At 73.2% G+C, this 93702-nt stretch carries 83 protein-coding genes, 4 tRNA genes and 1 riboswitch (1 of these 88 cut by a window edge); of the genes, 36 read left to right on the top strand and 51 right to left on the bottom strand.

The genetic code is table 11. The features are described from left to right. Positions 1 to 49 precede the first annotated feature (49 nt). Positions 50 to 122: transfer RNA gene (locus ACIBBF_RS19610), tRNA-Lys, on the bottom strand. A 215-nt stretch (positions 123 to 337) separates the two neighbouring features. Here ACIBBF_RS19610 and ACIBBF_RS19605 point away from each other — a divergent pair. Then, complete coding sequence (locus ACIBBF_RS19605) at positions 338 to 622, top strand: iron-sulfur cluster biosynthesis family protein (RefSeq protein ID WP_397416583.1); 285 nt, start codon at positions 338 to 340, stop codon at positions 620 to 622. Positions 623 to 724: 102 nt separating this feature from the next. Here ACIBBF_RS19605 and ACIBBF_RS19600 read toward each other — a convergent pair whose 3' ends face one another. After that, positions 725 to 1492 carry a M50 family metallopeptidase gene (locus ACIBBF_RS19600; protein ID WP_397416581.1) on the bottom strand — a complete coding sequence of 256 codons (768 nt, stop codon included), beginning with the start codon at positions 1490 to 1492 and terminating at the stop codon, positions 725 to 727. A gap of 227 nt (positions 1493 to 1719) precedes the next feature. On the opposite strand from ACIBBF_RS19600, the gene ACIBBF_RS19595 reads away from it, so the two are divergent. Continuing rightward, positions 1720 to 3174 (top strand): DEAD/DEAH box helicase, encoded by a 1455-nt coding sequence (locus ACIBBF_RS19595; RefSeq protein WP_397416579.1) that lies wholly within the window; start codon positions 1720 to 1722, stop codon positions 3172 to 3174. A gap of 115 nt (positions 3175 to 3289) precedes the next feature. After that, complete coding sequence (msrB, locus tag ACIBBF_RS19590) at positions 3290 to 3688, top strand: peptide-methionine (R)-S-oxide reductase MsrB (protein WP_397416577.1); 399 nt, start codon at positions 3290 to 3292, stop codon at positions 3686 to 3688. A gap of 34 nt (positions 3689 to 3722) precedes the next feature. Here msrB and ACIBBF_RS19585 read toward each other — a convergent pair whose 3' ends face one another. After that, a complete protein-coding gene (locus ACIBBF_RS19585) occupies positions 3723 to 4259 on the bottom strand; it encodes a MarR family winged helix-turn-helix transcriptional regulator (RefSeq protein WP_397416575.1) in 537 nt (178 codons plus the stop codon). Positions 4260 to 4419: 160 nt separating this feature from the next. On the opposite strand from ACIBBF_RS19585, the gene ACIBBF_RS19580 reads away from it, so the two are divergent. Together ACIBBF_RS19580 and ACIBBF_RS19575 are read left to right on the top strand one after the other, a co-directional pair. Further along, positions 4420 to 5250 carry an HAD family hydrolase gene (locus ACIBBF_RS19580; protein WP_397416572.1) on the top strand — a complete coding sequence of 277 codons (831 nt, stop codon included), beginning with the start codon at positions 4420 to 4422 and terminating at the stop codon, positions 5248 to 5250. Between the two features lie 158 nt (positions 5251 to 5408). Further along, positions 5409 to 6830, top strand: coding sequence for an FAD-binding protein (locus ACIBBF_RS19575; protein WP_397416570.1), 1422 nt, complete (start codon positions 5409 to 5411; stop codon positions 6828 to 6830). 24 nt (positions 6831 to 6854) lie between these two features. On the opposite strand, the gene ACIBBF_RS19570 is transcribed toward ACIBBF_RS19575, so the two are convergent. Continuing rightward, positions 6855 to 7328: a hypothetical protein gene (locus ACIBBF_RS19570; RefSeq protein WP_397416568.1), complete on the bottom strand. Its 474-nt coding sequence runs from the start codon at positions 7326 to 7328 to the stop codon at positions 6855 to 6857. Positions 7329 to 7517: 189 nt separating this feature from the next. Between ACIBBF_RS19570 and ACIBBF_RS19565 the strand changes: the two genes are divergently transcribed. After that, complete coding sequence (locus ACIBBF_RS19565) at positions 7518 to 8375, top strand: glycerophosphodiester phosphodiesterase (RefSeq protein ID WP_397416565.1); 858 nt, start codon at positions 7518 to 7520, stop codon at positions 8373 to 8375. Positions 8376 to 8378: 3 nt separating this feature from the next. On the opposite strand, the gene ACIBBF_RS19560 is transcribed toward ACIBBF_RS19565, so the two are convergent. Continuing rightward, the gene (locus ACIBBF_RS19560; RefSeq protein WP_397416563.1) at positions 8379 to 8990 is read right to left on the bottom strand and encodes an antibiotic biosynthesis monooxygenase; all 612 of its coding nucleotides are present in this window, start codon (positions 8988 to 8990) and stop codon (positions 8379 to 8381) included. Between the two features lie 482 nt (positions 8991 to 9472). Here ACIBBF_RS19560 and ACIBBF_RS19555 point away from each other — a divergent pair, with 482 nt between their 5' ends. Beyond that, the gene (locus tag ACIBBF_RS19555) at positions 9473 to 10789 is read left to right on the top strand and encodes a D-alanyl-D-alanine carboxypeptidase family protein (protein WP_397416561.1); all 1317 of its coding nucleotides are present in this window, start codon (positions 9473 to 9475) and stop codon (positions 10787 to 10789) included. A gap of 73 nt (positions 10790 to 10862) precedes the next feature. Here ACIBBF_RS19555 and ACIBBF_RS19550 read toward each other — a convergent pair whose 3' ends face one another. Continuing rightward, on the bottom strand, positions 10863 to 11207 hold the full coding sequence (locus ACIBBF_RS19550) for a metallopeptidase family protein (protein ID WP_397416594.1): 345 nt from the start codon (positions 11205 to 11207) through the stop codon (positions 10863 to 10865). Positions 11208 to 11318: 111 nt separating this feature from the next. Here ACIBBF_RS19550 and ACIBBF_RS19545 point away from each other — a divergent pair. From ACIBBF_RS19545 to ACIBBF_RS19535, 3 genes are all read left to right on the top strand, one after another. Next, positions 11319 to 11391: transfer RNA gene (locus tag ACIBBF_RS19545), tRNA-Glu, on the top strand. 153 nt (positions 11392 to 11544) lie between these two features. Then, positions 11545 to 11618, top strand: a tRNA-Asp gene (locus ACIBBF_RS19540). 51 nt (positions 11619 to 11669) lie between these two features. Beyond that, positions 11670 to 11742, top strand: a tRNA-Phe gene (locus tag ACIBBF_RS19535). 159 nt (positions 11743 to 11901) lie between these two features. Here ACIBBF_RS19535 and ACIBBF_RS19530 read toward each other — a convergent pair. Further along, on the bottom strand, positions 11902 to 12258 hold the full coding sequence (locus tag ACIBBF_RS19530; protein WP_397416559.1) for a hypothetical protein: 357 nt from the start codon (positions 12256 to 12258) through the stop codon (positions 11902 to 11904). Positions 12259 to 12530: 272 nt separating this feature from the next. Between ACIBBF_RS19530 and ACIBBF_RS19525 the strand changes: the two genes are divergently transcribed. Continuing rightward, entirely contained in the window at positions 12531 to 12971 is a 441-nt protein-coding gene (locus ACIBBF_RS19525; protein ID WP_397416557.1) for a phage holin family protein, read from the top strand. Next, positions 12968 to 13294, top strand: coding sequence for a DUF3618 domain-containing protein (locus ACIBBF_RS19520; RefSeq protein WP_397416555.1), 327 nt, complete (start codon positions 12968 to 12970; stop codon positions 13292 to 13294). Before ACIBBF_RS19525 ends, ACIBBF_RS19520 begins: the two co-directional genes overlap by 4 nt. Positions 13295 to 13359: 65 nt before the next feature. Here the strand turns inward: ACIBBF_RS19520 and ACIBBF_RS19515 are convergent, their stop codons facing one another. Continuing rightward, the gene (locus ACIBBF_RS19515) at positions 13360 to 13569 is read right to left on the bottom strand and encodes a BldC family transcriptional regulator (RefSeq protein ID WP_108495333.1); all 210 of its coding nucleotides are present in this window, start codon (positions 13567 to 13569) and stop codon (positions 13360 to 13362) included. A 585-nt stretch (positions 13570 to 14154) separates the two neighbouring features. Here ACIBBF_RS19515 and ACIBBF_RS19510 point away from each other — a divergent pair. Then, positions 14155 to 14367 carry a DUF3073 domain-containing protein gene (locus ACIBBF_RS19510; protein WP_397416551.1) on the top strand — a complete coding sequence of 71 codons (213 nt, stop codon included), beginning with the start codon at positions 14155 to 14157 and terminating at the stop codon, positions 14365 to 14367. Between the two features lie 60 nt (positions 14368 to 14427). Here the strand turns inward: ACIBBF_RS19510 and purM are convergent, their stop codons facing one another. The 10 genes from purM to ACIBBF_RS19460 form a co-directional block, all read right to left on the bottom strand. Next, on the bottom strand, positions 14428 to 15537 hold the full coding sequence (purM, locus tag ACIBBF_RS19505) for a phosphoribosylformylglycinamidine cyclo-ligase (RefSeq protein WP_397416549.1): 1110 nt from the start codon (positions 15535 to 15537) through the stop codon (positions 14428 to 14430). A 34-nt stretch (positions 15538 to 15571) separates the two neighbouring features. Further along, positions 15572 to 17119 (bottom strand): amidophosphoribosyltransferase, encoded by a 1548-nt coding sequence (purF, locus tag ACIBBF_RS19500; RefSeq protein ID WP_397416547.1) that lies wholly within the window; start codon positions 17117 to 17119, stop codon positions 15572 to 15574. Positions 17120 to 17177: 58 nt separating this feature from the next. Next, entirely contained in the window at positions 17178 to 17477 is a 300-nt protein-coding gene (locus ACIBBF_RS19495) for a hypothetical protein (protein WP_397416544.1), read from the bottom strand. 268 nt (positions 17478 to 17745) lie between these two features. Continuing rightward, a complete protein-coding gene (locus tag ACIBBF_RS19490) occupies positions 17746 to 22362 on the bottom strand; it encodes an ExeM/NucH family extracellular endonuclease (protein ID WP_397416542.1) in 4617 nt (1538 codons plus the stop codon). Positions 22363 to 22656: 294 nt separating this feature from the next. Beyond that, on the bottom strand, positions 22657 to 23073 hold the full coding sequence (locus ACIBBF_RS19485; protein ID WP_397416540.1) for a sterol carrier family protein: 417 nt from the start codon (positions 23071 to 23073) through the stop codon (positions 22657 to 22659). Further along, a complete protein-coding gene (locus tag ACIBBF_RS19480) occupies positions 23073 to 23513 on the bottom strand; it encodes a hypothetical protein (protein WP_397416538.1) in 441 nt (146 codons plus the stop codon). The genes ACIBBF_RS19485 and ACIBBF_RS19480 overlap by 1 nt, the downstream gene beginning before the upstream one ends. Before the next feature lie 26 nt (positions 23514 to 23539). Continuing rightward, the gene (locus tag ACIBBF_RS19475) at positions 23540 to 26260 is read right to left on the bottom strand and encodes an RNB domain-containing ribonuclease (RefSeq protein WP_397416536.1); all 2721 of its coding nucleotides are present in this window, start codon (positions 26258 to 26260) and stop codon (positions 23540 to 23542) included. Between the two features lie 48 nt (positions 26261 to 26308). Continuing rightward, positions 26309 to 27271, bottom strand: a complete 963-nt coding sequence (locus ACIBBF_RS19470; RefSeq protein WP_397416534.1) for an endonuclease/exonuclease/phosphatase family protein — start codon at positions 27269 to 27271, stop codon at positions 26309 to 26311. Positions 27272 to 27389: 118 nt separating this feature from the next. Then, positions 27390 to 29714 (bottom strand): phosphoribosylformylglycinamidine synthase subunit PurL, encoded by a 2325-nt coding sequence (purL, locus tag ACIBBF_RS19465; RefSeq protein ID WP_397416533.1) that lies wholly within the window; start codon positions 29712 to 29714, stop codon positions 27390 to 27392. A gap of 135 nt (positions 29715 to 29849) precedes the next feature. Next, on the bottom strand, positions 29850 to 30722 hold the full coding sequence (locus tag ACIBBF_RS19460; protein WP_397416532.1) for a family 16 glycosylhydrolase: 873 nt from the start codon (positions 30720 to 30722) through the stop codon (positions 29850 to 29852). A gap of 178 nt (positions 30723 to 30900) precedes the next feature. On the opposite strand from ACIBBF_RS19460, the gene ACIBBF_RS19455 reads away from it, so the two are divergent. Next, entirely contained in the window at positions 30901 to 31821 is a 921-nt protein-coding gene (locus tag ACIBBF_RS19455; RefSeq protein WP_397416530.1) for an EamA family transporter, read from the top strand. Between the two features lie 46 nt (positions 31822 to 31867). On the opposite strand, the gene ACIBBF_RS19450 is transcribed toward ACIBBF_RS19455, so the two are convergent. Continuing rightward, positions 31868 to 32605 carry a phosphotransferase family protein gene (locus ACIBBF_RS19450; protein ID WP_397416528.1) on the bottom strand — a complete coding sequence of 246 codons (738 nt, stop codon included), beginning with the start codon at positions 32603 to 32605 and terminating at the stop codon, positions 31868 to 31870. Between the two features lie 165 nt (positions 32606 to 32770). On the opposite strand from ACIBBF_RS19450, the gene ACIBBF_RS19445 reads away from it, so the two are divergent. Beyond that, entirely contained in the window at positions 32771 to 33964 is a 1194-nt protein-coding gene (locus ACIBBF_RS19445; RefSeq protein WP_397416526.1) for a T6SS immunity protein Tdi1 domain-containing protein, read from the top strand. Here ACIBBF_RS19445 and ACIBBF_RS19440 read toward each other — a convergent pair. Beyond that, positions 33930 to 34571, bottom strand: a complete 642-nt coding sequence (locus ACIBBF_RS19440) for a DUF222 domain-containing protein (protein WP_397416524.1) — start codon at positions 34569 to 34571, stop codon at positions 33930 to 33932. The two genes, ACIBBF_RS19445 and ACIBBF_RS19440, sit on opposite strands and share 35 nt — an antisense overlap. 157 nt (positions 34572 to 34728) lie before the next feature. On the opposite strand from ACIBBF_RS19440, the gene ACIBBF_RS19435 reads away from it, so the two are divergent. Both ACIBBF_RS19435 and ACIBBF_RS19430 read left to right on the top strand, forming a co-directional pair. Continuing rightward, positions 34729 to 35607 carry a DUF2599 domain-containing protein gene (locus tag ACIBBF_RS19435; RefSeq protein WP_397416522.1) on the top strand — a complete coding sequence of 293 codons (879 nt, stop codon included), beginning with the start codon at positions 34729 to 34731 and terminating at the stop codon, positions 35605 to 35607. A 242-nt stretch (positions 35608 to 35849) separates the two neighbouring features. Then, positions 35850 to 36161, top strand: a complete 312-nt coding sequence (locus tag ACIBBF_RS19430; RefSeq protein ID WP_397416520.1) for a hypothetical protein — start codon at positions 35850 to 35852, stop codon at positions 36159 to 36161. Between the two features lie 12 nt (positions 36162 to 36173). On the opposite strand, the gene ACIBBF_RS19425 is transcribed toward ACIBBF_RS19430, so the two are convergent. Continuing rightward, a complete protein-coding gene (locus ACIBBF_RS19425) occupies positions 36174 to 38285 on the bottom strand; it encodes an acyl-CoA dehydrogenase (protein ID WP_397416518.1) in 2112 nt (703 codons plus the stop codon). Positions 38286 to 38355: 70 nt separating this feature from the next. After that, the gene (locus ACIBBF_RS19420; protein ID WP_397416516.1) at positions 38356 to 39093 is read right to left on the bottom strand and encodes a TetR/AcrR family transcriptional regulator; all 738 of its coding nucleotides are present in this window, start codon (positions 39091 to 39093) and stop codon (positions 38356 to 38358) included. A gap of 184 nt (positions 39094 to 39277) precedes the next feature. Between ACIBBF_RS19420 and ACIBBF_RS19415 the strand changes: the two genes are divergently transcribed. Genes ACIBBF_RS19415 through ACIBBF_RS19405 form a run of 3 tightly spaced genes read left to right on the top strand, consistent with a single transcriptional unit; the run spans position 39278 to position 43002 of the window. Continuing rightward, positions 39278 to 40600 (top strand): acetyl-CoA C-acetyltransferase, encoded by a 1323-nt coding sequence (locus ACIBBF_RS19415; protein ID WP_397416514.1) that lies wholly within the window; start codon positions 39278 to 39280, stop codon positions 40598 to 40600. A 48-nt stretch (positions 40601 to 40648) separates the two neighbouring features. After that, positions 40649 to 41998: a 3-oxoacyl-ACP reductase gene (locus ACIBBF_RS19410; protein ID WP_397416512.1), complete on the top strand. Its 1350-nt coding sequence runs from the start codon at positions 40649 to 40651 to the stop codon at positions 41996 to 41998. Then, positions 41995 to 43002 (top strand): MaoC family dehydratase, encoded by a 1008-nt coding sequence (locus ACIBBF_RS19405; protein ID WP_397416509.1) that lies wholly within the window; start codon positions 41995 to 41997, stop codon positions 43000 to 43002. Before ACIBBF_RS19410 ends, ACIBBF_RS19405 begins: the two co-directional genes overlap by 4 nt. A gap of 158 nt (positions 43003 to 43160) precedes the next feature. Here the strand turns inward: ACIBBF_RS19405 and ACIBBF_RS19400 are convergent, their stop codons facing one another. Further along, positions 43161 to 44012, bottom strand: a complete 852-nt coding sequence (locus tag ACIBBF_RS19400; RefSeq protein ID WP_397416508.1) for a hypothetical protein — start codon at positions 44010 to 44012, stop codon at positions 43161 to 43163. Between the two features lie 67 nt (positions 44013 to 44079). Between ACIBBF_RS19400 and ACIBBF_RS19395 the strand changes: the two genes are divergently transcribed. Continuing rightward, the gene (locus tag ACIBBF_RS19395; protein WP_397416505.1) at positions 44080 to 45081 is read left to right on the top strand and encodes a helix-turn-helix domain-containing protein; all 1002 of its coding nucleotides are present in this window, start codon (positions 44080 to 44082) and stop codon (positions 45079 to 45081) included. A gap of 28 nt (positions 45082 to 45109) precedes the next feature. Next, the gene (locus ACIBBF_RS19390) at positions 45110 to 46003 is read left to right on the top strand and encodes an LLM class flavin-dependent oxidoreductase (protein WP_397416503.1); all 894 of its coding nucleotides are present in this window, start codon (positions 45110 to 45112) and stop codon (positions 46001 to 46003) included. A gap of 126 nt (positions 46004 to 46129) precedes the next feature. Here the strand turns inward: ACIBBF_RS19390 and ACIBBF_RS19385 are convergent, their stop codons facing one another. Further along, a complete protein-coding gene (locus tag ACIBBF_RS19385; RefSeq protein WP_397416501.1) occupies positions 46130 to 46930 on the bottom strand; it encodes a hypothetical protein in 801 nt (266 codons plus the stop codon). Between the two features lie 179 nt (positions 46931 to 47109). Between ACIBBF_RS19385 and ACIBBF_RS19380 the strand changes: the two genes are divergently transcribed. Continuing rightward, on the top strand, positions 47110 to 48633 hold the full coding sequence (locus ACIBBF_RS19380; protein WP_397416499.1) for an amidase: 1524 nt from the start codon (positions 47110 to 47112) through the stop codon (positions 48631 to 48633). Positions 48634 to 48792: 159 nt separating this feature from the next. Next, positions 48793 to 49389 carry a hypothetical protein gene (locus ACIBBF_RS19375; RefSeq protein ID WP_397416497.1) on the top strand — a complete coding sequence of 199 codons (597 nt, stop codon included), beginning with the start codon at positions 48793 to 48795 and terminating at the stop codon, positions 49387 to 49389. 10 nt (positions 49390 to 49399) lie between these two features. On the opposite strand, the gene ACIBBF_RS19370 is transcribed toward ACIBBF_RS19375, so the two are convergent. Then, entirely contained in the window at positions 49400 to 50824 is a 1425-nt protein-coding gene (locus tag ACIBBF_RS19370) for an aminotransferase class V-fold PLP-dependent enzyme (protein ID WP_397416495.1), read from the bottom strand. 31 nt (positions 50825 to 50855) lie between these two features. Next, positions 50856 to 50970, bottom strand: a riboswitch (SAM riboswitch). Positions 50971 to 51215: 245 nt separating this feature from the next. On the opposite strand from ACIBBF_RS19370, the gene ACIBBF_RS19365 reads away from it, so the two are divergent. Beyond that, positions 51216 to 51680, top strand: coding sequence for a rhodanese-like domain-containing protein (locus ACIBBF_RS19365; protein WP_397416493.1), 465 nt, complete (start codon positions 51216 to 51218; stop codon positions 51678 to 51680). Further along, positions 51677 to 52942, top strand: coding sequence for an O-succinylhomoserine sulfhydrylase (locus ACIBBF_RS19360; RefSeq protein ID WP_397416491.1), 1266 nt, complete (start codon positions 51677 to 51679; stop codon positions 52940 to 52942). The genes ACIBBF_RS19365 and ACIBBF_RS19360 overlap by 4 nt, the downstream gene beginning before the upstream one ends. Positions 52943 to 53123: 181 nt before the next feature. Here ACIBBF_RS19360 and ACIBBF_RS19355 read toward each other — a convergent pair whose 3' ends face one another. Beyond that, entirely contained in the window at positions 53124 to 55625 is a 2502-nt protein-coding gene (locus tag ACIBBF_RS19355) for a glycoside hydrolase family 3 N-terminal domain-containing protein (protein ID WP_397416489.1), read from the bottom strand. 149 nt (positions 55626 to 55774) lie between these two features. Between ACIBBF_RS19355 and ACIBBF_RS19350 the strand changes: the two genes are divergently transcribed. After that, a complete protein-coding gene (locus ACIBBF_RS19350) occupies positions 55775 to 56593 on the top strand; it encodes an MBL fold metallo-hydrolase (RefSeq protein WP_397416592.1) in 819 nt (272 codons plus the stop codon). Positions 56594 to 56630: 37 nt separating this feature from the next. Here the strand turns inward: ACIBBF_RS19350 and ACIBBF_RS19345 are convergent, their stop codons facing one another. The 7 genes from ACIBBF_RS19345 to ACIBBF_RS19315 form a co-directional block, all read right to left on the bottom strand. After that, complete coding sequence (locus ACIBBF_RS19345) at positions 56631 to 57785, bottom strand: GNAT family N-acetyltransferase (protein ID WP_397416487.1); 1155 nt, start codon at positions 57783 to 57785, stop codon at positions 56631 to 56633. A 27-nt stretch (positions 57786 to 57812) separates the two neighbouring features. Continuing rightward, positions 57813 to 58559 carry a phosphoribosylformylglycinamidine synthase subunit PurQ gene (purQ, locus tag ACIBBF_RS19340; RefSeq protein WP_397416485.1) on the bottom strand — a complete coding sequence of 249 codons (747 nt, stop codon included), beginning with the start codon at positions 58557 to 58559 and terminating at the stop codon, positions 57813 to 57815. Beyond that, the gene (gene purS / locus ACIBBF_RS19335) at positions 58559 to 58837 is read right to left on the bottom strand and encodes a phosphoribosylformylglycinamidine synthase subunit PurS (RefSeq protein WP_397416483.1); all 279 of its coding nucleotides are present in this window, start codon (positions 58835 to 58837) and stop codon (positions 58559 to 58561) included. The genes purQ and purS overlap by 1 nt, the downstream gene beginning before the upstream one ends. A gap of 104 nt (positions 58838 to 58941) precedes the next feature. Beyond that, positions 58942 to 59706 (bottom strand): alpha/beta hydrolase family protein, encoded by a 765-nt coding sequence (locus ACIBBF_RS19330; RefSeq protein WP_397416481.1) that lies wholly within the window; start codon positions 59704 to 59706, stop codon positions 58942 to 58944. Positions 59707 to 59816: 110 nt separating this feature from the next. Next, positions 59817 to 61106, bottom strand: a complete 1290-nt coding sequence (gene purD, locus ACIBBF_RS19325) for a phosphoribosylamine--glycine ligase (protein ID WP_397416479.1) — start codon at positions 61104 to 61106, stop codon at positions 59817 to 59819. 40 nt (positions 61107 to 61146) lie between these two features. Further along, positions 61147 to 62439, bottom strand: a complete 1293-nt coding sequence (locus ACIBBF_RS19320; protein ID WP_397416477.1) for an adenylosuccinate synthase — start codon at positions 62437 to 62439, stop codon at positions 61147 to 61149. 75 nt (positions 62440 to 62514) lie between these two features. Next, positions 62515 to 62958, bottom strand: coding sequence for a DUF3151 domain-containing protein (locus ACIBBF_RS19315; protein ID WP_397416475.1), 444 nt, complete (start codon positions 62956 to 62958; stop codon positions 62515 to 62517). 131 nt (positions 62959 to 63089) lie between these two features. Here ACIBBF_RS19315 and ACIBBF_RS19310 point away from each other — a divergent pair, with 131 nt between their 5' ends. Then, positions 63090 to 63494 carry an STAS domain-containing protein gene (locus ACIBBF_RS19310; RefSeq protein ID WP_397416472.1) on the top strand — a complete coding sequence of 135 codons (405 nt, stop codon included), beginning with the start codon at positions 63090 to 63092 and terminating at the stop codon, positions 63492 to 63494. 67 nt (positions 63495 to 63561) lie between these two features. Here ACIBBF_RS19310 and ACIBBF_RS19305 read toward each other — a convergent pair whose 3' ends face one another. Continuing rightward, positions 63562 to 65775: a SpoIIE family protein phosphatase gene (locus ACIBBF_RS19305; protein ID WP_397416470.1), complete on the bottom strand. Its 2214-nt coding sequence runs from the start codon at positions 65773 to 65775 to the stop codon at positions 63562 to 63564. A 408-nt stretch (positions 65776 to 66183) separates the two neighbouring features. Between ACIBBF_RS19305 and ACIBBF_RS19300 the strand changes: the two genes are divergently transcribed. Beyond that, complete coding sequence (locus ACIBBF_RS19300) at positions 66184 to 66663, top strand: STAS domain-containing protein (RefSeq protein ID WP_397416468.1); 480 nt, start codon at positions 66184 to 66186, stop codon at positions 66661 to 66663. A gap of 129 nt (positions 66664 to 66792) precedes the next feature. Here the strand turns inward: ACIBBF_RS19300 and fbaA are convergent, their stop codons facing one another. The 3 genes from fbaA to ACIBBF_RS19285 all read right to left on the bottom strand — a co-directional run bounded on the left by fbaA (position 66793) and on the right by ACIBBF_RS19285 (position 69919). Beyond that, positions 66793 to 67812, bottom strand: a complete 1020-nt coding sequence (gene fbaA / locus ACIBBF_RS19295) for a class II fructose-bisphosphate aldolase (protein ID WP_397416466.1) — start codon at positions 67810 to 67812, stop codon at positions 66793 to 66795. 158 nt (positions 67813 to 67970) lie between these two features. Further along, positions 67971 to 69206: an MFS transporter gene (locus ACIBBF_RS19290; protein ID WP_397416463.1), complete on the bottom strand. Its 1236-nt coding sequence runs from the start codon at positions 69204 to 69206 to the stop codon at positions 67971 to 67973. A gap of 80 nt (positions 69207 to 69286) precedes the next feature. Next, entirely contained in the window at positions 69287 to 69919 is a 633-nt protein-coding gene (locus ACIBBF_RS19285) for a TrmH family RNA methyltransferase (protein ID WP_397416589.1), read from the bottom strand. A gap of 204 nt (positions 69920 to 70123) precedes the next feature. On the opposite strand from ACIBBF_RS19285, the gene ACIBBF_RS19280 reads away from it, so the two are divergent. Together ACIBBF_RS19280 and ACIBBF_RS19275 are read left to right on the top strand one after the other, a co-directional pair. Further along, positions 70124 to 70894: a VTT domain-containing protein gene (locus ACIBBF_RS19280; protein WP_397416461.1), complete on the top strand. Its 771-nt coding sequence runs from the start codon at positions 70124 to 70126 to the stop codon at positions 70892 to 70894. Between the two features lie 54 nt (positions 70895 to 70948). After that, positions 70949 to 71722 carry an HAD-IIA family hydrolase gene (locus ACIBBF_RS19275; protein WP_397416458.1) on the top strand — a complete coding sequence of 258 codons (774 nt, stop codon included), beginning with the start codon at positions 70949 to 70951 and terminating at the stop codon, positions 71720 to 71722. Positions 71723 to 71806: 84 nt separating this feature from the next. On the opposite strand, the gene ACIBBF_RS19270 is transcribed toward ACIBBF_RS19275, so the two are convergent. Together ACIBBF_RS19270 and pyrE are read right to left on the bottom strand one after the other, a co-directional pair. Further along, positions 71807 to 72535 carry a hypothetical protein gene (locus ACIBBF_RS19270; protein WP_397416455.1) on the bottom strand — a complete coding sequence of 243 codons (729 nt, stop codon included), beginning with the start codon at positions 72533 to 72535 and terminating at the stop codon, positions 71807 to 71809. Between the two features lie 80 nt (positions 72536 to 72615). Continuing rightward, positions 72616 to 73191 carry an orotate phosphoribosyltransferase gene (gene pyrE, locus ACIBBF_RS19265; protein ID WP_182620223.1) on the bottom strand — a complete coding sequence of 192 codons (576 nt, stop codon included), beginning with the start codon at positions 73189 to 73191 and terminating at the stop codon, positions 72616 to 72618. 86 nt (positions 73192 to 73277) lie between these two features. Here pyrE and ACIBBF_RS19260 point away from each other — a divergent pair, with 86 nt between their 5' ends. After that, entirely contained in the window at positions 73278 to 74276 is a 999-nt protein-coding gene (locus ACIBBF_RS19260; protein WP_397416453.1) for a magnesium and cobalt transport protein CorA, read from the top strand. 19 nt (positions 74277 to 74295) lie between these two features. Here the strand turns inward: ACIBBF_RS19260 and ACIBBF_RS19255 are convergent, their stop codons facing one another. The 4 genes from ACIBBF_RS19255 to ACIBBF_RS19240 are packed head-to-tail and all read right to left on the bottom strand — an operon-like array spanning position 74296 to position 78183. Then, positions 74296 to 75081 (bottom strand): SDR family NAD(P)-dependent oxidoreductase, encoded by a 786-nt coding sequence (locus ACIBBF_RS19255; RefSeq protein WP_397416451.1) that lies wholly within the window; start codon positions 75079 to 75081, stop codon positions 74296 to 74298. A gap of 24 nt (positions 75082 to 75105) precedes the next feature. Next, a complete protein-coding gene (locus ACIBBF_RS19250) occupies positions 75106 to 76608 on the bottom strand; it encodes a tripartite tricarboxylate transporter permease (protein WP_397416448.1) in 1503 nt (500 codons plus the stop codon). Next, on the bottom strand, positions 76601 to 77182 hold the full coding sequence (locus tag ACIBBF_RS19245; RefSeq protein WP_397416446.1) for a tripartite tricarboxylate transporter TctB family protein: 582 nt from the start codon (positions 77180 to 77182) through the stop codon (positions 76601 to 76603). The genes ACIBBF_RS19250 and ACIBBF_RS19245 overlap by 8 nt, the downstream gene beginning before the upstream one ends. Next, positions 77179 to 78183, bottom strand: a complete 1005-nt coding sequence (locus tag ACIBBF_RS19240; RefSeq protein ID WP_397416444.1) for a Bug family tripartite tricarboxylate transporter substrate binding protein — start codon at positions 78181 to 78183, stop codon at positions 77179 to 77181. Before ACIBBF_RS19240 ends, ACIBBF_RS19245 begins: the two co-directional genes overlap by 4 nt. A gap of 174 nt (positions 78184 to 78357) precedes the next feature. Between ACIBBF_RS19240 and ACIBBF_RS19235 the strand changes: the two genes are divergently transcribed. Together ACIBBF_RS19235 and ACIBBF_RS19230 are read left to right on the top strand one after the other, a co-directional pair. Further along, the gene (locus tag ACIBBF_RS19235; RefSeq protein ID WP_397416442.1) at positions 78358 to 79920 is read left to right on the top strand and encodes an ATP-binding protein; all 1563 of its coding nucleotides are present in this window, start codon (positions 78358 to 78360) and stop codon (positions 79918 to 79920) included. Next, positions 79913 to 80794: a response regulator gene (locus ACIBBF_RS19230; RefSeq protein ID WP_397416439.1), complete on the top strand. Its 882-nt coding sequence runs from the start codon at positions 79913 to 79915 to the stop codon at positions 80792 to 80794. The genes ACIBBF_RS19235 and ACIBBF_RS19230 overlap by 8 nt, the downstream gene beginning before the upstream one ends. Before the next feature lie 126 nt (positions 80795 to 80920). Here ACIBBF_RS19230 and ACIBBF_RS19225 read toward each other — a convergent pair whose 3' ends face one another. From ACIBBF_RS19225 to ACIBBF_RS19200, 6 genes are all read right to left on the bottom strand, one after another. Beyond that, complete coding sequence (locus tag ACIBBF_RS19225; protein WP_397416437.1) at positions 80921 to 81340, bottom strand: rhodanese-like domain-containing protein; 420 nt, start codon at positions 81338 to 81340, stop codon at positions 80921 to 80923. Between the two features lie 122 nt (positions 81341 to 81462). Then, on the bottom strand, positions 81463 to 82467 hold the full coding sequence (locus tag ACIBBF_RS19220) for an isopenicillin N synthase family dioxygenase (protein WP_397416435.1): 1005 nt from the start codon (positions 82465 to 82467) through the stop codon (positions 81463 to 81465). Positions 82468 to 82750: 283 nt separating this feature from the next. After that, positions 82751 to 83506: a hypothetical protein gene (locus ACIBBF_RS19215; RefSeq protein ID WP_397416433.1), complete on the bottom strand. Its 756-nt coding sequence runs from the start codon at positions 83504 to 83506 to the stop codon at positions 82751 to 82753. Between the two features lie 61 nt (positions 83507 to 83567). Next, positions 83568 to 86243, bottom strand: a complete 2676-nt coding sequence (locus tag ACIBBF_RS19210) for a dipeptide ABC transporter ATP-binding protein (protein WP_397416431.1) — start codon at positions 86241 to 86243, stop codon at positions 83568 to 83570. After that, complete coding sequence (locus tag ACIBBF_RS19205; protein WP_397416429.1) at positions 86240 to 87187, bottom strand: ABC transporter permease; 948 nt, start codon at positions 87185 to 87187, stop codon at positions 86240 to 86242. Before ACIBBF_RS19205 ends, ACIBBF_RS19210 begins: the two co-directional genes overlap by 4 nt. Before the next feature lie 24 nt (positions 87188 to 87211). Beyond that, positions 87212 to 88729 carry an ABC transporter substrate-binding protein gene (locus tag ACIBBF_RS19200; RefSeq protein WP_397416427.1) on the bottom strand — a complete coding sequence of 506 codons (1518 nt, stop codon included), beginning with the start codon at positions 88727 to 88729 and terminating at the stop codon, positions 87212 to 87214. A 95-nt stretch (positions 88730 to 88824) separates the two neighbouring features. Here ACIBBF_RS19200 and ACIBBF_RS19195 point away from each other — a divergent pair, with 95 nt between their 5' ends. Together ACIBBF_RS19195 and ACIBBF_RS19190 are read left to right on the top strand one after the other, a co-directional pair. Further along, positions 88825 to 89649, top strand: a complete 825-nt coding sequence (locus tag ACIBBF_RS19195; RefSeq protein WP_397416424.1) for an exodeoxyribonuclease III — start codon at positions 88825 to 88827, stop codon at positions 89647 to 89649. Between the two features lie 146 nt (positions 89650 to 89795). After that, positions 89796 to 91694 carry a septum formation family protein gene (locus tag ACIBBF_RS19190; protein ID WP_397416421.1) on the top strand — a complete coding sequence of 633 codons (1899 nt, stop codon included), beginning with the start codon at positions 89796 to 89798 and terminating at the stop codon, positions 91692 to 91694. On the opposite strand, the gene ACIBBF_RS19185 is transcribed toward ACIBBF_RS19190, so the two are convergent. Both ACIBBF_RS19185 and clpB read right to left on the bottom strand, forming a co-directional pair. After that, complete coding sequence (locus ACIBBF_RS19185; protein ID WP_397416419.1) at positions 91672 to 92718, bottom strand: ArsR/SmtB family transcription factor; 1047 nt, start codon at positions 92716 to 92718, stop codon at positions 91672 to 91674. The genes ACIBBF_RS19190 and ACIBBF_RS19185 overlap by 23 nt on opposite strands. Positions 92719 to 92921: 203 nt before the next feature. Beyond that, positions 92922 to 93702 carry the 3' end of an ATP-dependent chaperone ClpB gene (gene clpB, locus ACIBBF_RS19180; protein WP_397416417.1) on the bottom strand. 1829 nt of this gene lie beyond the right edge of the window, so 781 of the gene's 2610 nt are visible here — the last part of the coding sequence; its start codon lies off the right edge, out of view; its stop codon occupies positions 92922 to 92924.

Below are 93702 nucleotides of genomic sequence, written 5' to 3'. Positions count from 1 at the left end.
CAGTCGGATCGATGGTCAAGAAATCCTCAAATGACCAGGTCAGACACGGTGGGCCCCCCGGGGATCGAACCCGGAACCCGCGGATTAAAAGTCCGCTGCTCTGCCAGTTGAGCTAGAGGCCCGCGCACACTGCGGCGCGATCAGCAAGCCTACCGGTCAGGCCCGGCAGCCTCGTCGAGGTCCGTCGAGCGGGGCACCGTACGGCTTCTTCCGGCCGCTGTCACGCGCTGTCTCACCCAGCGGGAGATATCGGGTGAAACGCGTCTCACGCTTGCGGTGACGGAGTGGGCTTGGTTCGGTGGACGGGTCCGCGGAGAACCAATGTGAGGAGCTCATCGTGCTCACCGTGACTGACAACGCTCGTACGGCCGTCCAGGATCTCGCCCAGCAGGCGGGTGTGCCGGTCGAGGGCGGGCTGCGCATCGCGCAGGCGTCCGGACAGCCGGGCAACTTCGAGCTCGCGCTGGTTCCGGCACCGCAGCCCGACGACCAGGTCGTCGACGCTTCCGGTTCCACCAACGTGTTCGTCGAGGCCCAGGCGGCACCCGCTCTCGAGGCGCTGACCCTGGACACCGACCCCCGTGCCGAGGGCCCGGGCTTCGTGCTCACGCCCTCGGCGTGACACACCGGCGCCCGCGCGGCGCCACGCACACCGACGAGGCCCCGGGCCCGCCGTACCTGGCGGTCCCGGGGCCTCGTCGTGCGTGCCGTGCTGCCGGACGCGTCAGAGCGCCACGCCCAGGATCCAGGAACCGCCCAGCACCAGGGCACCCAGCGTGACGAGCAGGAACATCGTGACCCAGAACAGGCCGGGCACCCCGGTCAGGCGGGCGAGCATGTCGGCGTCCGACGTGCGGGCGTGCCCGCGCGAACGCTGCACCTGCAGCTCGAACACCGGGCGCACCGCGCCCAGGAGCAGGAACCAGGTCACGGCGTACGCCACGGAGCTCTGCACCGGCGGCTCCAGGAACCACGTCACGAACACGAGGGCCGTGCCGCTGACCAGGATCGACCACAGGCCGAACCAGTTGCGGATCTGCAGGAGCAGCAGCGCGAGGAGCACCACCAGCAGCCACAGGAGCCCGACGGCGTACCCCTGCCGCAGCAGCCACGCGGCCCCGAGCCCGATGATGCCCGGCCCCACGTAACCGGCGAACGCCGTGATGACCATGCCCGGCCCCCGGGGCTTGCCCCGCGAGACGGTGAGGCCCGAGGTGTCGGAATGCAGGCGGATGCCCTCGAGCTTGCGCCCGGTGAGCAGCGCGCCGAGGCCGTGGGAGGCCTCGTGGGCGATGGTGATGACGTGCCGCGTCACGTGCCACAGGGGCCGGAACAGGACGACGACCAGCGCGATCGCGCACATGGCGAGCACCGTCGCGTTCGACGGCGGCTCCACCGGGGTGACCGCGTTGGTCCAGATGGTGCCGAGCACGTCGCCGATGGCGGCGAACGGTCCGGCCGTGCTGGTCGCTGCGGGAATCATGCGGCACATAGAACCACACCGAACGTGACGTTCGCCGCAGCCGGGTGTCACAGGGGCGTGAGATAGTGGGTGGCCGTGGGCGGCTCCAGCCGCCTGCCGTCGTGGCCCCGGCCCGGGTGAGAACCCGCCGCCCGGTGTGAGCACGGCGGACCACCGGCGCGAGTCGCGCCGCCACCGAGCCCGAGAGGCCCATCTCTTTGACCACCTTTGCCGACCTCGGTCTGCCCGCTCCTGTCGTGAGCGTCCTGACGGACCGCGGCATCACCACGCCGTTCCCCATCCAGACGGCATCGCTGCCGGACTCCCTCGCCGGGCGGGACGTGCTCGGCCGCGGCCGCACCGGCTCCGGCAAGACGCTCGCCTTCGCGCTGCCGGTCGTGACGCGCCTCGCGACGTCGAGCGCCCGCGCCGCCGCGGCGGGGCAGCCCCGCCGGGTCGCCGGGCGCCCCCGCGCCCTGGTCCTCGCGCCGACGCGCGAGCTCGCCAACCAGATCGACGAGACGGTCGCGCCGCTGGCCCAGGCCCTCGGCCTGAAGACCACCACCATCTTCGGCGGAGTCGCGCAGTCACGTCAGGTGACCGCCCTGAACGCCGGCGTCGACATCGTCATCGCCTGCCCCGGCCGCCTGGAGGACCTGCTCGGCCAGCGGCACCTGACGCTCGACGACGTCGAGATCACCGTGCTGGACGAGGCCGACCACATGGCCGACCTCGGCTTCCTGCCGGGCGTGAAGCGCATCCTCGACCGGACCGGCGCCCGTACGCAGCGCCTGCTGTTCTCCGCCACGCTCGACAACGGCGTGGACGTGCTGGTCAAGCGCTACCTGCACCAGCCCGTCACGCACTCCGTGGACGAGGCCGCCGCCCCGCCGCCGCAGATGACGCACCACATCCTCGCCGTCGCCGACAAGGAGGCGAAGAAGGACGTGGTGCACCAGCTCGCGCAGGGCACGGGCCGGCGCGTGCTGTTCACGCGGACCAAGCACCAGGCCAAGAAGCTCGCCAAGCAGCTCACCGTCGCGGGCGTGCCCGCCGTGGACCTGCACGGCAACCTCGGGCAGGGCGCGCGCGAGCGCAACCTCGCCGCGTTCTCGTCGGGCGCCGTCAAGGTGCTGGTCGCGACGGACATCGCCGCACGCGGCATCCACGTGGACGACGTCGAGCTCGTGGTGCACGTGGACCCGCCCGCCGAGCACAAGGCGTACCTGCACCGCTCCGGGCGGACGGCGCGCGCCGGCTCCGGCGGCGATGTCGTCACCATCATGCTGCCCGAGGAGCGCGGTGACGTACGAGACCTGACCCGCCGCGCGAAGATCACCGCCCGCCCGCAGGACGTCGCCCCCGGCGACGCGACCGTGAGCGGCCTGGTCGGCGAGGTCGCGCCGTACGTGGAGTACGTGCCGCCGGCCCCGCAGCAGCAGGGCCGGCAGGGCGCCCCCAAGCAGGGCGGCGGCCGGTCGCGGTCGGGACGACAGGGCGGCGCGGGCACCGGTCAGGGCGGCGGCGGCCGTCAGGGCCAGACGCGTGCCCAGGGCGGCGGTCAGGCCGGCGGGCAGCGCGGCGTCGCGCGTCCGGCGTCGGGCAGCGGGGGCGACCAGGCCGCGCGGGCGGACGGCGCACCTCGCCGTCGTCGCCGCCGGGGCGGGCGCGGACGCGGTGCCGGCAACCCGAACGCCTCCGCCGCGAACTGATCCCGCTCGGCGTGTCAGACCCTCAGGTCACCCTGGTGACCTGAGGGTCTGACGCTTTCGTAAGAACTGGAACACCCGCGGCCGGCGGGCAGTTGCTCTGTGCGGAGGTGTCGAGATGACCTACAAGATTTCGAAGTCCGACCAGGAGTGGCGCGAGCAGCTCTCGCGTCAGGAGTACGCGGTGCTGCGCCAGGCGGGTACGGAGCGGGCGTGGACGGGCGAGCTGCTCGACGAGAAGCGCACCGGCATCTACCGGTGTCGTGCCTGCGACGCCGAGCTGTTCCGCTCCGACACCAAGTTCGACTCCCACTGCGGCTGGCCGTCGTTCTACAGCCCGCTCGCGGGCGACTCGGTCGAGCTGATCGAGGACCGCTCCCACGGCATGGTGCGCACCGAGGTGCGCTGCGCGACCTGCGGCTCCCACCTCGGCCACGTCTTCGACGACGCGCCGCAGACGCCGACGGGCGACCGCTACTGCATGAACTCCGTCAGCCTCACGTTCGAGGAGCACTGACCGCGGAGCGGGCACTGACGGCGCACGCGCCGGCTCAGTGCCCGTTCTGCTTCCAGGCCACGATGTCCGTCGAGTAGCGGCCGAGGAGCCTGGCCAGCTGCGCGACCTCCTCCGGCTCCCAGGTGGCCAGCGCACCCTCCAGCATGGCGACGCGGCTGGCGCGCGCCCGGTCGAACCGGGCCGCGCCGTCGGGCGTCAGCGTGATGAGCTGGCCGCGGCTGTCCTCCGGGTCCACGGTGCGTTCGACGAGACCCAGCTCGACCAGACGGCTGAGCTGCCGGGACACGGTGGCCCGCCCCACGCCGAAGAACGACGCGAGGTCCGAGCCGCGGGTGCCCGGCCGTTCGGCGATGTGCGCCAGCAGCGGGTAGGCACTGGCGTCGAGCTCGGGATGCACGCGCCGGGCGATCGACGCGCCGGACGACTGCGCCCGGCGGATCAGCAGGCGGATCTCGCGCTCCAGGCCTTCGAACGGCCCGAGGCCGGTTCCGTCGTCGGCGGGCACGCGCCCACCGTCCTCGGCCTGGTCGTCGGCGGTGTCCGTACCGGACCTGCCTGCACTGGAGAGCATGCGCCCATGATGACGCCTCCGGCGACCGGATCCCAGCCCGGGGCGCGGAAAATCCCCCGCCGGGCACGAGGCGGGGCGAGAACGGTCCGGCGAGAATCCCGTGCGGCACGGCGAGCACCCGTTCCCCGCCACCCGCTCCGTGCCACTACCCTCCTGTCCCATGACGTCAGCGACGCCGCGGCCGAGCGCACAGCACCTCGACCTCGCCGGCCCGACGCTGATCGCGTGCGACATCGACGGCACGCTGCTGCGCACAGGACACCCCGTCTCGGCGGCCGTACGCTCCGCCGTCGCCCAGGTCCTGGCAGCCGGGCAGCATCTCGTGCTGGCCACCGGACGCTCGCTGGTCGGGGCGCTGCCCGTCGCGGTGCAGCTCGGGCTGCCGGACGCCTGGATCGTCGCATCGAACGGCGCGGTCACCGCCCACCTGGTCGGCGCCGACTACGAGGTCACGGACCTGCACGCCATCGAGCCGGAGACCGTGGTGCGCCACGCCGTGGCAGCGGTGCCCGGCATCCTGATCGCCACCGAGATCGTCGGCATCGGCTACCGCGTGAACCACCCGTTCCCCGAGGGTGAGCTCAACGGTGAGCAGCACCAGGTCCCCGCGCTCCTGGACCTGTGGGCGGAGTCGACGCCGCGCCTGGCCCTGCACGCACCGGAGGCCCACACGCTGGTCCCCGCCCTGCGCGAGCTGGGCCTGACCGCCATCGCGACGCGGCCCGACTGGGTGGACGTGACCCCGCCGGCCCTGTCGAAGGCGAGCGCTCTGGAGAAGGTCCGCGCCGCTCTCGGCGTCCAGGACGACGCGACCGCGGCGCTGGGCGACGGCGAGAACGACCTGGAGATGCTGGCGTGGGCGACGACCTCGGTCGCCATGGGTCACGCCCCCGACCGGGTCCGCGCCGCCGCCGACCGGGTCACGGGCACGATCGACCAGGACGGCGCGGCCACCGCGCTGCTCTCGCTGCTCGGCCGGGCGGCCTCCTGACCCGCCAGACCGGGTGATCTCAAGGGCGTTTGTCCGGTTAAGCCGGAAAAGGGCCCAGGATATGACGGATCACCGGAACATCACATCCACGGAAAGAGCACCATCCTCAGCACCCCTACCGGTACCGTGGTCGCCCGACACGACGCTGAGGGGTACCCATGGCACAGCTTGACCGCCGAACCTTCCTGGCAGGCGCCGCCGTCGTCGCTTTCGACCCGGCCACCTCCCGCTGGCTCACCACGCTCCCCGAGAACACCGGGGCCATCCGGATCCCCCACCTCGACGGTGAGCTCGTCACGGACGAGGCGTCGCTCACCGAGGCGGCCACCGACTACGGCCACCTCGCCCACCGGCTGCCCCGCGCCGTACTGCGACCGGGCTCCGTGGACGACGTCGTGACCGTCGTCCGCTTCGCGAACGAGCACGGGCTCACGGTCGCGGTCCGCGGCCAGGGCCACTCCACGTACGGCCAGGCACAGGCCGACGGCGGCGTCGTGATCGACTCCCGCACGCTCGCCACCATCCACGAGATCACTCCCGACCACGCGGTGGTCGACGCCGGCGTGCAGTGGCTCGACCTCGTCCGCACCGCTCTGGCCGACGGCGTCGCGCCGCCCGTCAGCACCGACTACCTCGGCCTGTCCGTGGGCGGCACGCTCAGCGTCGGCGGCATCGGGGGCGCCTCGCAGCACTTCGGGCTGCTGGTCGACAACACCCTGGAGCTCGACGTCGTCACGGGCGACGGACGGCTCGTCACCTGCTCGGCCGACGCGGAACGTGACCTCTTCGAGGCCGTGCTGGGCGGCCTGGGGCAGTTCGCCGTCATCGTCCGCGCGACCGTCGGGCTCCGGCTCGCCCCCACCTCGGCACGGGTCTACACGCTGACGTACCCGCAGGTCACGGACCTGACGGCGGCGCAGCGCACCGTCCTGGCCGACGGCCGTTTCGACTACCTGGAGGGTCAGTTCGTCCCCACGGACGACGACGACTTCGCCTTCGTCCTGGAGGCCGGCGCCTGGTTCACGACCGAGCCGCCCGACGACGACACGCTGCTGGCGGGCCTCACGCCGTCGGGCATCGACGTCGTGGACGTGCCCTACTTCGAGTGGCTGAACCGCATCTACGAGACCGTGGAGCAGATCGAGGCGCTCCGGCTGCCCGGCCCGTGGCTGAACCTGCTCGTGCCCGACTCCGCCACGGACGAGATCGTCACGGAGCTCCTGACCACCCTCACCCCGGCGGACGCCGGCGGCGTCGCGCTGCTGTACCCGACCGACCGCACCCTGATCACCCGGCCCCAGGTGATGGTCCCCGAGGGTCCCGTGTTCTTCCTCCTGGCGCTCCTGCGCGCGGTCAGCCCGCCCGACGACGCCGAGGCCGAGCGGCTCATCGCGGCCAACGACGCGCTGTACGCCCGCGTCCGCGCCGCGGGCGGCACGCAGTACCCGGTGAACGCCCTGCACCTGAGCACCGCCGACTGGCGCGCCCACTACGGTGACCGCTGGCCTCTCGTACGCCAGGCCAAGGACCGCTACGACCCGCGGCGTGTGCTGACGCCCGGTCAGGGCATCTTCGGCTGACCGGCAGGCGCCTGCGCAGAGGGCTCAGCAGAGAGCCTCGTACTCCTTGAGGCCCTCGACCGTCGAGGCGACGTCGAGCTCGATCTCCGGTTCCGTGCCGAGGTCCAGCCCTTCCTGGAGCTGCAGGAACGGGACCCGGATCTTCTCGACGGGCCCCTGGAACTCGTCGGGCACACGGGTCCCGAGCCGCCCGAGCTCGACCGCGAGGGCGTGCATCTGGTCCGCCGACGTGCCGTCGAGGCCGTCGCTCGCCCCGACGAGGGCGGTACCGATGCGCGACTCCAGCGTCGGGTCGCCGTGCACGTACATGGCGGCGCACGCCTGGTTCACATCCAGGGGCGCGTCCCGGCCCGTCGGCTCGGGCGCCGTGGCGCTCGCGCCGCCCGACGGCGACGCGCTCGCTCCGGCGTCCGCCCCGTCGTCGGCGGAGCAGGCGGTGAGCAGGAGGAGCGTCGCGGTGACGGCGGCGATCCCGAGGGCACGGGCAGGTCGGACCATGCCGCACATGAAACCACCCGGCGCTGGGAATCCGCGCATCCGGTGGGTATCGCCCGGGTGACCGACACGACGGTCCCGGGACCGGCCGGTGAACGGTCCTGGAACACTCCCGGAACTCAGCCGGCGGGCCTGTGACGGCGTCCTGCGGCGGGCCTAGCGTGGAGACAGAACCGCAGACCGGAGGTCAGCATGACCGTCGCCCGCCCCGCCGTCATCGCCCACCGCGGCTACTCCGCGGTGGCGCCGCAGAACACGCTCGCCGCCATCGAGGCCGCGTGCCGCGCCGGCGTGGATGCCGTCGAGATCGACCTGCAACCCACCGCGGACGGTGTCGGCGCGGTGATCCACGACGAGACCGTCGACGCGACCACGGACGGCACCGGCAAGGTCGCTGCCCTGACCTCGGCGGAGGTGCTCGCGCTCGACGCCGGTGCCCGGTTCGCGCCGGCGTTCGCCGGGCAGCGCGTGCCCACGCTCGACGACGTGCTGGGCGTGCTGGCCCGGCACCCGGAGACGGACCTGCTGCTGGAGCTCAAGGGCTCGTGGGCCGCCGGGCAGGTCGAGCAGGTCGCAGCCACCGTGGCCGCCAGGGGGTTCGACGAGCGGGTGCTCGTGCAGAGCTTCTGGCCGGGCACGGTCGCGACGGTGCGCGACGTGGCCCCGCACCTGCCCGGCGGCCTGCTCGTCTCGTTCGACCCGCCCGGCCTGCTGCGCCTGTGCGAACGACTGCGGGTGGTGACCTGCAACCCGTCGGTCGCGACGGTCGCGGGCAGCCCGCGACTCGTGTCCCGCCTGCACGCGGCCGGCCTGCGCGTGATGGCCTGGACGGCGAACGACCCGGCAGCCTGGACGACGCTCGTCGCCGCCGACGGCGGCGCGGGCGTCGACGCCGTGATCACGGACCGCCCCGAGCGTCTCGCCGGCTGGCTCGCAGGCCGCGGGGAGCAGGCGCCGGCCGCCCCGGTGGCGGGGCGCGGCGGCATCCCGCTGCGCCGCCGCCGGGTCGCGGCCGCACCGGCCCGGCACCCGGCGCTGGGGCGCGCCTGACCGCTACGTGGCGTGCAACCAGCCGTGCAGACGGCGGGTGACCCACGGCAGCACCCAGTACGCCATGATCGGCGTCAGGACCAGGGTCGAGATCAGCACCCTGAGCACCAGCGGCACGCCGTCCCAGCCGGGTACCAGGTAGGTGAACAGTGCGGTGAACAAGAGGTTCACCGGGAAGAACCCGAGCCAGATGCTCGTCGCCTGCTTCCACCGGGGCGGTACCACGACGGCGGCCACGTCGGCCGGCTCGTCGGTCCGGCTGGGGTCGTCGAACCAGCCCTCGATGCCCGTGCGCTGCTGGTAGCGCAGCTCCTCGACGAGCCCTGTGCCCTGCGCCAGCCAGTCCCGGCGTTCGGCGGACCGCTCCCAGGCGGCGAGCCGGTCGGCGTCGGCGAAGCGGTAGAGCATGTGCCAGTCGCGAGAGCCCTCGGCGGCGCGGATCCAGCCCGAGCCGAGGAAACCGTCCCAGCGGTTGGCGAGGTTGACGCCCGACTGCACCCAGCTGGTGACCTCGGGAACGTGATCGGGATGGACGACGCGGTGGATGGACACGGTCACGGGTTGTCCGGCAGGGGTGGGCACGGATCCGTTCGCGGCCTGTTCGTGATGGGCCATGCCCTGAAGTGTCACGCATGGCTCGGAACCCATCAATGTGAGCGCGCACACCCCGGGTTGTCGGCCCTTCACGTCTGCACCACCATCTGCCCGCAGTTTTTGTGAGGCATGCCTCTGGTTCGGGGGTTACATAACTCTTGGACGGTCGTTCAATATTGAATCGTTGCCGCACGGAACCACCCCCCTGGGCCTCATGCGCCTGGTTTCGTGCGGCAACCGCCATGACCGCGCCGGACGCGCGACGTGGCCTGACAGCAGCCGGTGCGCGCGACGCCGTCCGTCCGAGGGACCCCCCTGACCCTCACGGTGCCGCCCGCGCCCGGCCGCGAGAACGGAATCCGCGTGCCCCAGACGCAGAACCCCGTCGCGCCCCAGGCGCGTCCTGTCCCTGTCCCCGAGCGTCAGGTGCGCCCTTGACGCGCGATCACCGGCTCGTCCCCCGTCGCACACGACGCCCGGGCGCGCACAGGGCGCACACGACGGTGGCTGCGCACCCCGCGCACCCCGTCGTCCGCCGCTCCTCCTTCGCGATCGCCGCCGCGCTCACCTCGGTGGCTCTGACCACCACCGCGGCGGTCAGCTTCACCGGGAACGGCGGCGGCGCCCCCGCCGCCGCACCCGCCGCGGAGCCGACCGTGCAGCCCAGCGCGGCAGCCGCCGACCCCGAGGTCCGCTCCGCCGCCAGCAAGGCGGACGCCGTCCTGACGGACGCCGCCTACGTGACCCGCGAGGGTGACCTCTCGGCGAAGGAGCGCAAGCAGGTCCGGTCCGCCGCCCAGGACCTGCGGGCCATGGTGGACCAGGCCCGCGAGACTCCCGCCGCCTCCACGGCACGCCCGGTCGCGGCCTCACGCAGCACCGAGCGCACGTCGCTCGCCGAGCGGGCGGCGGACGCCTCCGCGGAGCGTCCTGACGACGCGGTGGACGAGGCCAGGTCCGGCACGGCGCAAGCCGACGCCGGGGCGGACGCCACCGAGCCCACCAACCTGGCCGGCACGACCACCGGTGCCGCGCCCCTGGCCGACCAGGACGTCACGGGCCTCCCGATCCTCGACACCCCGCTCGCCGACGCCGTCGGCGAGCCGGTCGGCACCTCGCTCGGCGAGACGACCGCTCCCGCCGAGACGGATGCCGTGGAGGCCGAGGCTCCCGCGGCCCAGGCCGCGGCGGCCCCGTCGGCCGCGCGGATCGAGAAGGTGACCACGTCGCTGCAGCGGCTCATCGCCCGTACCGACGCCGACGCCGTCGTGTCGGTCAAGGCGGGCCCCACGCCCGAGGAGATCGCCGCCGCGAAGAAGGCGGCCGAGGAGCGCCGTGCCGCCAAGGCGGCCCGGGCCGCGGAACGTGCGGCGGCCGAGGCCGCCGCGAAGGCGAAGGCGATGGCCGAGGCCGCGAAGAGCTACGGCAACGGTCAGATCCCGGCGGACGTCCTCTGCGGGCTGAGCTGGGCCCCGGGCGAACAGCTCCGGTGCGACGCCGCCGCGGCTCTCGAGGACCTGAACGGCGCGTTCCGCGCGGCGTTCGGCCGCAACCTGGCCATCACCGACGGCTACCGCTCCTACGCGGAGCAGGTGGCGGTCGCGGCGAGCCGGGGCGCCCTGGCCGCCGTGCCGGGTACGTCCAACCACGGCTTCGGCCAGGCCGTCGACCTGTCGGGCGGCATCGAGTCGTTCGGCAGCGCCGAGCACGCCTGGATGGTCGCCAACGCCGGCAGGTACGGCTGGGAGCACCCGGCCTGGGCCCAGGCCGGCGGCAGCAAGCCGGAGGCCTGGCACTGGGAGTACGGCACCACGTACTGACCCGGCGCGGGCACCACAGGAGCGCCTGCCCGGCCGTCCGGCCGGGCAGGCGCTCCTGTGCACGTCCGAGCGGTCAGCCCCAGCCCAGCTCGTGCAGGCGCGCGTCGTCGATCCCGAAGTGGTGCGCGATCTCGTGGACCACCGTCACGGCCACCTCCTCGACGACGTCCTCGCGCGTGTCACAGATCGCGAGGGTCGGGTTCCGGAAGATGGTGATGCGGTCGGGCAGCGCGCCCGCCGCCCACATGTGGTCACGCTCCGTGAGCGGTACGCCCTCGTAGAGGCCCAGCAGCTCGGGATCGTCCGCGGGGGCGTCGTCCTCGACCAGCACCACCACGTTGTCCATCTGCGCCGCGAGGTCGGCCGGGACCAGGTCCAGACCGTCGCTGACAGCGGCCTCGAAGTCCTCGCGCGTCATCTCCACCACGCCCCCATCATCCCCGACGGCGCCACCCGGCGGACACGACGGGACGCACCCTGCACGAGGTGCGGCGAGACCGCCGAGCGCCTGTAGACTTGCCGCGTTCCAGCCCCCATCGTCTAGCGGCCTAGGACCCCGCCCTTTCACGGCGGTAGCACGGGTTCGAATCCCGTTGGGGGTACGAAGGGGCTCGCCAGAGCCACGTCTCGACCGCTGTGAGGCAGGTCATCACGGCGGAGTCGGGTTCTGATTTCAGATTCGGCCCCGCGGTGGGTTAGGATCCTCACGGTTCGAAACGAGCCCCCCGGACGCGGGAAGCGTTCAGCAGTACCAAGGCCCTGTAGCGCAGTTGGTTAGCGCGCCGCCCTGTCACGGCGGAGGTCGCGGGTTCAAGTCCCGTCAGGGTCGCGCGAGAGGCGCCCGGATCGTCGGTCTCGACTATCCGGGCGTTCGCGCTAGGGCTCTGTAGCTCAGTTGGTAGAGCGTTCGACTGAAAATCGAAAGGTCACCGGATCGACGCCGGTCGGAGCCACAGCAAAGAACCCCCGGAACCACGTGGATCCGGGGGTTCTTCATTTTCTTCGTGTCGCGGGTCGCGCTGACCGGTCAGCGATTCGACGAGCGAACGGCTCCGTCCGGCCCGTCGCCGTCCACACCCGACGCAGGCCCCGGCAGCGGCCGTCCCCGTGGCTCACGCCGAGCCCGAGAAGCGCCGGAGAGTTTGTCGGGCGTCCGCGCGTGAGACCCCGATCCGCAGCTGGAAGTCGGCGTCGGGTACAGCGTTCGGGCCGTCGAGGATCTCGCGGAGCGCGTTGACGACCGCTTCGACATCGTCCGGACCAAGTACGTACTGGTCGGCGGCCAGCCACTCCCCTACCGGACCATCCCAACCGTCCGGAGGGACTCGGTAGTCACCCGTCCGGAGGCAGGTGGAGCACGCCCACGCATGTTCGGTCGACAGACCGAGCCAGCGTGACCGCGCCCGGGACTCCGCCGACAACGGCCCCATGCACCAGTCGCAATAGTCCTGGACCTGATCGATCGACATGGCCGCAACCTACTCCGGAGCCGTATCGGCGCACGGGTCCGGGGCACCGCTCCTGAAACGCGACCCTCCGCGAGGAGTTGCCGTGCGGACCCCGCGTCAACACTGTTCTCAGGCAGTTCTGAGATAATTCCTTCCAGCACTTGGGGGATTGGCGCGCGTTTACCTTCATGCTTTTCCGGGAAGGCGCGCCGCGCCAGGAATTGCCCCGTCCGCACTTGACCTGTTGAGTTGTCTTCAACGGCGCACACCGATGCCGGGGCACGGGAGGGCAGATGATCGAGGACGCGAAGGTCGACAGCCACACGGGAGCCGCAGGCAGCACGCCAGGACCTGAGCGGCCGGCCTCCCTGGGAAAGCTCGTGGAGCAGATCTCCGAGCAGGCGACCCGCCTTGTCCGCGCGGAGATCGCGCTCGCCAAGGCAGAGCTGACCGAGAAGGCGATGAAGTCCGGCATCGGTATCGGGCTGCTCGTCGTCGGGCTCCTGATCCTGGCCTACGCCGTCGGAGTGCTGCTCCTGGCGGCCGTGTACGGCTTGGGGACGGTCTGGCCGCTCTGGCTGTCCGCCCTCGCCATCGGCGGCTTCATGGTGCTCGTGACGATCGTGCTCGCCCTCGTGGGCGTCCAGCTCCTGAAGAAGGGCACCACCAAGCCCGAGAGCATCCAGCGCGTGCAGGACGACATCACGGCGATCAAGGAGGGGATGGGCCGATGAGCGCTTCGAACAGCACACCGCCCAGCAGCAGCGAGCTCAAGGACGAGGTGCTCCGCACCCGCGCGGACCTCGCCGCAGCCGTGGACGAGCTGACCACCCGGCTGAGCCCTGGTTACCAGGCGTCACGCATCGCGCACGACGCCAAGCAGGCCGCGAACGACGCCGGAGCCATGCTGTCCGGCTCCTTCGGCGACAAGAACGGCCCGGCGCACGATCCGCGCCGGGCCCGCAACGCCAAGATCCTGATCGGGGCCACCATCGGTCTGGTGGCCCTCGGTACAGCGGTCGCTGTGACAGTCGTGCTCAGGCGCGCGCGGGGCTGAGCTGGGGGGCAGCACCCGGCGCGCCTTCGTCCTACCTGCCGACCAATCCGTCAACGACGTCCGACTTAGTTGTCGGAGTCGCCCGAGCTGTCCGCTGCCGCACCGAGCAGCGCCCGAACCTCGGACTCCTTGTAGCGGCGGTGACCGCCAAGTGTCCGGATCGACGAGAGCTTTCCCGCTTTTGCCCAACGCGTTACTGTCTTGGGGTCAACACGGAACAAGCTCGCTACCTCGGCAGGCGTGAGCAGGACCTCGGATTCTCCGTGGATGGACATCCCCGCACCTCCTCCGGAACGGTGCCGGCCTGGCCGTACCAGGCGGTTGACGACACCCGCTCTTGCACCATTGTTAGCAGCAAACGGGATTTAGGCGACTTGGGGACGGGGTTTATTTCCTCACTTTCCCCACTGCGCGCCACGCGCGCCCGTTTCGGGCGAGTCTGGGACACGTGCGACACGCCGACCGCGCGATCCGCCGTCACCGAGCCCTCGCGTCACGGGCATCTTCTGCACACATCCGGCCACTCTCCCGCAGTCGGCAAAGCGCGAACGGCAGCATGTCCCACGGCGCACAAGAGATGCCCGAGCAGAGACATGACCGGCCCGGAACTAGCCGGTGCGTTCAGTCATCGAACAGCATGTCAACGACAAAGACATGACCAACACCACCGAGTGCGGCGCGGACGCCGGGGCACCCCGGACGATCCGAATGTCACACCGGGGGATGGGACGAATCACGTCCACGGACTGGAAGAAACGCCGTACCAGCATGTAACGTTGGAACCTGGACAGACGAAACGCTACGGGGCCGCACGTCCATGCACGGTGCCGCCCCGCTCCTACGTTGAGGGGGTCGGAGCCATGGGCCGCGGCCGTCAGAAGGCAAAGCAGACCAAGGTTGCTCGCGCGCTGAAGTACTACAGCCCGGAGACCAATTATCACGCCCTCGAGCAGGAGCTCAGCGGGGACTCCCACACGGACGTGGCGACAGAGTCGCGGTGGGACTCCCCGGAGGACGAGGAGTACGACAACAGGTATTCCGACTGGGCAGAGCAAGACGGCAACACGCGCTGAGGGTGCCGGCGCCTTCGCGCCGGCCCCGCGCCCGGTCATCGACCGAGCAGCGCCACCGCCTCAGCCGCGGTAGTCGTTCACCAGCCTGACCGCACCCCCGGACACGCCCTTGGTCCCTGCGACCAGGTCCTCGTGCTCGGTGGCGGTGTCGAGCGTCTCCACGCTTCCGAGCGTCCACGCGGGAACACCTAGCGCGGCGAGCCGGGCGAGTGCCGCGTCGACGCCGTCTGCGCCCACGACCGCGACCATGCCCACGCCCAGGTTGAGCGTGTTCTCCAGGTCGCGGTTCGGCACTCCGCCGAGTTCGCGGACCATGCGGAACACGGCCGGCACGTCCCAGGACGCGCGGTCCACCGTCGCCACGAGTCCCGCGGGGAGCACGCGCGCGAGGTTGGCCGCGAGGCCGCCGCCCGTGATGTGCGTGTAGGCGTGCACCTGCGCCGCGTCGTCCGCGGCCAGGGCCAGGCAGTCGGAGGCGTAGACCCGCGTGGGCTCCAGCAGCTCCTCGCCGAGGGTGCGCCCGAGCTCGTCCACGTGCCGGTCCAGGGACCAGCCCGCGTGCTTGATCACGGCACGCACCAGCGAGTACCCGTTGGAGTGCAGGCCGCTCGACCCCATCGCGATCAGCACGTCGCCGGGACGCACGCGGTCCGGGCCGAGCACGCTGTCGGCCTCGACGATGCCCGTGGCGGCTCCGGCGACGTCGTACTCGTCCGGCGCCAGGAGGCCGGGGTGCTCGGCCGTCTCGCCGCCCACGAGCGCGGTACCGGCCACCTCGCACGCCTGAGCGATACCGCGCACGATGTCGGCGATCCGCTCGGGCACCACCTTGCCGGTGGCGATGTAGTCCGTCATGAACAGCGGCTTGGCGCCCATCACGACGATGTCGTCGACCACCATGCCCACCAGGTCGAACCCGATCGTGTCGTGCTTGTCGAGCGCCTGCGCGATCGCCACCTTGGTGCCCACGCCGTCCGTGGACGTCGCCAGCAGCGGTGCGCGGTAGTCCTTGAAGGCCGTAAGGTCGTAGAGGCCGGCGAAGCCACCCACGCCGCCGAGCACGGCCGGACCCTGCGTGCGGCGCACGGCGTCCTTCATGAGCTCGACGGCCTTGTCGCCCGCCTCGGTGTCCACGCCGGCGGCGGCGTACGTCAGGCCTTCGGAAGTCACTGGTGCTCCTGCGTCGTTCGGGTGGTGGTCGTGGTCACGGGTGGTCGAGCGCGGTCGCGCCACCGGTGCTCACGGCGAGCTGCCGGAGCCCGTCCTCGGGCGGGCCGAGCGGCAGCTCGGCCTGCTCCAGCAGGTGCTTGCCGAGCTGGTCGTCCGGGGGCAGCTCGATCGGGTACTTGCCGGTGAAGCACGCGGCGCAGAGCTGCGAGCTGGGCTGCTCGGTCGCCGCGATCATGCCCTCGGTGCTGATGTAGCCGAGGCTGTCGGCGCCGAGCGACTGCCCGATCTCCTCGACGGCGAGCCCGTTGGCGATCAGTTCGGCCCGGGAGGCGAAGTCGATGCCGTAGAAGCAGGGCCACTTGACCGGCGGGGACGAGATGCGCACGTGGACCTCGGCGGCGCCCGCCTCCCGCAGCATGCGGATCAGCGCGCGCTGGGTGTTGCCGCGCACGATCGAGTCGTCCACGACCACCAGGCGCTTGCCCTTGATGACCTCGCGCAGCGGGTTGAGCTTCAGGCGGATGCCGAGCTGGCGCAGCGTGTCGGACGGCTGGATGAACGTGCGGCCCACGTACGCGTTCTTCGTGAGGCCCTGACCGAACGGGATACCCGACTCCGCCGCGTAACCGACGGCTGCCGGCGTGCCCGACTCCGGCGTCGGGATCACGAGGTCGGCCTCGACGGGGTGCTCGCGTGCCAGCTGACGCCCCATCTCGACGCGCGCCGCGTGGACCGACCGCCCGTTGAGGGTGTTGTCCGGCCGCGCCAGGTAGACGTACTCGAAGACGCACGCGGCCCGCTCGGCCTCGGCGAAGCGCGCCGAGCGCATGCCGTCGGCGTCGATGCAGATGAGCTCGCCGGGCTCGACGTCGCGCACGTAGGAGGCGCCCACGATGTCCAGGGCCGGCGTCTCGCTCGCGACCACCCAGCCACGGTCGAGGCGACCGAGCACCAGCGGGCGGACGCCCTGCGGGTCACGGGCGGCGTAGAGGGTGTTCTCGTCCATGAACACGAGGGAGAACGCACCGCGCAGGCGGGGCAGCACCTCGAGTGCCGTCGCCTCCAGCGTGCGGTCGGCGTCACCGGCCAGCAGAGCGGTGATCAGGGCCGTGTCCGTGGTGTTGCCCCGGGCGAGCTCGCCACGGCGCTGCGCGCCGTACCGCTCCGCCACCAGGTTCACCAGCTCGGCGGAGTTGGTGAGGTTGCCGTTGTGGCCCAGGGCCACGGTGCCGGACGCCGTCGGCCCCAGCGTGGGCTGGGCGTTCTCCCAGGTGACGCCACCGGTGGTGGAGTACCGGCAGTGCCCGACGGCGATGTGACCGGTCAGTGCGTTGAGAGCGGTCTCGTCGAAGACCTGGGACACGAGCCCCATGTCCTTGTAGACCAGGATCTGCTCACCGTTGCTGGTGGCGATGCCCGCGGACTCCTGTCCGCGGTGCTGGAGGGCGTACAGACCGAAGTACGCGAGCTTGGCGACCTCCTCGCCGGGTGCCCAGACCCCGAAGACGCCACATGCGTCCTGGGGGCCCTTCTCGCCGGGCATGAGGTCGTGGTTGAGTCGGCCATCTCCGCGCAGAGGCATGTTCCGAGTATCCCATGCGACCGGAACCGGGCGACCAGCCCCGGATGTGACCTCCGCGTCAGCGGCCGCGCAGGCTCCGGCGGTCCGCGATCACGGCGAACAGGCCGGCCAGGAGAGTGGTCGTCATCGTGACGAAGCTCGTCAGCACCGTGACGTACACGCCGGGCTTCATCATCGCCGCGCCCGAGGGCGAGTTCACGAGGTAGAGCGACAGCGCGAGCCCGAGGACCAGCCCCACCAGCGCGCCCGTCCAGAAGAAGGCCTTGTACCGGGGCGCCCGACGCACGGTGGCCGGGTCGATGACGGCGCGCACCTCCACGTCGTCGGCGGACTCCTGGGATGCCTGGGACTCACTCACGCCCCCAGACTACGCGCCCACGCTTGCCGAGAGAGAACCGCAGAGGCAGAACGCCGGGGGGGGGGGGGGGCCGGGGGGGGCGCGGGGGCCCCCCCCGGCGGGGGGGGGGGGGGGGGGGGGGGGGGGGGGGGGGGGGGGCCCCCACCCCCCCCCCCCCCCCCCCCCCCCCGGGGGCCCCCCCCCCCCCCGCCGCGCCCCCCCCGGGGGGGGGGGCCCCGGGGGGGGCCCGGGCCCCCCCCCCCGGGCGTTCTGCCTCGGCAAGGGTGGGTCAGCTGATCAGCTTCCAGGGGCTGCGCTTGCCCACGCCCGGGATCTGGAGGATGGTCGGGCGGGTCGCCTCGTACACCTCGCCCCGGTAGGACACGGTGTCACCCCACCAGTAGAGCTTCCACGGGACCCAGGCAGGCGCCTCCGGCTCCTCGGGAGCCCCCGCCTCGACGGTCACCGGAAGGCGCACGGTCGTACCCGACGGAGCCGCCTGCACCAGGAGCTGGTACTCCCCCGCGGCCGTGCCGGCCGGGATCGTGACCGACGCCGACGTCGCCCCCTCGGTCACCGTGCCGGTGCCCAGGGAGACGCCGTCCGCGACCGCGCCACCCTCCGGGACCAGGAAGGTCTCGGTGGTCGTGTTGCGCGGCGCGCCGAGCGACGTCAGGTCCAGGCCCGACAGGCTGACGTCGGTCGCCGCACCCGCCTCGACCGTGCCGGGCAGCGCGGGCGTCACCGCGCGGGTGCGGGCGAAGCTCGGGGTGATCGGCGAGGAGGCCTTGATGTACTCGATCCAGGCGTCACGGTCGACCAGGCCCGAGTCGCGGCCGTCCGTGCCGTCGGTGAAGGCCCGGAAGTTGTCACCGCCCGAGATCAGGAACGAGAACGTCGCGATGCGGTACTCCGCCGCCGGGTCGACCGGCACGCCGTCGATGGTGATCGACGAGACGTTGTCACCGGGGGTGGCGTTCGGGTCCGCCGTCGTGGTCGTGTAGGAGACGTTGTCCGACAGCCCGAGGGCCAGGTACGGGCGCGACGGGCGGTTCCCGTTGACGTCCGTCTGCCACTGCTGCTCCAGCAGCGTGTCGAGCTGTGCACCGGTCAGCGTGATCGTCCACAGGTTGTTGACGAACGGCAGCACGGCGTTGGCCTCGGCGTAGGTGATCACGCCGTCCTCGCCGAAGTAGAGCTCGTTGCGCAGGCCACCCGGGTTGACGACGCCGATGTCGGCGCCGCCGCGGTCGTCGCTCGCGAGCGAGTCGCGCAGCGAGTTGGCCACGAGGTTGCCGAGCGCGGACTCCGACGCGCGGTCGTCCCGGTTGCCACCGGTGTAGACGCCGTCGGTGTACGAGCCGCCCGCGAACGCCGTGGTGACGTCTGCGGTGACCTCGCCGATCGGCTGGGCGCCGATCTGCTCCGCCTCGGCCAGCGCCGCGTCCACGATCGAGTCGACCTCGGCGACCGCCGGATAGGTGGCGATCAGCTCGGCGGCGGGGGTGGTCGTGCGTGCGACGTTCTCGACGGTGTAGTCGGTGACGTCGAACGACTCCGTGTCCACCGTGAGCGAGACGTGGCCCAGGAACTCGCCGTAGTTGCCGGTCTGGATGATCGGACGGGTCTCGCCCTCGGCACCCGGGACCGGGGCGTCCCACGCGTACTGCTTGTGCGTGTGGCCGGTGAAGATGGCCGCGACGCGCGGGTCGGTCTGCTGCACCAGGTCGGCGAACGGACCGCCGGCGGCGATCTCCTCCTCCAGCGTGGCGCCGTCCGGGGTGCCCGCGCTCGCGCCGTCGTGCGCGAGGGCGACCACCACGTCCGCCTCACCGTTGGCGGTGTCGCCGTCCAGCAGCTCGTCGGTGACGCGGTTGAGCGCCTCCACCGGGTCGCCGAACTCGAGGCCCTCGATGCCCGACGGGGTGACGAGCGTGGGGGTCTCCTGCGTGACCACGCCGACGAACCCGACGTCGACCCCGTTGACCGGGACCACCTGGTACTCGGGCAGAGCGGATTCGCCCGTGGCCTCGTCGTAGACGTTGGCCCCGAGGTAGTCCCAGTCGGCGGCGTCGGTGACGCGGCCGGTGAGGTCCGCCATGCCCTGGTCGAACTCGTGGTTGCCGACCGCGGAGGTCTTCAGGCCGAGCGCGTTGAGCACGTCGAGCGTGGGCTGGTCCTGCTGCAGCGCGGAGGCGAACAGCGACGCGCCGATGTTGTCGCCCGCCGAGACGAACGCGGTGCCCTCGGGGTTCTGCGCCCGCAGCTGCTCCACGGTGCCCGCGAAGGCGACGGTGTTCGCGTCGATGCGGCCGTGGAAGTCGTTGATGGCCACGAGGTCCAGGTCGACCGACCCGGGCTCCGTGGTCGTGCCCGCGAGGTCCAGGCCCACCAGGACCGGGTCGTGGTCGGAGGACCGGAACGGCGTCTCGTCGTAGAGGATGGTCGCGTTGTAGTTGTACCGGCTGTACTCGTTCGCGACGGGCTCGTACGCGTTGATGTTCCAGACGTCGGTGCCCGTCACGACCTCAGCGGCGGCCGGGGAGGCCAGCACGTGGTCGAGCGAGCCGACCATGCCGTCGAAGTTGTACGTGTACTCGCCGGTGGTCGGGCCGAGGTCCGTGTAGCCGGCGTCGGTGAGGACCTGGATCGGGTCCTCCTGCTCGTAGGCGTTGAAGTCGCCGAGCAGCAGCACCTTGTCGGTGCCGGCCGCGGTGGCCCGCTCCTGCGCGAACGCCGCGAGCGAGGTCGCCTGGCGCGTGCGGGACTCGTTCGAGGCGCCCTGGCCGTCGCCCTGGTCCGCGTCGCCCGGCCAGGGGCCGGCCGAACCCTTCGACTTGAAGTGGTTGGCGATCACGACGACGTCGTCCTCGGCGTCGGTGGCACCACCCGCAGGCTGGAACGTCTGGGCGAGCGGCTGGCGGGCGTTGCCGAACGCCTCGTCGCCCACCAGGATCGTCGAGTCGCCCACCGGCTCCGCCGTCGCGGTGCGGTAGATGAAGGCGTTGCGGATGACGTCCTCGGCCTCGGGCACCTCGGCCGGGGAGGCCGCGTAGGCCCACGTGCCGGCGCCCTCGGCCGCGTTCAGGGCGTCCACCAGGTCGGACAGCGCCTGATCGCGGTCGCCACCGAGCGCCGCCGTGTTCTCGATCTCCAGCAGGGCCACCACGTCGGCGTCCAGCGCCGAGATCGCCGCGACGATCTTGGTCTGCTGGCGCTGCAGGTCCTCCTCCTCGGCCGCGCCGCGGGCGTCGCAGCCGCCCGAGACCGTGACGGGGTCGCCGTCCCGGTCGGTGTAGTAGGTGCAGCCCGCAAGCTCGTCGCCCGTGGTGGTGAAGTAGTTCAGCACGTTGAACGTGGCGACCTGCAGGTCACCGCCCACCTCGGCGGGCGCGTCCTCGCGCGTGTTCTCGAACGTGGCCGGCTGCACGGTCGAGGCGACGTCCGGCGTCAGGTGCGCCAGCGGCTGGAAGCCCCACGCGTCGTACCGGTAGTCGAGGATCACCGGCGTGGTGAACGTGACGCCGGCGCCCACCCGCAGCGGCTCGCCGCCGGTCAGGTAGGGCAGGGGCTTCGACTTGTTGGCGGTCGAGTTGTAGTTGAGGGACGAGCCGTCGTCGAGCAGCACGCCGCGCGCCGCGTTGTCCGCGACCTGCGCGTCGTACTCCGCCGAACCCGGCCGGCCCGCCGTGGTCGGCTGCACCAGCGGGCTGTCGCCCGACGCGAGGCCGATCGTGCCGTAGTAGTTGGTGTCGTAGTTGTCCGTCACCGTGAAGTCGCCCTCGGGCGCGAGCAGCATGCCCTCGAGCGCCTCGCGGCCGGCCTCGTCGGCGGGCCAGGCAGTGACCGTCGGCTCGACCGTCGCCGGCTCGTCCAGCACGGTCCAGCTGCCTGCGGGCGGCGTGAGCTCCGTGAGGCCGTTGAACTCCGAGACGGTGCCGGTGACCTCCACGTGGTCGCCCGCCGAGAGGTCGGCGGCGGCCGCGGCGGAGAACACGAAGACGGCGTCCGACGCGCCCGGCGTCGGGTCCTCGCCGCCACCGGTGCCCGCGGTCTGCAGGTACAGGCCGTTGAACCCGCCGGTCGCGTAGACGGCGGTGACGACGCCACGGGTGGTCACCGTCTGGCCCACGAGCGGCGAGGCGGCGCCGGTGCCCTGGATCTCGGCGATCGGGGTCACCTCGCCGGGCTCGGTCGGCTCGGACGGCTCCGGCTCGGGCTCGGTGCCCTCGCTGTTGGCGGGGGTCACCTCGGTGCCGAACACGAAGTCCGCGGAGTTGTCACCCGCGTCGCCCGTGCGCTCCAGCGAGCCCACCACACCGGTGCCCTGGCCGGCAGGCGCCTGGGCGGTCTCGAACGTGTCGGCGGTGCCGTAACCGAGCAGGTCGACGACGCCCGCGGCGCCCTCGGCGGGCACCGCGCCCTTGGCGGGCGCGACCGCGGTGGCCTGCGACGCGAGCGCGATGACGCCGGCCGTGCCGCTCGGGTTGAGGCCGCCGACGGCGTCCGGCGTGGGGAGCGCGTCGCCGTTGGCAGCGTTCGAGGCGCCCTGCACCAGGTAGTGGCCGCCGGCGGCGATGGTGCCGCTCAGCGGGGTGATGCCGGAGAACGAGGCGCCGGTCGCGGACTTGTACTGGACCGACCAGCCGTCGACGCTGACGGGCTCGCCCGTCGGGTTGTAGAGCTCCACGAACTTGTTGCGGTACGGCTGGCCGGAGCTGCCGCCGACGAGGTATGCCTCGCTGATGACGACGTGCCCGGAGTCCGGGCCGTCCTCGATGCCGGTGGGCGCGGCGAAGGCCGCCGACGCCGGCAGGGCGAGCGCCGCGGCGAGCGCCGCTGCGACCGCGGCCCTGCCGCTGGACCGGGGGTGCGGTCGCGGGGACCGGAGCGTGCTGGGTCTCACGCTGACTCCTTCTGCAATAGCCGGCCGAGGCCGGGATGGCGTGCCCTGGTACAGGACGTCTTGTGCGGCGGCGTCGCCGCAGCCGGGGGCGCGTGTCCGTCGCGCGAGCAGCCCGGCACGAGCGCCACCAACCAACCACTGCATCGTGAACCGGCGGTTACGGACCGACACCCGCAGGGAAAAATGCCGCCCCGGCGCCGGGTGAACCTGCTCGCAGCCGAACCACGAGATCGACGCCGAGGCTAGCGGGTGGCACCGACATCCGTGGCAGCGCACACGCCGGACACGCCCGGTTCACCCGGATCCGGTCGGTGGATCCAGGTCGCCGAGCGCCCCGGACACCGCCCGGCGCCCCGCTGTCAGCGGCAGCAGATGGGAGATGTCCGAGCGCTCGCCCGAGGCCCGAACGCGTCCGTCTGCGACGGCGTCCGCCCAGCTCACCGCGCCCGTGGCCAGGCCGAGCCAGGTCTCCGGGTCGGTCTCGACCACGTTCGGCGGCGTACCGCGGGTGTGCCGCGGACCGGCGACGGCCTGCACGGCTCCGGCCGGCGGGACCCGGACCTCGACGGAGTTCCCGGGGGCGACGGCGGCCACCTCCTCCAGGAGGAACCGCACGGCGGTGGTCACCGCACGGCGGTCCGCCTCGTCCCGGGACCAGGCCGCGACGGCGGCGCGCCCGGCCTCGGGGTCGGTCCGGCGACGCGGCGGCACTACTGCACCGCCAGGAAGTCGCCGAGCCGGGTCCAGCCGGACCGTTCGAGGCTCGTGAAGTCGGTTCCGGGCATGACGAACATGACCTTGTCGGTGCCGTTCGACACCTCGGTCCCCGTCGGGTTGGGCGTCATCGTGCAGCCGGCGATCGTGTCGGCCTCGGTGCTGGTCAGGACCAGGCACGTCGAGGCGCCGTCCCCGGAGCGGGCGGCGTAGAACGTGGCGTCGCCGTCCGCGCCGAGCCGGCGCGTGGTGTCGCCGTCGACGGCGAGGTCGGCGAGCTGTGCGTCCGGGAGCACGTCCTCGGCCTGCTGCTCCTCGTCGAACAGGGCCTCCAGGTCCTGTACGCCGTCCGACGGCGTACAACCGGCCAGCAGCACGGACACACCCAGGGCGGCCACGGCGCCGGCCCACCGGGGAACGGGTACGGCAAGGGTCATGGGGCCAGTATCGCGGACGGCCCGCCTCAGTAGCGGTAGCCGTCGGGCCCCGGACCCTCCACCGCGAGCAGGTCCGCCGCCACCACGACCGGCAGCTCCCGCGAGGAGAGGACCGGGTACTCCGCCACGTGCACGCCGCCGGCGTACCCGTCCCCGCGGACGACCGGGACCGGCTGCGACAGCGACGCCGTGCGCCGGGGCCCGGGGGCGTGCCGCGGCCAGGGATGGGACATCGGCACCTCGTCGCGGACCTGCGGCCGCACCGGCCGGCGCACCGGCGGGTAGCCCACACCGTGCCCCGGGTGCGGCGGGACGGAGGCAGGTGCGGAGGCCGCGGTCCCGCCGTCGGACGCGGGCCGGGCGGACTGCTCCTGCGGGTACCGCTGGTCGTCGGAGTGGCCCGGGTACTGCCGATCCGGCGTGGAGGACGGTTCGGGCGGGTACGGAAGCTCCCGCGCGGAGGAGCGCTCCTGCGGGAACGCCTGCTCCACCCGGTACGACGGCGCAGCCTGCGGCGCGGGCTCCGGGTACGACCGGGCGGCGGTGGTCTCGGGGCCCGCCCAGGAATGACCTGGATCCGGGTTCGGCCAGCTCTCCGCGCCGGGATCGACGGCGGACCACGACGCCGCACCGGACCCGGTACCCGGCCACGAGTCCGGGCCGGCGGCCGTCTCCGACCACGCCGGACCCTGCTCGGCGCTCCGCCGGGCCGCCCGGCTCATCGGCTGCGGGCGTGACGGCTGCGAGTGCGACGACTCGGGACGGGACGGCTCGGGGAGCCGCGACGCGGCAAGGGACGACCGGGCAAGCGGCGACTCCGGACGGGACGGCTCCGGACGAAACGGCTCCGGACGGGCCGACTCGGGACGCGGCAGCTCCGGACGCGGCAGCTCCGGGGCCGGCTGCACCGGCCGTGCCGCGGCCTCAGGAAACAGCGCGCCGTGTGCCGGCAGGGGCCCGTCGTCCGGCCGCGCGAACGGCACGGGCGCCGGAGGTGTCGTGGGCGGCGAGATCGCCGACCCGAGCGAGACCGACCGTCCCGTCACGGACGATCCCGAGGATCCCGATCCCGGTACCGAGGACCGAGCGGCCTCCGGAGAGGTCCCCGGCCTCGGCGTCGGCTCCGGGGAGGAGGGTGACGGCCGCGGTGACGGCGACGGTTCGGGCGGCGACACCGGGCGCGACGCCGCGGCGGCCCGGCGCCCCGCGGCGCGGCGTCCGCCACGACCGGAGGCGAGGGCGCGGCCGCTGCCGTCGTCCGGCAGCTCCTCGCCGGGCAGCGTGAACGCGACGCGGCGCTCGGCCACGTCGGCCTCGGCGAGCCGGACCCGCACCTCGTCGCCCAGCGGGAGGTGCGAACCCGTCACCCGGGCGCGCACGGCCGGCTCCCGCAGCACGACCTGACCACGCTGCGGGCCCTGGCCGTCCTTCCGGGGGTCGTCGAGGTCGACCACCACGCCGTCGAAGTCCTCGCCGAGGCGGCCGGCGAGCACCGAGGCCTCGACGATGTCGATGCACTCGCGCTCGAACGACGAGGCCCGGCGGCCGGTCTCCGCCATGACCGCGGGCAGGTCCTGCATCGCGGTGAGCACCCATGCGGGCACCGGGGCCCCCGCCGACACGGCGAGGCAGATCTCCGTCGCGTAGCGGTCCACCAGGCGCCGCAACGGCGCCGTGACGTGTGCGTAGTCCGCGGCGATCGCCGCGTGCCGGGTGTTCTCCGGCGGCGCCACCGCGGCTCCGTCCGGGCCCGGCATGCCGAAGGCGACGTAGCCGGCCCCGCGGAACAGCGTGGTCGCCTCGTTGAGGAACGCGGCGTGCTCGGGGATGCGCGAGACGAGCGTCGGGACCAGCCGGGCGTACGGGAGCGTGTCCGGCCACTCGATGCCGAGCGCGCGGGCCGTGCGGCGCAGCCGCGCCAGGTCACGGGGATCGGCCTCGGGCAGGGTGCGCAGGATGCCGACGCCGGCCTCCCGCATGAGGTGCGCCGCGGCGATACCGGTGAGCAGCGAGATCTGCGCGTTCCACTCCTCGACCGGCAGGTTGCGGCGGAACGACAGTGCGTAGGTGCCGTCCTCGCGCCGCTCGACCTCCTGCTCGGGCACCTCCAGGGACACGCCGCCGCGGGCCACCTCGAGCGACTGACGCAGGCGCCCGACGTCGGCCAGGAGCTGCAGGGACTCGCTCGCGGTCCCCGCGTCGAGGGCCGACTGGACCTCGGCGTAGGTGAGCCGTTCGCGGCTGCGCACGAGCACGCGCTCCAGCCCGGCACCGGTGATGATGCCGCGCGCGTTCAGCGTCACGGTCCACAGCACCGCCGGTCGGTCCTCCTCGGGCAGGAGGCTCGCCGCACCCTCCGAGAGGATCTTCGGGTGCAGCGGGGTGCGGGCGTCCGGCCCGTAGATCGTCATGCCCCGCTTGCGCACCTCGGTGTCGAGGGCGCCGCCCGGCACCACGAACGCGCCGAGGTCCGCGATCGCGTAGTGCACCACGTAGCCCTCGCCGGACTGCTCCACGTGCACCGCCTGGTCGAGGTCCTTGGAGCCCGGCGGGTCGATGGTCACGAACTCGATGTCGCGCCGGTCCGCCCGGCCGGCCGAGAAGTCCCGCACGGCCGCGGCACGCGCCTCCTCGAGCACCTCCTGCGGGAACATCGCGGGCAGGCCGACCTCGGCGCGGAGCGCCGCGAGGGCGCTCGTCACGTCGTCGGGGGCGGAGGGCGCGAGGCGCATCTGACGAGTCGGCACAACTGCGAACATAGGCCGGTTCCGCGCTCGCCGCGCGGTGTCGCTGTGCTATTCGACGACGACGGTGGCCAGCAGCGCCCGGTGGTCCGTCCCGGGGACGTCCATGGGCACCACGTCGGAGACCGGCATGTCCCGCTCCACCACCACGTGGTCCAGCGCGAACAGCGGCGGCACCCGGCTGCCCTCGGGCCAGGTCACGACCGGGCCCGCGCCCCACTCCCGGGTCGCGTCCGCGAACCGCGAGCCGAGCAGGTCGCGGAAGGTCGCGTGGTCGTAGGTGGCGTTGAAGTCACCGGCGAGGATCTGCGGGGTCCGGTCGGACCGGGCCTGCTCGGTGAGCTCGACCAGCTCGGTGCGCCAGGTGGCGGTCTCCTCGGGCAGCGGCGGGTAGGGGTGCACGGCGGTGAGGCGCACGTCCGTACCGCCCACGTCCACGAGGGCCGACGGCATGGCGAAGCTCGTGCCGCGGAGCTGCTCCGGCCGGCTCAGGGGCGTCGACGACCACAGGCCGCTGCCCCCGGGGCCGTCCGGCGCCGGGACGGTGAAGCTGTGCGGCAGCAGCTCGTCGAGACCCGCGTCGGTCAGGGCCTCCTCCAGGTCCGGTGTGAGCTCCAGGATCGTCAGCGCCTCGACGTGCTGCGACTCCACGAGGTCCACCACGGACTCGGCGTCGGCCTGCCCCAGGTGGGCGTTGAGGGTCATCACGCGCACGGTGCCGGCGTCGGCGGGGTCGGCGGGCGCGGACGCGGGCGGCGGGACGAAGAAGGGCGCGGTCCAGTAGACGAAGGCCGCCAGCGACACCGCCAGCAGCACCGTCAGCACCCAGCGCCGGGAGAAGAGGGCGACGACCAGCAGCGGCAGCGTCACCAGCGCCGCCCAGGGCGTGAACGCCACGATCAGCGGCAGGGGCGGCACGTTGTCGAACGGCAGAACCCGCCCCGACGCCACCAGCAGCAGAGGAATCGCGACGACCCAGAGCACGAACGAGACAAGGCCACGGACAAATCGCACCCCCGGACCCTACCGGCACCCCCGGCCTGCCGAAGGAGAACCGTGGCGGGACAAGACGGTGGCGAGACAGAACGCTCGGTCCTGTCTCGCCACCGTTCTCCTTCGGCGGGTTCGCGGGTCAGGCGAAGATGCGGGGCAGGGTGCCCTCGTGGGCCTCGCGGGCCTCGTCGAGCGGGAGGTCGAAGTGACCCTCGACCACCACGGCGTCGCCGCCCGTGGTACCGAGGCGCAGCACCGGTACGCCGGCGTCCTCGGCGAGGTGCGTGAGCTCGCCCTCGTGCTCCGGGTCCACGGCGACGACCACGCGCCCGGTCGTCTCCGAGAACAGCGCCACGAACGGGTCCACCTTGTCGCGGCCCGTGACGCCCTCGAGCGCCACCGTCGCGCCGACGCCGAAGCGCAGCGACGCCTCCAGCAGGGCCTGGATCAGGCCGCCCTCGGACAGGTCGTGCGCGGCGGCCGCGAGACCGGAGCGCCGCGCCTCGACGAGCACACCGGCCAGGGCCTTCTCGGCCGCCAGGTCCACCCGCGGCGGCACGCCGCCGAGGTGCGAGTGCACGACGTCGGCCCACGCCGAGCCGTCGAGCTCGTCCCGCGTGGTACCCAGCAGGAGGAGCGACAGCCCCTCGGACTGCCAGCCGGAGGCCAGAGCGGTGCGGACGTCGTCGATCACGCCGAGCACGCCCACGACGGGGGTCGGATGGATCGACGAGTCGATCTGTCCCGGCTCGCCGGTGCCGTTGTAGAGCGACACGTTGCCGCCCGTGACCGGCACGCCGAGCTCCTGGCAGGCGTCGGCCAGGCCCTCGATCGCCTCGACGAGCTGCCACATCGAGTCCGGGTGCTCGGGCGAGCCGAAGTTCAGGCAGTCCGTCACCGCGAGCGGGGTGGCACCGGACGTGGCGACGTTGCGGTACGCCTCCGCGAGCGCCAGCGCGGCGCCCGTGCGCGGGTCGAGCTTGCCGTAGCGGCCGTTCGCGTCGGTCGCGAGCGCGACACCGAGGCCCGTGGTCTCGTCGACGCGGACGACGCCGCCGTCGTCGGGCTGGGCGAGGGCCGTGTTGCCCTGGACGAAGCGGTCGTACTGGTCGGTGACCCACGCCTTGGAGGCGAGGTTCGGGGACGCCAGGAGCGTCAGCGCGGTCTCGCGCAGCTCCTCGCCGGACGCCGGGCGGGCCAGGCCCGCGGCGACCGTCGTGTCGGCCGCCAGCCCGTCCTGCCACGCCGGACGGGCGTAGGGCCGCTCGTAGACGGGGCCCTCGTGGGCCACGGTCTTCGGGTCGACGTCGACGATCCGCTGGCCGTGGTGGTCGATGGTGAGCCGGCCGGAGTCGTTGACCTCGCCGATGACGGCGGTCTCGACCTCCCACTTCGCGGTGATCGCGAGGAACGCGTCGAGCTGGTCGGGCCGGACGACGGCCATCATGCGCTCCTGCGACTCCGACATGAGGATCTCGCCGGCGTTCAGCGTGGGGTCGCGCAGCAGGACGTCGTCGAGGTCGACGTGCATGCCGCCGTCACCGTTGGAGGCGAGCTCCGAGGTGGCGCAGGAGATGCCCGCGGCGCCGAGGTCCTGGATGCCCTCGACGACCTTGGCCGAGAACAGCTCCAGGCAGCACTCGATGAGCACCTTCTCCATGAAGGGGTCGCCCACCTGGACGGACGGGCGCTTGGCGGGAACGCCGTCCTCGAAGGTCTCGGACGCGAGGATCGAGGCACCGCCGATGCCGTCGCCGCCCGTGCGGGCGCCGAACAGGACCACCTTGTTGCCGAGGCCGGAGGCGTTGGCAAGGTGGATGTCCTCGTGCCGCAGCACACCGAGGCAGAGCGCGTTGACGAGCGGGTTGCCCTGGTAGGAACCGTCGAAGACGAGCTCGCCGCCGATGTTCGGCAGGCCCAGGGAGTTGCCGTAGCCGCCGACGCCGGAGACCACGCCGTGCACGACGCGCGCCGTGTCGGGGTGGTTCACGTCGCCGAACCGGAGCTGGTCCATGACCGCCACGGGGCGCGCGCCCATCGAGATGATGTCGCGGACGATGCCGCCCACGCCGGTCGCGGCGCCCTGGTAGGGCTCGACGAACGACGGGTGGTTGTGCGACTCGACCTTGAAGGTGACGGCCCAGCCGTCGCCGATGTCGACGACGCCGGCGTTCTCACCGATGCCGACGAGGAGGTGCTCCTTCATCTCGTCGGTGACGCGCTCGCCGAACTTGCGCAGGTGCACCTTCGACGACTTGTACGAGCAGTGCTCGCTCCACATCACGGAGTACATCGCGAGCTCGGCCGCGGTGGGGCGGCGGCCCAGGATGTCCTTGATGCGCTGGTACTCGTCCTTCTTGAGTCCGAGCTCTCCGTACGGCTGCACCTCGTCGGGGGTGGCCGCTGCGACCTCGACGGTGTCGAGCTGCGGGCGGGAGGGTGCCTGGGACGCGGGCGCGGTCATGGAGTAAACCTCTGCGTGCGGGGTAGGTTTCCGGGCGCCGGAGCGCCCGCCCCAGTCTACGACGGGTCGCGCGGCGGAGCGGCCCTGCCGTCCGGTGACGACGGGACCGCCCCGATGACGCGCTCCGGCGAGCTGTCAGAGCTGTGAGTCGTACACGCGCACGTAGTCGACCACCATGCTCTGGGGGAACTGCGTGGTGCCGTCCGGGTAGCCCGGCCAGTTGCCGCCGACGGCGACGTTCAGGATGAAGAAGAACGGCTGGTCGTACACCCACGGGTTGCCGCCGGTGTTCGCCGTGGTGAACGTCTGGTAGGCGACGCCGTCGACGGACCAGGTGATCGAGCCGGGCTGCCAGTCGATCGCGAAGGTGTGGAAGTCGTCGGCGAAGGACCAGCCCTGCGGGTGCATGTACTGCCCGGTGATCCCGTTGCCGCCCGAGTACCCGGGGCCGTGCAGCGTGCCGTGCACCAGGTGCGGCTCGTAGCCGACGTTCTCCATGATGTCGATCTCGCCCGCGTCGGGCCATCCCGTGTTCGGGAACTGGCCGCCGAGCATCCAGAACGCCGGCCAGATGCCCTGCCCGCGCGGGATCTTGATGCGCGCCTCCAGGCGACCGAACGTGGGCTGGACCTTGCCCTTGGTGGTCAGACGTGCGGACGTGTAGCCCCCGTTGCCGTCCTGCCGGGCCGTGATCACCAGGTTGCCGTTGCCGTCCAGGGCCGAGTTGTCGCGGGAGTCGGTGTAGACCTGAAGCTCGTTGTTGCCCCAGCCGCCGCCCCCGGTCTCGAAGTTCCAGTTGGCGCCGTTCGGCGCGCTGCCCGCCGCGCCGTCGAACTCGTCCGACCAGGTCAGGGCGGCTGCCTCGGCCGGAGCAGCAGCCGCGCCGGCCCCGCCGTCCCGCGCCTGGGGTGCCGCCGCGGACGCGACCAGGGAGGCGGACAGGACGAGCGTCACGGCCGCGGTGGCCGTCACGGTCGTGCGGATGGTGCGGTGTCTCGTGCTGCGCATCGGACGCTCCTTCGCGAACGTGTCTGGCATCTGTGCGGCGACGCTACTTTTCACCCGCCGGGTGGAACAAGATCGGGAAAGTACGTAGTCAGGGCACCGCCCACCGTTCAGGCCTGCTGAAGACTCGGGCAGTGATACGCGATGGACGGGCGGGGTCGCCCGGGCCGACCATGACGGCATGCCCCTGCGCCACTCGCTCCTCGCCGTGCTCGTCATGGTGATCTGGGGCACCAACTTCCTGGCGATCGACCTCGGCGTCGACGACGTGCCGCCCGCCCTGTTCGTCGCCGTCCGCTTCGTCGTGGTGCTGGTGCCGGCGATCTTCCTGGTCCCCCGGCCCGCGGCCGCGATGAAGGACGTCCTCGTGGTCGGCCTGTTCCTCAGCCTCGGCCAGTTCGCGCTCATGTACACGGCGATCTGGCTCGACATGCCGCCCGGGCTGGCCTCGCTCGTGCTCCAGGCCCAGGTCGTCCTCACGGTCCTCTTCGCGAGCGTCGCGCTCCGCGAGCGCCCGACGACGCCGCAGCTCGTCGGGGTCGTGCTCGGCGCGGTGGGCCTCGTCGTCGTCGGCCTCGGCCGGTCGGCGGCGACACCGGCGGTCGCGTTCCTGCTCACGCTCGCGGCCGCGGCGTCCTGGGCGACCGGCAACGTGATCGTGCGCCGGCTCGGGTCGGTCGACCAGACCACGGGCACCCGGCAGGGACCGCTCGCGGGCCTGTCCATGACGGTGTGGTCGGGGCTCGTGGTCCCCGTGCCGATGTTCGCTCTGGCGGTGCTGCTCGACGGGCCGGCCGCCGTCGGCCACGCCCTGACGCACCCCACCTGGACCGCCGTACTGTCCACGCTGTACACGGCGTGGCTCGCCAGCCTCGTGGGGTACGGCGTCTGGAACACCCTGCTGGCGCGGTACCGGGCGAGCGCGGTGGCACCGTTCACGATGCTCGTCCCGGTGGTGGGCATGACGGCGGCGTGGATCGCGTTCGGCGAGGTGCCGAACGCGGCAGAAGCCGGGGGCGGGCTGCTCCTGCTGCTCGGTGTCGCGATCACGTCCGGCCTGCTGCGCCGGCCGGGTTCGCCGCGCTACGGATCGGGCACGTAGCGGAGCCGGTGCGGAGTGGCGGCCGGGCCCGGACCCACGTCCGGGCTCACATCCGGGCGCGCAGCACGTCGATCTCGCAGCCCGGCGCGCCGGGGTCGAACCCGTGCTCGACGAGCCAGCGGATCGCCACCAGGCTGCGCAGCGACCACCACCCGCGGATCACGTCGAGGTCGACGTCGGCGCCGTAGCCCGCGACGACGTCGTCCAGGCGCTCCTCCTGCCCGAGCGTCAGGACGGCGAGGTCGAACAGGGCGTCGCCCGGCCCCGCCTCGGTCCAGTCGATCACCCCGGTGCCCTCGTCGTCCTCGACGAAGACGTGGCTGAGCTGCAGGTCGCCGTGCGCGAACACCGGCGTCCACGGCCGGAGCGCCGCCTCGGCCACCTCGCGGTTGCGCGCGATCAGGTCGGCGGGGAGCGTGCCGCTGCCCACGAGCCACTCGCACTCCTCGTCGAGCCGGGCCGCGATGTCCCCGAGGCCCTTGCCGGGCCAGGGCGGCACGGGCGCGTCGTGCAGCCTGCGGACCATGGCGCCCGCCGCGGCCCACGCCGACGACGACGCGGTGGACGGGCTGCCGAGGCGACCCAGCGCCGTGCCCGGGACGGCGGCGAGCGCGAGCGCCGGCGGGGTCCGCCACAGGACCTCCGGGGTCGGCACCGGCGCCCTCGCCATCGCCTCCACCTCGATGTCGCTGCGCGCCTGGTCGCCGTCCACCTTCAGGAAGACGTCACCCACGCGCAGCGTCGCGCAGTCGCGATGGGCGACGACGACCTCCACCTGCTCCATCCGGCCATCATCACGGTGCAGCCGGTGGCACCGCACGGGATTTCCCGTGTCAGGTTCACCCTCCGGCGAGGCCCGGCAGGGGCGCCCGCCACTATTGAGAAACCGCGTAACAAAGATGTCACCGGGGGGTTCCCGGCGTTTACCCGGTAGTGGTTTCATTCGGACATGAAGCTGCTCCGAACTTTTCCGAAGGTTGCCTTCGAGTTCGGGCTCGCCTCATGGCGGTGGCTGGGGCTTCGCGAGCAGACTCCACGCTTCGCGACCTGTTTCGGCGACATCTTCCTCGAGTCGCTGGACGGATGGTGGTTCCTGGACACGGTCGAGGGCACGCTCGAGCTCCGCTGGACCTCCGCAGTCACCATGTACGCCGAGCTCGAATCGCCCGAGGGCCGCGCGACCTATCTGATGGACGACCTGGTCCGGGACGCCCGGAGCCGTGGCATCCACCTCGGCGAGGAGGACGTCTACACCTTCAACCCGCACCCCGCGCTGGGCGGCGAGCTGGGCGTGAACGGCCTCGGCACGATGCGCTTCGAGCTCGCGGTCAACTGGGTGGGCCAGATGCACGACCAGGTGCTGCACGGGTCGGGCGAGATCAACCTTCCCCCGATGCCGGACGACGGACGGCGCGGGGCGGCGCCCCAGGTGGCCGCCGCCTGGGACTCGGCGTGGTCCCGTGACGAGACGTTCGACGTGCCGTTCGAGCAGTACCTGGCCACCACGACCTTCGCCGCGGTGGCCACGCCGAGGCACGGCACGGGCGGGCACCCGGCCTCGTCGCCGGGGGCGCCGGGCCGCGGCCCGGGCACCGCAGGCGCCCGGCCCTACGCGGCACAGGAGCAGCCCCTGGACCCACCCGGAGGGCCCGCCTCGGATCCCCTCGCCTGGCCAGGACAGACCACGCCGGCAGGGCACTGGTCGGACAGCAGCCCGGTGCCCGCCGCGCCCGAGCAGTACGACTACAGCGCGCACGAGGTGCCGCCGGACCCGTACGGGGCGGACGCGGGCGGGACGCAGAGCGCCACCCACTACGCGGGACAGGGCTGGTCCGCGCCCGAACCCGCACCGGGCACGACCGGCCCCGCCTACCCCGACGACACCGCGGCCGCCTGGGGCGCCCCCGGGACCGACGCGGGCTGGGCGGACGCCGGGTGGTCCGACGACCGGCTGCCGGAGCAGCACCTGCCGGCCGGTCACCCGGCCGACGCCGGCCCGGGCGGTACCGGCTGGGCGGACCCGGGCTGGGCGAATCCCGGCTGGGGCGCCCAGGCACCGGCGGTCGCCGCGGGCGGCAGCCCGCAGCAGGCCCCGCCCGCCGACCCGTTCACCGCGTGGGACGACCTGTGGGGGAAGCGCTGACCCGCTGACGCCGCGACCGCGCCGACGCGACGACCCGCGGTTCCGGCCGCACGTCCGGCCGGAGCCGCCGTTCCCGCTCGGTGTGCGCGACCAGGCTCAGCTCTCCCGGTGTGGTGGTGCGGGCGTGCTTGAGCAGGCGCGTCTCCAGTGCCACCCGGTTGGCCCGGCGCAGCCCGTCCGTGTAGCCGAGGATCGTCTGCGCGTGGGCATGGCTGATGTGCCCGCCGCGCAGGGCGGCCAGGGTGCGCGGGTGCTCGTGCACCAACGCACGGGACTCCTCGATCAGCGCGACCGCCGAGCCCTCCGGTACCCGCAGCGCCCGGGCGAGCTCCTCGACGAGCTCGGGGGCCAGGCCGGCGACGTCGTCCGCCTCGGCCGCGGGAGCCTCGAACTGCTCGGGCCGTTCGGCCACCCACTCGCGGACCGACTCCATGAGCACGGCGCGCGAGGCGGCGAGCGAGGCCAGCAGCGCGTCGACCGCCGCCACCGCGTCGACCGCCTCCGTGAGGTTCGCGAACCCCGACTCGCGCGGCGCCACAGCACCGCGCGCAGAACGGTCCGGCACGTCGGCCGGACCCCGAGTCACCAGCACCTTGTTCGAACGCATGTTCTAACCATAGGGGGTGACGTTCGACCGCGCCACCCGGCACACCCGGCACGGGCGAAGTCCGTGCGAGCTCCCGCACCGGCCGCACACCGGACCCGCACACGGCCTCGCCCGCCGCACCGGGTGCGGCCCGGCCCCCCTGCCGCACAATGGGTCCGTGCCGATCCGACCAGCCCGCCGAACCGCAGCCCGGCCGCTCGCCGCCTGCGCCGCACTGACGCTGGTCCTCCTGCTCGGCGGCTGCGAGCTGGTCGACCGGGCGGCGCAACGCTTCGAGGACGAGCCGACGGCCGCAGCGTCCCACGAGCCACCGACACCCGGACCGGCCGAGGCCGCCGGCGACGCACCGGAGCGCCCCGTCAGCACGCTCACCACGGGCGGCGCCACGCTGGAGCTCACGGCACCGCGGGCCGCCGTCGTCGAGGGTGACGGGCCGCGGGCCGTCACCCTCGACCTCGCGCCCGGCGACACGGCGGACCTGACGCTGACCTCCGCCGGGGCGCTGGACGTCGACTCCGACGGCAGCGTCACCGTGCTCGACGGCGACGGCACACCCGTGGCGGCGCTCGGCCCGCCCGCGCCGCCGCCGGACGCCGGGTCCACCGCCCCGCGCATCGAGGTGACGGACGTCGACGCCACCCACGCCCGCCTGGAGGTCGACGACCGGCTCCGGCCCGGCCAGGGGACCGGCGCCGCCGAGAGCGGCTCCGCCGGACCCGTGCGGTACACGGTGACGGCCGGCGACCGTGCGATCGAGAGCGCGACCTGGGGCGAGAACGAGGGCGGCCGGTCGCTCGCCGTCGACCCGGCGGACTGGGCCCGGCGCGCGGGCGAGGCGGGCCTCGACCTGATCCGGACGCAGCTCGTCGCGGCGGAGCCGGAGGCGGACAGCGCCACGATGGACAACCAGCTGGTGTGCCACGCGGTCGGCGCGATCGACAAGCCCACGTGGAACCTCGAGCCGTGGCGGCCCGACGTCGGCCTGATCCTCACCGCCACCGCCCACTGCAACCCGGTCCGGCGGGACGATCCGTGACCGAGTCGTGACCCGGGGCATGGCGCCTCGAGGTGCGAGGCCGGTCTCCTTGGGGCTTACTGGAAGGGACGGCGAGGCAGGCTCGCCACACACAATCTGATGAGCCCCAGCTCAGCCGGAGCCGGTCCGTGCATCGTGCGTCGCCAGACGTCGCGACGGCGCGAGCGGGCACCCGGTGATCGACGGCATCCCCCTGGGGTCAGGCAATGCTCCTCGGAGACACCTTGGCAGGGAGGCTCCTGATGACCCGTGTACTCGTGATGGGATCGATCGTCGCCGTGGGTTGCGGCGCACTGCTCGGCCTCACCCTCGCATACCAGCTCGTACCGCTCGCCGTGCTCGCCGTCCTCCTCGGACTGGCGGGCACGTTCGTCGTGGCCCGGGCAGCTCCTGAACCGGTGCCGGTGCTGCGCGCGCAGGTCACCCTCGGCGGGCCGCTCGCGCGGCCGGCCGAGAACGACGACGAGGACGAGGAGGCTGCCGCCGAGCCCGTCGAGGCTCCCGTGCAGCAGCTCCCCGCCCCCGTCGTGGCGGCAGTACCCGACGCCGCGTGACCGCCGCAGGCCTCAGGCCTGGGCCTGGCGCTTGCGCAGCTCCTTCTCGCTGACCGGCGCCGTGCCGCTCGCGCGCAGCTCGCGGTAGTACGTGCGCGCCTCGTCCTGACGCTCCTTCTCGGAGCCGTCCGCGATCGGGGCGCGCAGGTGCTCCTGCGTGAACCCCCAGGCGTCGACGACGTCGAGCACGTGCGGGCGGAGCTGCTTGAGCAGGCGGTCGATCGTCGACGTGACCGCCTTGGCACGCCCGGTGGAGATGCGGCCGTTGGTCAGGTGCCAGTCGAGGTGCCGCTCGATCACGGTGAGCCCGTAGATGTCGCGCAGCAGCGTGAGCACTGCGCGGGTACCGGCGTCGGAGACCGTGCCGATGGCCTTCGTGAACGCGTCCCAGCGCACCAGCTCGGCCCAGGCCGAGGCCGAGCCGAGGAGGCGCACCTGGTTGTCGTCGAAGATCTCCTGCGCCGTGATCGAGTCGGCCTTGAGCGCCGGGCGCATGCCCATCGCCGTGGCCGCGACCATGCCCTCGAAGCGCCCGGCGATCAGCCCGCGCTGCACCTCCGGGTCCAGCAGCCGGCCCGCCGAGCGCGCGGCGCCGCCGTCGGCCACCGACTGGCCGAGCCGCTTGAGCGGGAGCTTGTGCAGCACCGCGTCCTTGGCCTGCCCCGCCACGATGCCCGCCATGCCCCCGGGGGTCCTGGCGGCCTTCGCCATCCGCTTGCCGTAGTCGCCCACGAGCCGCTTCGCCGCGAGCTGCAGGAGCACGTGGTTGTCGCCCTCGAAGGTGGCGTAGATGTCGAGGTCGGCACGCAGGCCCGTGAAGCGGTTCTCGGAGAGGAAGCCGGCGCCGCCGCAGGCCTCGCGGCACTCCTGGAGCGTGTCGAGGGAGTACCAGGTGGAGGTGGCCTTGAGCGCGGCCGCCGTCGTCTCCAGGTCCTCGCGCTTGGCGGGGGTGTCCTCGCGGCCCGAGAACACGTCGTCGAAGAGGTCGAGCAGCTCGTCGTGCGCGAAGTGCATCGCGTACGCCTCGGCGATCCGCGGGAAGAGGCGGCGGCGGTGCGTCGCGTAGTCGAGCAGCGTCAGCTCGTCGGCCCCGGCGGACGGCGAGAACTGCCGCCGCTGCTCGGCGTACTTCGTGGCGATCGCGAGGCCGATCTTGGCGGCGCTGATCGATGCGCCGTCGAGCGACACGCGGCCCTGCACGAGGGCGCCGAGCATGGTGAAGAAGCGGCGGCCCGGGCTGTCGATCGAGGAGGTGTAGGTGCCGTCGGCGGCCACCTGGCCGTAGCGGGCGAGCAGGTCCCGGCGCGGCACGCGCACGTTCGTGAAGTGCAGCTTGCCGTTGTCGATGCCGTTCAGGCCGCCCTTCTGCCCGTCGTCCTCACCGCCCACACCGGGCAGGAACTCCATGGTCTGCGGGTCGCGGATCGGCACGTAGAAGCAGTGCACGCCGTGGTCCACGCCGCCCGTGATCAGCTGGGCGAAGACGGTCGCGGCCACGCCGTGCTTGGCCGCGTTGCCGAGGTACTGCTTCCACGCCCCGCGGAACGGGGTGTTGAGCACGAACTCCTCGGTCTCCGGGTCGTACGTCGCCGTGGTGCCGATGGAGGCGACGTCGGACCCGTGGCCCGTCTCGGTCATCGCGAACGCGCCCGGCACGCTCAGGTCCATCGCCCCGGGGAGCAGCCGGTCCTGCTGCTCCTCGGTGCCGAGGTGCAGGATCGCGGCACCGAAGAGGCCCCACTGCACGCCCGCCTTGATCTGCAGCGACGGGTCGGCGGCGACCAGCTCCTCGAAGCCCACCAGGTTCGCCCCGGCCTGGCCCCGCCCGCCGAGCCGCTCCGGGAACGCCCGGAGCACCTGACCGAACGGCACCATCGCCTTCATCTGGGCCAGGGCGATCTCCCGGTGCTCCTCCTTGGTGATCCCCTCCTTCTTCCAGAGCTCGGGGTGCTCGGCCACGAGGCGCCGCGCCTCCGCGCGCTCCTCGGGCCAGCGGCCCAGCAGCATCCGCTGCAGGGCGGGCACGTCCACGCGCGGGCCCGACGCCGGACGGGGTGTCGCGGGCCTGGGCGCCGCGGCCTCGGTCGCCGCGGGGGTGGTCACGGGCTCGGAGGTGGTCGTCATCGGTTCTCCTCGGTGTTCGGCCTCAGGCCAGGTTCTGGTTCTCGGGAGGGTGGATCGGGTCAGGGTCAGGTCACGACCGCAGGGACGCGGAGCCGGGCCGGTCGTGGTGCAGCACGCCCACGGGGCCGGTCCAGAGCCAGAGCGTCACGCGCTCCGTGAGCTCCTCGCGGCTCAGCGGGCTGGCCTCGACGTTGCGGTGGCCGAGCCACCACTCGCCGGAGCCCCGGACGAAGCCGACGGCGCCGGCGGCCCAGGCGGCGGCGTCGGCAGGGGTGACGTCGGTGGCGCGGGCGAACGGCTCCGCGACGAGCTCGATCACCGAGTCGAGGTAGGCGCCCAGCGGGTGCAGGTCCACGGCGGTGGTCGGGACGGCGGCGTCCGCGACGTCGGCGGCGGGAGCGCGGCGGCCGCGGCGGCCGCTCTCGACCGGGGCCGGCTCGTTGCCGCCGATGGCCGTGCGCGTGACGAACCAGTAGACGTTGGGCGAGCTCTCGATCATCTCGAGGTAGACCCGTACCATCTCGCGCAGCGCCATCTCGGGGCTGTCGGCGCCCTGTGCAGCGGCACGCAGCGCGTCGTGCATCTGCATCACGACGGTCTCGGCGACGGCGAGCCGCAGGCCCGCCTTGTCGTCGAAGTACCGGTAGACGATGGACTTGGACGTGCCCGCCGCGGCTGCGATCTCGTCCATCGAGACCGCGGGACCCAGGCGGTGCACGGCCTTGCGCGCCGCCCGGACGAGCTCGGCCCTGCGGGCCGTGCGGTGGTCGTCCCAGCGGGTCGAACGACCGTCGACTCCGATGCTCATCGGTCCGCCTCCTCACCGTGACTCGCTAGAGGTCTTGTGATTCGTCTCACGAGACTGAGAGTATCAGGTACTGTGAGTCCTGGGCACCACCCCGTGCGAACCGGGTCGCGGCCCGCCCCGGCCTCGGCCAGGCTCGAACCGACGAAGCCACTCGCCCGACGACCAAGCGAAGAGGAACAGCGACGTGTCCACTACCCCCTCCCCCGTCCCGTCCACGCGTGAGGCCGTGATCATCGGCGGCAACCGCATCCCGTTCTCCCGTGCCGGCAAGAAGTACGTCCGGACCAGCAACCAGGACATGTTCACCGCGGCGCTGGAGGGCCTCGTGGCCCGGTTCGGCCTGCAGGGCGAGCGCCTGGGCGAGGTCGCCGGCGGCGCCGTGCTCAAGCACAGCAAGAACTTCAACCTGATCCGCGAGTCGGTGCTGGGCTCCTCCCTGGCGCCCACCACGCCGGCCTACGACGTGCAGCAGGCCTGCGCCACCGGTCTGGAGGCCGCCATCGCGGTCACCAACAAGATCAAGCTGGGCCAGATCGAGTCGGGCGTCGCGGGCGGCACCGACACGGTGTCGGACGCGCCGATCGTCGTGAGCGACCGTCTCCGCGCCGCGCTCCTGGACGCCAACCACGCCAAGACGACCGGCGCCAAGATCCGCGCGCTGCTCCAGATCCGCCCCAAGGACCTCGCCCCCGCGACCCCCAGCACCGGCGAGCCCCGCACGCACCTGTCGATGGGCGAGCACCAGGCCATCACCACTGCGAAGTGGGGCATCACCCGCGAGGCGCAGGACGAGATCGCCTACAACTCGCACCGGAACCTGGCGCGCGCCTGGGAGTCCGGCTTCTTCGACGACCTGGTCACGCCGTTCAAGGGCCTGACCCGCGACGACAACCTGCGCGCCGACACCTCGCCCGAGAAGCTCGCCAAGCTCAAGCCCGTGTTCGGCACCTCGCTCGACGCCGAGGCCACCATGACGGCAGGCAACTCCACGCCGCTGACCGACGGTGCCTCCGCCGTGCTCTTCGCCTCGCGCGAGTGGGCGCAGGAGCGCGAGCTGCCGATCCTGGCGAAGTTCGTGGACGCGGAGACGGCGGCCGTCGACTTCGTGCACGGTCACGAGGGTCTGCTCATGGCCCCCGCCGCCGCGGTGCCGCGCCTCCTGGCCCGGAACGGGCTGACGCTCGAGGACTTCGACTTCTTCGAGATCCACGAGGCGTTCGCCTCCACCGTGCTGACCACGCTCGCCGCGTGGGAGGACGAGGAGTACTGCCGCACCGAGCTGGGCCTTCCCGGCGCGTTCGGCAAGGTCGACCGCAGCAAGCTCAACGTCAACGGCTCCTCGCTCGCCGCGGGCCACCCGTTCGCCGCGACCGGCGGCCGCATCATCGCGACGGCCGCGAAGCTGGTCTCGGCGAAGGCCGCGGAGACCGGGAAGCCCACACGTGCGCTGATCTCGATCTGCGCGGCCGGCGGCCTGGGTGCCGTGGCCGTCATCGAGTCCGCCTAGTCCGGGCCGTCCGCCCGCCCCGCCGCCACCGCAATCGAAGAGGACACCGTGACCGACAGCTATCTCAACCTGGCCAACGGGACGCTCAAGCCCGTCTTCAAGAAGCTGGGCCTCCCCCAGCCCGCCATCCTCCGCCGCTACCGCCCCGGCGCCCCGCTGACCGTGGGCCCGGTCCTGGTCGTGTCCGACGACGCCTCGGCCGCCGACGCCGACGCCGTCGCCAAGACCCTGTCCGGCTGGGACCTCGACGTGCGCCGCAGCCCCGAGACCGCCGACGGCGAGCGGTTCGGCGCCGTGGTGCTGGTGCTGACCGGTGCCGAGACGCCCGCCGCGGTCTCGGCGCCCGTGCTGACCGTCGCCGGCACGCTGCGCCGCCTGGCGGGCAACGGCCGGGTCGTGACGATCTCCCGCGCCGTCGGGGACGGCGACGCCCCGGTCCTGGCCGCGACCCGGGGCGGGGTCGAGGGTCTGGTGCGCTCGCTCGGCAAGGAGCTGCGGGGCGGGTCGACGTCCAACGGGATCCAGCTCACCCACGACGCGGCCGTGGACTCAGCCTCCGCCGAGGCCACGCTGCGCTTCTTCCTGTCCGCGAAGTCGGCGTACGTGGACGGCCAGCTCCTGCCGGTCGGGCCGTCGGGCACGACCGACAGCACCGCCGTGGACTGGGAGCACCCGCTGGCCGGCAAGGTGGCCGTCGTGACCGGCGCCGCGCGGGGCATCGGCGCGGCCATCGCCCGGACCATGGCGCGGGACGGCGCGAAGGTCGTGGTGATCGACGTGCCGCCTGCCGGCGAGTCGCTGGCGGCCGTCGCGAACGAGATCGGCGGGGTCGCGCTCCAGCTCGACATCACCGCCGACGACGCGGCCGACAAGATCCTGGCCGCGGCCAAGCCGCTCGGTGGTCTCGACATCCTGGTGCACAACGCGGGGATCACCCGCGACAAGCTGCTCGCCAACATGACGGCCGACAAGTGGGACCCGGTCATCGCCGTGAACCTGACGGCGCAGCTCCGGATCAACGAGCGTCTGCTCGCCGCGGGCGTCGAGGGCCTGCGGATCGTCTCCCTCGCCTCGACCACCGGGCTCGCCGGCAACCGGGGACAGACCAACTACGGCTACACGAAGGCCGGCGTCATCGCGAACGCGGCCGCCGGTGCCCCGGTGCTCGCCGCGGTCGGCGGCACGACGAACGCCGTGGCACCCGGCTGGATCGAGACCGAGATGACCGCGAAGGTACCCGCCCTCACCCGCACCGTGGCACGGCGGATGCCGTCGCTCGGCCAGGGCGGCCTGCCGGTCGACATCGCCGAGGCCATCTGCTTCCTGGCGTCCGACCCGGCGGCCGGGATCAACGGGCAGACGCTCCGCGTCTGCGGTCAGCACATGGTGGGCAAGTGACGGAGCAAGGGCGGGCGGTGGCACGGCGCGGTGCGCCGGCGTCGTACGGCGAGACGGAGCTGGCAGCGCTGCCGAGGCTGGGCGGGCTGTTCGCGAAGGGGGTCGCCGGGTCGGCGACGAAGCGCCCCCGGGGCGCGGTGCGCCTGCCGGAGGTGAGCTACCGTGTCGGCGACGTCGACACGTCCGGCGAGGCCGCGCACCTGGCGGCGTACCAGCAGCTGCTGGGCGAACCGGCGTCGGACGTGCTGCCGGCCGGGTTCCTGCACGTGCTGGCCTTCCCGCTGGCCACCGCCGTCATGGTGCGACCGGACTTCCCGCTGCCGCTGCTCGGGATGGTCCACCTCCGGAACGTGGCGCGCGTGCTCAGGCCGGTACGCCTGGGCGAGCCGCTCGAGGTCCGGGCGTGGGCGCAGAACGCCCGCGGTCACCGCCGGGGTGTCCAGGTCGACCTGGTCGCGGAGGTGCTGACCGGCGGCGACCTCGTCTACCAGGGTGTCTCGACCTACCTCGCCAAGGGCTTCACGGCGCCCGACGAGGGGCCGTCCGGGGCGGGATCGTCCGGGGCGGGATCGTCCGGGGCGGGATCGTCCGGGGCGGGATCGTCCGCGACGGGGCGGCCCGAGTGGACGCCGCCGCTGCCGACCGCGCGCTGGACGCTCGGCGGCGGCACCGGCCGGGCCTACGGCGCGGTGTCGGGCGACCAGAACCCGATCCACACGTCGGCCCTGGGCGCCAAGGCGTTCGGGTTCCCGCGGGCCATCGCGCACGGGATGTACAGCGCGGCACGGGCGCTGGCGGAGGTCGGCCCGGCGCTGCGCGGCGACGCCTACGAGTGGACCGTCGAGTTCTTCCGGCCGGTGCTGCTGCCGGGCACGGTCGACGTGGCGATCCGCCCGGTGGCCGACGTCGAGCCGGCGGCCGAGGGCGCCGCGGGCTTCGTGTACGACGGCTGGCGCTCCGGCAAGGGCACCCGGCACTTCACGGGTAGGGTCACCCCGCTCTGACGCGGCACCGTCGCGGCCTCGGTCGGAGGTGCCCCGCCGGAGGTGCGTTGCTGTGCGTAGACAATGTCTACCCTGGGCAACGCACCTCCGCGGGGCACCTCCGACCGGCGGCGAGCAGGAGAGGACCGCGCCCCCTCCCGAGGGAGAGGCAACACGGCTCAGCCGACGGCGAGGCGCGGCAGGAGGAGCTCCTCCCAGAGGACGGCCCGCTTCGGGCGGAAGAAGCCTGAGTGACCGATGCGGGTCAGGCCGTGGTCGGCGGCGCGCATCTCGACGAGCTCGATCTCGGTGCCCGGGAACTCCGCGCTCCAGTACCGGATCGACTCCGGGGAGATGAGCTCGTCGTCCGCCGTCCACAGGGCCGTGACCGGCGTGCCCACCTTCGCGAACCGCTCCCGGAGCTCCGGGTGCTCGCTGAACAGGTAGTCACGGTGCAGGCACCAGCGGCCCCACTGGCGCATGACGCCGGCGGGCAGGTCGTCCAGGATCCGGAGCCGGCGGCCCGGGTAGTAGCCCGCGACGGCGGTCGCGGCCGGGGCGATCACCCGCCACAGCAGCGGCGACCAGGTCCGGATCGTCGGCGCCGCCAGCCCCCGCCAGCCGGTGCCCGACGCGACCATGACACAGCGGTCCACGGCGACGTCCGCCAGGAAGCCGAGACTCTGGCCGCCGAACGAGTGGCCCACCCACGTGAGCGGCACGCCCGCGGCGTCCGCCCGGACGCGGGCGTGCCCCGCGGCGCCCTCCGCGTCGCGGTACCAGTCCAGGGCGGTCGCGGCCGACTCCCGCAGCGGGCCGTACAGCTCCGGCTCGGACCCGCGGTAGGAGAAGGTCAGGACGGCCAGGCCCCGCTCGGCGAGCCAGGCCGCGGTGTGCCGGTAGAAGCGCATCGGCATCGCCATGGCGGGTGCGATCGCGACGACGCCCACGGGGTCGCCGTCCGGCAGGAACCAGCGGCCGGCGACGGGCTCGCCGTCGGCCGCGGGGAAGCGCACGTCCTCGATGCTCACCTGCCGGAGGTTAGCAATCCCGTATCCTCGGGCCCGACGCTGCGGATCTCGTCCGGCGGGAGGACTCATGCTCGGTGAGGTGCTCGGCCTGACCACGTCCCAGGCCCTCGCGTACCACGACCTGGTGGGCTCGCCGTCCCTCGACGCGGCCGAGCTGGCCCGCCGCCTCGGCTGCGACCCGGGCGACGCCCTGGACGTGCTGCGCGCGCTGGAGAGCCACGGGCTCGCGACGCGGCAGAGCACCGACGACTCCCGCTTCCAGGCCGCGCCGCCCGAGATCGCGCTCGGCGCGCTGCTGGCCCGGCGCAAGGACGAGATCCAGGCCGCGCAGGAGGAGCTGATCCAGCTCGAGGCGGAGTTCCGGCGCTCGTCCGCCCTCCGGCCCGCGACCGACGTCGTGGACGTGGTGCGCGGGGCCGACGCGGTGCGGCAACGGCTCACGCAGCTCCAGCTCGGTGCGCGCGAGACCGTCGAGTCGTTCACCAAGCCGCCGGTCTTCGTGATGTCCGTCGGCGAGAACACCGCCGAGGACCAGGCCGTCGCGCGCGGCGTCCGGTACCGCGTGGTCGTGGACCGGGTGTTCCTCGACACCGGCATGCTGCGCGTGGACGACGTCACCGAGGCGATCGAGAAGGGCGAGGACGTCCGGTTCTCGGAGCGGGTGCCGATCAAGCTCTTCATCATCGACCACCGGCTCGCGTGCGTGCCCATCCAGACGGTGCGGGAGGCCGGGGACGGCACCACCGACATGGCGCCCGACCTCGTGGGCGCGCTGATCATCCACCCCTCCGGGCTGCTGGACGCCCTGATCGCGCTGTTCGAGGGCGTGTGGCGCGACGCCACCCCGTTCCCCCTGCCCGGCGAGGGTGCCGAACGGTCCGGGCTCGACCGGCAGGACGCGCGCATCCTCGCTCTGATGCTCGCCGGCCTCACGGACCAGTCCGTGGCCAACCAGCTCGGCCTGTCGCTGCGCACCGTGCAGCGGCGCGTCAAGGTGCTGATGGGTATCGCCGGGGTCTCGACCCGGATCCAGCTGGGCTGGTACGCGGCCCGGAAGGACTGGATCTGACGGCTGCCGCCGTGACAGCGTGGGCCCCATGACCACACTGGCGTGCATCATCCGCCCCTCGACCCCGCCGTCCCGCATCGTTCCCCTCGCCCGCGCCGTCGAGACCGCGGGGATCGAGGAGATCTGGCTCTGGGAGGACTGCTTCCAGACGGGCGGGATCTCCGCCGCGACCGCCATCCTCGCTGCCACCGACCGGGTCCGGGTCGGGATCGGCGTGATGCCGACGCCGCTGCGGAACGTCGCGCTCACCGCCATGGAGGTCGCCACGGTCGACGGGATGTTCCCGGGGCGGCTCGTCCCCGGCATCGGTCACGGCGTGCAGTCGTGGATGGCGCAGGTGGGCGCGAAGGCGGCGTCCCCGCTCACGCTCATGCGCGAGTACTCGACGGCGCTGCGCTCGCTGCTCGCCGGGGAGCGCGTGACGACGTCGGGCCGGTACGTCTCCCTGGACGACGTCGCGCTCGACTGGCCGCCCGCCCGGCCCGTGGGGGTGCCGGTCGCCGCCACGGGACCGAAGTCGCTGCGGCTCGCGGGCGAGGTGGGCGACGGCGTGGTGCTGGAGGGGTCCGTGGGCCTGGCGGGCCTGCCGGGTGCGCTGGAACGTGTCGCCGAGGGCCGGGCCGCCGCCGGGCGGGAGGCCGAGGACTTCCCGGTGATCCAGTTCGTGTCGGGCGGCACCGGACCGGACGCCGTCACGCGCCTGCGCGCCGAGCTCACCGCCTGGGGGCGGGACGTCGCCGACGACGAGCGCCTCGCGAGCTACGCGATCTGGGGCGACGCCCAGGACTTCGCCGACGGTGTCCGCCGGTTCGGCGACGCCGGGGCCGGCACCGTGGCGATCCAGCCGACCGAGGACGACCCCGACCTGGAGCGGCTCGCCGACGTGCTGGGCGAGGCCCGCGCGCTGCTGGGCGCGGGCTAGGGGGCTCGACCCGGCGGGCCGATCGCCGCTGCCGGGCGACCGCGAGACCCGCACAGGACGACGCCGGGGTCGCACCGTCGGTTGACGGTGCGACCCCGGCGTCCTGCGACCGGTGAGCCGGGGCGATCAGATGTCGCGCGGCGGCGGGGGCGCGAACGAGCCCGACGCCGGGGCGGCGCCCGGGTCGGTGCCCGGAGCGGTCCCGGTCCCCGCGGCGGGCGTGGCTGCGGCGCCACCACCCGACGAGAGGTTGCCGAGGAAGCCCTCGACGCGCGAGCGCATGGGGCCGATCAGCGCACCACCGACACCGACGATCAGAATCCCGGCGACGGTGGCCAGGAATGCGACGAGAACAGGCATTGTCACCGTGGTGCCGATGCCGATCTGGTTGACCGCGGCGATAACACCGAGCGCGATGATGAGGAACGACACGGCCTTGGCCACGAGAGATCCGTAGGAAACACCGCTCATGGTGTTGAGCAGAAGGTCCTTCACGGCATTCGCGATAGCGCCGGCGATCACGACGATGATGATCGCGACGAGCAGGCTCGGCAGCCACGCCACGATGTCGTTCACGATCGCGCTCACCGGGTTGGTGGGCCCGAACGCGCTCAGCGCGAGCTGGAGCGTGATCAGCAGGATGAAGTAGTAGATGATCTTGGTGAGCAGCGAGATCGGCTCGATCCCGGAGCCCGCCAGGAGCCTCGTGGCCCCGGCCCGCTCCAGGACCTTGTTGAAGCCGACCCGCGTCAGGATCATCCCCACGAACCGGGCGATCGCCTTGGCGATGAAGTACCCGATGAGAAAGACGATCAGGAACACCAGAAGCTTCGGGATGAAGCTCGCGACGGCCCCGAGAGCGCTCGTGAGCGGCTCCAGCCAGTCGACCTGGCTCGGTAGAACGAGCCCTGCACTGAGGAATGTCATGGTTCTCTCCCCCTTAGAGACATTTCTGGTCACCTCTGGCGCCCCACGGTGGCGCGCCGTAAAGGTGCCGGCACCCCACGAACATATGCCGGAGAAGCGCATTCTGCGCGGTGGAATGACATTTCATTGGGCGACGCCCGGTCGTCCGATCGGTGCCGAGGTGCGCATAACCTGGCCCGATGGATGCCCTGCACGAGCGGACCGCCGTCGAGCTCCGCGACCTTCTCGCCGCCGGAGAGCTCACCCCCACCGAGGTCACCGACTACTTCCTCGACCGCGTCGAACGGCTCGACCCGCTGGTCGGCGCCTTCGCCACGGTCACCCCGGACCGTGCGCGGGCACGCGCCGCGGAGCTCGAGTCCGCGGGTCGCCCCGAGGGCGGCAGCGGCACGCAGCCGGACGGCGCGCCGTGGCCGGGCAGCCTGTGGGGTCTGCCCACCGGCGACAAGGACCTCTGGAACCGCGCGGGCGTGCCGACCGGCTTCGGGTCACGCGCCTTCGCAGGCCTGCCGCCGGCGGAGCAGAGCGACGAGATCGTCCGCGTGCTGGACGACGCGGGCATCGTCAGCCTGGGCAAGACCGCCGCCCCCGAGCTCGGCTTCCCCGCCTACACGGAGCCGGTGGGCGCCCCGCCCGCGCGCACCCCGTGGGACCTGACCCGCGGTGCGGGCGGGTCCAGCGGCGGGGCCGCCGCCGCGGTGGCCGCGGGCATGCTGCCGTTCGCGCCCGGGTCCGACGGCGGTGGCTCGATCCGCATCCCGGCCGCGGCCTGCGGCGTCGTGGGCCTCAAGCCCACGCGTGGGCTGCTGCCGGCGGGCAGCGGTGTCGACGCGCTGGGCGGGCTGGTCGTCAACGGGCCCGTCGCGCGCACGGTGGCCGACGCCGCGCTCCTGCTGGAGGCGATGCTCCCGAGGCGGGCCGGGGGCGGCGTCGCGCACCCGTTCACGCTGCGCGCGCCGTCGTACGCGGCGGGGGCCTACCTGGCCACGGCCCAGCGAGCGGAGCTGCCCGCCCCGGAGAAGACCGGCGGGGCGGGCATGAGCGTCGCCCGGATCGGCGTCACCACGTCGTCGGCGTGGGACGGGTTCTACGACATCACGGTGTCGCCCGAGGCGCGGGCGGCGCTCGACGCGGGTGTGCGCGCGCTGGCCGGGGCCGGGCACGAGATCGAGGAGACGGTCCTCGCCGAGGCCCCCGAGTACGCCCCCGCGTTCCGCACCCTGTGGATGGGCGGCGCCTCCGCGGTACCCCTCGACGACCCCGCGACGCTCGACCGGCTGGAACCGTTGACGCAGTGGCTGATCCGGTCGGGGCGCGAGCTGCCGGCGCGGCAGCTCGCCGAGGCGCTGCGCACGCTCACAGGCTACGAACGGTCCCTGGTCGCTCAGGTCAGCGCGTACGACGCCGTCGTCACCCCCGCGCTCGCGCTCACGCCCCGCCCGATCGGGTGGTACGACGCCGAGGACCCGGAGCGGAACTTCGAGCAGCAGTGCCAGTACACGCCGTTCACCTCGATGCTCAACGTCGCCGGGCTGCCCGCGATCACGGTGCCGACGCACTGGACCGAACCGACCAGCGACGCGCCCGCGGGTCTGCCGATGGGCGTGCAGATCATCGGCCGGCCGGGCGGCGAGCTCACGCTCCTGGCACTCGCGGCACAGGTCGAGGCCGCCCTCCCGGCACCGCGCGCCTTCCCCCTCTGACGGGTCGAGGACGCGCAGGCCGCTCCCGTGACCTGCGCGTCCGGCGACGCCGCTCGGGCCGAGCGGCTTCGGTCCTGACCGAAAGGGGTTTCGCCGACCTCCCACCGTCTGCCAAGGTACCCCTGGTGGGTATCCAACCGGTCGCGAGGAGACAGGACCATGACCGAGACGTTCGAGACGGCGGCCGCCGCACGGCCGAGCCGCTGGACAGGGACCTGGCCGACCAACACCGCCTGGCTGGTGCTCGGGGCGGTCACGGGCGTGGGCCTGCTCATCGGCGGCACGGCGATCGCGGGCGGCGGCTGGCAGGACGCCGTCGCCGAGGACCCGGCCACCGCCGTCGGCGTCGCGGCGCTGTGCTATCTGGCCGCCGCCGTGACGGGCGTGCGCTGGACCGCCTGGCTGGTCGCGCTCCTGGCGTCCGCGATCCCGGTCGCGTCCGAGCTGCTCGACACGCCCCGCTGGATCGCGTTCACGCTGGTGGGCGCGGTCCTCACCGGCATCGGGATCGCCCGCGGACGCCGGACCACCTGGGTGCAGGCCGCCGCGATGGTCGGCTTCTTCGGGGCCGCGACGGCGGCCCTGTTCCTGGAGCCGCGCACAGGGCTGGCCCTCGCGGGTCTCGCCCTGGCCGCGCACGCGGTCTGGGACGTGCTGCACTACCGCCGCGACGTGGTGGTCAACCGGTCCCTCGCACTCTGGTGCATCGGTCTCGACCTGACGCTGGGCGGCATCTGCGTGGCCCTGGCGCTGTAGCGGTCGGGGACTAGTCCTCCTCGGGAAGGCAGCCGAAGGCCTCGTCGAAGCCCAGGGCGGCCGTCGCCAGCAGGCCCGCGAGACCGGATCCCTCCGGGACCGGGCGCGGGTCGTCGGTGACCACCCAGAGGCCGTCGACGACGTCGTACCCGGCCTGCGGGCCCTCGGCGACGAGCCGGGCCACGGCGGCGACCAGGCGTTCCACCTCCTCGCCCGCGGTGCCGACGCCGACCGAGGCACGCACGGCCCCGGCGTCGAACCCGAGGCGGCCGAGCAGAGGGTGCGCGCAGAACCTGCCGTCCCGCACGCCGATGCCGTGCTCCGCGGAGAGGTAGGCGGCGACGAGGCCCGGGTCGTACCCGGACACGGTGAAGGTCACCACGCCCACCGGGTCCACGGCGTCCGCCCACACCCGCACCACCTCGACGCGGTCGATCGCCTCGAGACCGTCCACCAGCCGTTCCCGCAACGCCGTCTCGTGCGCGACCACCTCGGCAGGGTCGAGCGCCGCGAGCTCCTCGCACGCCGCGGCCAGGGCCACCGCGCCGATCACGTTGGGCGAGCCGGCCTCGTGGCGGGCGGGACCCTCGTGCCAGTCCGTGCCACCGACCCGGACACGCCGGACGGCACCGCCGCCCGCGAGGTACGGCGTACCGGCGTCGAGCCAGTCGCGACGGCCCACCAGGGCGCCCGCACCGAACGGCGCGTACGTCTTGTGGCCGGAGAACGCGAGGTAGTCGACACCGGTCGACTCCAGGGAGATGCGGCGGTGCGGCACGAGCTGGGCGCCGTCGAGCACCACGCGCGCGCCGTACTCGTGCGCGACGGCCACGATCTGGTCGACCGGGAGGGACTCCCCCGTCACGTTGGAGGCGCCGGTGAGGGCGAGGAGGGCGAACGGCCGGTCCGCGGCGGCGTCGGCGAGCTCCTCGCGGATCTGCGCCAGCGTCTCGGCGACGGTCGCGCCGCCGGTCAGCACGGTCGCACCCGTGGACCGCTGCCAGGGCAGCAGGTTGGCGTGGTGCTCGACGTCGAGCACCAGCACGCGGCCGGGCTCGCCGTCGGGCTGGGCGGGGACGCAGCCGGCGAGGAGGTTGAGGGAGTCGGTCGTGTTGCGGGTGATGATCGTCAGGTCGTCGTCACGGGCGCCGACGAACGCGCCGATCGTGCGACGGGCGGTCTCGTACAGCGCCGTGCTCACCTGCGACAGGTAGCCGGCGCCGCGGTGCACGCTGGCGTACAGGGGGAGCACCTGGGTGACGCGGTCGGCGACGGCCTGCAGCGCCGGGGCGGACGCGGCGACGTCGAGGTTCGCATAGGCGACCTGGGTGCCGTCCACGAGCGGCACGAGCGTGGCGCCACCGACGACGGGCCGGAGCGGCGCGACGTCCGCCACCGAGGCGGCGGGACGGCGGGTGAGGGTGGGTGCGGACATGGCATCCTCCAGCAAGGTCCTGGGGGACGTGCCCCCGCGCTTGCCGCACGCGGGGCTGCGCGCGGCCAGGTCGTCACCCGGGGCACCCCACCGCGGAGGAGGGTTGCCGGCCAGCGAGCCGGGGCTTGGCGCTGGCGCTCATGACCTGGCGTCATCCTGTGTCGCGGGTCAAGCGACTGTCAACGGATGTCTCAGATGCTGGTCCCAGCAGCTGAGCGAACGCCCAGCGCGCGAGACGCCGTTCCACCCACCGGACAGATGTCGTAGGGTTGGCCACGACCATCCCGAGCGGCCGAGTGACGTGGCACGACGACGCCGCAGCAACCCAGCGTTCCCGCCTCCTGGCGCGGACGGACGAGGGTGCTACCGCCACGACCGATGGAGGAGCACCATGAGCGATCCCACACACCCCGGAGCCCGGCCCGCCGACGGCTACGCCGGCGACCTCACGCCTCAGCAGGCCTGGGACCTGCTCGCGGACGACCCGGACGCCACGCTGGTGGACGTCCGCACCGACGGCGAGTGGCGCACCATCGGCGTGCCGGACACGTCGTCGCTCGGCAGGCGGCCCGTGTTCAGCGAGTGGGTGCGGGCCGGCGGACGGCCCAACCCCGCGTTCCTGGAGGAGCTCAAGGCCGCCGGCGTGACGCACGGCCCCGTGGTCTTCCTCTGCCGGTCCGGTCAGCGCTCGATCGGCGCGGCGCGGCTCGCGACGGCCTCGGGCATCACGCCGTCGTACAACGTGCTGGACGGGTTCGAGGGCGCGCCCGGGGCCGACGGCGTCCGCGACCAGCGCGGCTGGAAGGTCGCCGGGCTGCCCTGGTCGCAGGGCCCGGCGTCGGAGGGCGACGCGTGACCGTCACGGGCGCTTTCCCGCACGACGCGAGCCCGGGCGGGTCCGGCCGCAAGCCGCTGCCGCCCACCGTCCGGCCGCAGACGCTCGCCGTGCGCGGCGGGCACCAGCGCAGCGAGTTCCAGGAGACCAGCGAGGCGCTGTTCCTCACGCAGGGCTACGTGTACGACTCGGCGGCCGACGCCGAGGCCGCGTTCAAGGGCGACCTGGACCGGTTCGTCTACTCCCGCTACGGGAACCCGACGGTGCACACGTTCGAGGAGCGCCTGCGCCTGCTGGAGGGTGCCGAGGCCTGCTACGCGACCGCGACGGGCATGTCCGCGGTGTTCACGTCGCTGGCCGCGCTCGTGGGGTCCGGCTCGCGGATCGTGGCCGCCCGGGCACTGTTCGGGTCCACCGTGGTGATCTTCGAGGAGATCCTCAAGAAGTGGGGGGTGCACACCGACTACGTCGACGGGCACGTGCTGTCCCAGTGGGAGGAGGCCCTCTCCACACCGGCGGACGTGGTGTTCTTCGAGACGCCCTCCAACCCGATGCAGGACATCGTGGACGTGCGCGCCGTCGTGGACCTGGCCCACGCGGCCGGGGCGACCGTGGTGCTCGACAACGTCTTCGCCACCCCGCTGCTGCAGAAGCCGCTGGAGCTGGGCGCCGACGTCGTCGTGTACTCGGCCACCAAGCACATCGACGGCCAGGGCCGCGTGCTCGGCGGCGCGATCCTCGGCTCGACCGAGTACGTGACCGGCCCCGTGCAGACCTTCATCCGCAACACGGGGCCGTCGCTGTCGCCGTTCAACGCGTGGACCCTGCTCAAGGGCCTGGAGACGCTGCCGGTACGCGTCGCGGCGCAGGGCGCAGGCGCGCTCACCGTCGCGAACGCCCTGGAGGAGCTGCCCGGGGTGGGCGCGGTCCGGTACCCGTTCCTCGACTCGCACCCGCAGGCCGAGCTCGCGCGCGCCCAGATGAGCGGGGGCGGCACCGTGGTCACGTTCGACCTGGCCGTCCCCGAGGGCGCCGACGCCGAGAGCGCGAAGAAGCACACGTTCGCGTTCCTCGACGCGCTCCGGGTGATCGACATCTCGAACAACCTGGGCGACGCGAAGTCCCTGATCACCCACCCCGCGACCACCACCCACCGCAAGCTGGGCGCACCCGGCCGGGCCGCCGTCGGCATCACGGAGACGACGGTGCGCCTCTCGGTCGGCCTGGAGGACCCGCGCGACCTGGTCGAGGACGTGGAGCAGGCGCTCGCCTCGGCGGGCTGAATCGCCTCGGCGGGATGACCCCGGGAGGACATGCCCCGCGGGGGTGGGTTGCTCCGCGTAGACATTGTCGACCCAGAGCAACCCACCCCCGCGGGGCACCTTCACCTGGCGGGTCCCGCCCCGGCCGCCCTCCGCCGACCGTCCTGCGCCGGCCCCTGTCGGAGACCCAGGCGTGCGTCCGTCAGCGTCCGCCCCCGCCCTCCGCCTCGCCCAGGATGCTCAGGGCGAGGCCGGCACGCCCCTCCAGCCGGGCGACGTCGGCCCGGGCGAGCAGGCGGGACTCACGCGCCGGGACGCCGTGCACGGGGTCGAGCGCCGCGTCCTGCAGCGCCAGCCGGTGCTCGTCGAGGTGGGCGACCCGGCCGCCCGTGGACAACCCCCAGCCGAACGGGAACAGCGGGTCGTAGTCCCGGTCGCCGACGTTGACCACCGGGTCGTCGGCGGACCGCGGCCACGAGACCGGCAGCCGGCCCGTGAACCGCCGCTCACCGAACAGCACGTCCGCGACGCCCGCGCCCTCCGTCCCCGGCAACCACGACGCGACCAGGGCGTCGATCGAGCCGAGCTGGTCGGTCAGCGCCTGCGGCCGGCCCGAGACCACCAGGACCACGCAGGTACGGATCTCGGCGCACACCTTCTCCACGACCTCGGCGTCGCCCGGCTGGAGCGCCATCGACTTCTCCTCGCGCGGCACGCCGCCGTCCGCCGGGTCCCAGGCCCACTCGGGGCCACCCACGTCACCGAACCCCTCGGCGTACGGGGTCTCCCCCACGACGACGACGCCGACGTCGGCCCCGGCGGTCGGCGCGGAGGCGTCCTCGCTGAACGTGACGTCGTCGGCCGCCGCCCGGATGCCCTCCAGGATCGTGGTGCCCTCGGTGACCTCGCCCGAGAAGCCCTGCCACGTGCCGGTCCAGCCGCCGGCCTGGTTGCCCAGGTCGTCGGCGTTGCGGCCCGCCACGTAGATGCTCGCGTCGTGGTCCAGCGGCAGCACGTGCCGCGCGTTCTTGAGCAGCACCTGCGACGCCGCCACCGCCTGGCGCGCGACGGCCCGGTGCTCCACGGACCCGATCTCGTCGGCGTGCGACCGGTCGGCGAACGGCTCCTCGAACAGGCCCAGCTCGAACTTGGCCGTCAGGATCCGGGACACGGCGTCGTCGATCCGCTCCTCGGTCACGGCACCGTCCTGCACCGCGGCGACGAGCCGCGTGTGGAACCGCTCGAACTGCGAGGGCTCCATGAACATGTCCACGCCCGCGTTCACGCTCGTGACGATCTGGCCGGTGGTCGGCGGGTCGGGCGCGAGCGGCGGGATCTGGTGGATGCCCTGGTAGTCGCTGATGACGAAGCCCTCGAAGCCGTGCCCGTCCTTGAGCCAGCCGTTGATCAGCTCGTCGTGGGCGTGCATCTTGAGGGGGTTGCCCAGGCCGTCGTCGGTCCAGTCGACGCTCGAGAAGCTCGGCATGACCGAGCCGACGTCTGCCCCGAGCGCCGCCTCGTAGGGCGGCAGGTCCACGGCCTCGACGTGCCGCCGGCTCTGCTGCGTGACGCCCTGGTCGATCGTGTAGTCGCCCTCGCCGGTGCCGTACGCGGTGTCGCCGTCGGCCACGAAGTGCTTGGCCGTGGCGAGGACGGATCGGCTGCCGTCCAGGCGGCGCCCCTGGAACCCCGTGACGGCGGCGGCACCGAGCACCCCGGCCAGCGCCGGGTGCTCGCCGAAGGACTCGTAGGTGCGGCCCCAGCGGTCGTCGCGCGCCACGCACAGGCAGGGCGCGAACGTCCAGGGGACGCCGGTCGCGCGGGTCTCGGCGGCGACCATACGCTCGGCCCGGGCCACCAGCAGCGGGTCGCGCGTGGCGCCGAGCCCGATGTTGTGCGGCAGGATCGTGGCCCCCGCGAGGTTGCCGTGCCCGTGCACCGAGTCGACGCCGTAGATCAGGGGGATCTGCAGCCGGGTCGCCAGGGCGCGCGCCTGGAAGCCGTCGATCGCGTCGGCCCAGCCCGCAGGCGTGTTGTCGGCGGGCGTGGACCCGCCGCCGCTCAGGATCGACCCGAGCCCGAGGTCCGTGACGACCGCCGGGTCGGCCGCGACGTTCGCCCGTTCGGCCTGCGTCATCTGCCCCACCTTCTCGGCCGTCGTCATGCGGCCCAGCAGGTCCGCGACCCGGCGCTCCGTGGGCAGGCGGCGGTCGAGGTACGGCAGCCCGTGCGCCCGGACGACGACGACGGGGTCGGCGGACACCTCCGCGTCCCCGGACTCCAGACCCACCCGGACCGTCTCCGCCGTCTCGCCCGACGCCGACGCCCGGGTGCGGATCGCGACGGTCCGCTCGGCGCCCGACGGCGTTCCCGCCGCGAACTCGACGGTGCCGGAGCCGGCGGTGTAGTCGACGTCGGCGGTCGCGGTGCCCGAGCCCGTGCGCCAGCGGACCGTGACGGGTGCGGCGAGGGTGCCGCCGCCGTCGGCCTCGACGGTGAGCGTGACGTGCGCGGTGCCACCGTCGCCGACCAGGACGACGGGATCCGCGCTGACCAGGACTTGGCCGTCCGCGGCGCCGGCTGCGGGGACGGGCACGGGGACGGCCTGGGCGGTCGCGGCGAGCGCGACCGCGGCCAGGAGTGCGGGAACGGTGTGGGCTGTGCGGCCGCGGGAGCCTCGCGACCTGCCGGGAACGAGGGGCATTCCGGGGTCCTCTCGCCATTGGGAGGTGGTTCATCGATCACACACCGCGGGACGCCGCAGCACAAGCCCCGTCGCCCCCTGGATAAGGTGATCCGGTGATTCCGGTCGTCTCCTTCGCGTCGGTGCTCCGTGCCGACAACCCCGGCCCGATGACGCTCGACGGAACCCGGTCCTACGTGCTGCGCGCCCCCGGCGCACCCGGCTGCGTGGTGGTGGATCCCGGGCCCGGCCTGGAACCGCACCTCACCGCCCTGGCGGACGCCGGTCCGGTCGAGCTGGTGCTCGTCACCCACCGGCATGCCGACCACACCGGCGGGCTCGCCCGGTTCCGCGAGCTGACCGGGGCGCCGTCACGGGGCGTCCTGCCGGAGTTCTGCGCGGACGGCAGGAGCACCGGCCCGAGGTCCGGACCGCTGGCCGACGGCGAGGTCCTGGAGGTCGCGGGCCTGCGCATCGAGGTGCTGGCCACGCCGGGACACACCGCGGACTCCGTGTGTCTCGTGGTGTCGGCACCCACCGGCGAGTCGCCGGGAGAGGCGACCGGGACGGCGTCGGGCACGGTGGTGCTCACGGGGGACACGGTGCTGGGCCGGGGTACGACGGTGCTCGCCGAGCCGGACGGTTCGCTGCGGCACTACCTGGCGTCGCTGGACCGCCTCGCGTCGCGGGTCGCCGCGCTCGGCGGCGCGACGTCGCCCGTCCTCGGCCTGCCCGGGCACGGGCCGGTCGTGGACGACCTCGGCGCGGTGGTGCGGGCCTACCGCGAGCACCGGCAGGAGCGGCTGGACCAGGTGCGCTCCGCCCTGACCGCCCTCGACGCGCCGTTGCCCCGCGCCGGGACCCCGCTCCCGGACCGGCTGCTGGACGAGGTGACGCGCGCGGTGTACTCCGACGTCGACCCGTCGGTGCTGCCGGCGGCCCGCTCGTCGGTCCGTGCCCAGCTCGACTATCTCCGCGACGTGCGCTGAGGAACCGCACCCCGCACCGACCGTGCGCGGCCGGAGCTCAGAGGGGCTTCGCCAGGAACAGCAGCAGCGGGTCGTCGGGGGTGTCGTGCGGCGGGTACGGCAGCACGGGCCGGTAACCGAGCCCGACGTACAGGCGCAGCGCCTCCGGCTGGCGGATGCCGGTCCCGAGGAAGAGCGCGAGCCCGCCCCGGCGCCGCGCCTCGGCCTCGACCTGGCGGACCAGCGCCGTGGCGACGCCTGCGCGCCGTACGGCGGGGTCCACGAAGACCCCGCGCATCTCGAACCCGCGTGAGTCCGCGGCCGCGACCGGCCCCGCGGCCGAGGCGGCGACGAGCCCCGCGACGCCTCGCAGCGGATCGGCCGTGAGGTGCTCGGGCCCGGCCTGCGCGGCGGCGAGCGTGGCGCACCCGGCCGGCCGGCCGTCCACGGTGGCGACGAAGGTGGCCAGGGCGGACCGGCCCCGCTCGGCGTCGACGGCCTCGTGACCGCCGCGCGCCGCGACGTCGCGTGCCATCTCGGGGTACCGCTCCTGGTGGAAGTCCCACATGGCGCGGCGCAGGGCGACGGCGTCGGGATCGGCCCAGGGCACCTCACGCAGCTCCGCGACCGGGGCGCTGCCCCCGCCCTCCTGGCGGGCCGGCTCGCCGTCGGGCCCGGGCACGAGCCACTTGCCGAAGCAGCGTGACCCGGGCTCGTCCGAGAACACACCGAACGACTCGACCGGGTCGTACCCCATCCGCAGGTACAGCCCGAGCGACTCGGGCTGCATGAGGCCGCTCTCCAGGACGAGGTGCCGCACGCCCGCGGCGCGAGCCACGTCCTCCACGGCCTCCATCAGGGTGCGGGAGAGGCCGCGGCCCCGGAATCCGGGGGCGACGTACACGCGCTTGACCTCGCCCGTGCCCTCGGGGTGCCGGCCGCCGCGGTAGTCGTCGCGGCCGGACAGGTCGCGGGCCGCGGCGTGCGCGGCAGGCTCCCCGTCCACCCGGAGGAGGAGGGTGGCGAAGACGTTCGAGGGGTCGACCTGGTCGCGCCCGTCGGGCACGGGCAGGCCGTCGGCGTTCGACGGCGCGCCGGGCTCGGCGTACCGCAGGTCGATCTCGCGCTGCTGCTCGGCACGGAGGCGGACGGCGTCCGGGTGGTCCCAGCTCACCGTCTCGATGGTGAGCCCCGCCAGCACCTCAGCGGCCATGCGTGCCTGCCCGGGACGAGCCCGTGGTCACGCGTGGACCAGCGAGGACAGCACCGACGTGAAGAACGTCAGCCCGTCGGTGCCGGCGCGCGGCCCCTCGGCGGAGGCCGGCCCGAACCCGGGCTCGACGGCGTGCTCCGGGTGCGGCATGAGCCCCACCACGTTGCCGCGGTCGTTGGTGATGCCCGCGATGTCGCGGCGCGACCCGTTCGGGTTCCAGCCCTCGTAGCGGAAGACGACGCGGCCCTCGCCCTCGAGCTCGTCGAGGGTGCGCTCGTCCGCCACGAACTGGCCGTCCTGGTTCTTCAGCGGGATCGTGATCCGCTGGCCGCGCCGGAACTCGTTGGTCCAGGCGGTGTGCGCGTTCTCGACGACCATCGACTGCTCCCGGCACACGAAGTGCAGGTGGTCGTTCTTGACCATGGAGCCGGGCAGCAGGTGCGCCTCGGTCAGCACCTGGAAGCCGTTGCAGATGCCGAGCACCGGCATACCGCCCTTGGCGGCGTCCACGACGGCGGACATCGCCGGGGCGAACCGGCTGATCGCACCCGCGCGCAGGTAGTCGCCGTAGGAGAACCCGCCGGGCAGCACCACCGCGTCGACGTCCTGGAGCGACTCGTCCGCGTGCCACAGCGACACGGCCTCGGCACCCGCGAGGCGCACGGCACGCACCGCGTCCCGGTCGTCGAGCGTGCCGGGGAACGTGATGACGCCGATCCGGGCGCCCCCGATGCCGGGGACCGGGGCGGCGGACGTCGGCTCGACCACCGACATCAGGCGCTCACCGCGGTCTCGGTGACGGCGTCCGACGCGTCGGTCACCGACACGACGTCCTCGATCACCGGGTTGGACAGGAGGGTGGCGGCGGCCTCGCGCGCGGCGGCGAGGATCTCCGGCGTCACCTCGCCGTCCACCTCGAGCTCGAACCGCTTGCCCTGACGCACGCCGGAGAACTGGGTGAAACCGAGGCGCGGCAGCGCCCCGACGACAGCCTTGCCCTGGGGGTCCAGGATCTCGGGCTTGGGCATGACCTCGACGACGACGCGTCCCACGAAGGCTCCTTGCTGATGGGAATGGCGAGGAAGATTCCGGGGAGAGTCTACTTGCGCGGCGGGGTGCCCCGCTGTCCGGGACCAGTGACGTGCGCCGCGCCGGTTCAGACGGTGAGGTACTGGTCCGCCCAGGCGCTGATGATGCGGGCCGCCCGCTTGGCCTGACCGGGCGCGGTGAGCAGGTGGTCGGCGCCCTCCAGCGAGACGAACGAGCGCGGGTGCCGCGCCTCCCGGAAGATCTCCCCGGCATTCGAGATGTCGACGGTGCTGTCCGTCGGCGAGTGCATGACCAGCAGGGGCGAGCCCATCTCGCGGATCTTCGAGCGCAGCTCGGCCCGCCGGACGTCCTCGACGAAGTGCCGCTTCAGCGTGAGCGCGCGCCCGCCGACCATCCACGGGGCGTGCCCGTCGTCGAAGACGCGGCCCAGGACGGCGTCGTAGTTGTGCTCCGCGTGCCGCGGCTGGACGGGAGCGCCGATCGTCGCGACGGCCTGCACGCCCGGCACGTCCGCGGCGGCGGCGATCACGGCCGCACCGCCGAACGAGTGGCCCACGAGCAGGTGCACCGGCCGGCCCTGGCCGGTCATGAACTCGGCGGCCCGCACCGTGTCGGCGACCTTGTGCGTGAACGAGCCGTCGCCCCAGTCGCCCTCGGAGTCCCCCAGGCCGAGGTTGTCGAAGCGCAGCATCCCGATGCCCTCGGCAGCGAGCTGCTTGCAGATCCGCGCCGCCGCCGGCGAGTCCTTGCCGAGCGTGAACCCGTGGGAGAACACCCCCCAGCCGCGCACCTCGCCGTCGGGCAGATCGACGATGCCCGCGAGCCGCGGACCTGACGTGCTCTCGAACGTGACGCGCTCGCGCTCGGCCACGACCCACTCCCCCTGTCGACAGGCCGCGATGGTAACGCCGCCCAGGTTTCGCGGAGGTGACGCCGGCGGACGGCGAGACCACCCGGAGCAGGTGGCAGCCGCGCGCGGCGCTACGGGACGGTGACCTCGCCGCGCTCCGCCTTCAGCGCGATGTCGGTGCGGTGGTGCGAACCCTTGAGGTCGATCCGCGCCACACCCTCGTAGGCCCGACGCCGGGCGTCCGCCAGATCGGTACCGAGCGCCACGACGGACAGCACCCGCCCGCCCGCGCTGACCAGCTCCCCGGTCTCGGAGCGGCCGGTGCCCGCGTGGAGCACGTGCACCCCGGGCAGCGCCGCGACGTCCTCGAGACCGTTGATCGGGTCGCCCGCACGCGCCGACGCCGGGTAGCCCTCCGACGCGACGACCACCGTCACCGACGCCTCCGGGCGCCAGCGCAGCGGCTCCAGCCCGGCGAGCCCGCCCGTGGCCGCGGCGAGCAGCACCTCGGACAGCGGCGTCGCGAGGCGGGCCAGCACGGACTGCGTCTCGGGGTCGCCGAAGCGCGCGTTGAACTCCACCACACGGGTGCCCCGGCTGGTGAGCGCGAGCCCCACGTACAGGACACCGGAGAACGGCGTGCCGCGCCGCGCCATCTCGTCGACGGTGGGCTGGGCGATGCGCGAGACCACCTCGTCGACCAGGCCCGGCGGCGCCCACTCCAGCGGCGTGTAGGCGCCCATGCCGCCGGTGTTGGGGCCCTCGTCGCCGTCGCCGACCCGCTTGAAGTCCTGCGCCGGGACCAGGGGGACCACCGTGGCGCCGTCGCACACGCAGAACAGGGACACCTCGGGGCCGTCGAGGTACTCCTCGATCACCACGCGGCCGTCCTCGTGGGCCAGGCAGGCCTCGCCGTGCGCGAGCGCCTCGGCCCGGTCGGACGTCACCACGACGCCCTTGCCCGCGGCCAGACCGTCGTCCTTGACGACGTACGGCGCGCCGAACGCGTCCAGGGCGGCGGCGAGCTCGGCCGTGTCGGTGCACACGTGCGCCATCGCGGTCGGCACGCCGGCGGCGGCCATGACCTCCTTGGCGAACGACTTGGAGCCCTCCAGCCGGGCGGCCTCGCCCGACGGGCCGAACACCGGGATGCCGGCCGCGCGGACCGAGTCGGCCACGCCCGCGACGAGCGGCGCCTCCGGGCCGACGACGACGAGGTCGGCACCCACCTGCTCGGCGAGGGCAGCGACCGCCGTCCCGTCCAGCGGGTCGACCGGGTGCAGGGTGGCCAGCTCCGCGATGCCCGGGTTGCCCGGGGCCGCGTGCAGCTCGTGCGCGGCGGTGCCGGCCTCGGTCTCCCGGTGCAGGGAGTGGATGATGGCGTGCTCACGGGCACCGGTGCCGATGACGAGGATCTTCACTGTGGCGGAGGGCTCTCTCGGTGGTGTGGTCTCAGGGGGTTCAGCGGGCGTGGATGAGGTCGTGGACGGGGATGATCTCGTCACGCTTGGGACCCACGCCGATGGCGGAGATCCGGGTGCCCGACATCTCCTCGAGCGCCTTCACGTACGCCTGGGCGTTCTTGGGCAGGTCGTCGAACGAGCGGGCCTGGGAGATGTCCTCCCACCAGCCGTCGAGCTCCTCGTAGATCGGCTTCGCGTGGTGGAACGCCGTCTGGTCGGTGGGCATCTCGTCGTGGCGCACGCCGTCGACGTCGTAGGCCACGCAGACCGGGACTTTCTCCATGCCGGTGAGCACGTCGAGCTTGGTGAGCACGATGTCGGTGAGCCCGTTGATGCGCGTCGCGTAGCGCGCGATGACGGCGTCGTACCAGCCGGTGCGGCGCGCGCGTCCCGTGGTGACGCCGTACTCGCCGCCGGTCTTGCGCAGGAACTCGCCCTTGTCGTCGAACAGCTCCGTGGGGAACGGGCCCTCACCGACGCGGGTCGTGTACGCCTTGATGACGCCGATCACGGAGTCGATCCGGGTGGGCCCGACGCCGGACCCGGTGACCGCGCCGCCCGCCGTCGCGCTGGACGAGGTGACGAACGGGTAGGTGCCGTGGTCGATGTCGAGCATCGTGGCCTGGCCGGCCTCGAACAGCACGTTCTTGCCCGCGTCCAGTGCCTTGTTCAGCTCGACGGCGGTGTCGGTGACCATGGGGCGCAGCCGCTCGGCGTACTGCAGCAGCTCGTCGAGCGTCTCGTCGACCGTGATGGCCCGCCGGTTGTAGACCTTCACCAGCAGGTGGTTCTTCTGGTCCAGCGAGCCCTCGATCTTGGCGCGCAGGATCTTCTCGTCGAACAGGTCCCACATGCGGATGCCGACGCGGTTGATCTTGTCGGCGTACGCCGGCCCGATGCCGCGGCCCGTGGTACCGATGCGCCGCTTGCCGAGGAACCGCTCGGTCACCTTGTCGATGGTGCGGTGGTACGGGGCGATGACGTGCGCGCTGCCCGACACGAGCAGGCGGGACACGTCCACACCGCGCTCGATCAGGGCGTCGAGCTCCTCGAACAGGACCTCGATGTCGACCACCACGCCATTGGCGATGACCGGCACCACGCCCGGCGACAGGATGCCCGACGGCAGCAGGTGCAGGGCGTACTTCTCGTCGTCGATGACGACCGTGTGCCCCGCGTTGTTACCACCGTTGAACTTGACCACGTAGTCGACGCGGGAGCCCAGGAGGTCCGTCGCCTTTCCCTTGCCCTCATCGCCCCACTGGGCCCCGACGAGCACGACGCCTGGCATGGATCTCCACCTTCTCGGATTGCTTGGTCGCTCCGCCGCGTGCGCTCCGTTGGCGCCGGCGAGCCGCGCCCGAGTCTACTTCGTGGTGGGACGCAGGGCGCGGACCTCGTCCGCGGACGTGCCGGAGTCCGTGAGGAACGTCGCACAGCGCTCGGCCTCCGCCTCCTCGCCGATGCGGTGCGCGGCCTCCGAGAGGGCAAGCAGGGCACGCAGGAAACCCTGGTTGGGCACGTGCCCGGCCGGGATCGGGCCCTGACCCCGCCAGCCCGCCCGGCGCAGCGCGTCCAGGCCGCGGTGGTAGCCGGTGCGGGCGTAGGCGTACGCCGCGACGTCGGCCGCAGCGGTGCCCACCGTGAGCGAGCCCTCGGCCAGGACGGCCCACACGAGGGACGACGCCGGAGCCTGCGCCGCCACCTCGACCGGGTCGTCCCCGCTGGTCAGGCGCTCACGAGCGGCCGGGAGGTCGTCGGGCAGCAGCGTCGGGGCCGGGCCCTGCAGCAGGTTCTCGTGGGTGCTCATGCACGGATTCTCACACTTCCGGGACACCGAGGGGCAAAGCCGGGCGCACCGGATTGCCCGCGAGCTCTGCCGAGGCGGTGAATTTTGCCTTTCATCCGGTGCGATCGAGCAACAGTCGTTACGCTCGACACATGATCGAGATCGCGACGTCTCCCACGACGACGACGCTCGTGATCGCCGGCGACCTCGACCTCGCCGAACGAGACCAGTTCCCGGAGATCGCGGCGCGCGTGGTCGGTCTGCGCCGGCAGCTGCTCGTCATCGACATGTGCCGGGTCACCTTCATGGACTCCACCGGAGCGGCGTTCCTCATCTCCCTGGCCGACGCCGGCCGCAAGCGCGGCGGCGCCACCGTCATCCGCGGCGCCGACGAGCGCGACCTGTTCGTGCTCGAGGTGTGCGGCGCGATGGAGCTCTTCCGCGTCGACGACGAGCACGCGTGCGAGCCCTCGGCCCCCGACTCGGGGTTCGCGGTCATGACCTCGCGCGAGGACGACGGGTCACCGTTGTCCCATCGCGACGCGTCCACCGCGTAAAACGTTATCCACCCACCCGGGACAGGACCGCAGCGCAGAGGGGCTGCGGTCCTGCTTCGCCAGGGTGCTACTTCGGCGGGGTGGGCTGGCGACGCAGCTTCGCCCAGACCAGCTTTCCGCTGCCGGACGGACGCCAGCCCCACTCGGCCAGCCGGTCCACGATCTGCATGCCGAACCCGCCCAGCCGGTTCGGGTGCCCGTCGGTGGCGACCGGGGGTGCCGGGTTGTTGTCCTCGACCTCGATGCGCAGGCCGTCGCCCGTGTCGTACAGGCGCAGCGCGATGTGCCCCCAGCCGTGCAGCACACCGTTCGCCACCAGCTCCGAGACCACCAGCTCGGCCTGCGCCGACTCCTCGATGCCCCACGCCTGGCAGGTGCGCAGCACGGCGTGCCGGGCGCGACCGATCGACGACGGCTCGCTCGGCAGCATCCAGCGCCGCCAGCGCGGCGACAGCGCGGTCTCGCCGGCGTCGCCCGTCGGGTCGGGGATGCGGACGACGACGATCGCGACGTCGTCCTCGGGTGCGTCCGCGAGGCGGGAGAGCAGCTCCTCGCCCACGCCCGCGGCGTCGCGCGCCGTGATGGCCGACGCCGTCTCCAGCAACGCCTCCAGGCCCAGCCGCAGCGACCGGTCGCGCCGTTCGATGAGGCCGTCCGTGTAGAACAGGAGCGTGTCGCCGGCCTGGAGCCGGGCCTCGCCCGTGCTGCGCTCGCGCGAGCCGAAGCCGACGAGCGCGCCGCCGCCCTCGTCCATCTTGATCACCTTGCCTCCGCGCAGCAGCAGCGGCGGCAGGTGGCCGGCACGCGAGTAGCCGACCGTCCAGGTGTCCGGCGCCTCCTCCCGCTTGAGGGAGGCGTACACCATGCTCGCCGAGCGGGGGATGCCCATGCCGGCCACGAGCTGGTCCACGCGTTCGAGCACGCGGCTCGGGGTGGACAGCTCGAACGCGTACGAGCGCACCACGGACCGGAGCTGACCCATGGTGGCGGCCGCCTCGACGTCGTGCCCCACGACGTCGCCGATCACGATGCCGACCAGCTCCGGCGAGATCTGCAGCACGTCGTACCAGTCGCCGCCCACCTGCGCGTGCTCGGCGTTCGGGGCGTAGTAGGTCCACACGTCGAGGCCGGCGACGTCGGCCTGCTCGGGGAGCATGGCCCGCTGCAGGGTCTCGGCGAGGCGGTGCTCACGCGCGTACATGCGTGCGTTGTCGATCGCGCTGCCCGCCCGGCGCGCCACGACCTCCACGACGGTGCGCAGCGTGTCGGGCTCCTCGGCCTCCACGTACTCACCGGACTCGTCCTCGTCGGGGACGATCACCACGAGGCCCAGCACGTCCCGCCGCCCGGCGACGGGGTGCACCACCACGGAGTCGGGTGCCTTGCCGAGCTCGTCCGCCAGCCGCAGCGTGAGGTCGCGCTGCAGCCAGCCGGACGCCGAGTGCGGCGCGTGCGGGATGTCGAGGTGCAGCGCGACGGGGCCGTCGAGCACGCCGTCGAGCACGTCCTGCACCGAGTCCACGACCTCGAGGATCGGCATGGGGCCGGTCGTGACGGAGTCGCCGAGGGCGTCCGTCTGCGGACGACGTCGCAGCGACTTGTCCGCGATGTTGTCGCCCTCGATGTACCGCGCGTGACGGCGGCCGCGACCGCTCGGCGGTGCCGCGACGTCGATGCCGGCGGCGTGCTTGAGCCCGTCGTCGTTCACGTAGAAGCCGGCCCAGCGCACCATCGACTGGAGCAGCTCCGCGATGTCGCGCAGGGCGTACGGGTACTCCAGGTCCGTGAGGATCTCGGTGGTCTGCGCGATGAGGTCGAGGTCCTCGCGCTGCTGGCGCTCGACCTCCAGGCTCGCGAGCTGCGCCGCGTGACGTTCCATGTGGTCCGACACGTCCACGCTGAAGCCGACCCAGTGGGTGATGCGGTCGCTGTGCCCGGCACGGGCCGGGGTGAGCGTGAGCTGGGCCCAGCCGTGGGTGCCGCCACGGACGTGCGACCGCACGGTGGCGTGCACCTCCTGGCCCGCGTTGACGAGCTCCGTCATGCGCTCCAGGTCCTGCGGCTCCACCAGCATCTCGCCGAGGCGGCGCACCGTGAAGCCCGCGAAGTCGCTGAACCGGACGCCCGCGTAGCGCTCGAAGGCGCTGTTGGCCCACAGCATCGGCATGCCGTCCTCGGTGGGCCCCGTGAGGAAGACCGGGATCCCGACGTTCACGGCGGCACGCAGCACCACGTCACCGATCGACGGGGGAAGGGTGCGCGGGATGCCGGTGCCCGCCATGCCCCGGCGCGGTTCGGGCCCGGGTGCCCGGTACAGCTCGGCGGACCGGGCACGGTGCGCGCCGGCGGGCGGGTCGGCCGGCCTGTCGTCGGGTGATGCGTTCTCGGTGGTCGGTGCGGTGGCCCGACCGAAATGGAATCCGTTCCCGTCCGGCGTGTCGTTCGTGGCGTTCGTCCCGTCCTGGGCGCGGCCGAGGCCGAATACCGAGAGTCCGGGATGCCGGGGCTGCGGAGAGGACGGTGTCAGACCGGATGAATCGGTCAAAATGCCCTCCCATCCATGTCTATTGCGCGAGGTGCTGTTCCAGCAGGACATTCAACCGTAGATTGGGACGGTCCGAGATCTGAAGCACAACCTCTATCATCGGACCGACACAGCGCCACCACCATTGCTCCCGGAAGGAGAACCGTGCAGGACGGAACATACGACCCCCCGCGCGGTCCGCAGGGCGGGAGCCCCCAGGACCCCGGACAGCAGAGCCCCGAGATCGGGGACCCCGCGAGCATCCACGTCATCGTGGGCAAGTCCCGGGCCCGGATCGTGCTCTCCGGCGAGATCGACGCCGACATCGGCGGCGACCTGCACGAGGCGACGGCGGCCGCCGAGGAGTCGCGTCTGCCCGTGGAGATCGACGCGCACCACGTGACCTTCATGGACTCGTCCGGCGTCGCGTTCCTCGCCCGCCTGGCCAGCCGCAGCCCGCACCGGGTCCGCGTGCTGCGCGCACCGCCCACGGTGCGCTTCCTGCTGGAGGTCACCCGGATCGGCGACCTGCTGGACATCGTGGACGAGGACCCGGGCTTCGAGCTGGACGACGACGGCCCGGCAGGCCCGCCGTCGGGCAGCACGGCCGCCCCCGCCGGGGTGAGCGGCCCGCCCGCCTCCTGACGAGCCCCGCGGCGGACCGCCGCCGCGACCGGCCCGCACGCACGACGGCCCGCGACACGAACCGTGTCGCGGGCCGTCCCGTGCCCGGGCCGGGGTCGTCCCGCGTGCGCGGCGACCCTGGCCGAGGGGTCAGAGCTTCTGACCGGCCGAGCGGAGCTGCTGGCAGGCCTCGACGATGCGGGCGGCCATGCCGGCCTCCGCCGACTTGCCCCAGGCGCGCGGGTCGTACGCCTTCTTGTTGCCCACCTCGCCGTCGATCTTCAGCACGCCGTCGTAGTTCTTGAACATGTGCTCGACCACGGGACGCGTGAACGCGTACTGCGTGTCGGTGTCGATGTTCATCTTGATGACGCCGTTGTCGACGGCCGCGGAGATCTCCTCCGCCGTCGAGCCCGAACCGCCGTGGAAGACCAGGTCGAACGGCATGTCCTTGCCGATCTCCGAGCCCACGGCCTTCTGGATGTCCAGCAGGATCTCCGGGCGCAGCTTCACGGCACCCGGCTTGTACACGCCGTGCACGTTGCCGAAGGTGAGCGCCGTCAGGTAGCGGCCCTTCTCGCCCGCGCCGAGGGCGCGGACCGTGGCCAGGCCGTCCTCGGCCGTGGTGTACAGCTTGTCGTTGATCTCGGCGGTGTGGCCGTCCTCCTCGCCACCGACCACGCCGATCTCGATCTCGAGGATCGTGCGTGCGGCCTGCGACAGCTCGAGGAGCTCCGCGGCGATCACCAGGTTCTCGTCCAGCGGCACGGTGGAGCCGTCGAACATGTGCGACTGGAACGTCGGCAGGCCGCCGTTCTTGACCTGCTCGGCCTCGATCGCGAGCAGCGGCTTGACCCAGGAGTCGAGCTTGTCGGCGGTGCAGTGGTCCGTGTGGATGGCGATGTTGACGCCGTAGCCCTTGGCCACCTCGGTGGCGTACGCCGCGAGCGCGAGGGAGCCCGAGACCCGGTCCTTCACCGTCGAGCCGGACGCGTACTCGCCGCCGCCCACGGAAACCTGGATGATGCCGTCCGACTCCGCCTCGGCAAAGCCCTGAAGTGCGGCAGTGATGGTCTGCGACGAGGTGATGTTGACGGCGGGGTAGGCGAACTTGCCGGCCTTCGCGCGGTCGATCATCTCGGCGTAGATCTCAGGGGTTGCGATGGGCATCTGGGAAACTCCAAACGAATGGTGAGGTGGGCGGTCGCGAGAGTGTCCAGGGCCGCCCGGGGATGCACCATCGATCTTGCCATGATCCACCAGGCGTTGTGTGCGCCCGCTCGACAGTCGAACGGCCGCAACGCTGTGCTTTTCGTCTTTTCCGCTGCTCAGCCGACGGCCAGGGCCTCCGGGTTGCGGCTGCGGACGGGGGTGAAGAACGCGACGCCCACGACCCCGAGGTACACGACGGCGACGGCGAGCAGCGGTCGCGCGGCACCGAACCGGTCCGCCGCCGCGGTGAGGGCGGCCGCACCCAGCGGCGCGAGGCTGTAGTGGATGGTCCAGAACGCGGCGGTCACGCGCCCGAGGAGCGCGTCGGGCGTGACCATCTGGCGCAGCGACATCGAGGACACCGCGGCGAGCATCAGCCCGAACCAGAAGCCGAGCACGGCCGCACCGATCACGAGCACGTGCTGTCCCAGGGCCAGGACGCCCGCGGCCGCGCCGCACAGGGTCATGGCGCCCAGCCAGAGCGCGCCGAACCCCAGCCGGCGCCGCAACCAGGCGGACAGGGCCGCCGCCACGCAGGTGCCGACGGCCGCGGCGGCCATCACGTACCCCACCACGGTCTCGCCCTGGCCCAGGCCGTGCCGCACCTGGTAGATGATCACGTCGGTCATCCCGTAGGTGACGAAGGTGGTGATGGTCAGGAAGACGGTCAGCACCCGGAGCACGGGGTGCCGCCACAGGAACCGGGCGCCGGTGACGAAGCCGGTCCGCAGGTCCTGGCCCAGGCCCGCGCGGTCGACCGTGCCCGCGGGCGCGGTCCGCGACAGCCGCACGGCGAGCAGCCCGAGCGCCGAGATGCCGAAGGTCGCCGCGTCGATGGCGATGGCCGCGGTGACGCCGGCCGCGGCCGCCACGAGCCCGGCCAGGGCGGGCCCGCCGATGCTGGCGAGCGACGCCGTGGCCTGGAGCTTTCCGTTGGCCTCGGCCACCCGTTCCCGGCCCACGAGGGTGGGCACGGCCGTGATGTAGGTGATCTGGAAGAGCTGCCCGAACACCGACGCCACGCCCGCGACCACGAACAGCAGCCACACCTGGGGGTCGATCGCCCAGCACACGGGCACGGCGGCGAACAGGAGCAGGCGTGCCACGTCGCACGCGATCAGGAGCCTTCGGCGGTCGAACCGGTCGACGATCGCACCGCCCACGAGCCCCATCGAGAGCGAGCCTGCCGCCATGACGCTCGTGAGCAGCCCCATCTGCAGGAGCGACCCGGTGGCCTCCAGCATCAGCAGCGGGAAGGCGACCACGGAGAACGAGTCCCCGAGCACCGAGAACGTCTGGGTACCCCAGAAGACGAGGAAGTTCCGGTCGCGCACGAGGGGTCGCTGATTCACCCGACGATCCTGTCGAGCGGCGGGACGGAGGGCAACGGCTTACCGCCGTCGGTCACCGGCTCGGGGGCGCGGCGCTCCTGTCACGCGTGCTGCTCGACCCAGGTGTGCATGGCGATCGCGGCCGCCGCGCCCGCGTTGATCGACCGCGTCGAGCCGTACTGCGTGATGTGCAGGACGACGTCGCACGCCGCCTGGGCCTCGTCCGTCAGCCCGGTCGACTCCTGGCCGAACAGCAGCACGCAGCAGCGCGGCAGCGCGTACCCCTCGATGGGCACGGAGCCGGGCACGTTGTCGATGCCGACCACCGGCAGGCGTCCGCCGCCGGGTCCCGCCGTCGCGGCCCACCCGGCGAGAGCCTCCGCGTCCGGGTGGTGCGTCACGTGCAGGTACCGGTCGGTGACCATGGCGCCCCGGCGGTTCCAGCGGCGTCGGCCCACCACGTGCACGCCCGCGGTGTTGAAGGCGTTGGCGGTGCGGACCACGGAGCCGATGTTGAGGTCGTGCGCCCAGTTCTCGATCGCCACGTGGAACGGGTGCCGGCGGGTGTCGAGGTCCGCGACGATGGCCTCGACCGACCAGTACCGGTACTCGTCGGTCACGTTGCGGCGGTCGCCCGCGGCGAGCAGCTCGGGGTCGTAGCGGGGGTCGTCGGGCGGCGGGCCCGGCCAGGGGCCGACACCCACCTGGTGCCCGGGCTCCTCCTGACGCCCGATCTCCTGACGCCCGGTCTCCTCCTGCGGCCCGGTCGCTTCCTGCGACCCGGCGGCTTCCCTGGGCTCGGTGACCGTGCCGGGCCCCGGCTGCGGACGCTCAGGCACGGGCGGTCGTGCCCGGGGCGTGTGCGGGTGCTGTGTCGGTTCCCGGCGGGCAGGACGTGCTGGTCATGCCCGCCATTGTGCCCCCGGTAGGCTCGCGGGATGCTGACGACCGTGCTCCCGGACGTGATGTCCGGGCTGGCCGCCGCCCCGCTCGACGCGGCGCCCGTACCCCACCTGCTGGGCCTCGACTGGATGGATCCGGACTACCTCATCGGGCGGTTCGGTGACGCGGCGCTGGTGGGCATCGCGCTCGTCATCTTCGTCGAGACGGGCCTGCTGTTCCCGATCCTGCCGGGCGACTCGCTGCTGTTCACGGCGGGCGCGCTCGTGGCCCAGGGGAGCCTGCAGATCAACATCGGCGTGCTGTGCGTGATGCTGTTCGCCGCGGCCTTCCTCGGCGACCAGACCGGCTACCTGATCGGCCGCACGGTCGGCCCCAGGATCTTCGACAAGCCGGACTCGCGGTTCTTCAAGCGGTCCTACATCGACCAGACCAACGCCTACTTCGACCGGTACGGCGGGCGCACCATCGTGGTGGCGCGGTTCGTGCCGATCGTGCGCACCTACGCCCCGGTCGCGGCCGGGGTCGGCCGCATGCCGTACCGGCACTTCGTCACCTACAACGCGGTGGGCGCCCTGCTGTGGGCCGTCGGCGTGACGCTGCTGGGCTTCGCGCTGGGCAACTTCACCTTCGTCAAGGAGAACATCGAGGCGCTGCTCGTCCTCATCGTGCTGGTCTCGGTGCTCCCCATGGCGGTCGAGATCTGGCGGGCCCGCCGTACCGCCCGGGCCGAGGGCGCGGCGATGTCCGGGCACGAGGCCGCCCCCGCGCCGGACGACGTCCTGGCCGGACCACGCGACGACTCCTGAGGCCAGGCCCCCTCGTCGTCGGCCGTGCCGTCACGAGACATTAGGCTGAGCCGCATGGAGCGCACCACCGAGGCCTGGCTCACGGACATGGACGGCGTGCTGGTGCACGAGGGCACGGCCCTGCCCGGCGGTCCCGAGTTCATCAAGGCGCTGCGGGACAAGGACCTGCCGTTCCTCGTCCTGACGAACAACTCGATCTTCACGCCGCGCGACCTGCGCGCCCGGCTCGCGTACAGCGGGATCGACGTGCCGGAGGAGAACATCTGGACGTCGGCCCTGGCCACCGCGCAGTTCGTCGCGGACCAGATCCCCGGCGGCAGCGCGTACGCGATCGGCGAGGCGGGCCTGACGACGGCGCTGCACCAGGCGGGCTTCACGCTCACCGAGTCGGACCCCGACTACGTGGTGCTCGGGGAGACCCGCACGTACTCGTTCGAGGCCATCACCAAGGCGATCCGCCTGATCACGGGCGGCGCCCGGTTCATCTGCACCAACCCGGACGTGACCGGGCCGTCGCAGGAGGGGCTCCTGCCCGCCGCGGGCTCGGTGGCCGCGATGATCACGGCGGCGACCGGCCGGCAGCCCTACTACGTGGGCAAGCCCAACCCCGTGCTGTTCCGCTCGGCGCTCAACCTGATCGGCGCGCACTCGGAGTCGACGGCCATGGTGGGCGACCGCATGGACACCGACATCCTGGGCGGTATGGAGGCCGGCCTGGAGACGTTCCTGGTGCTCACGGGGTCGACGGCAGCCGACGAGGTCGACAAGTACCCGTTCCGCCCGAGCCACGTGCTGAACTCGATCGCGGACGTCGTCGACCGGGTCTGACCCGGGCCGGGCCTGATCCGGGCCTGACCCGCGTCGGCAGCCCGGCCGGAGCCGTCAGGGCCGGAGCTGTCAGGGCCGGAGCCGTCAGGTCAGGCCCGGGATGCCGAACCCGTCGATCGTGCCGCCGGACTCGAAGCGGGGCCCGCCCTTCTCCATGGGCAGCACGATGCGCGCCACGTCGGCGACCCGCTTGGCCCGCTCGGTCAGCGTGGTCACGTCCGTGCGGCCCGGACGCCACAGCAGCACGGACGGGCCCTCGATCCGCAGCCGGGAGCCGTGGAAGTCGGGCAGCATCACGATGTTCGCGAGCCGGGCGTCCAGGGCGCGGCGCGCGAAGAACTCGTCCGAGGTGCGCACGAGCCACTGGCCGTCGAAGGCGGGGTTGTCGATCTGGACGTCCTGCGCGCCGAAGAGCTTCTGCCACTTCTCGCGGAGGCCCTCGGGCGACAGGTCGACCACGGGCTCGCCCGGGAGCGCGTCGAGCGCCACGACGTGGGCGGTCCGGCGCAGCCCCGGGCGGCGCGTGTCACCGTCGGGCGAGCCGGTGCGCCACGTGTAGGTGAAGGACACCATGTCGAACCCGTCGACGTTGCCCCGGAGCACGTCGCGCGCCGTGCGGTCCAGGCCCACGCCGAACGGCCGGCCGCTCCAGCGCTGGGCGAGCGTCGGGTCCGTGCCCACGTACTCCCACCCGTTCGCCTCGGCCCACCGCTGCACGTCCTGCGAGCGCCCGCGCCCCATGAACCGCGCCGCGGTGACCGTGAAGGTCACGACGCCGACGACGAGCAGGACTAATGCGACAAATGGCCCCATGAACTTAAAGATACAGTAGGGCTAGGCAAAAGTCTCCACGGGGGAGTGATATGGAGACGGCCAGTTTTACGGTAACGGGCTCAGGCGAGGCCGAGGTCCTCGAGGCCGTACAGGTAGTGGTACGGCACCCCGAGCGCCTCGATCTTCTCGCCCGCGCCGGTGGCCCGGTCCACGATCGTCGCGACGCCCAGCACCTCGGCGCCGGCGGCCCGTGCGGCCTCGATCGCCGCGATCGGCGAGCCGCCCGTCGTCGTCGTGTCCTCCACGACGACCACCTTGCGGCCGGCGATGTCCGGGCCCTCGATCTGGCGCTGCATACCGTGCGCCTTGGCCGCCTTGCGCACCACGAACGCGTCCAGGTCCTGCCCACGCGAGGCCGCGGCGTGCAGCAGCGCGTCCGCGATCGGGTCCGCACCCAGGGTCAGGCCGCCGACGGCGTCGATCTCGGCCGTGCCCAGTCCGACCTCCTCCAGGTGGTCCAGGAGCACGTGCCCCACGAGCGGGGCAGCCCGGTGGTGCAGCGTGATGCGGCGCAGGTCGACGTAGTAGTCGGCCTCCTTGCCGGAGGACAGGGTCACCTTGCCGTGCACCACGGCGAGCTCCTTGATGAGCTCGGCGAGCTGCTCGCGCGGGGTCGGGGAGAAGTCAGCGTTCACGGTGCAAGGGTACGTCGCGGCACGCCGCCGACCGGCCGGCCGCCGTCCGCCACCCGGCCGCCCCCGGCATCTGCGAAGGTGTGGCTGTGACCATCATGGACAACGCGGTGTACGTGGACGGCCGGCGCACGGCGAACCCGGCGAGCATCGAGGAGACCTACGAGATCACGCGGGCACGTGGCGGCATCGCGTGGGTCGACCTGGCGTGGCCGACGGCCGAGGAGATCCAGCAGGTCGCCGCCGAGTTCGCCCTGCACCACCTCGCCGTCGAGGACGCCATCGCCGTGCACCAGCGCCCCAAGATCGAGCGGTTCGACGACGCCCTGTTCGTGGTGCTGCACCCCGCGCTCGACCCGGACGGTTCCGGTGACGGCCGGATCGGCCGGGTGGAGTTCGGCACGGTGCACGCCTGGGTGGGCCCGGACTTCGTGGTGACGATCCGCCGGTCCGCCGTGCCGGACCTGGCGACGATGCGCGAGCGGCTGGAGAGCCGGCCGAACCTGCTGCGCCACGGGCCCAGAGCGATCCTCGCGACGCTGCTGGAGCAGGTGGTCGACACCTACCGGCCCGTCGTCACGCGGCTGCGCACCGACATCGACCAGGTCGAGGACCGGCTGTTCTCCCGCGACCCGGAGGTCTCACGGGGGATCTACGAGGCGACCCGCGAGGTGATCGGCTTGCAGCGGGCCACCCTGCCCCTGGTGGACGTGCTGCGCGCGCTGCGCGACGACGCACCGCCCGCGGAGCGCGGACCCGGGTACGTGGAGCTCGAACGCCACCTGCGCAGCGTGCTGGACCACGCCGTCAAGTACGCGGAGACCGCCGACACCTACCGGTCGCTGCTGGCCAACGTGCTGGGCGCGCACTCGACCCTCGTCACGCAGGAGCAGAACGAGCAGATGAAGCAGATCTCCGCGTGGGCGGCGATCCTCTTCGCGCCGTCCCTGGTCGGCACCGTCTACGGCATGAACTTCAGGCACATGCCCGAGCTGCACTGGACGTTCGGGTACCCGCTCGCGCTGCTCGTCATGGTGGTGCTCGGCGCCGTCCTGTACCGCGTCTTCAAGCGGGTCGGCTGGCTCTGACGTCGGCCGGCCCGGCCGGTCAGCGGTACTTGCCGAGCGCCCGGACCGCCCAGCGGGGCGCGGCACGCAGCGCCGCGGAGGCCACCTTGTAGCGCACCGACGGCGTCGACAGGACGACGCCGCGGCGCACGTCCGCCAGGGCCTGCCGGACCACGTCCTCGACGTCGAGCCAGCCCCAGGACGGGACGGCCGACGACGCGGCGTCGGCGATACCCGCGCGCGCGTGGAACTCGGTGTGCATGAACCCGGGGGACAGCAGCGTGGCCGTCACGCCGGTGCCCTTGAGCTCCACCGCGAGGGAGTCGGTGAAGGTCCGCACGTACGCCTTGGCCGCCGCGTACGTGCCGCCGGCGGTGAGGGCCGCGACCGAGCCGACGTTGAGGATCGCGCCCCGGTCGCGTTCGAGCATCTGCCCGACGGCGGCGTGGGTCAGCTCCATCACCGCCGTCACCATGACGGCGATCCCGCGCCGTTCGGTCGTGACGCGGCCCGTCACGAAGTTCCCGCTCGTCGTGAAGCCCGCGTTGTTCACGAGCAGCCCGACGGGACGCAGGTCCCCCTCCCCCGGGCGGCCGCCGACGACGGCGAGCCGCTGCGCGACCCGCGCGACGCCGTCGGCCGTCGAGAGGTCCGCGGGGAGCACCTCGATCGCCACCCCGTAGGCGGAGCTGAGCTCCTCGGCGACCCGGTGGAGGCGTTCCTCGCTCCGCGCGACCAGCACCAGGTCGTGCTGGTCCGCCGCGAGCTGGCGGGCGAACTCGAGGCCCAGGCCGGCGGACCCGCCGGTGATCAGTGCGGTGCTCATACGGCGAGCCTAACCAGTGTTCCCCTAGGCCTCCTCGGCCCGCTCGCGGCGCTTGAGCCAGAGGCCCACGACCAGCAGCACCACGATCGCCCCGTAGGCGGTGGCGGCGAAGGGGCTGGTCACGAGGTAGGACAGGTCGCCCTGGCTGATGGCGAGGGAGCGGCGCAGCCGGTCCTCCGCCATCGGGCCGAGGATCATGCCGACCACCAGCGGCGCCACGGGGTAGCCGTAGCGCCGCATGAAGAACCCGGCCAGCCCGATGATCACCAGCAGCAGCACGTCCACGGGCGAGAAGTTCAGCGCGTACGAACCCAGCGCACCGAACAGGAGGATGCCCGCGTAGAGGTAGTGCCGCGGGATGCGCAGCACCTTGACCCACATGCCCACCAGCGGCAGGTTCAGCACCACCAGCATGAGGTTGCCGACGTACAGGCTGGCGATCAGCGCCCACACCAGCGAGGACTCGCTCTGCAGCAGCAGCGGGCCGGGCTGGATGCCGTAGGACTGGAACGCGACGATGATGATCGCCGCCGTCGCCGTGGTCGGCAGGCCCAGGGTGAGCAGCGGGACCAGCACGCCGGACGCCGCCGCGTTGTTCGCCGCCTCGGGGCCCGCCACCCCCTCGATGGCACCCTTGCCGAACTCCTTGCGCCGCGGTCCGGCGAGCCGCCGCTCCGAGGCGTAGGAGAGGAACGTGGCGACGTCGGCGCCGCCCGCCGGGATGGTGCCGACGGGGAACCCGATGGCCGCGCCGCGCAGCCACGGCTTCCAGGAACGGCGCCAGTCGTCGCGCTTCATCCAGGTGCGCCAGCCCTTCTCGACCGGGATGACCCGCACGGGCCCGTGCCGCATCCGCGAGCCCACGTAGACCGCCTCCCCGACGGCGAACAGGCCGACGGCGACCACGACGACGTCGATCCCGTCGGCCAGGTTGGGCACGCCGAACGTGAACCGCTGCTGGCCGGTGAGCGTGTCGGTGCCGACCAGGCCGAGGAACAGGCCGAGCGACAGCGACGCGAGCCCGCGCGACACCGACGTGCCCAGCAGCGCGCCCACGGTGATGAACGCGACCACCATGAGGGCGAAGTAGTCGGGTTCGCCCAGCCGTACCGCCCAGCGCGCGATGACGGGTGCCAGGAAGGTGAGTGCGACCGTGGCGAGGGTGCCCGCCACGAACGAGCCGATCGCCGCGGTGGCGAGCGCCGCGGCGCCCCGTCCCGCCCGGGCCATCTTGTTGCCCTCGATGGCCGTGACGATCGAGGCGGACTCGCCCGGCGTGTTGAGCAGGATCGACGTCGTGGACCCGCCGTACATGCCGCCGTAGTAGATGCCGGCGAAGACGATGATCGCCGCCGTCGGGTCCAGCGTGTAGGTGAGCGGGAGCAGCAGGGCGATGGTCATCGCGGGGCCGATGCCCGGCAGCACGCCGACCGCCGTGCCGACGAACACGCCGAACAGCGCGTACAGCAGGTACACCGGGTGCAGCACGGTGGCGAAGCCCTCGACGAGGGCGGTGAGGTTATCCACGGAGGAACGGCACCCCTTCCAGGAGCGGGCCGGGCGGGAGCGACAGCCCCAGCAGCCCGCCGAAGACCACCTGGATCAGCAGACCCAGGACGAGACCAGCCAGCGCGGCGCGCCACCAGGGGCGCGCCCCCAGGACCACCGCGGCTCCGGCGAACAGCAGCGCGGCGGCCACCGGCCAGCCGACCACGTTGATGGCGAACACGTGGACCACGAGGATCACCACGAGCAGCACCACCGTGAGCCAGTCGGTCCGGACGGAGGGGTCGACGTCCTCGCCGCCCTCCTCCTGCCCGGCCCGGCCGCTCAGGACCAGCACCACCAGCACCACGCCCGCCGCGAGGAGCAGCGCCCCCACGAGGTACGGGAAGGCGCGCGGACCCAGCGTGTTGGTCGAACCCGGCACCGTGATGCTGCCGGCGGTCACCAGCACGTACACCCCGAGGGCCGCCGTGGCGGCGGCGAGCACGAGCTCACCCCAGCGGCGGCGAGGCGCCTCCACGGGGCCGGGAGTGCCCGACGGCGGTGGCACCGTCGGGCTGTCCGGCGTCCCGGGCGCCGCGGCGTCGGGACTCACTGGACCAGACCGATGTCCCGCAGCACCGCCTGGGCCTCGGCGATGTTGCCCTCGAGGTACGCGTCGAACTCGTCGCCGGCGAGGAAGGCGTCGTCCCAGTCCTTCTCCTGGAGGGTCGCCTGCCACGCGTCCGACCCGGCGAGCTCGGTCACGGCGGAGGTCAGCGCCTCGCGCTCGGCGTCGTCGATCGAACCCGGGGCGACCACGCCGCGCCAGTTCGTCAGGACGACGTCGTAGCCCGCCTCGGTCAGGGTCGGCGTGTCAGGCAGGGCGTCCACCCGCTCCTCGCCCGAGACCGCGAGCGCCCGCAGCTCACCTGCCTCGACCTGCTCGGCGTACTCGCTGATGCCCGAGATGCCCGCGTCGACGTTGTTGCCGAGCAGGGCCGCCAGCGACTCGCCGCCGCCGGAGTAGGCCACGTAGTTGAGGCTGCTCGCGATGTCCTCCGCCGGCAGCCCGGCGGCCTGGAGCAGCATGCCCGCGAGCATGTGGTCGGTACCGCCCGCCGACCCACCGGTGACCGAGACGTCCTTGCCGTTCTTCTCGATGTCCGCCACCAGGTCGTCGACCGTCTCGTACGGCGACTCGGCCGGCACCACGATGACCTCCTGCTCCTCGGTGAGGCGGGCGATCGGCGTCGTGTCCTCGATGCGCGCCTGGGACTGGTTGGTCTCGACGGCCCCCACCATGACCAGGCCCATCACGAGCAGCGTGTTCGGGTCCGGCGCGTTGGCGATGTTCGCCAGCCCGACCGTGCCGCCCGCGCCGTCGACGTTGGTCACCGTCGCCGTACCGACCAGGCCCTCCTCCTGCAGGTCCGTCTGCAGGGCACGGCCCGTCTGGTCCCAGCCGCCGCCCGGCGCCGCCGGGACCACGATGCTGAGCTCGTCGATGGCGGCGTCGGCCGTGCCACCGCCGTTCGACTCCAGGCCTGAACACCCCGTGAGGGCCAGGGCCAGGACGATCCCGACGGGAGCGGCCCCGGTTCGGATGATGCGCATGTCTCCTCCTTGAGCGGATGCGTGGGCGCCGGCGACGTTGCCCGGCCCACCTCGGCGAGAGCGTAGGGAGCGCCGTCCACCCGACCCGGGTTCTGGTCGCAACGAAGGTTGTGGTCGTTTAGGTCACGGCGCCGCGCTACCACCCCGGCCGTTCCGCGGTGCACACTGGCGTCCGTGAGAAGGGCGATGACGCTCCGGGTGCAGCTGCTGGCGCTGCAGGTCGTCATCGTGCTCGTACTCGTCTGCACCACCGGCCTCGTGGCCTCCACGCTGCAGGAACGCCAGCTCCGGGAGGCCTACGCCGACCGGATGACCGGGGTGGCCCAGTCCGTGGCGCGCCTGCCCGCCATCCACGACGCGTTCGACGACGAGGACCCCTCCGCGACCATCCAGCCCATCGCCGAGGTCATCCGCGAGGCGTCCGAGGTCACCTACGTGGTCGTCACCGACGACCACGGCGTGCGCTACTCGCACCCCGACCCCGAGGAGATCGGGCGGCCCGTCTCGACCGACCCCTCCGTGCCGCTGTCCGGGCAGATCTGGACCGGCACCCAGACCGGCACGCTCGGCACGTCCTGGCGGGTCAAGGTGCCCGTCTACGGCGACGCCGCCGACGACGCCTCACCCGCCCCCGTGATCGGCACGGCAAGCGTCGGCATCCTGGAGTCCGAGCTGCGCGCCGACCTCACCGACGACCGCGGCTGGCTGCTCGGGGCGCTCGCCGCCGCCACGGTGGTGGGCGTGCTCTGCGCGGCGTGGGTGACCCGGCTGGTGCGGCGCCGGATCTACCTGCTGGAGCCCGAGGACATCGCGGGGCTCCTGGAGACCCGGGGCCTGACCGACGCCCTGCGGTCCCGGTCCCACGAGTTCGCCAACACCGTCCACGTGATCTCGGGGCTCCTGGAGCTGGGCCGCACCGAGGAGGCGGTGGCGTTCATCGAACGCTCGGGCCACGGCGGGCTGCTCAGCACGTCGGCCGTCGCGCCCGGGGTGCGCTCCCCCGAGCTGGCCGCGCTGCTCCTGGTCAAGACCATCACCGCGCGCGAGCGGGGCGTCACGCTGGACGTCACGGAGGACTCCGTGCTGGACCCGCCGACGACCACGGACAGCTCGTCCCTGCACACCGACGCCCTGGTGGTGCTCGGGAACCTGATCGACAACGCCGTGGACGCCGCGGCACCCCAGGGCCGGGTCCGTGTGCACATGACCGCGGACGGCGCGGCCCTGCACCTCCAGGTGGACGACGACGGCCCCGGCATCCCCGACCACCTGCACCACCAGGTGTTCAAGGCCGGGTTCTCCACGAAGGTCCCGGCCGACCGCGAGCACAGCCGCGGCATCGGGCTGGCGCTGGTGCGGCGCGTGGTGGACCGGCGCGAGGGCGAGGTGGTGCTGGGGTCCGGAGACCTCGGCGGGGCGCGGGTGAGCGTGTCGCTACCGGTGGCGGGCGGGGGTGGGGTGCGGGGTTCGGGTGAGGTGCAGGGTTCCGGTGAGGTGGGGGATCGCGGGGGCGGGGTGCGGGCCTTCCGTGAGGTGGGGGATCGCAAGGGCGCCGCGCGGGCCCTCCGCGAGGCGGGGGATCGTGGGGGTACCGCGCGGACCTCCCGCGACGCGAAGGTTTGCGAGGGTGCCGCGACGGATGGTGGTGGCGTTGGTGCTCGCACCGGGGCTCGCCTTGGGGCGAGCGCTGGGGCGACAGCCGGTGCGGCCTCGCCGGAGGGACGGCGGCATGTCTGATCAGAGCGCTCCCCCCGCCCGGACGCTCCTCGTGGAGGACGACCCGGCCGTCGCCGTCGTGCACCGGGGTTTCGTCGAGAGCCATCCGCGGTTCGTCGTGGTGGGCGAGGCGCGCACGGGCACCGACGCCCTGCGCCTGGCGGCGGAGCTCCGGCCCGACCTGGTGCTGCTCGACCTGCACCTGCCGGACATCGGCGGCCTGGACGTCCTGCGACGGCTCCGCCTGCTGCCGGGGCCGCCCGTCGACGTCGTCGCCACCACGGCGGCCCGCGAGCTCGACAGCGTGCGGCAGGCCATGGCCGGTGGCGTGGTCGCGTACCTGGTCAAGCCGTTCACGTCGGCCGCGCTGCGCGAACGACTCGACGAGGTGTGGCAGCGGCGCGAGGACGTACGCCGTGCGCAGGCGACGCTCGACCAGGACCAGGTGGACCAGCTCCTCGCGGGGCCTCGCCTGGGGCTGCCGCCGAAGGGACTCTCCGAACGGAGCCGGGCGCTGGTGCAGGAGGCGCTGATGCGGCTCTGCGGGGTGGGCGAGGGGGCGGTGGCGGGTGCTGCGGCGGGGGGTGCTGCCGTGGCGGGTGATGCCGGGGCGGTGTCGGGCGGGATTCTGGCGGGTGGCGCGCGGCCGGGTGGCGCGGCGTCGGGCCGGGCGGCGTCGGGTGGCGCGGCGTCAGACGGGGCGGTGTCGGGCGGGGCGGCGTCGGGCCACGTGGAGGTGCGCGATGCCTCGGCCGCCGAGGTCGCCGAGGCCGTCGGGATGTCCCGGGTGAGCGCCCGGCGCTACCTGGAGCACCTGGTCACCGAGGGCCGCGCCCAGGTCACGCCCCGCTACGGCGCGACGGGCCGCCCGGAGAACCGCTACCGCCCCCGCTGACCGGACCGCAGCGGCAGTCCGGCCGCCGGCGGTCGTCCAGCCGCCGGCGGTCGTCCAGCCGCCGGCGGTCGCCCAGCCCGGGACGCCGCACCGTCGACGCCGCCGCCGCCAGCGGGTCGAGGGTGGTCAGAGCGGGGCCGCCAGGGGGTCCGGGGTCGGGTGGACCGGACCGGTCGCGGTGTCGTACGTGAAGCCCTCGCGGACCCAGTACTCGAAGCCGCCGATCATCTCCTTGACCTCGTAGCCGAGCTTCGCGAACTCCAGCGCGGCCTTGGTCGCCGCGTTGCAGCCCGGACCCCAGCAGTACGTCACCACGGGCCGGTCACGGTCGATGGTCTTCTCGGCACGCAGCCGCACCTTGCCGCTCGGCAGGTGCACGGCGCCGGGCACGTGGCCCTGGTCCCACGACTCCTGCGAGCGGACGTCGACCAGGGTGAACGAGGCGCCCGCGGCCAGGTCCGCGTGCACGTCGGCGACGTCGGTCTCGAAGGCGAGCCGCCCGGCGAAGTGCGCGACGGCGGCGGAGGTGTCCTGAGTGGTGGTCATGCCCCGAGTGTGCGGACGCGTCGCGCGCCGGACAAGAGCGCGGACGCGCACTGCTCCTGAAGCATCCGTAAGACGCGCTACTCCGAGCACAGGGCGCCGCCTGCCGCCGTCGCCCACAGCCGTCACACGGCCTGCAGCAGGTGCGGGTGCTGTGCCTCCACCACGTTCGGGTGAGCACGCACGCGGCTCTTGAGCCAGTTGTCCCCGAACACCGCGTGCAGCGGGTTGGCCGGGTCCCGCGTCACGCCCGGGGCCGCGGCGCGGAGGGACGGCGGGAGGTCGATAGTCGGGATGGTCGCGTCGAGCGCGGGCCCGTGGAAGTACGGGATGGAGATGCGGTCCGTGCCCGGCGGCGGGGACACGACGCGGTGCAGGGTCGCCTTGAGGTAGCCGTCCGTCGCGATCTCCAGCAGCTCGCCGATGTTGACCACGAACGCACCGTCCGGCGGCACGACGTCGAGCCACTCGCCGTCCTTCTCGACCTGCAGGCCGGCCTTGCCGTCCTCGACCGAGAGGAGCGTGAGCACGCCCAGGTCCTTGTGCGCGCCGACCCCCTGGGCGGGCGCGGCCGCCGCCACACCGGGATAGCGGGCGATCTTCAGGTGCGGGGACGGTCGCTCGAACACGGCGTCGAACGTGTCGGACGGCGCCCCGAGCGACTCCGCCCAGGACCGCAGCAGCCGCGTGGCGACGGCGTCGAGCCGGGTCAGCCACTCCTCGGCGACCTGGCGCAGGGCGGGCAGGGAGGCGGGCCAGAGGTTCGGGCCCTCCAGGATCCAGTGGTCGGGGATGCCGGGGCCGGCCGGCACCGCGGGCCGCTCGGCCCCGATGTCGATCTGCTCGCGCTGGTCGACGCGACCGAGCGTGCGTTCGCCGCCCATACGCGTCCAGCCCCGGAAGTGGGGGCTGCGGACGTTCTCGATGGCGAGCTTCTGCTCCTCGGGGAGGGCGAAGAACTCGCGGGCGGTGGCGTAGGCGCGGTCGATCAGGTCACGGGGTACGCCGTGGCCGACCAGGGAGAAGAAGCCGACCTCGTGGGTCGCGCGCCGCAGCTCGTCGCGGAAACGGGCCTGGTCGTCGGGGCTGCCGTCGAGCAGCGAGAGGTCCAGGACGGGGATGCCGGGCATGAGGGAGTCCTTTCGAGGGATGCGGGTACGCCGACGGCGGCAGTCCCGGCATCCGCCGACGCCTCGGCCCGGTGCCCGCGACCGCCCGGAGGAGCGAACGCGGAAGCCCGGCACAGGTGCACGGATGTGATGTGTGAGCAGGGACTGCTGTCGGCGGCGCGAGGGATCGCGCCAGGGGGTCGCCGGTTCGGCGACCGCTCAGCGGCGACAGCAGGAACAGAAGAAGGTGCTCACGATGCGAGACACGCTAGCACCCAGGTGGCACCCCGGCACAGGCCCGCGCTCAGTCGGTGACGGCGTCACGCAGGAAGCGGACGACGCGGCGCGCCCGGAACATCAGGGCGTAGCCGATGGCGATCACGTGCCCCACCACGCGCATCGTCTCGTTGACGGCGCCCTCCAGCAGGGTGTCCTCGTCGTCGACCACGCCGTCACGGGCCGACCGGAGGCTGAGGATGCGGGCCCGGTCGTCGGGACCGAGCTCCTCCAGGAGCTTCGGCACCGTGGACAGCGACTCCGCGAAGGGGGCGTTGCGCCGGAGCACGGGCTTGATGATGTCCTCGGGCTCGAGGAACTTGCCGGCGATGATCACCACCGCGACGATCGACCGCCGTCGGGCGTACTCCGCGAGGACGGCGCCCGCGCCGGCGGACGCACCCATGAGCGCGACCCGCTCGCCTCGTCGCTCGCACTGCTCCACCAGGGCGTCCAACCGGTCCAGGCGTTCCTGGAACGTCGCGTCCGACGACCAGCGGACCCGGAACATCGTGGTGCGCACGCCGAGGGCCCGCCACGTGCGCAGCGCCTCGCGCTGGAGGTGCACCAGGGGCGGCAGGCGGTCGCCGAGACCGGGTACGAAGATCACCCGGATCGGGCTCTTGCCGGTGCGCGCCGTGCGGGTCGCCAGACCCTCCGCGCCACCGGTCAGAGGATTCACGCTCGACGCAGGGTCCTCCGCACCCGGCGCCGCCGAAACAGCCGGCGTCGAGCTGCCGAGCGCAGGGAGCTCGCTGTCGCTGCTGGTCACGTGCTCGCTCATCTCGCGCAGGAGGTTACACGGGGCTGGGCGTACCCTGCGTCAGGTTCGGGGGAGCGCGGACTCACGTCAGGTCCAGGACCGGCGTCGCCTCGCGCAGCCGCCGTGTGTACTCCTGCCGTGGTTCGTCGTAGACCTGCGCCGTCGGGCCCTGCTCCACGATCAGGCCGTCGTGCAGCACCGCGACGTGGTCGCAGACGTGCCGGACCACGCCCAGGTCGTGCGAGACCAGCAGCAGCGTCAGGGCGTGCTCGTCAGCGAGCCGGGCGAGCAGGTCCAGCACCTGCCGGCGCACGGAGACGTCGAGCGCGCTGACCGGCTCGTCCGCCACGAGGACACGGGGACGGCACACCAGGGCGCGCGCGATGGCGATGCGCTGCCGCTGCCCGCCCGAGAACTGGTGCGGGTAGCGGCCCGCCGCGTCGAGCGGCAGGCCGACGGCGTCCAGCATCTCCCGGACGGCGTCGCGCCGGGCCGACGCGGCCCGCGGGCCGCCCTCACGGATGTTCGCCGGGTTGAGCAGCGGCTCGGCCACGATGTCGCCCACGGTCATCCGGGGGTCGAGCGACGCGTACGGGTCCTGGAAGACGACCTGGAGGGCGGCACGCAGGCCCCCGAGGTCACGCGGCCGGGCCGGGCTCAGCTCGACGCCGGTGGTCACGACCCGGCCCGACGTCGCCCGGTCCAGCCCCGCGACGATCCGCAGCAGCGTGGACTTGCCCGAGCCGGACTCGCCGACCAGGCCGAACCGCTGCCCCGCGGCCACCTCCAGCGAGACCCCGCGCAGCGCCGCGACCTCCTGGCCGCGGCCCCGGTAGACCCGCGTCACGTCCTGGACCTGGACCACCGCGGCCGGGGCAGGGGCAGGGGCTACCACGGCCGAGGCAGGGGCCGTCGCGGCCCCGTCGGAGCCTCCCGCGATCGGGACCCCATCGGATCCGGTCCCCTCCGGGGTTCCGGCCGCCCGCACCTCGACACGCCCGCGCGCGGCCGGCCCCGGCAACGGCTCCAGGACCGACGCCGCCAGCAGGCGCCGCGTGTACTCGTGCCGGGGGTTCGCGAAGACCTCGGCGACCGGCCCCTCCTCGACCACCGCGCCGTCGAGCAGCACCACCACGCGCTCGCACACCTGGGACACGACGGCCAGGTCGTGCGTGATGAACAGCAGCCCGGCACCGCGCTCGCGGACCAGCCGCACCACGAGGTCCAGCACCTGGCGCTGCACGGTCACGTCCAGGGCGGTCGTCGGTTCGTCCGCCACGAGCACCGGCGGGTCGTTGGCCAGTGCCATCGCCAGCACCACCCGCTGCCGCTGGCCCCCGGACAGCTCGTGCGGGTAACGGCGGGCGGCGCCGTCGGGCAGACCCACCTCCGCGAGGAGCGCGGCGGCCCGCTGCGCGGCGGCCGCGCCGGACGTACCGTGCACCGTCATGGCCTCGGCCACCTGCCGGCCCACGCGCACGAGCGGGTCGAGGGCCGTCATCGGCTCCTGGAACACCATGGAGATCTCCCGGCCGCGCAGCCGGGCGAGGTCCCGCTCGCTCCGGTCCAGGAGGTTCCCGTCCACGCCGGCGAGGCCGACGTGCCCGGACGCGGTGACGCCGTCGGGCAGCAGACCGAGCGCCGCGAGCGCCGTCATCGTCTTGCCCGAGCCGGACTCCCCGATCAGGCCGACGCGCTCGCCCGGGGCCACACGCACCGAGAGGTCGTCCAGGAGGGTGCGGCCGCCGTGGGTGCGGACGGTGAGGTGGCGCAGGTCGAGGGCGGCGGGGGCGTCCGGCGCGCCGCCCTCGACCGAGGCGGGGTCCGGGCCGGGCCCGGACGGCGTGCCCGGGGAACGCTCGGCGGAGGCGTCGGCCTGTCCGACGGCGGCGAGGCGCGGGTCGAACACGTCACGCAGCCCGTCGCCCAGCAGGTTGAACCCGAGCACCGCGACCGCCACGGCCACGCCGGGCACGATCGCGAGATGGTCGGCCACGCCGAGGAACTGCTGGGACTCCTGCAGCATGCGGCCCCACGACGGCGTGGGCGGGGGCGTGCCCAGGCCGAGGAACGACAGCCCGGCCTCAGCGAGCACGGCGACGGCGAAGTTGACGGAGCACTGCACCAGCACGGTGCCCGCGATGTTGGGCAGCACGTGCCGCCGCGCGATCGCGAGCTCGCCGCGGTTGGCGGCCCGGGCGGCGAGCACGTAGTCGGAGCGCATCACCTGGAGGGTGCCGCTGCGGGCCACGCGCGCGAACGCGGGGATCGAGCCGATGCCGAGCGCGACCATGGCGGTCACGGTGCCCGCACCGTAGACGGCGCCCAGCACGATGGCGAGCAGCAGCCCCGGGAACGCGAGCAGGATGTCGCTGCCCCGCATGAGCAGGGCACCGAGCCGCCCGCGGCGCATGCCCGCCAGCACGCCGAGGGGTACGCCGGCCACGGCCGCGATGCCGACGGCGACCACCCCCACCAGCAGGGTGATCTGCGCGCCGGCCATCACCTGGGAGAACACGTCGCGGCCGTAGCGGTCGGTGCCCAACCAGTGCTCGGCGCCGGGCGGCAGCAGGCGTTCGCCGCCCGCGTGCTCCGGGTCGTAGGGGGTCCAGACGAGGGACACGAGCGCGGTGACCAGCACGAGCCCGACCAGCACCGCGCCGATGACGAGCTGGGGGTGCACCCGGCGACGACGGCGCGGCACGTCCGTGAGCGGCGGCGCGGTGCCGGCGGCGGCGACGGTGCGCGGATCGGTCATGACGCCCTCCGCAGCCGCGGGTCCAGCAGGGTGTAGGCGAGGTCGACCAGGAAGTTCAGCAGCACCACCAGGACCACGAGCACCGCCACGATCGACTGCACGGCGAGCAGGTCACGGTTGCCCACGGAGTCCAGCAGGAGGCTGCCGAGGCCCGGCACGGCGAACACCCGCTCGATCACGACGGCGCCGATCAGCATCGACGCGATCTGCACGCCCACCACGGTCACGATCGGCACGCCGGCGTTGCGCAGCCCGTGGCGCACCAGGGCCCCGGCGAAGGTGAGGCCCGTGGCCCGGGCGGTGCGCAGGAAGTCCTCGCGCATGATCTCCAGCACGGCGCTGCGCACGTAGCGCGTGATGATCGCGGCCTGCACGGACCCCAGGGCGACAGCCGGTAGCAGCACGTGGCGCCAGAACTCGCCGAGGTCGTCGGCGGGTGCCGTCCACCCGCCCGACGGCAGCCAGCCCAGCCGCACCGCGAACAGCGACACGAGCAGCACCCCGACGAGGAAGTTCGGCACGGCCACACCGACCTGGCTGAGGGCGGACAGCGCGACGCCGCCCGCGTTCCGGTGCCAGACGGCGGCCAGCGTGCCGAGCGGTACCGCCACCACGAGCGCGATCAGCATGCCGAGCAGCACCAGGATGCCGGTGACCTGGACGCGGTCGGCGACCAGCGGCGTGAGGTCCTGCGACGTCACGTAGCTCGTCCCGAGGTCCCCGGTGAACAGCCCGCCCATCCACTCCAGGTACTGGACGAGCAGCGACCCGTCCGTCCCGTGCTCGGCGCGCCAGGCCGCGAGCGCCTCGGGCGACGCCTCGATGCCGAGCGCGACGACGGCGGGGTCGCCGGGCAGCACCCGCAGCAGCACGAAGATCGCCGCCGTCGCCACCAGGAGCGTGGCGACGAGCTGGGCGGCGTGCGAGGCGAGGTGTCTGAGCACGGGCGGTGGCGGCGTCGGGCCCGGTCAGTCGGACCAGCGCAGGCCGGTCAGGTCCATGGACTCCGTGGTGGCGTTCGCGGCGATGCCCGTCAGGGCGGCGTCGGCCACCACCGTGTTGGGGAAGAGGAACAGCGGGTCGCTCGCGGCGTCGTCCACGATCATCCGGGCCACCTCCTGCATGCCCGCGACGTACTGGTCCGGGCTGCCCTCGTCGGCCTGCTCGGCGACCTGTGCGACCTGCGGGTTGTCGTAGCCGATGTAGTAGTCGGGGTCCCCGAAGATCGTCAGCATGTCCCGAGCCTCGGTGTGGAGGATCACCGACATCTGGTAGTCGTGCTCGGTGAACACCTTGTCCAGCCAGACGGCGGGGAACTCCGCGGGGACGATGGTCGCGTCGATGCCGACGTCCGCGAGCTGCGACACCACCACCTGGGCCACGGCCTCCGCGTAGGGGCGGGTCGGCACGTCGAAGGTGATGCTCAGGTCCTCGACGCCGGCCTCGGCCAGGAGCTCGCGGGCGCGGTCCGGGTCGTACGGGTAGGCGTCGGTCAGGTCCTGGTAGTAGGGGTCGGTCGGCGGCACCATCGAGCCGATGAGCTCGCCGTGGCCCGCCCACGCCGTGTCGAGCACGGCCTGGCGGTCGATCGCGTACATGACGGCGCGGCGCACCCGGAGGTCGTCGAAGGGCGGCTCGGCGTTGTTCAGGGCCAGCAGGACCTCGCCGGTCGAGGTGCCGTCGACGACCTGCAGGCGGTCGTCCTGCTCCAGGCCGGCCAGCAGGTCGGGCGCCTGCATGTTGTACGCCATGTCGACGTCGCCGGCGCGCACCGCGTTGGCCTGCGCGTTCGCGTCGGCGAAGTAGCGGACGGTCACCTCGCTGATCGCGGGGGCGTCGCCCCAGTAGTCGTCACGGGCGGCGAGCGTGACGTGCTCGCCGGTCGCGACCTCCGTCACGGTGTACGGGCCGGTGCCAACCGCCTCGGTGGCCAGGTCCGCGGACAGGTCGTCCGGGAACATCGCGCCGACCGACGTGCCCATGTCGAACAACCACGCGTTGCTCGGGTGCCGCAGGGTGACGACGACCTCGGTGTCGCTGGTCGCCTCGGCGCTCTCGACGACGTCCATCTTGGACTTCAGGCTCAGCGTCCAGTCGTCCTGCACGCGGGCGATCGACGAGACGACGTCGTCGGCGGTGAAGGCGGAGCCGTCGGAGAACGTGACGCCGTCGTGCAGCGTGAACGTGTAGACGGTGCGGTCCCCGCTGACCTCCCACGACTCGGCGAGCTGCGGCTGCACCTCGCCCTCCTGGTCGATGGCCACCAGGCCCTCGTACACGTTGTTCATCAGGAGCTGCGGGATGGCCGAGCCCGACGTCGTCGTGAAGTCGAGGTTGGTCGGCTCCCCGGTGAGCCCGACGACGACGTCCGTGCGGGCACCGCCGTCCGCGCCGGAGGAGCTGCCGGCGGAGCACGCCGCGACCAGGGCCGTTGACGTGAGGACGACGACGGCGCCGAGGGCGCGACGCCCGCTGAGGATCTGCACGCGACCAGCCTAGTCGGGGTGAAACATCTCGATTATCGCCGGTCCGGAAGTGGGGCCGGGATCACAGCGCGGGGCACCCCACGTACGCTGTCCGGGTGCGCCTCGTGACCTGGAACGTGAACTCCATCCGCACCCGGATCGACCGCGTGCTCGCCTTCCTGGACCGGTCGCAGGCCGACGTGCTGGCGATCCAGGAGACCAAGTGCCGTGACGACCAGTTCCCCGCCGCGGCGTTCGAGGCCGCGGGGTACGAGGTCGCGCACTTCGGGCTCTCGCAGTGGAACGGCGTGGCCATCGCGTCGCGCGTCGGGCTGGACGACGTCGCCACCCGGTTCCCCGGGCAGCCCGGCTTCGCGAAGACGATCACCGCCGACGGTCCGGACGCGCTGCTCGACGTGGATCCGCCGATCGAGGCACGCGCCATCGGTGCGACGTGCGGCGGCGTCCGCGTGTGGAGCCTCTACGTGCCGCACGGCCGGGCGCTGGACGACCCGCACTACGCGTACAAGCTGGCCTGGCTGGAGGCCCTGCGCGAGGCCGCGGTGACCTGGGCCGGAGCGCAGGACGCCGTCGCGCTCATGGGCGACTGGAACGTGATCCCGCTCGACACCGACGTGTACGACGCCGCCGCCTTCGCGGGCAAGACCCACGTGTCGCCGCCCGAACGGGCCGCGTTCGACGCCTTCGGCGACGCGGGCTACACCGAGCTGACGCGGAAGTTCCTCCCCGCCGAGCACACGTACACCTACTGGGACTACCAGCAGCTCGCCTTCCCCCGGAACAAGGGCCTGCGGATCGACTTCTGCTGGGCCTCGCCCGCGCTGGCGCCCCGTGCGGCGGGCGCTCTCGTGGACCGTGACGAGCGCAAGGGCAAGGGCGCCTCCGACCACGTGCCGGTGATCGTCGACCTGGCGGACTGACACCGCCCGCGTACGCCCGACGCCCGCTGCGGGTTCCACCCGCGATGGGGAAATCAGCGGGTGAAATTGTCCATATCTCGAGTGCGCCCGAACCGGGCACCGTTCCGGTGATCAGGTCGTTGCCGAATATCGGTAAGTTAACCTGCATGACGTCGACGCCCGACCAGTTCCCGGCCTCCACCGAAGCCGCAGGGACCCCCGAGACGGATCCTGTCGAGAAGGCGTCCGCGGGGAAGTCGGAGCAGGAGCACGTGACGGACGGCGACGCGGGCACGACGCCGGTGAGCGCCACGGACGAGCGAGCCGAGCCCGCCGCGGACGGCGACGGCGCGAACAGCGACGAGATCGGGCCGGACGAGGCGGTCCCGAGCGCGGGCGACACCGCGAACGAGCAGGCCGCCGAGGAGGCTGCGCCGGAGCCGGAGCCTACGGACGACGGGATCGAGACCGCTGACGAGACCGTCGGCGAGACGGCGGTCGAGGCCACGGAGCCGGAGGCGTCCACGGAGGCCGCGGCACAGACGGAGCGGGCGGCCACGGGCGGCGGCCCCGGCGGTCGCAGCGAGGCGCCCACCGAGGAGATCAGCGTCGTGCCGCCCGCCTCGCCCGAGGAGGCGACGCCGCCGACCGCCACCCCGCCGAGCAAGACCGCACCCGCGGAAGCCACCCCGCCGAGCGCGACCGCACCCGCGAGCGCCGCACCCGCCGACGCCGCACCCGCCGACGCTGCGCACGCCGACGCTGCGCACGCCGGGGACGCTCCGGCCGACGGTCCGGGGTCCGCAGACACTCCGGCCCCGACGGAAATGCAGGCCCCGACGGCGCAGGCCGCGGACACGCCGGCCCCCGGCACGACCGAGCCCGCGTCACCTGAGGAGCGCGAGAAGCCCGAGGAGCGCGAGAGGCCCGAGGAGCCCGCACCGGCCACGGCCTCCGACGCGGAGAACGCACGGTCCACGACGTCCGTGGCCCCGATCACCGACGCCGACCTCGACTTCAAGGCGCTGTCGTTCGCGGCGATCGCCGAGGCGCACAAGAAGGCGCTCGGGCCGCGCACCGTGGTCGGCGAGGTCAGCACGGACCGCGGCCGGGAGCCAGGGGCCGGCACCGAGGACACGTCGGCCGCGACCCCGGCGGACCCGCCTGCCGACGGCGCGGAGACCGAGCAGGCAGACGTCGAGCAGACAGACGTCGAGCAGACAGACGTCGAGCAGACAGAGTCCGAGCAGGCCGCCGTCGAGCACACGGACGCCGAGCACACTGCCCCGTCACAGGCCGTCGATGACGCCGAGGCGACCGGCACGCCGGACCTGTTCGCCGCGCCCACCACGCACACCCCGCCGACGGCCGCCCCACCGAGCCCGTTCCCGACCCCCGCGGCACCCGTGCAGCACCACCCGGGAGCGCCGGCCCAGCCCACCGCCCCGCAGCAGCCGCCGTCGCCGTTCCCGGCGGCACCCGGGAACGCGGCGCACGGGTTCCCCGCCGTGCACGACTACGCTCCCGAGGCCACGTACGCGGGCTGGCGTCCGGCCACGCCCGCCGACGAGTCCGCCAAGCGCCGCCGCTACGCCCTGGTCGGGGGCGCCGTGGTGGCGGTGATCGCGGTGGTGGCGGTGGTCGCCGTCGTCGTGAACATGGTGGCCCGGCAGCAGTGGGAGCCGATCGAGGCGATGATCGCCGAGCCCCGCGAGGTGCACCCGCTCCAGCTCGTGCTCGGGTCCTGCGTGGAGACCGTCCCCGACGACGGTGAGGTCTCCGAGGTGCTCGCGGTGCCCTGCGACGAGCCGCACACGGCACAGGTCGTCGGGCGCACCGACTTCGCGGACGCCGCCGTCTGGCCGGGACGTGACGAGGTGGACAAGCGCGTGGCCCAGGTGTGCGGCACCAAGCAGCTCGGACCGGTCGCGCGGAACAGCCCGGTCGTGAACACCGTGCGGTACGTGGTGTGGGGCCCGAGCGAGGCGTCGTGGGACGACGGCGACCGGGTCGGGCTGTGCCTCGCGGCCACCGCGGACCCGATCACGCAGGATCTGCTGCAGTGACCGCCTGGCGCGGCGGCAGCAGCAGCGCGGGCGCCGCCGGGCTCTGACCGACGCAGCCGTCGAGCAGGGTCTGCCCCAGCGGGGTCGGCGCGTGGATCACGGAGTTGCGCTCCCGCCCGGACGCGACCAGCCCTGCGTTGCGCAGCACGGTCGCGTGCTCCGACGCGGAGGCCGGCGAGATCGCGAGCCGCTGGGCGATCTCACTGGTCGTGGCCCCGGTACCGAGTGCGCGCAGCACGGACGCCCGGGTCCGGCCGAGCAGCGCGGTGAGCTGACGGCCGCCGCCGGACGCCGCCTCCAGGCCGTGCTCCGGCACCGCGTGCTCGTGCACGATCGGGTAGAGCAGCACGGGCGGCAGCTCCGGGTCGGCCAGCGTGATCGGGGCACGGAAGCAGAAGTACGACGGGATGATCAGCAGGCCGCGACCGGCCAGGTCGACGTCCCGCTCCGCCGCCGTCACCACGGACAGGACCGGGTGCTCCCACCGCACCGAGGGGTGCAGGGTCCGCAGGGCCTGCTCGGTACCGCCCTCCACCCAGGCCCGGGTCCGGGCGGCCCGGTCGAGGTCGACGGCGGCGCGGATCCCGCTCCAGTACGGCCCGATCGCCTGCTCGTAGTAGGCCCGCATCGCGACGCCGAGCCCGCGGACGGCCGGCGCGGACCCGGACGCGAGGTCGCGCATCCACAGGTGCGGCCGGGTCCCGCGCGTCAGCCGCGCCAGGTCGGTGCCGAGCCGGGACCGGGAGGTCGAGAGCACGGCGTCGAGGCCCGTCTCGAAGTCGTCCGTGCCGGTGAGCGGCGTGAGGAAGTCCGGCGAGTAGCCGCGCGGCGGTGCCAGGCGCAGCAACATCCTGGCTGCGGGCGGCAGACCCGACAGCACCCGCCCGCGCCAGGCCGCGAACATCGGCACGCTCGGGCGCTGGTTCACCACGTGGGCGCTGAGCAGCACCTCCCACATAGGGTCCGGGCCCGGTGCTATCCGGACCCGGGCAAGATCGTCCGACGTGAAGTGGAACCGCAGCATCAGGCCCTCCCTGACCGTCCGCCTCTCCCCGTGGCCCCCGTTGGCTCGCCCCCCGCGGCCCCTGACGTGCGGGACCCCGGTACGTGACGCGCCACGCACCGATTCACCCGCACTCTGAGGGACGCGCGGGTGAACCGGTACTGGTCGGCCAGGCCTACACCTTCACAACACCGTCACACGGGTCGCGGTTCCGGGCCCTCGGGTCAGACGGTCTGGGGCTGCCTGCCGAGGGTCAGCCCCTCGCCCTCCCCGCGGTCCACGACCACCGCGTCCCCGTCGGACACCTCGCCGGAGAGCAGCAGCCGGGCGAGGCGGTCGCCGATCTCGCGCTGCACCAGGCGGCGCAGCGGCCGGGCACCGTAGGCGGGGTCGAAGCCCTCCAGGGCGAGCCACTCGCGGGCGGCCGGTGTCACGTCCAACGTGATGCGCCGGTCACCGAGCCGCGTGGCGAACGCGTCCACCTGCAGGTCCACGATGCTGCCCAGCTCGTCGAGCGTCAGGGCGTCGAAGACCACGACGTCGTCCAGCCGGTTGAGGAACTCCGGCTTGAACGCCGCGCGCACGGCCGTCATGACGGACTCGCGCCGCTCCTCGTCCGACAGCATCGGTTCCACGAGGAACTGCGAACCGAGGTTGGAGGTCAGCACCAGGATGGTGTTGCGGAAGTCCACGGTGCGGCCCTGGCCGTCCGTCAGGCGCCCGTCGTCGAGCACCTGGAGCAGGATGTCGAAGACCTCGGGGTGCGCCTTCTCCACCTCGTCCAGCAGCACCACCGTGTAGGGCCGCCGCCGCACGGCCTCGGTGAGCTGACCGCCCTCCTCGTACCCGACGTACCCCGGAGGGGCACCGACGAGGCGGGCCACGGAATGCTTCTCCCCGTACTCGGACATGTCGATGCGCACCATGGCGCGCTCGTCGTCGAACAGGAAGTCGGCCAGCGCCTTGGCGAGCTCCGTCTTGCCCACGCCCGTGGGGCCGAGGAAC

This window comes from Promicromonospora sp. NPDC050880, assembly GCF_044456525.1.
GTDB lineage: Bacteria > Actinomycetota > Actinomycetes > Actinomycetales > Cellulomonadaceae > Promicromonospora.
Note: the sequence above shows the minus strand (reverse complement) of the source record. Positions and strands in the feature narration are given on the sequence as shown.

Coding starts and splice junctions, on each gene's coding strand:
- ACIBBF_RS19600 (WP_397416581.1), bottom strand. CDS start 1,492: ATGTGCCGCATGATTCCCGCAGCGACCAGCACGGCCGGACCGTTCGCC.
- msrB (WP_397416577.1), top strand. CDS start 3,290: ATGACCTACAAGATTTCGAAGTCCGACCAGGAGTGGCGCGAGCAGCTC.
- ACIBBF_RS19585 (WP_397416575.1), bottom strand. CDS start 4,259: ATGCTCTCCAGTGCAGGCAGGTCCGGTACGGACACCGCCGACGACCAG.
- ACIBBF_RS19580 (WP_397416572.1), top strand. CDS start 4,420: ATGACGTCAGCGACGCCGCGGCCGAGCGCACAGCACCTCGACCTCGCC.
- ACIBBF_RS19575 (WP_397416570.1), top strand. CDS start 5,409: ATGGCACAGCTTGACCGCCGAACCTTCCTGGCAGGCGCCGCCGTCGTC.
- ACIBBF_RS19570 (WP_397416568.1), bottom strand. CDS start 7,328: ATGGTCCGACCTGCCCGTGCCCTCGGGATCGCCGCCGTCACCGCGACG.
- ACIBBF_RS19565 (WP_397416565.1), top strand. CDS start 7,518: ATGACCGTCGCCCGCCCCGCCGTCATCGCCCACCGCGGCTACTCCGCG.
- ACIBBF_RS19560 (WP_397416563.1), bottom strand. CDS start 8,990: ATGGCCCATCACGAACAGGCCGCGAACGGATCCGTGCCCACCCCTGCC.
- ACIBBF_RS19550 (WP_397416594.1), bottom strand. CDS start 11,207: ATGACGCGCGAGGACTTCGAGGCCGCTGTCAGCGACGGTCTGGACCTG.
- ACIBBF_RS19530 (WP_397416559.1), bottom strand. CDS start 12,258: ATGTCGATCGATCAGGTCCAGGACTATTGCGACTGGTGCATGGGGCCG.
- ACIBBF_RS19525 (WP_397416557.1), top strand. CDS start 12,531: ATGATCGAGGACGCGAAGGTCGACAGCCACACGGGAGCCGCAGGCAGC.
- ACIBBF_RS19520 (WP_397416555.1), top strand. CDS start 12,968: ATGAGCGCTTCGAACAGCACACCGCCCAGCAGCAGCGAGCTCAAGGAC.
- ACIBBF_RS19515 (WP_108495333.1), bottom strand. CDS start 13,569: ATGTCCATCCACGGAGAATCCGAGGTCCTGCTCACGCCTGCCGAGGTA.
- ACIBBF_RS19510 (WP_397416551.1), top strand. CDS start 14,155: ATGGGCCGCGGCCGTCAGAAGGCAAAGCAGACCAAGGTTGCTCGCGCG.
- purF (WP_397416547.1), bottom strand. CDS start 17,119: ATGCCTCTGCGCGGAGATGGCCGACTCAACCACGACCTCATGCCCGGC.
- ACIBBF_RS19480 (WP_397416538.1), bottom strand. CDS start 23,513: ATGACCCTTGCCGTACCCGTTCCCCGGTGGGCCGGCGCCGTGGCCGCC.
- purL (WP_397416533.1), bottom strand. CDS start 29,714: ATGACCGCGCCCGCGTCCCAGGCACCCTCCCGCCCGCAGCTCGACACC.
- ACIBBF_RS19460 (WP_397416532.1), bottom strand. CDS start 30,722: ATGCGCAGCACGAGACACCGCACCATCCGCACGACCGTGACGGCCACC.
- ACIBBF_RS19455 (WP_397416530.1), top strand. CDS start 30,901: ATGCCCCTGCGCCACTCGCTCCTCGCCGTGCTCGTCATGGTGATCTGG.
- ACIBBF_RS19450 (WP_397416528.1), bottom strand. CDS start 32,605: ATGGAGCAGGTGGAGGTCGTCGTCGCCCATCGCGACTGCGCGACGCTG.
- ACIBBF_RS19445 (WP_397416526.1), top strand. CDS start 32,771: ATGAAGCTGCTCCGAACTTTTCCGAAGGTTGCCTTCGAGTTCGGGCTC.
- ACIBBF_RS19440 (WP_397416524.1), bottom strand. CDS start 34,571: ATGCGTTCGAACAAGGTGCTGGTGACTCGGGGTCCGGCCGACGTGCCG.
- ACIBBF_RS19430 (WP_397416520.1), top strand. CDS start 35,850: ATGACCCGTGTACTCGTGATGGGATCGATCGTCGCCGTGGGTTGCGGC.
- ACIBBF_RS19425 (WP_397416518.1), bottom strand. CDS start 38,285: ATGACGACCACCTCCGAGCCCGTGACCACCCCCGCGGCGACCGAGGCC.
- ACIBBF_RS19420 (WP_397416516.1), bottom strand. CDS start 39,093: ATGAGCATCGGAGTCGACGGTCGTTCGACCCGCTGGGACGACCACCGC.
- ACIBBF_RS19395 (WP_397416505.1), top strand. CDS start 44,080: ATGCTCGGTGAGGTGCTCGGCCTGACCACGTCCCAGGCCCTCGCGTAC.
- ACIBBF_RS19390 (WP_397416503.1), top strand. CDS start 45,110: ATGACCACACTGGCGTGCATCATCCGCCCCTCGACCCCGCCGTCCCGC.
- ACIBBF_RS19385 (WP_397416501.1), bottom strand. CDS start 46,930: ATGACATTCCTCAGTGCAGGGCTCGTTCTACCGAGCCAGGTCGACTGG.
- ACIBBF_RS19380 (WP_397416499.1), top strand. CDS start 47,110: ATGGATGCCCTGCACGAGCGGACCGCCGTCGAGCTCCGCGACCTTCTC.
- ACIBBF_RS19375 (WP_397416497.1), top strand. CDS start 48,793: ATGACCGAGACGTTCGAGACGGCGGCCGCCGCACGGCCGAGCCGCTGG.
- ACIBBF_RS19370 (WP_397416495.1), bottom strand. CDS start 50,824: ATGTCCGCACCCACCCTCACCCGCCGTCCCGCCGCCTCGGTGGCGGAC.
- ACIBBF_RS19365 (WP_397416493.1), top strand. CDS start 51,216: ATGAGCGATCCCACACACCCCGGAGCCCGGCCCGCCGACGGCTACGCC.
- ACIBBF_RS19355 (WP_397416489.1), bottom strand. CDS start 55,625: ATGCCCCTCGTTCCCGGCAGGTCGCGAGGCTCCCGCGGCCGCACAGCC.
- ACIBBF_RS19350 (WP_397416592.1), top strand. CDS start 55,775: ATGACGCTCGACGGAACCCGGTCCTACGTGCTGCGCGCCCCCGGCGCA.
- ACIBBF_RS19345 (WP_397416487.1), bottom strand. CDS start 57,785: ATGGCCGCTGAGGTGCTGGCGGGGCTCACCATCGAGACGGTGAGCTGG.
- purQ (WP_397416485.1), bottom strand. CDS start 58,559: ATGTCGGTGGTCGAGCCGACGTCCGCCGCCCCGGTCCCCGGCATCGGG.
- ACIBBF_RS19320 (WP_397416477.1), bottom strand. CDS start 62,439: ATGCCAGGCGTCGTGCTCGTCGGGGCCCAGTGGGGCGATGAGGGCAAG.
- ACIBBF_RS19315 (WP_397416475.1), bottom strand. CDS start 62,958: ATGAGCACCCACGAGAACCTGCTGCAGGGCCCGGCCCCGACGCTGCTG.
- ACIBBF_RS19310 (WP_397416472.1), top strand. CDS start 63,090: ATGATCGAGATCGCGACGTCTCCCACGACGACGACGCTCGTGATCGCC.
- ACIBBF_RS19305 (WP_397416470.1), bottom strand. CDS start 65,775: ATGGCGGGCACCGGCATCCCGCGCACCCTTCCCCCGTCGATCGGTGAC.
- fbaA (WP_397416466.1), bottom strand. CDS start 67,812: ATGCCCATCGCAACCCCTGAGATCTACGCCGAGATGATCGACCGCGCG.
- ACIBBF_RS19280 (WP_397416461.1), top strand. CDS start 70,124: ATGCTGACGACCGTGCTCCCGGACGTGATGTCCGGGCTGGCCGCCGCC.
- ACIBBF_RS19275 (WP_397416458.1), top strand. CDS start 70,949: ATGGAGCGCACCACCGAGGCCTGGCTCACGGACATGGACGGCGTGCTG.
- ACIBBF_RS19270 (WP_397416455.1), bottom strand. CDS start 72,535: ATGGGGCCATTTGTCGCATTAGTCCTGCTCGTCGTCGGCGTCGTGACC.
- ACIBBF_RS19255 (WP_397416451.1), bottom strand. CDS start 75,081: ATGAGCACCGCACTGATCACCGGCGGGTCCGCCGGCCTGGGCCTCGAG.
- ACIBBF_RS19240 (WP_397416444.1), bottom strand. CDS start 78,183: ATGCGCATCATCCGAACCGGGGCCGCTCCCGTCGGGATCGTCCTGGCC.
- ACIBBF_RS19230 (WP_397416439.1), top strand. CDS start 79,913: ATGTCTGATCAGAGCGCTCCCCCCGCCCGGACGCTCCTCGTGGAGGAC.
- ACIBBF_RS19225 (WP_397416437.1), bottom strand. CDS start 81,340: ATGACCACCACTCAGGACACCTCCGCCGCCGTCGCGCACTTCGCCGGG.
- ACIBBF_RS19220 (WP_397416435.1), bottom strand. CDS start 82,467: ATGCCCGGCATCCCCGTCCTGGACCTCTCGCTGCTCGACGGCAGCCCC.
- ACIBBF_RS19215 (WP_397416433.1), bottom strand. CDS start 83,506: ATGAGCGAGCACGTGACCAGCAGCGACAGCGAGCTCCCTGCGCTCGGC.
- ACIBBF_RS19210 (WP_397416431.1), bottom strand. CDS start 86,243: ATGACCGATCCGCGCACCGTCGCCGCCGCCGGCACCGCGCCGCCGCTC.
- ACIBBF_RS19190 (WP_397416421.1), top strand. CDS start 89,796: ATGACGTCGACGCCCGACCAGTTCCCGGCCTCCACCGAAGCCGCAGGG.
- ACIBBF_RS19185 (WP_397416419.1), bottom strand. CDS start 92,718: ATGCTGCGGTTCCACTTCACGTCGGACGATCTTGCCCGGGTCCGGATA.